The organism is Cupriavidus sp. 10L43_2 (assembly GCF_056395265.1).
The window spans coordinates 56500-171842 of record NZ_JBFTJE010000002.1 but is presented as its reverse complement, the minus strand read 5'-3'; the positions used below and the strand labels follow the sequence as shown (position 1 = coordinate 171842).

The following is a 115343-nucleotide window of genomic DNA, read 5'->3' as shown; positions in this document are numbered from 1 at the left end:
CGGCCGTCCGCGTTGCCGTAGAACTGGAAGCCGGTGCCGGCCTTCACGTAGGGGTCGCTGCCCTCGCGGTAGCGCCACAGGGTTTCGCGTCCGTTGACCACGGGCCAGCGCAGGCCGCGCGCCTCGTGGTAGGCGTCGAACGGGGCCAGGTCGTGGCCGTGGCCCCGGCCGAAGCTCGCGTATTCCTCGAACAGCCCCTTCTGGATATAGAACCCGAACGCCTTGGCTTCATCGTTGTGGTAGTCCGGGTTGACTTCCTTGAGCGGGAACTTGTCCACCTGGCCGTTGCGGTAGAGCACATCGAACAGCGTCTTGCCCTTGACCTCCGGCATCTTGGCGATCAGGTCCGCCGGCCAGACTTCCTCGATCTTGAAGCGCTTGGAGAACTCCACCAACTGCCACAGGTCCGAACGGGCCTCGCCGGGGGCATCGACCAGTTGATGCCAGAACTGGGTGCGCCGCTCGGCGTTGCCGTAGGCGCCTTCCTTCTCTACCCACATGGCGGCAGGCAGGATCAGGTCCGCCGCGAGCGCGGTCACGGTGGGGTAGGCGTCCGAGACCACGATGAAGTTTTCCGGGTTCCGGTAGCCCGGCAGCCCTTCCTCCATCAGGTTGGCCGCCGCCTGCATATTGTTGTTCACCTGCACCCAGTACGCGTTGAGCTTGGCGTCCTTGAGCATGCGGTTCTGCAGCACGGCGTGGTAGCCGGGCTTTTCGGGGATGGTGCCGGCCGGGATCTTCCAGATCCGTTCGGCGGTCTCGCGGTGCTTGGGGTTGGCGACCAGCATGTCCGCCGGCAGCCGGTGCGAGAACGTGCCCACCTCGCGCGCGGTGCCGCAGGCCGAGGGCTGGCCGGTCAGCGAGAACGGGCTGTTGCCCGGCGTGGCGATCTTGCCGGTCAGCAGGTGGATGTTGTAGACCATGTTGTTGGCCCAGCTGCCGCGCGTGTGCTGGTTGAAGCCCATGGTCCAGAAAGACACGACCTTGATGTTCGGGTCGGCGTAGAGGGCGGCCAGCTGTTCGAGCTTGTCGCGCGGCACGCCGGAGAGCTTGCTGACGGTGGCCACGTCGTACTTCGCCACGAACTTGGCGAAATCGTCGAACGTGATCGGCGTGGCGGCGTTGGGGTCGGCCGCGTTCTTGGCCTTCTTCTGCAGTGGGTGGTCCGGGCGCAGCCCGTAGCCGATGTCGGTCACGCCCTGCTTGAACACCGTGTGCTTGTTGACGAAGTCCTTGTTGACCTTGTTATTGGTGATGATGTAGTGGGCGATGTAGTTCAGGATCGCCAGGTCGGTCTGCGGCGTGAAGATGATCGGCAGGTCGGCCAGTTCGTAGGAGCGATGGGTGAAGGTAGACAGCACCGCCACGCGGGTCTTGGGCGCGGAGAGGCGGCGGTCCGTCACCCGGGTCCACAGGATCGGGTGCATCTCGGCCATGTTCGAGCCCCACAGCACGAAGGCGTCGGCCACCTCGATATCGTCGTAGCAGCCCATCGGCTCGTCCATGCCGAAGGTGCGCATGAAGCCGGCCACGGCGGAGGCCATGCAGTGACGGGCGTTCGGGTCGATATTGTTCGTGCGGAAACCGGCCTTCATCAGCTTGGAGGCGGCGTAGCCCTCCCAGATCGTCCACTGGCCCGAGCCGAACATGCCGACCGCCGTGGGGCCTTTCTCCTTCAGCACGCGCTTGAACTGGGCGGCCATCACGTCGAACGCCTTGTCCCAGGTCACGGGCTGGAACTCGCCGTTCTTGTCGTACTGTCCGTTTTTCATGCGCAGCAGCGGCTTGGTCAGCCGGTCCTGCCCGTACATGATCTTGGACAGGAAGTAGCCCTTCACGCAGTTCAGGCCCTTGTTGACCTCGCACAGCGGGTCACCCTGGGTGGCCACCACCTTGTTTTCCTTGACCGCCACGGTCACGCCGCAGCCGGTGCCGCAGAAGCGGCAGGGCGCCTTGTCCCATTTCAGGCGGGTCAGGTCGCTGTCCGTGACGAAGTTGGCCGCGTCCGCGCCCAGCGGAATGCCGCCCACCGAGGCGGTGGCGGCCACGGCCGTCTGCTTAATAAAGTCCCGGCGAGTGACTTTCATCGACAATCTCCGTGTCCATGTCGCACGCATCCTCGTTGTGCTGGTAGACCAGGGTGGCCGCCAGCACGCCGTCCAGCTGATGGAGGAACGTCAGATGCGCCGCGATGGCGCGTGAGGTGGGGGCTTCCAGCGTGACGACGAGCTTGCCGGCGTCGCTGGCGGCGTGGATCTCGGCACCGGCCAAACCGGCGATGGCGCCGCGCACGGCATCGAGGCTCGCCGGCTGGGTGTGCACGAGCACGCCGGCGATGTGCCACTGCTGCGCATCGGCGTCATCGGGGCTCTCTGCGCGGGTGTCTCCCGGCTGCGCCGTGGGGAGTGGCGGCTCGGGGGTGGAATGCGTGGTACCTGGCATGACTGTCCTTGCGGCAGCAGGCCGCGTCGTTCAGTGCTACAGGAACTGCAGGCGTCACCCCACCGGGCGACGTCGGTCCATGCCAATCAATGCGTGGGCGGGCCGCTGACGAGCTGGGTCATCCAGACGATGAATCCGTACCCGGCCACGACGATGACGGTCAGCACCGGCACCATCACGGCGGTCAGGAACAGGAAGCTCCGGAGTTCTTCTTTCTTGCGCTGCGGATCGTCGGCGACAGCCATCGCAAAGTCCGGCATGGATTTCGTGGGGACGGGATCATTTAAGGAAGCGCATCCGGTGGTGTCAAGCGCGCATTGGGCCAATATGGCACGGCGTGATGTGTGTGGGTCGTGCGGAGGGCGTGTATCGGGCGATCTCTGATAAGTCAGAGACCGCCCCGGGGCGAGGCTCAGGGCTGGGCGCCGAACTCCGTCTGCGCGCGCGTCCAGGCGCGGGCCTGCTCGCTGATGGAGACGCCCAGGCCGGGGCGCGTGGGCACGATGATGCGGCCGTCGCGGATCTCCAGCCGCTCGTTGAACAGCGGTTCGAGCCAGTCGAAATGCTCGACCCACGGCTCGCGCGGATACGCTGCCGCCAGATGCACATGCAGTTCCATGGCGAAGTGCGGCGCAATCATCAGCCCGGCGTGGTCGGCCAGCGCCATCACCTTCAGGAACGGCGTGATGCCGCCCACGCGCGGCGCGTCGGGCATCAGGTAGTCGGCGGCGCGGTGGCGGATCAGGTCCCAGTGTTCGGCGGCGCTGGTCAGCATCTCGCCGGTGGCGATGGGGGTGTCGAACTGCGTGGCCAGCGCGGCGTGGCCTTCGTGATCGTAGGCGTCCAGCGGTTCCTCGATCCAGACCAGGTTGAACGACTCGAAGGTGCGGCACATGCGCTGCGCGGTGGGGCGGTCCCACTGCTGGTTGGCATCGACCATCAGCGGCACGGCATCGCCCAGGTGCTCGCGCACGGCGGCCACGCGGCGCAGGTCTTCGGCGCGGTCTGGCTGGCCCACCTTGAGCTTGATGCCGCCAATGCCGCGCTCGACGGACGCCGCCGCGTTCACCTTGAGCTGGTCCAGCGGGGTGTGCAGGAAGCCGCCCGAGGTGTTGTAGCAGCGCACGGCGTCCCGGTGGGCGCCCAGCAGCTTGGCCAGCGAGAGGCCGGCGCGCTTCGCCTTCAGGTCCCAGAGCGCCACGTCGATCGCGCCGATGGCCTGCGTGGACAGGCCGCTGCGTCCCACCGAGGCGCCGGCCCAGCACAGCTTGTCCCAGATCCTGGCGATGTCGCTGGCGTCCTCGCCCAGCAGGGCCGGGGCGATCTCGCAGGCGTGGGCGTACTGGCCGGGGCCGCCGGCCCGCTTGGAATAGCTGAAGCCGAGCCCGGCGTGGCCATCGGCGGTCTGGATTTCGGCGAACAGGATGGCCACCTCGGTCATCGGCTTCTGTCGGCCGGTCAGCACCTTGGCGTCGCTGATCGGGGTGGCGAGCGGCAGGTAGCAGGTGGAGAGGCGGATCCAGGTGATCGAATCGGGAGACATGCGGGTTCCTTTTCAGGGTATGACAACGTTGTCATTCAAGGGCGGAATGCCCGGCTGGGATGCGTCGTATTGGCCACGTGGTCGTTGTTTATGGCCGGGATGCGCGCCAGTTCAGGCAATCGTCGGTAGAATGCTAACGTTGTCATACGACTGGGTCAACCCGTCGGCCGACATCGTATCTCCATCCAATCCGCTTAAACCCGCCAGAACCCGCATGCCCCAAGCTCCAGCGTCGAAGTCCGTCACGCTCCATGATGTCGCCCGGCAGGCCGGCGTCTCGCTGATTACCGCCTCGCGGGCGTTGAGCAATCCGGGCATGGTGTCCGAGGCCACCATCGCGCGCGTGCGCGAGGCCGTGGCGGTGACCGGCTACATCCCGAACCTGCTGGCCGGCGGGCTGAAGTCCCGCAAGAGCCTGATGGTGGCCGCGCTGGTGCCGAACATCGCTGTGCAGCAGTTCCTGCCGACCGTGAAGGCGCTGACCGATGCGCTGGACGCCGCCGGCTACCAGTTGATCCTCGGCCAGACCGGCTACGATCACGCCCGGGAGGAGGCGCTGCTCGCCACGATGATCAGCCGTCGCACGGACGGCATCGTGGTGACCGGCCTGATCCATTCGCAGACCGCGCGCGACCAGTTGCGCCGCGCCGGCATTCCGGTGGTGGAGACATGGGATTTGAGCGATCGGCCCGTGGACATGGCGGTGGGCTTCTCGCACCTCAAGGTGGGCAGCGCCATCGCCGGCTACTTCCTCGGGCAGGGGCGGCGCCGGCTGGCCATCGCCACCGGCGACGACCAGCGGGCCGCCGTGCGACGCGAGGGCTTCCTGTCCACGGTGGGCCACGATGTGCCGACCGTGGTGGTGCCCGCCCCGAGCAGCCTTGAATACGGCCGCAAGGCGCTGGCCGACCTGCTGGCGCAGGCCCCGGACATCGAGGCAATCTATTGCAGTTCCGACCAGCTCGCGCAAGGCGTGATGATCGAAGCACACGCGCGCGGGCTGCGCATGCCGCAGGATCTGGCGATCTGCGGCTTCGGCGACGCCGACTTCGCCGCGCATATGAACCCGCCGCTGACCACCGTCCACGTGGATGGCGCGCAGATCGGCGAACTGGCCGCGCGGCAGTTGCTGGCGCGTTTTCGGGGCGAGCCGGTGCCCGAGTCGGTGATCGACGTGGGCTTCCGCATCATCGAGCGGGGCACCACGTAAGGCTCGGTGCTAGTGCGCCGCTTCTGGCGGCGTGGCCCCGGCGCCGGCTTTGTCATGCGTGCCGAAGCGCTCCACCATCGTCACGCTGGCCCGATTCAGGCCGGTGACCTCCACCGCCACGCCGTTGCGGCGGAACTTGTGGACGATGCGGTCGAGCGCCTCGATGGCGGTGATATCCCAGAAATGCGCGTGGGACAGGTCCAGCCGCACCTGGCTGACCGGCTCGCGGAAGTCGAACGCCGCTACCAGCTGCTCCGACGAGGCGAAGAACACCTGCCCGCGCACGGCGTAGCGGCGCGTCTGGCCATCGGCGTCCAGCGTGGCGTCCACGTGCAGCACACGCTGCACCTTGGCGGCGAAGAAGACCGCGCTCAGCAGCACGCCCACCAGCACCCCCAGCGCCAGGTTGTGCGTGGCCACCACCACGATCACCGTCGCCACCATCACCACCGACGAACTCTTCGGATGGGTGGCGAGGTTACGCAGCGAGCGCCAGCTAAAGGTGCTGATCGACACCATGATCATCACCGCCACCAGCGCCGCCATCGGAATCTGCTTGACCCACGGCCCCAGGAAGACCACCAGCACCAGCAGCAGCGTGCCGGCCACGAAGCTGGACAGCCGGCCCCGGCCGCCTGACTTCACGTTGATGATGGACTGGCCGATCATGGCGCAACCGGGCATGCCGCCCAGCACGCCGGCGACGATATTGGCGATGCCCTGGCCCCGGCATTCCTTGTTCTTGTCGCTGGCCGTGTCGGTGAAATCATCGACGATGGCGGCCGTCATCAGCGACTCCAGCAGCCCGACCACGGCAATCGCCACCGAGTACGGGAAGATGATGCGCAGCGTCTCCAGCGTGAACGGCACGGCTGGCAGGGCGAAGCTGGGCAGGTGGTCCGGGAAGGCGCCCATGTCGCCCACCGTGCGCACATCGAGCCCAAGCAGGGCAGCGATGATCGAAATCACCACGATGCAGACCAGCGGCGACGGCACCGCGCGGGTCAGGCGCGGGAACAGGTAGATGATGGCCAGCCCGCCTGCCGTCAGCGCGTAGACCGCCAGCGGCGCGCCGATCAGCTCCGGCAACTGCGCCAGGAAGATCAGGATGGCCAGCGCATTGACGAAGCCGGTGACCACGGAGCGCGACACGAAGCGCATCAGCCCGCCCAGCCGCAGCAGGCCCGCGCCGATCTGGAACAGGCCGGCCAGCAGCGCGGCGGCAAACACGTACTGCACGCCATGGTCCTTGACCAGCGAGGTGATCAGCAGCGCCACCGCGCCCGTGGCGGCGGAAATCATGCCGGGCCGGCCGCCCACGATGGCGGTGACCACGGCAATCGCGAAGGCCGCGTACAGGCCGACCTGCGGATCGACACCGGCAATCAACGAGAACGCGAGCGCTTCCGGAATCAGGGCCAGGGCGACCACGGTGCCCGCGAGCAGATCGCCACGGATATTCGACAGCCATTCCTGGCGGAGGGTATGTAAAGACATTGGGGGCTTGAAGCGGAGGATGGGGCGGATTGATGCTGCGCGTCATTGTAAGGGCATTCGGCTAATCGTTGACGGCTCAAGCGCCTCGCCATTGCAACCGAGTTGCGTTAATATCGGCGGCTCCTTTGCTGGTTCGACTCACCTCAATGGCACGCCCAGACCCCGCACCGCCCGTTGCTGCGCTCCGCGATATCGCCTTCGCCTGGCCGGGCCAGGACGGGCCGAGCCTGCGGGTGGATCATTTCGTCGTGAGCGCCGGCGAGCACGTCTTCATCTCCGGCGCCAGCGGCAGCGGCAAGAGTACGCTGCTGGGCCTGCTGGCGGGCGTGCTGACTCCGGGACAGGGCCGGGTCGAAGTGAACGGCACCGACCTGACCGCGCTGTCCGGCGCCCGGCGCGACCGCTTACGCGCCGACCACATCGGCATCATCTTCCAGCAGTTGAACCTGCTGGCTTACCTGTCCGTGCTCGACAACGTGCTGCTGGGGTGCAAGTTCTCGGCCCATCGGCGCCAGCGCAGCGTGGCGCAGGGCGGCAGCCCGGCCGAGGCGGCGGGCATGCTGCTGGCGCGGCTGGATCTGCCGGAGTCGCTGTGGCACCGCCCCGCGGCGCGGCTGTCGGTCGGCCAGCAGCAGCGCGTGGCTGCCGCGCGGGCGCTGCTCGGTCGGCCGGAGCTGGTGCTGGCCGATGAGCCGACCTCCGCGCTGGACGCGGATCGCCAGTCGGCCTTCATGGACCTGCTGCAGCGCGAATGCCGCGCGGTGGGCGCGAGCCTGGTGTTCGTCAGCCATGACACGCGCCTGATGCCGCGCTTCGACCGCCATCTCGCCATGCCGCACGGCTTTGTCGCGGCGCCGGCATGATGACGCTCACCGGCATGGCGGCCCGCAGCGCCTGGAACCGCCGCTACAACCTGCTGCTGATGATCGTGGCGATTGCGCTGTCGACGGCACTGCTGCTGGGCGTGGAGCGGCTGCGCCATCAGGTGCGCACCGGCTTCGCGCAGGCGATCTCGGGCACCGACCTGATCGTCGGGGCGCGCACCAGCCCGGTCCAGCTCACGCTCTCTACCGTGTTCCATCTGGGCGGCGTGACCCACGGCATGTCGTGGGCCAGCGCCCAGCGCATTGCCGACCATCCGCTCGTGGCGTGGACCATCCCGGTCTCGCTCGGCGATTCCCATCGCGGGTTTCCGGTGCTGGCGACCTCGGAAGACTACTTCCGGCACTTCCGTTACGGCGACCGCCGCGCACTGGCGCTGGCTGACGGGCGGCCGTTCGGGGCCGTGTTCGAGACCGTGCTGGGCGCGGAGGTGGCGCGGCGGCTGGGCTACCGGGTGGGGGACCGCATCGTGCTGAGCCACGGCGAGCCCGCGCATGGCGACGACGACCATCATGCGGACCATGCCGACAAGCCCTTCGTGGTCACCGGCATTCTGGCCCCGACGGGCACGCCGGTCGATCGCACGGTCCATATCCGGCTCGATGGCATGGAAGCCATCCACCTCGACTGGCAGGCCGGCGCGCCGGTGCCGGGCATGTCGATTCCGCCGGCGCTGGTCGGCAAGTTCCAGTTGACGCCGGCGCACATCACCGGCGTGCTGGTGGGCCTGAAGCTGCGCTCGCGCGTGTTCGCGCTGCAACGCGAGATCGACGAAGATCCGCACGAGGCCCTGATGGCGGTGCTGCCCGGCGTGGCGCTCGACGCGCTGTGGCAGATCGTCGGCGTGGGTGAGAAAACCCTGCTGGGGATGTCCGCGCTGATCGGCGTGGTCGGGCTGGCGGGGCTGGTCTCGTCGATCCTGGCCGCGCTCGGCGAGCGGCGGCGTGAACTGGCCATCCTGCGGGCGGTCGGCGCCCGTCCCATCGACCTGTTGATCCTGCTGGCGAGCGAAGGCTTTGTGCTGATGCTCGTCGGCACGCTGGCCGGCTACCTGCTGCTGACCGGGCTGTCACTGGCCGGCGCGCCGTGGCTGGAGGCCCGCCTTGGCGTGGCGCTGCCGGTGGCCTGGCCCCGGGCGAGCGAGCTGCCGCTGCTGGGGGCGATCATTGCCGCCGGCGCCATCGCCTCGCTGTTGCCGGGGTGGCGCGCCTATCGCCTCAGCCTGAGCGACGGGCTGACGCCGCATACCTGAGATCCATGAAGCTATTCACCAAGCCGCGCCTGTCGGCGCCCGTCCTGGCCACCGTCGCTGTCATCGGCCTGATCTGCATCGCAGGAATGGTGCGCTGGCTGTGGTGGCCGTCCGCCGATCGGCCGAAGTCCGACCAGCCCTACACGGTGGGCCAGACGCTGCCCCCATCGCCCGCCCCGGCATCCGGCACCAACTACCGCGAAATCGACTGGCAGGCCCTGCTGCCCAAGGGCTGGGACCCGATGGCGCCGTTCAAGGGGCTGCCGCTGCAGGAGATGGAAGACGGCGACCCGCGCGCGCAGGCCGCGCTGGAGAAAGCGCGGGCGTTCTGGCGCGACGCGCCCATCGAGACCGCGCTCGACGGCGAGGCGGTGCGGCTGCCCGGCTTCGTGGTGTCGCTGGACGGGGAGGGCGAGGCGATCCGGGAATTCCTGCTGGTGCCGTACTTCGGCGCCTGCATCCATGTGCCGCCCCCGCCGTCGAACCAGGTCGTGCACGTGCGCGCGGCCCAGCCGCTGGCGGGCCTGCGCACGATGGACACGGTCTGGATCAGCGGCGTGATGCGCGTGGAGCGCGCCGAAACCATGATGGGCGACGCCGGTTACGCGATGCAGGATGCGCGGCTGGAGCCGTATCAGCCCCCGCAGCCTGCACGCTAGGCCGCGCCCCGGTCACAGCCCGTCCGGCGGCAACAGGTGGACGTTGTACGGGCGGGCTTGGTGATCAGCCCAATCAGCGGGGATGCGGCAGAATGCGCTTTCCGCACCCCCGCGCTCCCAAATCGTGATGATCCGATGCTCAGACTCGAGGACCTGACCCTGTTTGTCCGCAGTGCCGCGCTCGGCAGCTTTTCCAGCGCCGCGCGCGAAGCCGATCTGCCGCCTGGGCAGGTCAGCGCAGCCATCCAGCGGCTGGAACGGGAGCTGGACCTGCGCCTGTTCGTGCGCTCCACGCGCAGCCTGCGGCTGACGGCCGAGGGTGAGCGATACCTGCCTTATGCCACCGATGTGCTCGCGCTGCTGCACGAAGGTCACGAGCGTTCCCGGAGCGAGGAGGGGGATCTGAGCGGGGTCCTGCAGGTGTCGGCGCCGTCCGATGTCGGCCGCAACGTGCTGCTGCCGTGGATCACGGCGTTCTGCGCGAGCCATCCGCGCCTGTCACTGCGGCTGCTGCTCTCGGACCGCGTCAGCGATGTGTTCCGGGAGCCGGTCGACGTGGCCATCCGCTACGGACTGGCCGAGGACGCCAGCTATGTGGCCCTGCCGCTGGCCCCCGAGAACCGCCGCGTGCTGGTGGCATCGCCCGACTATCTGGCCGCGCACGGGCGGCCGGCAAGCCTAGACGACCTGTCGCGCCACCGCTGCGTGCTGTACCTGCTGGGCGGGCGCCTCTATGACAAATGGGTGTTTCCGGTGGAGGGCAAGCGCCGGCTGGTGGCGGTGAACGGGGCGATGATCTGCGACGATGCCGACGTGGCGCGCCGCTGGGCGGTGGCGGGGCAGGGCATCGCCTACAAGTCGTGGCTCGATGTCTGCGCGGATGTGGAAGCGGGCACGTTGGAGGTGGTGCTGCCGCACCAGCCGGGCGAGAGCGCGCCGCTCAGCCTGATCTGCCCGCATCGCAAGCAGTTCTCGCCGGCGGTGCGCCAGTTGCAGGCGCTGTTGCGCGAGCGGCTCGCCCCGCTGGAGGCCCGGTTGCGCGGCATCGCCACGCCCTAGGCCCCTTTTTTCGTATTGGTCGTACGGGTCTTACTTCGATGCGACCTTGCTGATGCGGTCTTCGATATGCTTGGCGCGCGCTTCCGAGCCCGGATGCGAGCCGAACATGCTCGACTTGCCGCCATCGAGCTTGGCCAGCTTCTCGAACGCGGTGACCAGCGCCTTGGTATTGGCCTTGTTCTTGGTCAACAGGTCGAAGGCGAAGTCGTCGGCGGCGGTCTCCTGCGCCTGCGAGAACTGCGCGTTGACCAGCTTTTCGCCGAGTTCACCCAGTTGGGAGGAAGACAGCGCGGCCATGGCGCCGTTGGTGGCGCCGACCGCACTGCGCGCGGCGGTGGCGGCGTAGGCCACCTGCATGGCCTTCTTGCTGTGGCCCAGCGCCACGTGGCCGAGTTCGTGGCCCAGCACGCCACGGACCTCGTCGTCGCTCATCATGTCCATCAGGCCGCTGTAGACCCGCACGCAGCCGTTGGCCATGGCCCAGGCGTTGACGTCCTTGGTCAGGTACACCCGCACGTTGAGATTGGGCACATCGCTGTTCTTCAGCCCGGCCATGACCTTGGTGAGGCGTTTTGCGTAGTTGGTGCGGGGGCCGGCGGTCTTGTTGGTCTGGTCGGACTCGGCGCAGGCCTGGTCCGACAGCGATTTCACCTCCGCGTCGGTCAGGGTGGCGGCCTGCGCCAGCGAGGTGCCGGCGGTGACCAGGCTGTTGACATCGGTGCCGGCGCAACCGGCGAGCAGGGCAGTGGTGAGCAGCGGAAGTACGAGGAAGCCTTTCATAGCGGTTCGCGAGGTAGTGGCGGGAGTTTCCCGGGAATGGGAGGCTATGCCACTTCATCGCGGGCGAACCCGCATCCAGATCAAGGTCCGCCGTGTTTCCGCGCGCTGGCTATGGAAATCGGATTTCTGCCAATCGCATCAATCCTGAGGTAATCGTGAATCAATCCTGACGCGACTCAAGCCGTGGCCTCATGCGCGCCGCGCGGCACGAAGCGCCCCAGCACATGGCTGGTCATGCCCTTGGCCAGTTCCTCCTCGCCATAGAACACCGTGCCGAGCCCTTCCTTGCGCAGCAGCGCGGACTCGTCCTCGCTATGCGTGCGCAGCACGATCTCCACGTTGGGGTTCAGCGTCTTGGCGGTTTCCACCATCTGGCGCACGTAGAGCGGCTCCGGCACGGCAATCACCAGCATCGCCGCGTGGGCGATATGGGCCTGGATCAGCACCGCCGGGTCGGCCGCATTGCCCGAGACCGCCGCGAAGCCCGCGCGGCGCAGGGACTCCACACGCTCGCGGTTCTCGTCCGCAATCACGAAGGGAATGCCGCGCTCCTGCATCGCCTGGGCAATCCGCTTGCCCACGCGGCCGTAGCCGACCAGCACCACCTGGCCTTCCAGAAACTTGCGCTCGGTGGTCATCGGCAGCTCGGCGTAGGGGTCGCCGCGCTGCTCCAGCCGCCGCGCCAGCGCCGATCGCTTGAGAATCCACTTTCGCAGCGGCTCCACGCCGGCAAACAGCAGGGGATTGATCGCGATGGAAATCAGCGCGCCGGCCAGCACCAGGCTCATGCCTTCCTCCGGCAGCAGCCCCAGCGTGACCCCCAGCCCGGCCAGGATGAACGAGAATTCGCCGATCTGCGCCAGGCTGGCGGACACCGTCAGCGCCGTATTGAGCGGATAGCGGAAGGCCAGCACCAGCGCGAAGGCCGCCAGCGACTTGCCGAACACGATGATGGCGACCACGGCCAGCACGTGCAGCGGCTGCTCGATCAGGATGGCCGGCTTGAACAGCATGCCCACCGAGACGAAGAACAGGACCGAGAACGCGTCGCGCAGCGGCAGCGATTCCTCGGCGGCGCGATGACTGAACTCCGACTCGCGCATCACCATGCCGGCGAAGAAGGCGCCCAGCGCGAACGACACGTTAAACAGTTCGGCCGCCCCATAGGCAATGCCAATCGCCACGGCCACCACGGCCAGCGTGAACAGCTCGCGCGAGCCGGTCTTGGCCACCTGCCACAGCAGCCACGGCAGGATGCGCCGCCCGGCCACCAGCATCAGCGCGATAAACGCCACCACCTGGAGCAGCGTCTGGAGGATGGTGAAGCCGAGCGCCTGCGCGCCCTGGTCTGGCGCGGCGTTTGTGCCGCCGAGCAGCCCGGCCAGCGGCGGCAGCAGCACCAGCACCAGCACCGTGGCGAGGTCTTCCACCACCAGCCAGCCCACGGCGATGCGCCCGTTCATGGTTTCCAGCACGTTGCGGGTTTCCAGCGCCTTGAGCAGCACCACCGTGCTCGCGCACGACAGGGAGAGGCCGAAGACCAGCCCGGTGCCCAGGCTCCAGTCCCAGATCCACGCCACCAGCATGCCCAGCGCGGTGGCAATCGCCATCTGCACCACTGCCCCGGGAATGGCGATACGTTTTACCGCGAGCAGGTCGCGCAGCGAGAAATGCAGGCCGACGCCGAACATCAGCAGCATCACGCCGATTTCGGATAATTGCGAGGCCAGATGAACATCGGCGACGAAGCCCGGCGTGCCGGGGCCGATGATGATGCCGGTGACGAGGTAGCCGACCAGGGCGGGAATCTTGACGCGTTCGGCCAGGAAGCCAAGCACGAGGGCGATGCCGAAGCCGGCGGCGATGGTGGTGATGAGGGTGAAGTCGTGGTCCATGCGTCGTCTGCGGGGTGCTGCGCAAGCGGCCAGTGAAATGCTGGGGCGAGGGGCAATTGTAACGGCAGGTGCCCGGCCTCGACGGCGGGGCCCATGAAAAAACGGGCAGATTCCGGCCAGCGCCCGCCAGCGGGGGCTTGGCAAGGTGCGCCACTTCGACAACCATACACGCACCAAAAGGCGGATAAATACGAGAGGAGAGGCGGGAATGACCCAAACGAAGACCAAAGCCCCGGCCAAGACCGCAACCAAGGCCACCGCGCCAGCGGACGAGTCCCCGGCAGCCCTGATCGACGCCCGGATCGCGGCACTGGGCGACTGGCGCGGCGAAACCCTCGCCCGCCTGCGCGCGCTGGTGAAGGAAGCCGACCCCGAGGTGGTGGAGGAATGGAAGTGGCGCGTGCCGGTGTGGTCCCACGACGGCATCCTGTGCACCGGCGAGACCTACAAGAGCGCGGTGAAGATGACCTTCGCCAAGGGGGCCTCGCTGGACGACCCGTCCGGCCTGTTCAATTCCAGCCTCGACGGCAACACCCGGCGCGCCATCGACTTCCGCGAGGGCGAGAAGATCGATGCCAAGGCGCTGAAGGCCCTGATCCGTGCCGCCGTTGCGCTGAACCAGGGCAAGGCCTAGTTCCGGAATTCCCGGTTCAGGCTTCGCCGCCGCGCTCGAGCATCTTATATAGATGGGAGCGGGAAATGCCCAGCTCCAGCGCGGCCTGCTTCTTGTTGCCGCCATGGCGGGCGATGGCCTGCAGCACGGCGTCATAAGCGAGGTCGCGCAGCCGGGCCGCCGCCGGGGCCGGGGCATCCTCGGGCGCGAAGACCTGCCCGAGCGGGTGCGTTGCCGGCGCCACCATCGTCGCGATATGGTTTTCCTCGCCCCGGGCGAAGTCCTGCACCCGGAGCCGGCTGCCGTCGCAGAACACCAGCGCTTCCTCGATCTTCTGCCGTAGCTGGCGCACATTGCCGGGCCAGCGCCGCGAGGCCAGGTGCCGCGCCACATCGGGCATGACCTGCGGCACCGGCACGCCGTTGCGCTGGCAGAACGCCTGCACGAAGTGATGGAGCAGGGCGGGTATGTCCTCCAGCCGCTGGCCCAGCGCCGGCACGCGCAGCACCACGCCGCTGAGGCGGTAGTAGAGGTCGAGCCGGAAGCGGCCACCGTCGATCAGCGCCTGAATGTCGCGGTTGGTGGCGGTCACGAGCCGGAAATCCACCCGCCGCGCCTGCCGGCTGCCGAGCCGCTCGACCATGCGGTCTTCCAGCACGCGCAGCAGCTTGACCTGCATCTCCATCGGAATATCGGCGACTTCGTCCAGGAACAGCGTGCCGCCGGCTGCCTGTTCGAGCTTGCCGGGCTGGCCATGCCGATGGCTGCCCGTGAAGGCGCCTGCCGCATGGCCGAACAGTTCGGCCTCGATCAGCGTGGCCGGGAACGCGGCCAGGTTCAGGCTGACCAGCGGCGCGGCCTGCGTCCCCTCGTCATCGCCCTGCACGCCATGTGACCCCCGGCCGGCGCTGTGGATGGCCCGCGCGACGAGTTCCTTGCCCGTGCCGGACTCGCCCAGCACCAGCACGGGCACGTCGAGCCGCGCCACGGTCTCGATCTCCCGGCGCAGCCGCTGCATCGGCGCGCTCTCGCCAATCAGCAGGCCCACTCCCGAGTCGCGCTGGCGCAGCCCGTGCAGTTCGCGCCGGTAGTGCGCCAGCTGCGACCGCAGTTCCTCCACCTCCTTGTGCATCCGGCCGATGGCCTCCGGCTCCTTGAATAGGACCTGTCCGATCGCGCCGACCGTCTTGCCATCGGCAACGATGGGCACCCGGTTCACCACGCGCGTCACGCCATTCATCCGCTGAAGCTGGCCGATCTCGGCCTTGCCGGTCGCCGCCACGTGGCCCAGCCGGGAATTCGGGATGACCTGCTCGGCGGGGCGCCCCGTGCCTTCCCCAGTGCGCAGGCCGAAGAACGCCTCATGGACGGGACTGATGAAGCGGATACACCCCGTGTGGTCCACCACCGTGATCGCCTGATAGGGATTGGTCAGGAAGTGTTCGAGGATGGCGTCCGCAAACGGCACTGCGCCGAGGAAGTCGAACAGCGCCGCCCCGGCCGCCGCGCGGCGCAGCAGGATGGTCTGTTGGCTGGCATCGAGCAAGGCCAGCCCGATATGGCGCTCGCCATCGACCTCGATATCGAAAATGCGGCCGGCATGGTGGTTCTCGGCGGGGGGCAGTGCGGCCACGCCGGCCTGCGCGGCCCGGGCGATGGCCGGATTGCGTGCTGTGCCCGAGGCGGCGAGGGTCTCCCCGCCGGCCCCGAGCACCAGCGCGCCCAGGCTTTGTGTCTTCACTGACGCCATTGATTGTGTCTCCATGCGGGACATCTGAGTGTCCTCGTGCCGGACACTCTACCGGCCAGTCGAAAAAATCGCAATGAAATCAATGTGCTTCATGGCTGGCACGGGTAGTGCGTTAGCTCTCGGATAACACCCATACCCATAAGCCCGAAGACACAGAGGAGACACATGTCCTGGCAGCCGGAAATCGACGAACTGGCCTATCGAAAGCGACTGGCCGCCGAGCTTGGCGGACCCGACAAGGTCAAGCGCCACAAGGACGCCGGCAAGCTCACCGTGCGCGAGCGCATCGAGGCCATCGCGGACCCCGGCAGCTTCCGCGAGGTGGGCGCGCTCACCGGTAGCGGCCAGTACGACAGCAATGGCCGGCTGGTGGGCCTGACCCCGGCCAATCTGGTGATGGGTCGCGCACATCTGGGTGGCCGTCCCGCCGTGCTGGTCGGGGATGACTTCACGGTGCGCGGCGGCGCCAACGACGGCGCGGTGGGCGACAAGCTGATCCACGCCGAGAAGATGGCCCACGACCTGCGCCTGCCGATGGTGCGGCTGGTCGATGGCACGGGCGGCGGCGGCTCGGTGCGCAATATCGAGAACCGTGGCTACACCAATATCCCCACCATGAAGGTGTGGCAGCACGTGGTGGAGAACATGTCGGTGGTGCCGGTGGTGTCGCTGGCGCTGGGCTCGGTGGCCGGCATGGGCGCGGCGCGCGTGGCGGCCAGCCACTACTCGGTGATGGTCAAGGGCACGACGCAACTGTTCAACGCCGGCCCGCCCGTGGTGGCGCGCATCGGCCAGATCCTGGAAAAGAACGAGCTGGGCGGCAGTCAGATCCACACCCGCAACGGCGTGGTCGATGACGAGGTGGCGAGCGAGGAAGAGGCCTTCGACCGGGCCCGCCGCTTCCTGTCCTACCTGCCGCCGTCCGTGTATGAGCTGCCGCCGCGCGCCGCGCCCGCCGACGACACGCGCCGCCGCGACGAATGGCTGCTCTCCGCCATCCCGCGCGAAAGCCGCCAGGTCTACAAGATCCGGCCGATCGTGCAGGCGCTGGTCGATCAGGACTCGTTCTTCGAGATCGGCAAGCACTGGGGCCGCGCCATCGTCACCGGGCTGGCGCGGCTGGATGGCTGGCCCGTGGCCGTGGTCGCCAGCGACCCGTACTACTACGGCGGCGGCTGGGACGGCCCCACGGCCGAGAAATTCACCCGCTTCCTGGACATGGCCGAGGCCTTCCACCTGCCGGTGGTCAACCTCGTCGATATCGCCGGGTTCCAGATCGGGCTGGAGGCCGAGAAGGCCGGGATCATGCGTTACGGCGTGCGCGCGCTGGCGGCGGTTTATCAGGCCACCGTGCCGTGGTGCTCGGTGATCGTGCGCCGCGCCTACGGTGTGGCGGCGGCGGGGCACCAGCACATGGGTCGCTTCAACTTCCGCTATGCGTGGCCGTCCGCCAACTGGGGCTCGCTGCCGATCGAGGGCGGGCTGGAGGTGGCCTACAAGGCCGAGATCGAGGGCGCCGACGACCCGGTGCAGAAGCGGGCCGAGATCGAGCAGCGGGTGCGCAGCCTGACCTCGCCCTTCCGCAGCGCGGAAGCCTTCGTGATCGAGGACATCATCGACCCGCGCGACACGCGGGCGCTGCTGTGCGAGTTCGCCAACCTCGCCGCGCCGCTGCGCGAGGCGGGGGTGCGCACGTTCGGCATCCGGCCTTGAAAGCGTTCGGCAACCCCTAGCCAAAATCCTAAAAAAAGAATCAGGAGACAAACCGCATGCAACGCAGATCCCTACCTTCGCTGTGTCTCGGCCTGATGGCCACCACATTGGCCACCACGCTGGCCGCGCCGGCCTTCGCGCAGGAGAACTGGCCCGCCAAGCCCGTCACCATCGTCGTGCCGTTCCCGGCGGGCGGCATGACCGACCTGCTGGCGCGCCGCATCGCCCGTGACATGCAGGCCGAGCTGAAGCAGCCCTTCGTGGTGGACAACCGCGCCGGCGCCAGCGGGCAGATCGGCACCGAGATCGTGGCGCGCGCCAACCCGGACGGCTACACGCTGCTGGTCTCGGCCACGCACCACGTGATCAACCCGGCCATCCGGCCCAAGCTGCCGTACAACGCGTCGAAGGATTTCACGAACATCGCGCTGCTGGCCACCACGCCCAACGTGCTGGTGGTCAACAACAAGGTGCCGGCCAACAATCTCCCCGAGTTCCTGGCCTATGCGAAGAAGCAGACCGAGGGGCTGTCCTACGGCTCGTCGAGCATTGGCGGCGCCACGCATATGTCCGGGGAGCTGCTGCGGCTGATGACGAAGGTGCCGATGACGCACATTCCATACAAGGGCGCGTCCCCGGCGCTGGCCGACCTGCTGGGCGGCCAGATCCCCGCGCTGTTCCATGACGTGATGACCATGGCGCCGTACGTGAAGGACGGCAAGGTCAAGGCCATCGGCGTGACCTCGGCCAGGCGCAGCGAGGCGCTGCCCAACGTGCCGACCATTGCCGAGCAGGGCGTGCCCGGCTACGAAGCCACCACGTGGATCGGCTTCTACGGCCCGGCCAACCTGCCGCGCGCGCTGGTGGAGAAGCTGAACCACGCAGCGGTCAAGAGCATGAACAGCGCCGAGGCCAAGACCTACCTGACCCAGAACGGCACCAGCCCCGGCGCGCTCAACGCCGAGCAGTTCGGCAGCTTCGTGCAGGCCGAACTCGACAAATGGAAGCGCGTGGCCATCGAGGCCAAGGTCAAGGTGGACTGAGCGATGGCGGATACCAAGGAGCAAGCTTCGTTGTTGTCATTGCTGGCGCCGCGCTCGGTGGCGGTGCTGGGCGCGTCCGACAACCCGATCAAGGCCGGCGGCCGGCCCATCGACTATATGCGGCGCCACGGCTATGCCGGGCGCATCTACCCGGTCAACCCCAAGCGGGCCGAGATCCAGGGCCTGGCGGCTTACCCCGACCTGGCCGCGCTGCCGGACTCGCCCGATGTGGTCGTCATCAGCGTGGCCGGCACCGAGGCCGAGCAGGCCATCGAGCAATGCATCGCCGTGGGGGCCAAGGGCGCGGTGATCTATTCGTCGGGCTTTGCCGAACTGGGCGAGGCCGGCGCGGCGCAGCAGCAGCGGCTCGTGGCGCGGGCCCGCGCCGGCGGCCTGCGGCTGTTCGGGCCGAACACGCAGGGCGTGGCCAACTTCGCCACCGGCGCCGTGCTGCATTTCTCGACCATGATCAACGAGGAAGCGCCGCAGGACGGCCCGGTGGCCATCGTCAGCCAGAGCGGCGCGGGCTCGTCCATCGTCTATGGCGGGCTGCGCCGCAAGGGCATCGGCGTGCGCTACATGGTGGCCACGGGCAACGAGGCCGACGTGACCGCCGCCGAAACGCTGCGCGCGATTGCCGAGGACGACGCCGTGCGCGTGATGCTGCTGTACGTGGAATCCCTGCGCGACCCCGACGTGCTGGCGCAGGCCGCACGGATCGCCCATGCGCGCGATGTGCCGATCCTCGCCGTCAAGGCCGGCCGGACCCGCGCCGGGCAACTGACCGCCAGCTCCCACACCGGGGCGATGGCCGGCGAGGACGCGCTGGCCGATGCCTTCCTGCGTCAGCACGGCATCCTGCGCGTGAACGATTTCCGGGAGTTGTCCGAGTACGCGCAGATCTTCGCGGGCGGCCAGCGGCCGCGTGGCCGCAAGGTGGTGGCGATCAGCAACTCGGGCGCCACCTGCGTGCTGGCGGCGGACGCGGCGGAGTCCCACGGGCTGGACCTGTGCCAGTTCGACGGACCCGGCACCGCCGCGCTGCGCACCGTGCTGCCCGGCTATGTCTCGGCGCGCAATCCCATCGACATGACCACCGCGTTGCTCGGCCAGCCGCAGATCTATGGCCAGACGCTCGACGCCGTGGCGGCCCAGCGGCAGGCCGACCTGATCTTCGTCGGCTTTCCGATTGGCGGCGAAGGCTACGACTTCGACGATTTCTCCGCACAGACCGGGCGCTTTGCTTCGGCCAGCGGCGTGCCGGTGGCGGTTAGCGCCAATCAGGAGTGGGTGGCGCAGGCGTTCCGCGCGCAGGGCGTGCCGGTGTTCGACAGCGAGCGCTCCGCCATGCAGGCGCTGGCGCTGCTGGCCGAATATGGCGAACGCCGCGAGGCGGCGCTGGCCGCGCCCTTGCCGGCTGGCGTGCCGGCAGGAGTACTGACGCACGCGTCCCTCGCCCATGCCCTCGATGAAGTCCGCAGCCTGGCCGAACTCGCGGCGGCGGGCCTGCCCGTCGTGGCGCACCGGCTCTGCCACAGCGCCGACGACGTGCGCCGTGCCGTGTCCGAACTGGGCGCACCGGTGGTCGCCAAGGGTGTGTCCCCGGACATCACGCACAAATCCGAGCACGGGCTGGTGAAGCTGAACCTGTCCGGCGAGGCCGCCGCCGTGGCTGCCTTCGACGAGATCGACCAGATCCTGCACAGGATGGAAGTCCGCCACGGCGGCGTGCTGCTGGCGCGCCAGCAACGCGGCGCGTTCGAACTGGCCGTGGGCGCCCATATCGATCCGGCCTACGGCCCGGTGGTGATGGTCGGGCAGGGTGGCGTGCTGGTGGAAGCGCTGCAGGACGTGCAATTCCTCGTCGCGCCGTTCACGGCCAGTCAGGCGCGGGCCGCCATCGGCCGGCTGCGCATCGCCCCGGCGTTCGCCGCGCTGCGCGGCATGGAAGCGGTGGACCTCGACCAACTGGCCGACATGCTGGTCCGTCTGGGCGACTGGATGGTCGCGGCGGGCGGCACGGTGCATTCGGTCGATGCCAACCCGGTGATCGTCGCCCGTGGGGCGGTGGCGCCGGTGCTGGTCGATGCGGTGGTGATCCGCGCAGGAGAGACGGCATGAACGACACCATCAAGATCCGCACGCTGCGCCGCGTGCTGGTGGCCAACCGGGGCGCCGTGGCGACGCGCGTGATCCGCGCGCTGCGCCAGCTCGGCATCGCCTCGGTGGCGGTCTACTCGGACGCCGACGCGGGCCTGCCCTACCTGCGCGAGGCCGATATGGCCGTGCGCATCGGCGAGGCGGCGCCGCTGGACAGCTATCTGCATCAGCAAAAGCTGCTCGATGTCGCCCGGGAGACCGGCGCGGACGGCGTGCACCCCGGCTATGGCTTCCTGTCGGAAAACGCCGACTTCGCCGAACGGGTGGAGGCGGCGGGGCTCTGCTTTATCGGCCCGTCGCCCGCCTGGATCCGCCATCTGGGCCACAAGACGCAGGCGCGCGACTTCATGGCCGGCCACGGCATGCCGATGGCGCCGAGTTCCGGCGTGCTGCCGGACGACATGGCCGTCGTGGCTGCCGCCGCCGAGCAGATCGGCTACCCGGTGCTGATCAAGCCGGCTGGCGGTGGCGGGGGCATCGGCATGCTGCCGGTGCGCGATGCGCAAGGGCTGGCCGCCGCCTGGCAGCAGGCCCGCTCGGTGGCGCAGCGCAGCTTCGGGCAGGCGGAGCTGTATCTGGAAAAGCTGATGGAGCAGCCGCGCCACATCGAATTCCAGGTCTTGGCGGACCGTTACGGCGGCGTGCGCATTGTGGGCGAGCGTGACTGCTCGGTGCAGCGCCGTCATCAGAAAGTGTTGGAAGAAGCCCCCGCGCCGGGCTTGTCGGGCGAGGCGGTGGCCGCCATGCGCGAGCGGCTGGCCACGCTGCTGGGCCACGTCGGCTACGACGTGATCGGCACCGTGGAGATGCTGCACACACCCGAGACCGGCTTTGTCTTCCTGGAGATGAACACGCGGCTCCAGGTGGAGCATGCGGTGACCGAGCAGGTGACCGGCATCGACATCGTGGCCGCGCAGGTGCGGCTGGCCTGCGGCGAGCGGATCGACGCCGTGCTGCCGGCCCCCACGCGCCAGCAGGGCCACGCCATCGAGGCCCGCGTCTACGCCGAAGACCCGGTGCGCTTCTTCCCGTCGCCGGGGCCGCTGGACACCTTCGTGCCACCGCAGGCGCCCGGCATCCGCGTGGAGACCGGCTACGCGCAGGGCCAGCGCGTGACGCCGTACTACGACCCGATGATCGCCAAGGTCATCGCCACCGGCAGCGACCGCGCCGACGCCATCCGGCGCCTGCGTGCCGCGCTGGAGGCGTTCCAGATTGCCGGGGTCAAGACCAACCTGCCGTTCCTGCTGCGCGTGCTGGCCCACCCCGATTTCGCCGATGCCCGCATCGACACGGCCCTGACCCAGCGCGTGCTGGCCACGCCGCTCCAGACGCCTACGCCGAAGCAACCCGAAACCCTTACCGAAAGAGCAGCCTGATGCCCCAGATCGACGCCGCAGTCAGCGGCCATGTGTCCTCCATCGCCATCGAAGCCGGCGCCACCATCTCCGCCGGGGATGTCCTGATGATCATCGAGTCGATGAAGATGGAAATCCCGCTCGAAGCCGAGGCGGATGGCGTGGTCAAGGCCATCCTGGTCCAGCCCGGCGACGCCGTGACCGAGGGCCAGCCGGTGGTGGAGGTCGAGTAACGCGCCAAGGCTCCGGGGGCCTTACTCGATCGTCACCTTGCCATCCTTGACCAGCTTGGCGAACTTGGCGGTCTCGTCATCGATGCGCTTGGCGAACGCTGCCGAATCGCTGGGCATCGGCTCGGCGCCGGCGGCCAGCATGCGCTGCTGGAAGTCCGGCGAATTGACGATTTCCACGATCTTCGCGCTGAGCTGGGCGACGATGGGCTTGGGCGTGGCCGCCGGCGCCAGGATGCCGAACCACGTGCCGATATCGAAGCCCTTCAGGCCGGCTTCTTCCATGGTCGGCACGTCCGGCAGCACGCTGGAACGCTTGGCCGTGGTCACGGCCAGCGCACGCAGCTTGCCGGCCTTGATGTGCGGCAGCACCGGAGTGAGCGTGTCGAAGGACATCGTCACCTGTCCGCCCAGCAGGTCGGTGGTCAGCGGGCCGCTGCCTTTATAGGGCACGTGCAGCAGCGGGGCGCCCGTGGCGGTCTGGAACTGCGTGCCGATCAGGTGCTGGGCGGTGCCGTTGCCGTTGGAGCCGTAGGCGAACTCGGTGGGCGACTTCTTGGCCAGCGCCACCAGCTCGGCCACGGTCTTGGCCGGGGTCTTGGCGGGATTGATCACCAGCACATTGGGCACCATCGCCACGGTGGCGATCGGCGCCAGGTCTTTCTGGAAGTTGTACGGCAGCTTCTTGTAGACGCTGGTGGCGATGGTGTGGTGGACGGCGCCCATCAACAGTGTGTAGCCGTCCGGGCGGGCCTTGGCCACGTAGTCCGCGCCCACCGTGGCGCCGGCGCCGGGCCGGTTCTCCACGATCACGGGCTGGCCCAGCTTCTTGGAAAGCTGGTCGCCGATGGCGCGCGCGAGTACGTCGGTGGTGCCACCGGAGGGGAACGGCACGATCAGGCTGATCGGCTTGGTCGGCCATTCCTGCGCCACGCACAGGGCGGAGGCCCCGGCGCCCAGCATCAGCAGCGCGGCACGGAGGAAGCGGGGAAGCGTTTGGGAAGTCGGCATGGTCTGTCTCCTGTATTTATGATTTGTGATTTATTGCTCACTAATAGCGAGATCACTCGCTGACGGCAACACCTGCAAACCCGGTACGCGCAGCGCGGCGCGTCCCGCGAAGGTGGCCGCGCAGCCCAGTTCCGCCTCGATATAGAGCAGGCGGTTGTACTTGGCGACGCGGTCGGAGCGGCACAGCGAGCCGGTCTTGATCTGCGTGGCTGCCGTGCAGACGCTAAGGTCGGCAATGGTCGTGTCCTCGGTCTCGCCGGAGCGATGCGAGATGACCGAGGCGTAGCCGGCCGCCTCCGCCATGTCGATGGCGTTCAGCGTCTCGGTCAGCGTGCCGATCTGGTTGGGCTTGATCAGGATCGCGTTGGCGGCCCCGCAGTCGATGCCCTGCCGCAGGATCGCCGTGTTGGTGACGAAGAGGTCGTCGCCCACCAGCTGCACGCGCTGGCCCAGCCGCTCGGTCAGCAACTGCCAGCCGGCCCAGTCGCCCTCGGCCATGCCGTCCTCGATGGTGACGATGGGGTACTGATCGACCCACTTGGCCAGCAGGTCGACAAAACCGTCCGCCGAATAGGACCGGCCTTCGGACTGCAACTCGTACCGCCCGTCGCGATGGAACTCCGAACTGGCGACGTCCAGCCCCAGCGCGATGTCCCGCCCGGCCTGGAACCCGGCCTGTTCGATGGCGCGCAGGATGATCTCCAGCGCGTGCTCGTTCGAGGCGAGGTCCGGCGCGAAGCCACCTTCGTCGCCCACGGCGGTGGAAAGCCCCTGCGCCTTGAGCACCGCCTTGAGCGTGTGGAAGATCTCCGCGCCCCAACGCAGGGACTCGGAGAACGACGGGGCGCCCACCGGCAGGATCATGAACTCCTGCATGTCCACGCTGTTGTCGGCATGGGCCCCGCCATTGATGATGTTCATCATCGGCAGCGGCAGGCGGGCGTCGCGGCGCTGGCCTCCGATGGTCCGATAAAGCGGCACGCCGGCCGAAGCCGCCGCCGCCTTCGCGGTGGCCAGCGACACCGCCAGCAGCGCGTTGGCGCCGAGCCGGGACTTCTCTGGCGTGCCGTCGAGCCGGATCAGGCAGTCGTCCACCGCCGCCTGGTCTGCCGCCGGCATGCCGGCCAGCGTGCGGGCGATATCGACGTCGATATGGGCCACGGCCTTGCGCACGCCCTTGCCGAAGTAGCGCCGGGGTTTGCCGTCGCTGTCGCCGTCGCGCAGCTCCAGCGCCTCGCGGGCGCCGGTGGAGGCGCCCGACGGCGCCGCTGCAAAGCCTTGCGAGCCGTCCGACAGCCGCACCTGCGCCGCCACGGTGGGGTTGCCGCGCGAGTCGAGGATCTCGTAGCCGCGAATGTCCTGAATGATGGGCATGGGGGGGTCCTAACGAAATAGCAACTTACTGGACCTGCGCGATTCGCAGCAGATTGGTGGTGCCGGCCACCGCGAAGGGCAGCCCGGCGGAAATCACGATCGAGTCGCCGGCCGCGCCGAAGCCCTCCTTGCGCACGGTCTGGCTGGCTAATTCGGTCATCTCGACCACATCGACCACCTCGTGGCACAGCACCGCGTGTACGCCCCAGGCCAGCGCCAGCCGGCGCGCGGTGGCCATGCGGGGGGTCATGCCGAGGATGGGCACCTCGGGGCGCTCGCGTGCCATGCGCAGCGCCGAGTAGCCGGAACTGGTGTAGGCCACCGTCGCCGGGGACTTCAGCAGCCCGGCCACATGGCGCACCGCCAGCCCGATGGCGTCGGCGGCCTCCGCGCGCGGCGGGGTGTGGGAGGCCTGGATGGCATCGTGATAGAGCGGGTCCGACTCGGTGCGCGAGATGATGCTGTTCATCATCCGCACGGCCTCCACCGGATACCTGCCCGAGGCCGATTCGGCGGACAGCATCACCGCATCGGCGCCGTCGTACACGGCCGTGGCGACGTCCGAGGCTTCCGCGCGGGTCGGCACCGGCGAGGCGATCATCGATTCCAGCATCTGCGTGGCCACGATCACCGGCTTGCCGGCCTTGCGGCAGGCCCGCAGGATCTGCTTCTGCAGCGAGGGCACCAGCTCGGCCGGCATCTCCACGCCAAGGTCGCCGCGCGCCACCATCACGGCATCCGATTCGGCGACGATGGCCTCCAGGCTCTGGATGGCCGCCGGCTTCTCCAGCTTGGCGACGATGCCGGCGCGGTCCTTGACGATGTCCTTGATCTCCAGGATGTCCTCGGGCCGCTGCACGAAGGACAGGGCGATCCAGTCCACGCCGAGCGTCAGGCCGAACTCCAGGTCGCGCCGGTCCTTCTCGGTCATGGCCGACAGGGGCAGCACCACGCCGGGCACGTTGACGCCCTTGCGGTCGGACAGCGTCCCGCCATTGACCACGGTGGTCTCGGCGAAGTCCTTGCCGCAGCGCTCCACGCGCAGGCGGATCTTGCCGTCATCGAGCAGCAACTCGGTCCCTTCCTGCAGCGCTGCGAAGATTTCCGGGTGGGGCAGGCTGACCCGGCTGGCGGTGCCGGCCACGGTGGCGTCGAGGTCGAGCCGGAAGCTGGCGTCGGCGGCCAGCTGGATCGGGCCATCGGCAAACGTGCCGATGCGCAGCTTGGGGCCTTGCAGGTCCAGCAGCACGCCGATGGGGCGGCCACGGTCCCGTTCCACGGCGCGGATGGTGTCCAGCCGCTGCTTGTGGTCGGCGTGGCTGCCGTGGCTGAAGTTGAGCCGGAATACGTCGGCGCCGGCTTCGAACAGCGCGTCGATGACTTCCGGCGACGTGCTCGCGGGGCCCAGTGTGGCCACGATCTTGGCATTGCGGGTGCGTCTCATCTTGTTACTCCCTTCACCGCGCGATCAGGATGGCGCGGAAGTCATTGACATTGGTCAAGGTCGGCCCGGTGACAACCGCATCGCCGAGCGCCTCGAAGAAACCGTGGCCATCGTTGGCCGCCAGCGCGTCCTGCGGGCGGATGCCGAGTTGCCAGGCGCGCGCCAGCGTGTCCGGGCCGGCCAGCGCGCCGGCGATTTCCTCCTGGCCGTCCACGCCATCGGTATCGCCCGCAATGGCATGCACGCCCGGTTCGCCACGCAGCGTCAGCGCCAGCGAGAGCAGGTATTCCACATTCCGCCCGCCGCGCCCGTTGCCGCGCACGGTGACGGTCGTCTCGCCGCCCGAGAGCAGCACGCAGGGCGCCGTGAACGGCTGGCCGTGCCGCGCCACTTCCAGCGCCAGACCGCCCATGACCTTGCCGACATCGCGCGCCTCGCCCTCGATGGCATCGCCCAACAGGTAGGCGCGCAGGCCGGCGCGGCGTGCCACGGCGGCGGCAGCTTCCAGCGCCAGCCGGGGCGTGGCGATCAGCGTGGTGTCGATGGGCGGCAGGCGGGCATCGCCGGGTTTGATGGACTCGGACGCGTCCGAATCGAGCACGGCCAGCACATGCGGCGGCACGTCGATGCCGTAGCGCCGGACGATGGCCAGCGCGTCGGCCCGGGTGGTCGGGTCCGGCACGGTGGGGCCGGAGGCGATGTCGATGGGGTCATCGCCGGGCACATCGGACAACAGCAGGTTGCAGACCCCCGCCGGATGGCAGGCCGCGGCGAGGCGCCCGCCCTTGATCGCCGACAGGTGCCGGCGCACGGTGTTCATCTCGGTGATGGTCGCGCCGGACTTCAGCAGCGACTGGTTGACCGCCTGCTTGTCCGCGAGCGACATGCCGGCCAGCGGCAGCGGCAGCAGCGCGGAGCCGCCGCCCGAGATCAGGCAGATGACGAGGTCGTCCTCGGTCAGCCCGGACACCCGTTCCAGCATGCGCTGCGCGGCGTGGAAGCCGGCGGCGTCCGGCACCGGATGGGCGGCCTCGACGATCTCGATGCGCGCGCACTCCACCGCGTAGCCGTAGCGCGTGACCACCAGCCCTTCCAGCGGATGGGGCCAGGCATCTTCCAGCGCGCGGGCCATGGCCGCCGACGCCTTGCCGGCCCCGATCACGATGGTCCGGCCAGGAGACGGTGGCGGCGGGGGCAGGTGGGCGGCCAGCGTGCGCGCGGGCTGGGCGGCGTGGATGGCCGCCTCGAACATCTCGCGAAGCAGTTGGCGGGCCTGGGTGGCTTCCATGGCGGGGCTCGGGGGGCTCAATTCGGGGGGATCGGCCGCCCGGCCAGTGGCAGGGCGGCGGGGGCAGAAGCGGGGGGTTACGCCGCCTTGGCCTGCTTGTTGGCGGCCAGGTAGTCGCAGACCGCCTTGGTCACCTGGACCGTGGTGGCCTTGCCGCCGAGGTCGCCGGTGTGGAGGGCCGGGTTGGCGGTCACGGCCTCGATGGCGGCCATCACGCGCTTGGCGGCGGCGTCTTCGCCCAGGTGTTCGAGCAGCATCACCACGGACCAGAAGGTGCCCACCGGATTGGCGAGGCCCTTGCCCATGATGTCGAAGGCGGAACCGTGGATCGGCTCGAACATCGACGGGTAGCGGCGTTCCGGGTCGATATTGCCGGTGGGCGCGATGCCGAGGCTGCCGGCCAGCGCGGCGGCGAGGTCGCTCAGGATGTCCGCGTGGAGGTTGGTGGCGACGATGGTGTCCAGCGTCTTCGGGCGGTTGACCATGCGCGCGGTGGCGGCATCGACCAGTTCCTTGTCCCAGGTCACGTCCGGGAAGTCCTTGGCCACTTCCACGGCCACCTCGTCCCACATCACCATGGCGTGGCGCTGGGCGTTGGACTTGGTGATCACGGTCAGCAGCTTGCGCGGACGCGATTGCGCCAGCTTGAAGGCGTAGCGCAGGATGCGCTCCACGCCCACGCGGGTCATCATCGACACATCGGTGGCCGCCTCGATCGGGTGGCCCTGGTGCACGCGGCCGCCCACGCCCGAGTACTCGCCTTCCGAGTTCTCACGCACGATCACCCAGTTCAGGTCTTCGGGGGCGCAGCGCTTGAGCGGGCCGTCGATGCCGGGCAGGATGCGCGTCGGGCGCACGTTGGCGTACTGGTCGAAGCCCTGGCAGATCTTCAGGCGCAGGCCCCACAGCGTGATGTGGTCGGGAATCTGGTTGTCGCCGGCCGAGCCGAACAGGATGGCGTCCTTGCCGCGCAGCGCGTCCAGGCCATCGGCGGGCATCATCACGCCGTGCTGGCGGTAGTAGTCGCCGCCCCAGTCGAAGTTTTCGAATTCGAACTGGAAGCCGGCGCCACCGGCGGCCAGCGCTTCCATCACTTCACGGCCGGCGGGAACCACTTCCTTGCCAATGCCGTCACCGGGGATCGTGGCGATCTTGTACGTCTTCATCTTGTGTCTCCTGGTCAGAATCATCGCTGTAGTGCGTGGGACGGATTCTTGACCGTGGACGCGGTGTTGGATCGACGCTAAAGTTAAACCATCTTTAACCTGACATTAACAATGCCATGAGCGCGACGAGCGGCATTCAACCGTCCGAACTGGGCTTTTTCGCGGCGGTGGCCACGGCGGGCAGCCTGAGCGCGGCGGCGCGGGATCTTGGGATCTCGACGGCGGCGGTCAGCAAGCGGCTGGCCCAGATGGAGGCGCGCATCGGCATGCCGCTGCTGACGCGGACCACGCGCCGGATGGGGCTGACGCCCGAGGGGGAGGTGTTCCTGGAGCACGCGCGGCGCATCCTGGGCGAGATCGACGACCTGAGCCAGTTGCTGACCAGCGCCAAGGGGCGGCCGAGCGGCCTGCTGCGCGTGAACGCCACGCTGGGCTTTGGCCGCATGCATGTGGCGCCGGTCATCGCCGAGTACAGCCGGACCTACCCCGATGTCGATGTGCAGCTCCAGCTGTCGGCGGATCCGCCGCCGCTGACGGAGGATGCCTTCGATGTCTGCGTGCGGTTCGGGGAGCCGCCCGACGCGCGGATCATCGCCAAATTCCTGGCCCCGAACCGGCGCCTGCTGTGCGCCTCGCCCAAATACCTGCGCGAGCACGGCGTGCCGGCCACGCCGGGGGATCTGGCGCGGCACAACTGCATCGGCATCCGGCAGGGCAGCGATGCCTACGGGGTGTGGCGGCTGACCTCGGGCAAGGGCGCCAAGCAGCGCACCGAGGCGATCCATGTGCGTGGCAATTTGACGACCAATGACGGCGAAATCGCCGTGCAGTGGGCGCTGGAGGGCCATGGCATCGTGATGCGCGCCGAATGGGATATCGAGCGCTACCTGCGCAGCGGGCGGCTGGTGCAGGTGTTGCCGCACTACGCCACCCCCGAGGCGAACATCTATGCCGTCTACCAGCAACGGCACCAGTTGTCGTCGCGCATCCGCCTGTTCGTGGAGTTCCTCGGCTCGAAGTTCAGCGAGTTTGGAACCTGATCAGGCTTACTTGACTACTCGATCGATGCCCGCAGGCTGCTCAACCGGTCCAGCGCCTGGCGCAATTCGGCGGTCAGTTCGGCGACCAGCGCGCCGGCGGGCAGGGCGCGGGCGAGCGGTACGGCCTGGCCGGCCCATTGTGCGGCGAACTCGCTGACACCCTTGGCCTTGGCGGCGGCGTGCAGGGCCTTGCCGGCGTCGTAGGTGACGGGATAGTCGGGAATCGCGGGGGTGCCCGGCGCCACGCCGAGGGCGGTGAAGCGGCTGGTGAAGCCCCGCGCGGCGCGGCCGGAAATCGCCCGCGTCAGCGTGGTGGCGCGCGGCTCGGCGGCGGTCAGGGCGGCGCGGTAGGCGGCGTCTGCCGATGATTCATCGCACGCCACGAAGGCGGTGCCCAGTTGCGCGGCCTGCGCGCCCAGTGCCAGCGCGGCGGCAATGCCGGCGCCGTCCATGATGCCGCCGGCGGCGATCACCGGCAGGCTGGTACGCGTCACCAGCACCCGCACCAGCGCCAGCGTGCCCAGTCCTTCGTCATCGCCCTCCGGATCGAACACGCCACGGTGCCCGCCGGCCTCGATGCCTTGCGCGATGATGCCGTCGATGCCCGCCGCCTCGATCTGGCGCGCCTCCCGCAGCGAGGTGGCGCTGGCCAGCAGGAGGATGCCGGCGGCCCGCAGCGCATCGATCTTCTCCTGCGCCGGCAGCCCGAAATGGAAACTGACGACCGCCGGCTTTTCTTCCAGCAGCATCTGATACATCGCCTCGTCGGCCACGAAGCTCTTGTAGATCTCGCGCAGGCCGGCAGGCGGCGTGGCGCCGAATTCGGCGAACTGCGGCGTCAGGTATTGCAGCCAGGCGGCCTCCCGCGCCGCATCGGCCTGGGCCGGGGCGTGGCAGAACAGGTTGATATGGAAGGGCTTGGCGGTCAGCGCGCGGGTCTCGCGGATGACCTTGCGGGCGCCTTCGGCGTCCATCGCCCCAACGCCGAGCGAGCCCAGGCCGCCGGCTTCGGACACGGCGGCGGCCATGGCCGGCGTGCTGACGCCAGCCATCGGCGCCTGGATGATCGGCGTGGCGAGGTTGAGGAGGGAAACCAGATTGCGGGCGGCGGTGTTCATGGCTGGGCTTCAGGTTAGGTGGGCGATGAAGGGGATGGGCCTTGCTGCAGTTCCCGCAGGAACGCCGTGTAGGCCGAGGTGGCGAAGCCGGCGCGCTTCACCAGGAAAGTGTGGACGGTGCGGACCGGCACGGTCTGGAGGTGGGCCATTTCGCGATGCACCGCCAGCAGCGAGCGCGGCACGATGCCCACCGCCGACCCGGCGGCCACATAGGCCAGGATGGCGTGGTAGGACGGCAGGTCGATCACCGAGAGCCGGCGGCGCATGTCGTCGCCCGCCTGCTCCAGCCAGTCTTCGGCACATTGGCGGTAGGTGCAGCCGCGCGCGAAGGCGGCCAGTTGGTGCAGCGTGACGTCCTGCGGCTGGCGCACCGGCGGGTGCGTGGCGGGCAGCACCAGCACCAGTTCCTCGGTTTGCAGGTAGGTGCCGTCGAGGCCGTCGCCCATTTCGGTCAGGTCGATGTCGGCTGGCGCGCCCGTGCCCGGATGTGCCACCACGGCGCAGTCGAGCCGATGGCCGAGCACGGCATCGACCAGCGCCTGCGAGGTGCCCGTGGTCAGCTTCAACGCCACGTCCGGCCAGCGCGCGTGGAAGGCGCCGAGCGGGCGGGGCAGCAGCGTGGCCGCCGAGCTTTCCATCGAACCAAGCCGCAGCGGGCCGCTTGGCGCATCCGTGCGCATCGACTGCCGCGCCTCGTCGGCCAGCGCCAGCAGGCGGTCGGCATAGTCGAGCAGGCGGAGGCCTTCCGGGGTGAGCAACATCTTCTTGCTATCGCGCTGGAACAGGCTGACGCCGAGGCTCTCCTCGAGCTGCTTCACGCGGGTGGTCACGTTCGACTGCACCCGGTCGAGCCGCTTGGCGGCGCGTGTGATGCTTTGCTCACGCGCCACCGCCCGGAAGATCTCTAATTCTGCCAGTTCCACGATTTACGTTCTTCAAACAAGAATGAAAGTAGATGAAGTATCGTGAATGAAGAACGTCAAGTCAAGGGAATGACTTGGGGTAACCAGCCGCTTAGTGGCCGGCGCTCTGGCCGCCATCGACGTGCAGGATCTCGCCCGTCACGAACGAGGCGCTTTCCAGGAACAGCACGGCTTCGGCGATATCGCCCATTTCGCCCATATGGCCCACCGGGTGCAGTGCGCCGAGTGCCTCATGGGTTTCCGGCGCATGCATCGGGGACTTGATGATGCCGGGCGACACGGCGTTCACGCGGATGCCGGTCTTGGCGTACTCGATGGCCAGGGACTTGGTGGCGGCGTTGATGCCACCCTTGGTCAGCGAGGCCAGCACCGACGGCACGCCGGCGATGGCGTGATCGACCAGGCTGGTGGTGATGCTGACCACGTGGCCGCTGCGCTGCTTTTCCATCTCGGCGATGGCCAGCTGGGTGATGTGGAAGAAGCCGGACAGGTTCACGTTGGTCACGGCGGCGTAGTCCTGCGCGGTGTACTGCGTGAACGGCTTGGCGACGAAGATGCCGGCGTTGTTGACCAGCGAGTCGATGCGGCCGAAGGCTTCCAGCGCCGTGGCCACCACGCGGCGGGCGGTGTCGGGGTCGCCGATGTCGCCGGGGACGATGGCGATATCGGGATCGTCGGTCGGCTTGATATTGCGCGCCGTGGCCACCACGCGGTAGCCGCGTGCACGGTAGGCCTTGACCAATTCGGCGCCGATGCCTTGGGATGCGCCAGTCACGATGACAACTTTTTGCGAGGACATTTCAGATTCTCCTGGTAGGGGTTCGGCGTGTTTGCCTTGGGCTCAAATCTAGTGGAGCCGGCCCCAACGAAGAAGGCATTGCCCACATCAACAGTTTTGCGTGGCGGGAACAAGTCGGGAGGACGGGCGGGAAGGCAAAAAAAACGCGCGCCGGCGGGGAGCCGGACGCGCGCGCTTAGGGGAGCTTAGGCGGAGCTTAGGAGATCGAACTACTTGATGTCTGGCGCTGGGCGTTTAGCGCTTAGCGCTTGTCCACGTCCAGCACGGCCTGGGCGAACGCCACCGGCGCTTCCTGCGGCAGGTTGTGGCCGATGCCGCCGGTCAGGTCGCGGTGCTCATAGCGGCCCGTGAACTTGCTGGCATAGGCGCTGGGCTTGGGGTGGGGCGCGCCGTTGGCGTCGCCTTCCATGGTGATGGTCGGGATGCTGATGGTCGGCGCGGTGGCCAGGCGCTTCTCGAGATCGTCGAACTTCGGCTCGCCCTTGACCAGGTCCTGCCGCCAGCGGTAGTTGTGGATGGTGATGGCCACGTGGTCCGGGTTGTCGAAGGCGGTGGCGCTGCGGTTGAAGGTGGCATCGTCGAAATCCCACTTCGGCGACGCCAGCTTCCAGATCAGCTTGGCGAAGTCGTGCGTGTACTTCTGGTAGCCGGCCGCGCCACGGTCCGTGGCGAAGTAGAACTGGTACCACCATTGCAGCTCGGCTTCGGGCGGCAGCGGCACCTTGCCCGCCGCCTGGCTACCGATCAGGTAGCCGCTGACCGAGACCAGGCCCCGGCAACGGTCCGGCCACAGTGCGGCCATGATGTCGGCGGTACGCGCGCCCCAGTCGAAGCCGGCGACGACGGCGGTCTGGATCTTGAGGGCGTCCATCAGCGCGATCATGTCGGCGGCAATCGCCGACGGCTGGCCGTTGCGCATGGTGTCCGGCGAGAGGAAAGTGGTCGTCCCGTTGCCGCGCAGGTAGGGCATGATCACCCGGTAGCCACGCGAGGCCAGCAGCGGCGCCACATCGACAAAGGCGTAGATGTCGTACGGCCAGCCGTGCAGCAGCAGGGCCACGGGGCCATTGGCCGGGCCGGCTTCGGCGTAGCCCACGTTGAGCACGCCGGCCTGGATCTGCTTGAGCGGAGCGAAGCTGGTGTGGCTGCCCGGCTTGGAGGCCGGCAGCGCGGCGGCCTTGGTGATGGCGGACTGCGCCTGTGCGGCCTGCGACAGCGTCAGTTGCGCGGCGGCCAGCGTTGCGGCGGCGGCGCCCAGGAAACCACGACGGGGCAAATCGATTTTTTCCGACATATTGTTCCTCTCTCCTCGGGTCAGTGATGAACTGACACGAAGTCTATGAGGCCATGGCAAGTGCCATGTGTCGGAATGCACGGTTTTTGTATCGCTGTGTATATGGCGATGCCTGACTGACACGCGGATGCAGAAACCGGGGCTCCCCTAGAGCCGTCGATGGGCGAAATGCCCGCGCCGGGCCCCGGCCATCAGGGTGGCGAACTGCTCGGTGCTCATGTGCACTACCTCGTCGCGATCCCCGGCTTCGAAGTAGACATCGGGATGGGTCATCAGGCTGTCATCGAGCCAGGTCTGCGTGCCGTAGGCCATGCCGACCGGGGGCAGCGCGCCAGGGTCGCAGTCCCGGAACACCTCGTGCACGCCTTCCGTACGCGCCCGGGCCAACTGGCGGCCGGTCTGTTCGCAGATTTCCGAGAGTTTCAGGTGATGGGTGGCGGGGATCACGGCGGCGAGGTAGCCCCGGTTGTCCTCCAGCAGCACCGTGCGGGCCAGCCGGTCGCCGGGAATCGATATCGGCCGGGCTGGCGCCGCGCCATCGGGGCTGCCGTGCCGGTGCACGGTCTCGAACTCGCTCTGCGTCTTGCTCAGGCACCTTGCGAGGGCGGTGGACATGGTCATGAGGGCAACCTCCGAGCGTGGGGCGCTACAGTTGTCTGGAGTACGGGAACTATAGGACAAGCGCCTGACGGCATTTGGTTGGGGCTAACCCGAGCATGGCGGGGGGCGGGGAGGTGACCCGGGTGGCCCATAGCAAGCCGCTATCGCGACGATTGCAATCGTCACATTTGGTTGACGGCGGCTCTCAACTATATTTTGTGTGCGGCAGGCTTGCCGAGGCAGGCCCACGTGGAAGCGTCGACGCGGAAAGACTAGAACTAGCGTTGGGTACCCCCCAAAGGAGATCGCATGTCTTACGAAAAGTGTCCCTTCAACCATGCCGCCGGAGGCGGCACCACCAACAAGGACTGGTGGCCCCAGCAGTTGCGGCTGGATCTGCTCAGCCAGCACTCGGACAAGTCCAATCCCCTGGACAAGAGCTTCAACTATGCCGAGGCGTTCAAGACCCTCGACCTCGCCGCGGTCAAGAAAGACCTGACGGCACTGATGACCGACTCGCAGGACTGGTGGCCGGCGGACTTCGGTCACTACGGCGGGTTGTTCATCCGCATGGCCTGGCACAGCGCCGGCACCTACCGCATCGGCGATGGCCGGGGGGGTGGCGGGCGCGGCCAGCAACGGTTCGCCCCGCTCAACAGCTGGCCGGACAACGTGAGCCTGGACAAGGCGCGCCGGCTGCTCTGGCCGATCAAGCAGAAGTACGGGCAGAAGCTTTCCTGGGCGGACCTGATGATCCTGTCCGGCAACGTCGCCCTGGAAAGCATGGGATTCAAGACCTTCGGCTTCGCCGGGGGCCGCGAAGATACCTGGGAACCGGACCAGGACGTGTATTGGGGGAATGAAAAGACCTGGCTGGGCGGCGAAGTCCGCTATGGCAAGGGCGCGGCGGGCAAGGATGACGATGGTGGCGTACTGGTGGCTGACGTCGAGAAGCACGGCCAGGAATCCAGCCGGACCGATCCCGGCCGCTACCTCGAGAATCCGCTCGGCGCGGTGCAGATGGGCCTGATCTATGTCAATCCGGAAGGGCCCGACGGCAATCCGGACCCCATCGCCGCCGCGTATGACATCCGCGATACCTTCGGCCGGATGGCCATGGATGACGAGGAAACCGTGGCGCTGATCGCCGGCGGCCACAGCTTCGGCAAGACCCACGGCGCCGCGCACCCCGAGAACGTGGGCGACGAACCGGAGTCCGCCGAACTGGAACTGCAGGGTTTGGGCTGGCGCAACAAGTTCGGCACTGGCTGCGGCCCGGACACCATCACCAGCGGCCTGGAAGTCACCTGGTCGAATACGCCGACGCAGTGGGGGAACAGCTTCTTCGAGAACCTCTTCAACTTCGAATACGAGCTGACCAAGAGCCCGGCCGGCGCCAATCAGTGGATCGCCAAGGACGCACCGGAGTCGGTGCCGCACGCCTATGACCCGGCCAAGAAGCTCAAGCCGACGATGCTGACCACGGACCTGTCGCTGCGCTTCGACCCCATCTACGAGAAGATCTCGCGGCGCTTCAAGGACGACCCGCAGGCGTTTGCCGATGCCTTCGCCCGTGCGTGGTTCAAGCTGACCCACCGCGACATGGGCCCGCGCGCGCGCTATCTCGGCCCGGAAGTTCCGGCCGAGGAACTGCTCTGGCAGGACCCGATCCCGCCGGTGGACCATCCGCTGGTCAATGACCAGGATGTGGCGGGGCTCAAGCAGAAGATCCTGGCTTCGGGGCTGTCGGTCTCGGAACTGGTGTCCACGGCCTGGGCGTCGGCGTCGACCTTCCGCGGTTCGGACAAGCGCGGCGGGGCCAACGGGGCGCGCATCCGCCTGGCGCCGCAGAAGGACTGGACGGCCAACAATCCGGATCAACTCGGCAAGGTGCTGAAGACGCTGGAAGGCATCCAGAGCGCGTTCAACGGTGCGCAGTCGGGCGGCAAGAAGATCTCGATGGCGGACCTGATCGTGCTGGCGGGCGGCGCCGGCATCGAGAAGGCGGCGGAGGCGGGCGGACAGAAACTGACCGTGCCCTTCACGCCGGGCCGCATGGATGCGTCGCAGGACAAGACCGACGTCCAGTCGGTGGGCGCCCTGGAGCCGAAGGCCGATGGCTTCCGCAACTACCTCGACGCGAAGGTGCAAGCACCGGCCGAAGCCATGCTGATCGACAAGGCGCAACTGCTGACCCTCACCGCCCCGGAAATGACGGCGCTGGTCGGCGGCCTGCGCGTGTTGAAGGTGCAGAGCGGCAAGGATGCCCACGGCGTGTTCACCGATCACCCGGAAACGCTGACCAACGACTTCTTCCGCAACCTGCTCGATATGGGCGTGCAGTGGAAGCCGGTGTCACGGAATGTGTTCGAGGGTAGCGACAAGTCCGGCAAGGTCCGCTGGACCGGCACGCGCGTGGATCTGGTGTTCGGCTCGCACTCGCAGCTGCGGGCGCTGGCCGAGGTCTACGCCAGTGAAGACGGCAAGGAGAAGTTCGCCAAGGACTTCGTGGCGGCGTGGGTCAAGGTGATGAACCTGGACCGGTTTGACCTGAAGAAGTAAGGGGGGAAGGGCGCCGGACGGGAGTCCGGCGCCCCCGCCTCAGGCTGCCACGCCCACGGCAAGCCCCATCGATTCCGCCACCGCCGCCGTATTCGCCGCCTCGGCACCATCGACATCAAGCCACTGGCTGACCGCCCCCCGTACCGTCTGTGCCAGCGCCTGCTTGCGGCGCCAGGCGGAACGCTTCTTCGAGGCGATTTCGGCGATGTCGCGCTCGGGCTGCCGCACGGGGATCTCGATATTGCCGGCGGCGTCTGGCGTGCCGTGGTACTCCATCCAGAATCCCTCGTAGTCGCACTGGATCTCGCGCGGCGTATGGCGCTGGCGGCCGACGTGATTCGCCCGGGACACCGCCGTCACGCGGCGCGCGCCGATATGGCCGGCGAAGGCCAGCAGCGCTTCCATGACCACGTCCTTGGGGCGCAGGCCCTCGCAGGCGCGCGTGGCGATGCGGATGCGCTCCCGGGCGGTCTCGCCCATCGTGCCCTGCAGGCCGCCGATGAACACCTCGGGGCCGGCCGGGCCCTGGCGCAGGTAGAAACTCAGTTGGGCGAGGCAGATGCCGGCTTCCTGGTCGATCCAGTAGAACGCCAGTTCGCCTTCCTTGGGATTGGGACCGGGATCGGCCAGGCGCAGCTGGTAGCCGCCGTCCGCCGAGGTCCAGGTCAGGCCGCCTGACATATAGATACGGTCGCAGACGCAGGCCGGCACCATCGCGGCCATGACGGCGTAGTGCTCGATCATCAGCCGGGCGCGCTCGTAGAAACACAGGCCCAGCGCGCCGAGCGGGCGGAACGGCTTCTCCAGCACCAACGGCCGGGCCGTGGCCACCCGTTGCAGCAGCACGCAGGACGCCGCTGCGCCCAACCACAGGCGGGCGGCATTGCCACGCGTGGCCGCCACGGCCAGCAGCCGCAGACGTCGAGACAGCCACTTTCGGCTGCCCGACGGGTAACAGATCGACGACACCGAGGCCACGGCAGTCAAATATTTCAGATACCGGGCCGGAAAATGCTCAAAACGTCCCGCTGCGTCGGCTTGGGAAAGCCCCCGCAAGGTCAAAAATGTTGCTTGCACGACTTAACGCTCCCCTGATTCACGCGCCGTTCCTTCGATGGGAACTGGCTGCGCATATGGCTTCCCTGTCCGCAACGCCCAAAATGAGCGCCAGGTATGGCTAGCCCGTCACTTTTTTCTTGTCGTGCGGGGTGTGCAGGCCAGCTCGTAATATTTCGTAACGCTTTGAAATATTGCCGGTTGACAGGGGGATACCCGGGGGATGCCTTCTTTTGGGGAATACCTCCGGCAATCCTCCTTCGGGGGGATGTGTCGCTTAAGACATAAATCGGACACACAGCGTTAAAATCCTCGCCGCCGCGCATGCCAGCATAGGGATGCCGGGGGGTCCAAGACATCGAAAAATCAAAAGCAATTTTTGGGGAAATCCATGAAGAGGATGGGAAATCTGGTGGCCTGCGTCATGCTGGCCGGGGTTCTGGCCGCCTGTGGTGGCGGTGATGGGGATGGCGGCAGCGCGCTGAACGTCAGCGCCACAGGCAGCCAGACGCAGGGCACCAGCGTCGGTGCGGGGGGAAGCACCACGCTGAACGTGCAGTCGAGCGACTTTATTCGTCTGCAAACCAGCCAGCCGGTGCGCTGGCAGGCAGTGATCACGAGCGACAAGACGACGGTCACCAACCAGGTGCTGACCGAGACCCAGTGGTCCGGCAATCTGGTCAGCCCCACGGGCGACGCCATCACCCTGACGGCGACGCAGGTCAGCGATCCGTCCAAGGTGTTCACGCTGAAGATCGCCGTGGCGCCGCAGCGCTACAACGGCGTGGCGTACAAGGTGGGCGAGGTGGCGACGTTTGCGGAGACGCAAGTCCGCTTCAACGGCACCACGACGACCGAGAACCTGGCCTACACCATCGCCTCCGTGAGCAACGGGCGGGCGATGATCACCAGCGCCGACGCCATCACGAACGCGCCGGACACCAGCTACGTGCAGGACCTGGATCGCAACCGCCTGTCGCGCACGTACACCAACGGCAATGTGTGCACGTATTCGCCCAAACGCACGCTCTATGAGCTGCCGCTCTACGTCGGCAAGACCTGGACCGGCGCGTGGGACTACGCTTGCCAGATGGGTTACACCGAAAAGGGCGCGGTGGTCGGCAAGGTGGAAACGTATGAAAGCATCACGACGCCGGCTGGCACGTTCAACGCGCTGCGTCTCGCTTTCACGATCACGTACACCAACTCGAACGACACCCAGCTGCCCAATGGCGCCGCGGGCAACGCCACCTACAAGGAGACGATCCTGGGCTGGTGGGCGCCGGACCTGGGCCGCGTCGTCAAGTGGCAGTCGAACTATTCCTATGCAACGGGTTTCGCAAATCCGACGTATATGACGACGTACACGCAGACGCTGACCAGCCTCCGTTGATCGCTCGCTGACGAAGCACAAAGTAGTAGGGCTCCCCGCAACGGGGAGCCTGATCACCGCCCGGGGATTCTCAGGTAGCCTATGCCGGGCACACCTGCCCGCCTGACCGCCCACGCCATGCCCACCGCCATCCGCAACGCGCTTGTCTGGATCTTCGATGCATTCGAGCGGGATCCCACCTACGTCTGCAAACGGATGTTTGGCAGCGATGCCGCCTACATCGACGGGAACCTGTGCCTGATCGCGGCGGATCGCGACGACCCGTGGAACGGGCTGCTGGTTTGCACCTCCCACGAGCACCACGCCGCGCTGATCGCGGACATGCCGGCCTTGCGGCCGCACCCGGTGCTAGGCAAATGGCTGTATGTGCCCCAGACCGATCCGGCGTTCGAGGAAGCTGCCGAATGGCTGGTGGCACGCGTGTTCGAACGGGATGCACGCGTGGGCGTAGAGCCGAAGCCCTCCCGGCGGCGAAAGGGATCGATGCTGCCGAAGAACGGTTAGGGAAGGTCTCACGATACCGAACGGATCGTGCCGCCGTCGACGCGGATCGTGGCGCCGTTGACATAGTCGGCGTATCGGCTGCACAGGTAGGCGACGGCGGCGGCGATCTCCTCGGGGCGGCCCAGGCGCCCGACATCGTTGGGCACCATGTCGCGGACGCAGCCCCGCTCGATCTCTTCCCAGCTGTCTCCCCAGCCGTGGTGCGGCGCGATCGATTCGAGCAGGCTTTTGACCGCCGGCACAAGGATGGCCCCGGGGGCGACGATGTTCGACGTCACACCGGTACGCTTCAGTTCGCGAGCCAGCGATACCGCGAGGTTATGGCGCGCGGCGAGCGACGCGTTGTAGTCCGGCAGGCCGGCCCCCGGTTGGCCCGCCAGGCCGCCGCCGATCTGGATCACGCGCCCCCAGCCGCGCTCGCGCATCGCGGGGACGAACCGCTGGATCATCCGCACGGCGGACAGGACATTAGCCTCGAAGGTCTCGGTCCATTGGTCGGGCACGGCAGTCGTCCAGTTCAAATGCTGGTAGCGGCCCGCGTTGTTGACCAGGATGTCGACAGGGCCGCCTTTGCGGACCTGCGTGGCGACGGCATCGGCGCCGGCATCGGTGGAAAGGTCGCCCAGGGCCAACCCGGCCATCCCGCCGCTGGCCTCGATCTCCGCGATCACCGCATCCGCCCGCTCCCGGTTCCTGCCGTGCACGATCACGGTCGCCCCTTCAGCGGCCAGCATCTTTGCTATCGCTTCACCGATCCCTGCGGTTGCGCCCGTTACCAGGGCGCGTTTTCCCTTGATTTGCAAATCCATCATCCACTCCAGTGGGCTAAAGTTCTACAAGTGTATAATTTTGTTTCGTGAAAGTCTACGAGTGTAGAAATTATGAAGGCACTGGGCAAGAAGGGCGCTGCAACGCGACAGGTCATCCTGGATGCCGCGCGACAGTCGTTTACGGCATCGGGCTATGACGTGGGGGTTCGGGAGATCGCCGAGGCTGCCGGCGTGACGGCGATGCTGGTCAATCGTTACTTCGGATCGAAAGACCAACTGTTCGAGGAGGTGGTGGATACGGTGCTGGCCGCGCCCGGCATCGTGACGGCGGAGGTCATGGACGATCGGCCCGCCATGCAGGCGTTTTGCAGGGCGCTGGCGCGCGGCTTGGTGACGCGGACCATGCCCGAGGCCACGCCGATGGACGGTTTCCTGATCATGCTGCGTTCGGCAAATAGTCCGAAGGCTTCGGCGATTCTGCGCGGCAAGTTCGAGCAGGTTTTCGCACAGCCGCTGGCCGCGCGGCTACCCGGGCCCCAGGCTGGCCAACGCGCCGCGATGCTGCTGGCCGTGATTGCGGGCGTTCAACTCATGCGCCAGGTGGTTGAGATGGCGGGGCTGACCGAAGCGGATCCGGAGGACCTTGCCGTCCAACTGGAGGGGATTTTCTGCTTGCTGGCCGGGATTACGCCTGAAACTGTTCGACCAGGAAATCGATAAAGGCCCTGGCTCGGGCGGTTTGATTCCGGCGCTGGGAGTAATACACGAACAGGTCAGCGGAGGGGATCTTGTCATCGGGCAGGACGACGCGGAGGCGTCCGCTCTCGAGATACTTGGCCAGATCCCATTCCGAGCGAATCAGGATGCCGTGACCGTCCAGCGCCCACCCCAGGACAATATCTCCGTCATTACTCGATAGCGCGCCATCCACCTTGACGGTCTCCTGACGACCGTCATGTTCCAGACGCCATACGCCGTAGGCGTCGTCATTTTGTCGATGGACAATGCAGCGGTGGTGGGCAAGGTCCGCCGGCGATTTTGGGGTGCCATGCCGCTCCAGGTAGCCCGGCGACGCGCAAAGGAATCGTCGGTTCGACATAATGCGCCGCGCGGCCAGGCGGGTGTCCGGCAGGGTCCCAAAACGGATCGCCAGGTCGAAACCGCTTTCTACGAGATCCACCGGGCGGTCAGTCACTTCCAGCTGGACTTCGACGTGCGCATAGCGCCGTGCGAATTCCGAGACCAGCGGTGCGATGGTGGTTCGACCGAAGCCCAGTGAGGCATTCACTTTCAATAGCCCGCGTGGCTCGGCGCCGCTGCTCGATACGACGTTCTCCATTTCCCTGAGGTCCGCCAGGATGCGTGTGGCATAGGCGAGATAGGTCTCGCCTTCGTTCGTCAAGCTGATGCTGCGGGTCGTGCGGTTCACCAGCCGGACGCCCAGGCGACTCTCCATTATGGCAAGCCGCTTGGTCGCCGCGGGAGGCGTGAGATCCAGCTCCCGCGCCGCGCCCGAGAGGCTGCCCAGCTTGGCCACCAGGACAAAGAACTCAAGCTCCGAGGCAACGTCAGTTTTCACTTGGATTTAATAATGTTTTGAATTGGATTCAATTCTAGAGCATGGTTCTCCGCCTACGCTACGGATTCCCCACGCGTATGCGTGTGCTATTTGTGCATCAGGAGACACATCGTGAGAATCGTTGAAATCCGGGAGAAGACGCTCCCCATCAGCTCGCCCATCCGCAACGCCTATATCGATTTCAGCAAAATGACCCTCAGCCTGGTGGCGGTCATTACGGACGTGATCCGTGACGGCAAACCGGTGGTGGGCTACGGCTTCAACTCGAACGGCCGCTACGGCCAGGGCACGCTGATGCGCGAGCGGTTTATCCCGCGCCTGATGGAAGCCGATCCCGATTCGCTGGTGGACGCCACCGGCAACAACCTGGATCCGCACAAGGTCTGGGACACGATGTTCAAGAACGAAAAGCCCGGCGGGCATGGCGAGCGCTCCGTGGCCATCGGCACCATCGACATGGCCATTTGGGATGCCGTGGCGAAAATCGAAGGAAAACCGCTGTTCCAGTTATTGGCGGAGCGCTATGGCAACGGCCAGCCTGACCGCAAGGTGTTCGTCTATGCCGCCGGCGGTTATTACTATCCCGGCCAGGATCACGGCAAGCTCAAGGACGAGATGCGCAGCTATATCGACCGTGGCTATACCGTGGTGAAGAAGAAAATCGGCGGTGCGTCATTGGACGAAGATCTGCGCCGCATCGATTCGATTCTGAGCGTGCTGCAGGACGGCCAGAAACTCGCGGTGGACGCGAATGGCCGCTTCGACCTCGACACCGCTATTCAATATGCGAAGGCGCTGTCGCAATACGACCTGTTCTGGTACGAGGAGCCGGGCGATCCGCTGGACTTCGAACTCCAGGCCACGCTGCGCAATTACTACGACAAGCCCATGGCCACCGGTGAGGACCTGTTCTCGATGCAGGACGCCCGCAATCTGATCCGCTATGGCGGCATGCGTCCAGATCGTGATTGGTTGCAATTCGACTGTGCACTGAGCTATGGCCTGGTCGAGTATCTGCGCACGCTCGACATGCTCAAGCAACACGGCTGGTCGGCCAGCCGCTGCATTCCGCACGGGGGACACCAGATGTCGCTGAATATCGCCGCTGGCCTGGGCCTCGGCGGCAATGAAAGCTATCCGGACCTCTTCCAACCGTTTGGCGGCTTTCCGGACGGCGTCAAGGTAGAGAAAGGCTACCTCACGATGCCTGACTTGCCGGGTATCGGCTTCGAGGGTAAGTCGGACCTGTACAGCGTGATGCGGCAACTGTCGGCGTAAGCCGCACGGTTAAATAAACGAAGCGGAGGCAACCGAGCGGATCAGTAATCGGCCCGTGACCGGGTGAGATTGGGGGGGTATCATCGCTCCGCAAGCGTTGGTGCGCCCCAGCCCCTTCAGGGGTTCAATTGGCTCGGGAGAGGATTCTGAAAGATTTCATTAATGAGACGGAAGGCCTGGCTGGCGCGAGGCTGACGTTGCTTCGCGATGGTCCGATCGAACTCTACCGCGCACAGTTTGTGGATTCGTCGGTAATCGCTGCGATACCCGTGGCCCCGGTGTCCGAAACCTCCCTCGAGCAGCTGCGCTACGAATACAGCATCAGAGACAAGTTCGATGGCGGCATTGCACTGCGCCCTTTAAGGTTCACCGTACATAATCAAAACCCGGCGCTGCTGCTGCACGATTCTGGTGGCGAGATGCTGAAAGACCTGATCTCAGGCGCCACGCCGCCGGAGATTTTCATTCGCCACGCACTGCTCGTGGCGTCGTCGCTGGCATCCGTCCATGACGCAGGCCTGGTCCACGGGGGATTGACGCCTTCGAACATCATGGTGCATCCAGGCGAGCGACGTGCAAGGTTGACGGGTTTTCGTGCGCTAGCCTTGATGCCGACGCTGTCCGCATTCGCTGGCGGAACGGAACGGGAAATGGACCGCGAGGCGCTGCACTATATGGCCCCGGAAGCGACTGGGCGGGTCAATCGAGTCTTCGACGAACGCTCAGATCTATATTCACTGGGCTGCATTTTCTTCCACATGCTGACCGGCCGCGTGCTTTTCCCTGGCGTTTCGCCATCGGAGCTCATCCATGCGCATATCGCTCGTCGTCCTGACGAAGATGTGCTCCTTGATCTGAAACGAAGTTTCAACGCGCGCCTCGTTGAGCTTGTATGTCGACTGCTGGCCAAGGAGCCAAGCGAGCGGTATCAACGGGCTTCCGATGTTGTTGACGATCTGGTTGCCCTGACCACAGTGAATCATCCGCGAACAGCAACCTTGGGACAAAGGCGTCGATCGGGTGCAAGTCTGTTCCGATCCGGAAGGCTGGTGGGTCGCCTGGCGGAGCTTGAGCGTCTTCGCGATGCCATTCAAAGCACGCCGGATGACCAGAAGCGGAGATTATGGTTAGTGGAAGGCCCGGCGGGCATTGGCAAGACCGCTTTAGTCAATCGTCTCAGGTTGGAGGTCGGCGGCAAAACCTGTGAGTTTGCGCAAGGCAAATGCGAGCTTGGGGATGGTGTCACACCCTATGCCAGCTTGTCCCGGGCCCTTCACGCACTCTTGAGAGCGGCGCTTGGATATCCTCCGCTGCAGTATGCGCAACTGCAGCGAAGGCTCCGCGAGGCCTTTGCCGACGAATCATCGATCATCACGACCATTTTCCCGGATTTCAGCCGACTCCTGGGAGAACACACGCACCATCCCGCTGTGTCGGCGCACGCAGAAAGGCATCGTTTCCTCGATGCCATCGCAAAGCTATTGCGTGCGTTCGCCTCGAAAGAGCGCCCGCTCTTATTGTTTCTGGATGACTTGCAGTGGGTCGACGAAGCAACGCTCGAGGTTGTTGAATATGTGCTGCAGAACCCGCTCTGTGGTCATGTCTTGTTGGTCGGCGCAATGCGCGACGGGAAAGTCGAGAGCGAGGGGGCTCACGTGCGCCCCTTTGTTCTGACCGATATGGTTGAGCGGATGACACTCGGACCTCTCTCTGGACGGGAAGTGGGCGGGCTCCTGCGCGCAGTCCTGGACGAAGATGATGTCGGGAATCTCACCGTACTCGAGGGCGCCATTTACCGCGGCGGCGGCGGTAATCCGCTTCACACGATACAGCTGGTCAGATCACTCATCGACGATGAGGTCATGGTCTACGACGAGGGCAACGGCGAATGGGTGGCATCCCTGCCGGCACTTGAAGCAAGATCAGACCTCTCAAGCGTGGTCGAGTTGTTGTCAACAAGGGTTGGGAGTCTGGCCCAGGACGCGCTGATGGCAACGCAATACCTGGCGATTCTCGCGGAGCCGTCATCGCTTGAAATCCTGTCTACGGCGATGTGCCGCCCACAAAATCTGGTCGAGCTTTCGCTGCGAGAAGCCCTTGAAAAGCAGTTCATTGTGTTGAGCGACGGCCTCTACTCCTTCACGCACGATCGGGTTCGCGACGCTGTATACGAAACATTCGGCGATCTCGAACGGCAGGAGAAACATCTGGAAGTTGGCAGCAACTTTTGGGAAAACGTTGTCAAGAATGGATTGAAGGTCAGTGTTTTTGTTGTCGCAAACCATTTGACCAGGGCGAGGCTGCCGGTTTCCGATCATCGACGGCGTCAGTTCGCGCTGATCATTCTTGACGCTGCCAATAAGGCCAGGGAAGCGACGGCCTATGAGGCGGCGATTGCGTACCTCGCCAATGCCCGGGATTTGTTGAAAGATCGGGCCGACCTCGACGGTGACTTGCTTGCGGTTATCGAATTGAGGCTTGGAGAGTGCGAGTTCGTGTGTATGCGAACTATTGAAGCATCAGAGCGAATCGCGGCGATATCGAAAGATCTACTGGATTCCGGGCACCGGGCAGAGCTTATTCGACTACGCCTCGCAATGTATGTGACGTTGGACCAGCCCGATAAAGGTCTGGAAGTTGGATTCCGGTATCTCGAAGAGGAGGCCGGCATCGTCTTCTCGAAGGACAATCGATTGGAAGGCGTCGAGGCCGACTATCGGCGACTTCTAGAGCATTACGGAAGCCGTAGTGTTCAAGATCTCGTCAACCTGAAGCTTATGGTCGACGAACGCGTTCGAAATGCGATGGACGTGATGACGGATCTCATACCGGCGGTGATGTTTTCCAGTCAGGACCTCGCCGAATTGATCATTCTTCGAATGATCAACCTCAGTCTTGAATATGGACACTGCGATGCGTCATGTTATGCCTACGTCTGTCTAAGCTTCATTGCTGGAGCCAGATTTGAGGACTATGCGACGACCGCTGTTTTCGGCGAACTCGCGATGCGGCTCCCGGCGGAGCGAGGGCTGAATCTATACGCCGGTCGTGTTCAGATGTGCTTCGGTGCGCTCAGCCTTCCTTGGACGGGCTCCGCCACGGAGGCGAGGCGGCATCTGGAGGAGGCGACGGCACTCACCGACCGCCAGGGTGACATGACGTTCGCCGTCTATTCCCGACGGCACATTGTCACGAATTTACTGTTCAGTGGTGGTGCGTTGTCGGAGGCTCAACAAATCGCCGAGGACGGTTTGAAACTCGCGCGGGATGCTGCGTTTGCGCTAGTCGTTGACGCGTTCATGGCACAGGCGTGGTTGATCCGCGAGCTCAGGGGGGTTCCCGTCGATATCGGGATGCACGATCCAAATGTCGAGTATCTCGATTTGCTGAGCGACTGTATCAGTGGAAAGTTCCATCGGGACATTGCCGCTTTTGCATTTTGGACGTACCGCCTGCAGGTCGCGGTCCTGTGGGGAGACCTGCCCAAGGCAATGGAGGCTGAAGCGCGCGCCAGCGCATCCGCATGGGCGTCTCCCGCCTTTCTGGAGAATGCTGATTTTGTTTTCTATAGCGGACTATTGCGCATCGCCATGGCGAGGACAGCCGCACCTGCCGATCGCGAAGCTCACACGCGTCTTGTGCGAGATCGGGTTCGGCAGATGCAGTGTTGGGCGGAGGCCTGTCCCGAGAATTTTCTCTCGCGCGAGAAATTGCTCGCCGCGGAGCTTTCTGAGCTGATGGAGGACAAGGCGAATAGTCTCGCGCTCTATGAAGAGGCGATAGCCTTGGCGGATCAGTCGCGCGATATGCACATTCAGAGCGTCGCCAGAGAGCTGGCATCTCGTTTCGCAGCGCGTTGTGGGCTCCGCTCCGCGCAACAGGGATACCTGGAGCAGGCGAGGAGTGCATACGCTTGCTGGGGGGCGGATGCAAAGGTTCGGCACCTCGATGTGGAGTTTCCCGCGCTTAGAGCAGGAAGGAGCACGGAGTTTCGCGAACTCGGGAACTCACTGTTATGGAGCGAGGATCGTTTCGAAACGGAAGTTGTACTGAGGTCGGTCCGGGCCTTGTCGGGGGAGTTCTCGTTACAACAGGTCATGAAGATCATCCTCCAGAATGCCCTGCAATATGCCGGCGCGGAGCGTGCGGTGCTGTGCTTGCTCGAAGACGGCGTGTTGTATGTGGCGGCACGTGCAAAATTGGCACAGGGACAGTTGGAAATGAATCTCGTACGGACGGTCCTCTCGCCGGAGTTGATTGCGACGCCCATCGCCTACCTGACGCTGCGCAGCAAGGAGTCTGTCGTGCTTGAGGATGCGCGCGATGACCCGCAATACGGACTCGACAGCTATGTTCGGGCACACAGATCGCGGTCGATTATGTGTGTCCCACTCCTCAAGCAGGGTTCACTCACAGGATTGCTGTATCTGGAGAATGCGTTGATCGCAGGCGTCTTCAATGCGACGCGTGTGAGGACCCTTGAGGTTCTCGCATCTCAGGTGGCATTTTCCCTGGAAAACGCGAAGTTGTATGAGAACGTTGAAGCCGAGCATATTCGGCGCGCGGAAGCCGACCGTTACGCCGGAGAGACACAGGAAAAATTGGCACGGGCTGCGCGGTTGACAGAATTGGGTGAACTCGCGGCATTCATCGTGCACGAAGTCAGTCAGCCCATCTCCACGGTGAGCACGTGTGCCCGCGCCGCAATTCGATGGCTGAATCGAGAGATTCCGGACCTTTCGGAGGCCGTGGCGGCGCTCGAGATGATCTCCGCAAGCAGCGAGCGTGCGACGAATATCATCGGAAGCATTCGAGCGATGGTCAAGGAGTCTCGTCCGAATAAATCGAGCATGGATATCCACGAGGCAATACTCGAGGTCTTCAATGTCTTGCGGGAGCGCATTGATGCTGAGAAGGTAATGCTATCGAGCACCTTCGCAACGGATGCCTTGATTGTCTCTGGTGATCGCATATTGCTGCAGCAAGTAGTGATGAATCTCTTGACCAACGCACTCGAGGCAATGAGTGACATGGAAGAGCGAGAGAAGTGCATTGCAGTCCAGACCCATATTGATGAACACCATATGGTCTGGGTGTCAGTCAGCGATACCGGCCGGGGCATCTCGGATGAGATCGCAGCGCACATCTTCGACTCTCTGGCCACCACAAAAGGATATGGGATGGGCATGGGCCTCTCCATTTGCAAGTCGATTGTGGAGGCTCACGACGGGAAGATTGAAGTTTGTAGTGCCGGCGCAGCAGGCGCCAGCTTCCGCTTCTCCGTCCCAATCTGGTGCAATTTCAAATAATCCGGTCTATCCCGACAAGGTGATGCGTCGATAACCGTCAAGCTGTGTGCGTTGATTCAGCAACGACTGTGAGGACGCATGCAGGCCACGCTTAACGGCACCGAACTCTTCTTTGACGTGGATGGCGAAGGATTTCGCCCGGAGCAGGGCACACTGGTGGAAAAGCCGGTGCTGGTGGTCATCCACGGGGGACTTGGATTCGACCATGGCTACCTGAAGCCCGGGCTGTCCGCGCTGCGCGATCAGGTGCAACTGCTTTACGTCGACTTGCGAGGGCAGGGGCGCTCGGGACGCCCACCGCTGGATACCTGCACGCTTGAGCAGATGGCCGATGATGTCGCGGCGCTGTGCGCGTATCTCGGCGTGGGGCAGGTTCATGTGTTTGGCCATTCGGCCGGCGGCTTTGTCGCCATGCATTTGGCGTTGCGCCATCCTGCGCTGGTACGGGGGCTGGTGCTGTGCAGCAGCTCGCCAACCGTGCAGCCGATTATGGACGATAACGGAGAGCCGGCGCCGACGCTGGCCTCGCGCGCCGGGCCCGAAACGATGGCGGTAGCGGCGCGGGTGTTTTCCGGTGACATTACCGCCGAAAGCGTCGAGGCCTTCTTCCGCGAGGTCGGTCCCTATTATGCGGCGCCGTCCCACATGGACGTGCCGCCTGCGCTCACGGCGCTCAGCATCGCTTCGGTCGACATCATGCGGCATTTCATGACGGTGATTGCGCCGTCCTATGACTTGCGGCCTCTCCTGGGCAGCATCTCCGCCCGAACCTTCGTACTGGTCGGCAAGTTCGACTGGGTGTGCCCGCCGCGCGCCAGCCGTGCCCTCGCCCGGGGCATTCCAGGCGCGGTGCTGGTGGAGTTCGATGACGCGGGCCATTTTCCATTTTCCGAGACACCGACGGCGTTCATCGACGCAATGGCGAATTATTTCGCGAGCTAATACGGAGGGATCATGACTGAACTTTGGCGCCTATCGGCAACTGAACTGGCCTCGCGTATTCGGCATCGTGAGGTGTCTGCCCGCGAGGCAGCAACGTCCGCGCTCGAACGCCTGGATGCCGTCAATCCGTTGATCAACGCGGTGGTCGCACATCGCCCGGAGTCGGTCCTGGCGCAGGCGGATGCCGTTGACGCGGCGTTGGCGCGCGGGGAGGACCCGGGGCCGTTGGCGGGTGTACCCGTCACCACGAAGATCAATACCGACCACGCGGGATTTGCGACGACGAACGGCACACGCCTGCAAGAGGGGCTGGTTGCGCAGCACAACAGTCCGGCCGTCGAGAACCTCGCGCGGGCGGGCGCCGTCCTGCTTGGCCGCAGCAACTCGCCCACGTTCGCGCTGCGCTGGTTCACCGACAATCGGGTCCACGGTCATACAAGCAATCCGCGCAGTCCTGCGCTTACGCCTGGAGGATCGAGCGGGGGAGGGGCGGCGGCGGTAACCGCGGGGATCGGCTGTATCGCGCTCGGTACCGACATCGGCGGCTCTATCCGCTACCCGGCGTACGCATGCGGCATCCACGGATTGCGGCCGTCGTTCGGCAGGGTGCCGGCGTTCAACGCCTCGTCGCCCGAGCGTCCGATCGGCGCCCAATTGATGTCCGCGACGGGGCCCATGGCGCGTACGGTGGCGGATCTTGAAGTTGCGCTGATGGCCATGTCCGCGCCCGATGTGCGTGATCCGTGGTGGGTGCCCGTGCCGCTACAGGGTCCCGAGACGGCGTTGCGGGCGGCGCTCTGTTTGCGCCCGGGTGGCATGGAGATCGCCCCGGAAGTGGAAGCTGCGCTGCGCGATGCGGCGCGGCGGCTGGTGGACGCGGGGTGGACGGTCGAAGAGATCGACGACACGCCGCTGATCCGTGATGCGGCCGAAGTTCAGGAGCGACTGTGGCTCGGCGATGGATTCCCGGCGCTCGTCGACGCTGTTACCCGGGATGGCGATCCCGGGGCGCGGGCCGTGGTCGAGGGCGTGCGTGCCAAGGTCAGTGCGATGCCCGGTGACGTCGTCAACAGCTCGCTGGTGCGCCGGACCACGCTGGTGCGTCATTGGCGCGCCTTCCTTGCCCAATACCCGGTGCTGCTGCTTCCTGTATCGGGAGAGTTGCCGTTCCCGGACGGGCTCGACATGCAGGGCGCGGCGGGCTTTCAGCGCGTCTGGGAAGCGCAGCTGACCATGCGGGCACTCCCGGCGATGGGGCTGCCAGGGCTCGTCGTCTCCACGAATCTGGTCGACTCGGTCCCCGTCGGCGTACAGATCGTGGCCAGCCATTTTCGGGAGGACCTGTGCCTGCTGGCAGGCAAGGCGATCGAGGCGCGCGGCACGCCGCCTTCGCCGATCGATCCCTTTACCAAGTGATGGAGGAGAGCCCCGCGTGGTAGCCACATTCGCGGAAAATGCGAATGACGCCGTCAACCTGCTGTGGCTCAATCCACAATGAAGAGCTTGGCGCCTGTCTTGGTATAAGACTGATGTGGCTCCGCGTTGTCGCCCACCTGATAGCTCATGCCCGCCGTCAAAACAAATTTCCGTCCATCTTCGAGCGTTGTTTCCAACTCACCTTCCATGCAGAAGAGGACATGCCCCTTTTGGCACCAATGGTCCGCGAGGTAGCCAGGGGTGTATTCCACCATCCGCACCCGAATCTGATTCGGCTTTTCACCGAAGCATCGCGTGCGCCAATAGGCCATGCCGGTTTCCCCCTGGTGCTCTGTCTTTTCGACTTCCGCCCAGTTGGTCGTCCCAAATGCAAATGCATCCATCTTCATGCTGTTGTTCCTTGTACTAGGAGTGTCGGTTCACAATTGCCGCCTCTACCAGAGTTTCACGTACGCCTTGCCGATCAGCGGGCGAAGCGAGGCCGATGCAAACCGATAGTTCCTCGCCCTCGACCAATGACCTGTAGACGACGCCAGCGCGTCGTAATGCGGTGAACGATTTCGGCAGCAGGGCTATGCCCTTTCCATTCGCCACATCAGCAAGTAGAACGTGATGGTCCGATGGCTCCCTCAATTTGGATGGGGCGAAACCATGGCGGGAGAAAACTGTCTGGCAGTGATCGAAGAACGCGGGCTGTCGCGCACGCTCGAACCAGAAGACTTTCTCACGTGCCAGGTCCGCGAGACCAATTCTTCTGCGCTTGGCTAATAGATGGCGTGACGGTATCGCGACGACCATCGGCAGTTGGTCGAGTTCCCGGACCTCCAGTTCGTGCGTTTCCGTAGGCAGCGCGATGAACGCTGCGTCCAGTTTGCCAGCGCGAAGCTGGCGTACGAGCCGGGGCGATGTATCGGAGAAGGTCGAGACAACAGTTCTGGGATGACGGGCTTGCACCCGTTGTGCCAGCCCGTGGAACCAGGCTGGTTCCACGGCGCTAGTCAGTCCAAGCCGGAGGTTGGCCGGCAGACCCTTAATCGTGAGCGCTGCCTCGGCCTCGCGAAGCAATTTGGCAATGCTGCGCGCATAAGGGAGCAGCTTCTCCCCAGCGACGGTAAGCGTCACGCCCCGCGTATTGCGGTCAAACAACCGCGTTCCCAACCGTTCTTCGAGTTCTCGAATTGCCCGGCTCAGTGGCGGCTGGGAAAGATGCAGCGTCTCGGCCGCCTGCCGGAAACTCAGTGCGTCCGCCACGGCAAGGAAAAGCAAAAGGGATCGGGAATCGAGGCGATCAGACATATCAAAAAGGTATCACAAACTTGGTCATTCCGCATCCCGGGTGCGTGCCCTACATTTGCCGCACCAACTCTTCTGGAGAAGATCAATGAACCTGACTCACCATGCTGCCCTGGCCGCTGTTTCCCGGCGCAATTGTCAACGGGGTGACCTATGAACCCAGAACGTTACGAGCGTGGCTTGCAGATGCTGGCTGCAGTGGATGGGGTTGCCGGTCAGAACGTGGTCGAAACGCTGGCGCAATCGTTTCCGGACTTCGCGCGCTACGTGGTTGAGTTTCCGTTCGGCGACATCTACGCCCGAAACGGCCTCGGCTTGCGCGAGCGGGAACTGGCAACTGTCGCAGCGCTTTGCGCACTCGGCAGTGCATTACCGCAGCTTCGCGTGCATGTACAAGCTGCATTGCACGTCGGCTGCAAACCGCGAGAGGTGGTGGAGGTTGTGATGCAGATGGCGGTATATGCGGGATTTCCGGCGGCACTGAACGGTTTGTCCGTCGTACGTGAGGTCTTCGCGGAGACTGGGATTCCGCTACCACTGGATTGAGGTCGCGGCGCCGACGCGGAGTTCCGCACACCGACCGTGCCTAGGCACGCTTGACGGTCGCATTCTGGTCATCGACATACGCATCGAGGAAAGCATCGGAAGCGACATGGTCGGCGAGTGCGCGCAGGGTGGCAGCTGAATCACTACCCAATACCTCCTCCACACGCTGGTTCGCTTTCGCCCAATAGACGATGGCTTCATGCAAGCGGGCGGTACCCACGCCTGTCAGGGATGCACGCTTGGACCGCTTGTCTTGCTCGTCCGTATGCAATTCCACAAGACCATCCCGAATCAGAGGCCGGAGCGCATGCGTCACCGCGGACATCTGAATCGCGAGTTTGCCCGCGAGGTCCTGCAAGGTTGGTGACCGCCCCCCGTCTGCGGAGGCCAGCCGCTCGATGTCAGCCAATAGCCCCACCTGCGTTGCCTTCAGGCCAAGAGGCGCAAGTGCATCGTCATAGAGGTTGCCCAGACGGCGTGCCGCGCGCCTGAGCGAGGTGTTGGTGCAAACCAGCTTCTCGAAAATGCTCTTTTCTTCACCTGGCATACCGCCTGCGTCCGCAATCGCGGTAGCGGCTTCATCACGTTTCTTTCCCATCCCGTAAGAATGGTTGAGTACAGCACCGTTGACAAGTAGCAGCGATGCCGCTATAAACTTGAGCACTCAATTAAATACTTGAGCACTCATTCAATTCAAAGGAGATATGCATGTCCACTTCCAGAAAAACTGCCGTCGTAACCGGCGCATCATCGGGCATCGGTGCCATCTATGCCGATCGACTGGCCGCTCGCGGCTACGACCTCGTCCTGGTCGCACGGCGCGCCGACCGACTGGCCGCACTGTCGGAGAAGCTGTCTGAGACTCACGGGGTCAAAGTTCAGGTTCTGGTTGCCGACCTCGAGAACGAGGCCGACGTCGTCAAGGTCGAGGCGGTGCTGGCGAACGATGCCCGCGTGCGCGTCCTCGTGAACAATGCCGGCTTCGCTCGACTGCGTCCGCTCGCGCAATCGTCGGTGAACGATTCAACGTCGCAGATCGCGTTGAACATCACGTCGCTGACGCGCCTTACGCACGCCGCGCTGCCCGGATTTCTGTCGCGCAACGATGGGGTCATCATCAATATCGCTTCGGTGCTGGCGGTCCACTCGCTGCCGGTGAGCTCGGTCTATAGCGGCACGAAGGCATACGTGCTGGCTTTCACTCGCGGTCTTCAGGACGAACTCGCGAACACTGGCGTGAAGGTGCAAGTGGTGCTGCCGGCGTCGACCGCGACCGAAATCTGGACGGAAGGTGTCTCCGGCGTGCCGCTGTCCGCGCTCCGCCCGGAAAGCGTGATGAGCGCGGAAGATATGGTCGACGCCGCGCTGGTCGGCCTCGATAACGGGGAAGCCGTCACCTGGCCCTCTGTCGCCGACGAGAGCCTGTGGGCGAAGTACGATGCGGCACGTTCCGCGTTATTCGCGGCAACGCAGGTTGGCACGCCTGCCCCGCGCTATCAGAAGACTTGACCGGGGGACCAGTCTGCGCGGACATGGGCAGTTTCGCTCCTGGCTTGGCGGCAGGGCCGTCAGTTTGGGAGGATGTGGGGGAGGGGTGCGACATTAGAAAAAGCGGCCAACACCTAATGTCTAGGCGGTTCTGAATGGTCTACGGCTCAGCCACATTCAAATGCAGTCCGAGCGTGCTTTTTGTGCGGGGTGTTGATCTTTCGAGGGGGGTGGGGTGGGTGGGGCTGGCCAGGGGCGCCTGAGCCGGAGCAGGGCGGGGCAGTTGCATGACGAGGTGCCACGGCGGAGCCAGGCTCGCAGTCACGGGCAGCTATCGACCCATAGCGGGCATCGGCCTCGCCTTTAGCAGTCATTTGTGGGGTGGATCGGCCTTGTCCGTCTAGAGGGGAAACTTGCAAACCGGGACCCGTGAAACGCGCGGGGCATGACATCAGAATCTGACGTTAGACGAAAATTCCACGCAGATCAGGCTGAAATCGCGCGAATTTGCGCTTTCGCCGCCACCTTCTAAGCTGCTCTCATTGCCTGCGGCCCTCAGGCGTTTGCCGCGCGCGTCCCCGCGTGCCGAACGATGAGGCGCCAATGATAAAAAGAAGATGCTCAAGGCTTGTACGGCTGACGCTCGGCCCGTTGTGGGCCGTGGCAACCGGCCTGACGCAGGCGGCACCCGACACGGTGCAGTATCAGGTGCCGATGGCCGAGGCACCGGTCTTTGTCACGCAGGCCATCGACACGTTGCCGGTGCGCGGCACCCGGGTGATCTCGGTGATGGCGTGCGGGATGGAACTCGACTTCGTCAATCGCTTCCGCGCGCACGACAGCAGCGAGGACATGGCCGCCGAAGTCCTCGGCAAGGTCGTGTGGAGCCAGCTCGGCAGGCGTCGTTTGCCATTGGCGGAGTTCGAACCGGGCTGGTGTACGGCAACGGTGACGTTCGACCGTACCGTGATCTGCCGGCTGTTCAAGGACGAGTGCAGGTCCACTGACGAAGCGACCCGCATCGCTGCCGCAGACAAGTTCCTCGACGATCCCATCTGGAAAGCGCTGGTGAGCCCGCCAGAAGGCGGCCTGCCCGATGTGGCACCACTGCAGCAGAAGCTGGTGGGATTCGCGCCGCTCGTATGCGCAACGCCCGGTTTCTACAACGTATCGGCTGTCCTGCAGGATCCACCGGACCCGAGCATTCCGACAGACTTCGGACGCGTACACCTGACCTTCCGCATTGCCACGGCCTGTCTGATTGCGCAGGCCAACACGGCGCTGCTCAATATGTCGCGGGGCACCCAGCAGGTGGGGACGGACGGGATGCTGTGCGCGGGCCGCGTGGGCAAGACGCACGGCGACTGGGACGCCACGTTGAAGGACCTGATCCGCGTAGCCGAGCTGGACCGCGCGCGGCCCATCCTGTCACAGGAAGCGAGGACCAGGCTCAACGATCAATTGATCGATATCGATGGCGGCCCCGCGCAGGAGCGCTATCACCTGTGGGAATGCGGCAACGAGGAGCGCAGTGTCGGCAGCCCGCAGGAGCGATCGGACGACCGCGACGGCTTCGACGGGTTGATGGAAGACCTGGCGAACACGCTGGAAGACCTCGCCTGGATTCTGCTGATCATCTTCCTGATCGCTGCGGCGGTGGCGGTGACCATCTTCACTGCCGGTCTTGGCGGCGTGCTCCTGCTGGTGCTGGTAAGCGTGGTGGCCGCGGGGGTCGCCACGGCAGCTGCCCTCGCGCTGGTGCTCACGATTCCGGAAACCGAGAATCACCTCTTCCTGATCAACACCACGAAGTACCTCAACAACCAGTACATCATGTCGAATGGGGGCACCGGCTATGCGAGCGACCAGAAGAATCTACGCGAATGGCTGCTGGAACATACCCAACGCGTGGTGAAGGCCGACTTCCTCGAATACAACAGCCGGCCCTATCAGCGATACAGCCTGGCCGCGATCATGAACCTTGCCGATTTTGCCAAGGACCCCGATGTCAGAACTGGCGCGCAGCTTGCGCTTGAGTATGCGGTGGCGAAGTATGCGATATCGAGCAACGAAGGGCGGCGCATCGTGCCATATCGCCGCAAGCGCGAGTACCTGTTTCACGTCGATGGCCTGCCTCACGATCCCAAAAAATGGCCGTTCAACGGATTGTTCGACCTCAGCGAGGGCGCCGACTACCTGCACGCCCTGGGACTGCTGTACTTCGGCCGATCGCTGAACCTGCCAGCAGGCGGCGGCAATTCCTATGCGGCCACCAGCGCGTACGCGTCGCAGGCGATCTATGCGGCCACGTCATACTGGCGGCCCGACGAGGCCATCTTCTCGTTGGCGATGGAACGCGGCCATGCGCCGCTCGTGCATCAGCGCATTCACCACGATGGCTGGGAGATCGTTTCCAGCGGGGCCAGTTTCACGATCACGGCCGGCGGCGTGACCACGGGCATGCCGATGAACACGACCACCGATGGACTTGACGGCACCATCCTCAAGGACACGCAAGACGGCCTGGGCGCGGCGGTGCCGACGACGCTGATGCTGGCCGGCCCCCCGCACGTCGCACCGCTGTTCGACCGCAAGGAACGCGTTCGGGAATCGGATACACGCCGTTCTTCGTTGGAGCGTTTCCTGCGTTTCGATGGCAGGCGGGCGGAGGTGGGGGGCCATGCCCCCAGCTACGACCAGAACCTGTGCGTCTGGGACGGCTTCGCTTGCGGCGTCAATCTCATGATTCCAGACGACCTGAGAGCGTGCATGAAGCCGGATGACCAGCGCCCGAACTGGTTCCTGGTCCGGTCCGACGATCCCGCGTGCCCGGGTTACAACGCCGGTCCCACGTTCTGGATGGCCATCTACAACGAGCCGCGCGCAGGGAACGACTCGCGTTTCGGCCCGTTCGATAACGTCGGCCTGATCGAGATCGTCGACGGCGCGGAGATGGACTTCGAGACATTCAGCACGCGCGCGCGGCAACGGAATCCGGGGCCCGGTCCGCTGATGGGCACGGGCTCCGCCTGCAATGGTGAATACGTGTCGGTGCGAGGCACGACCGGCCAGCGTATCGGTTTCGATTGCGTACAGGTGACGTCCGTCAACGGCACCGCACAGCCGGACCGCGATGACTGGCCTCACGCGGGCGCCGCCCCGGGCGCGCTGGGCGTGGCGCCCATGACATCGGGCGGCGACGGCCGCGTCGAGATCACCAGTCCGGTGACGCGGCGCAGGATCGTGCTCGATTTCACGCGGCTGGATAACCCGATGTTCATCCTGCTGGGTCCGCCATGAACCTGATTACGAAGTGGTTGCACGGTATCGTGCCAATGCTCGTCGCGGGCCTGGCCCATGCCGATGCCACCGTCACGGCCTGCGGCCAGGACGTCTGGCCTGGTGATGCACGCACGGACCTGAGCGAGGCGCTTCAGGCCGGCGGGCGTATCACGTTTGCTTGCGCCGGGACCATCGCCTTCACCACCACGCATGCGCTCAGCCGGGACGTGGTGATCGACGGCGAGGGCAAGGTCACGCTCGATGGCAACGGACACCGCATGTTCGGGATCCGCGCCGGTGTACACGCCTCGTTCACACGTATCACGATCCGTGGGGGTGGCACATCGGGCGGCAACCCAGGCAGCGTGATTTCGGGGGAAGGAGCGGTATCGTTGCTGGCAGGGACCACCATCCGCAACTCGGATCGTCCGATCTGGCTGCTGGCGGGCAATCTCGTCTTGCGCGATGCCTGGATTGCCGAGAATACCGGTCCAGTGCTGGTGGTGTCCGAAGGAGAACTCGATATCTCGCAAAACAGTCGTCTGACCGACAACAAGGGTGGCGAGGTGCTGGCCACGGGGCCGGGCACCACGGTGCGCATTGCGGATACCCAATTCCTGCGCAATGGCCACGCCAGCTTTGGCGGCAGCGCGGCGGGAAACTGCGAAGTCACCATCCGGAATGCCTGGTTTGCCGATAACGCCGATACACAGGACGGCGGCGCCATCCTGTCGCGCTGCGCGCTGACCGTGGAAGACAGCCAGTTCGAGCGCAATCGCGCCGGCGGCGATGGCGGCGCTATCCGCCAGACACACGGTGCCACGGCGGTCATGCGCAAGGTGACGTTCCGCGCCAACCAGGCGGCCGGCAGCGGGGGCGCCATCGCGGCCGTCTGGGATTTGCAACGGCAGGGCAGCCTGCGCGTGCGAAACAGCCGATTCGAGCGCAACGTCGCCACCCGTGCCGGCGGCGCAATCTATGCGGGAGAGTCTGCGCTGGTGGAGATCAGCGTCGATGGCTTTGTCGGTAACACGGCCGGTACGGCGGGCGGCGCCATCTACGCGCGGCAGGCGCGGCTCGACAGCAGAGGCAGCCTGTTTCGCCAGAACACCGCCAATACCGGCGCCGCTATTCAGACGCTGTGCATGCCGGCCATGGGGCAGATTGCGAACACGATCCTTGTCGACAACTCGGCAAAGCAGGGCGCTGGCGCGTTCCATGGCGGCAACGTGCGATTCCTGAACGTCACCATCGCCGGTAATGGCAGCCGTCCCGTACAGCACGCCCAGCTTTGTGGTGATACATCGGCCATCGAGTTCGCCAACACCATCGTGCTGGGTAACTGGAATGGCGCCTGCGGGGGCGCGGATGCGCAGCGCACATTCCGCGACCTTGGCCATAACCTCCAGTTTCCCGGCAATGCCTGCGGCAGCACGATTCCCAGTGTTTTCCCGATACTGGGGCCGTTTTATGCACCGCTGCGTCCACTGAGTCCGGCCGGCAACGGTGGCGACAATGCGCTATGCATGGCGGCTCCGATCAATGGGCGGGACATCTTCGGCACACATCGGCCGCAGGGTGAGGCGTGTTCGATCGGCGCGGTGGAAGGGGACCTCTCGACCCTGTTCGACCGTTACTGGCGCAAACGGCGCGACGCGTTGACGAAGTAGAGAGGCGGCGCCGATCGCAGCAGAGTGTGCGTGCTCCGAACGGGGTAAGCCGTGAGTAGCATGGCAACAAGTGAAAGACATCCTATGCTCGGCGCATGCTGCGCTGCATCGATTTCCGCTCTCGCCATCCACGAAATGCGCATCGGACCAGAATTGCTGCTGGGCTCTGTCTCCATCAAGTTAGTTTTTTCGAGGCGTGCCCCTTGAGACACTCCTACACAGCATACGGGCGTGAAAATTCAGTCGCGCGAGAACGTGGCTCCGCCGGTTGGCCGGATATACCGTGGGGTTGGCAGCCCCATGGCCTTGGCGGCATTGAGAATGCCGTCCTCGATCGCACCGGCGTCACGCACGGACTGGTATTCGCCGTCCTTGAAGATTACGTTGGCGCCATAGACGACCATAAAGCCCTCAGCGGGCTCTTTGGCATCGGCCGGTACCGAGAACGTGTGAATGGAGCCGCCCGGTTCATACAGGTAACTACCGGCTGTTTGCGGGTCCTCTGGGTACTCGACATAGTTCCATTCGCCCTTCGTCGTGAAGAAGTGGACGGTCCCGGTGTGGAAATGGGGCGGCAGTGTCGTGCCTGGCTCGAATTTTCCGTACAGGACCCAGACACCGCTCTCACGATCGAGGAAGAGCGGGACGATGGTGGAGCCGGATTCCGAGCCTGGGAACGCCACTGCATCGTGAATGTTGAAGGACAGCAGTCGATCCTGATGGGTAAAGACCTTGGGCAATGCCATGATGCAAATCTCCTGAGGCGACGAGTCGAATCGCGCGGATATAGCTGTGTCTCGTCGCCGGTATGTTGAAAGTGTCCGGAAGTCCGGGTGGCTCAGAGATAAAGTCCGCCATCGACTGCAATCTCGGTGCCGGTGATGTAGCGAGATTCATCGCTTGCCAAGAACAGCGACGCATAGGCGATGTCCCATGGAGTGCCTTGGTGGCCCATCGGGCAACGCAGATTTCGCGCGTCGCGTGCGGCTTGTCCCGCCGCAGCGTCACCCTTGGTCAGGTGCGCGGCGTGTGGTGTGTCGATCAATCCGGGGACCACGACGTTAGCCCGAACACGATCAGAAGCGTAGCGGCGCGCGAGCACACGCGTCATATGGTTGAGCGCCGCCTTTGACGTGTTGTAAGCCAGAAACGGCATCGGGCTCCATTTTCGGCTGGCGATCGACGAAATGTTTACGATCGAACCACCGCCCTGTTTCACCATGCGAGGGATTACCTGCTGGCAGGCCAGCATGACGCCTTTGAGATTGATGTCGAAGACGCGATCCCAATCTTCTTCGCGGATATCCTCGAGCTCCGCCACGATCTCGATACCGACATTGTTATGTAGTACATCGATGCGTCCGAACTCGGATGCGCAATAGCTGGCCATGGCTGCAAGCTGGGCCTTCCGGCATACGTCGGCCTCGAACGGCAGTGCATCGCCGCCGGCTTCGCGGATTTGCTCAACAACGCGTTGCGCGGCTTTGGTGTCGCGGTCTACGCAGAGGACGCGCGCGCCTTCCCGCGCATAGACAATGGCCGCGGCAGAGCCATTGCTGACGTCCGCGCCACTGGAGCCAGCGCCCACGACGATGGCGACCTTACCGGCCAGCCGGCCATGCCCACTGGCGATTGCAAGTGCTGAATCTCCCATGCCGGCGTCCCTTAGCGTAGGCCGAGCGCGCGCAGCTTGGCGTCGGGCGCCGAGTATGGGCGCTCGCAGATGATCTTGTCCGAGCCCGGCGCAAACTCGAACGTGGCGGCCATTCGAACCCGGAAGGTGCGGCCCGTCGGTGCGAAGGTCTTGCCGTTGGCCTGGAGCGGACCGAGATGCGTGCCCTGCAACCAGAACTCTACGAGCACCGTTTGGTCGACGGCAGCAACGGCGATAATTTCGTTCTTGAGGTCGGGGAAGGGAATCCGCGACGAATCAAAGTAGCCGCGCACCTCGGTTTCGCCGTCAAAGACAACGCCGCTGCCATGCATTTCGTAGCGGGGGTGGGCAAACGTATCGATGACGGCATCCCAGTCATGGACACATTCCAGAGCCATGTGGTCCCGCACGGTCTTGATGCGTGCGGCGTCGAGCGTAGCTGACATTAAAAATCTCCTGTGGTAGATGATGAGAATTCGAATGGTGATCGGGTGCTGTGTGTGAGGCCGGTCGCTCAATCCAGCTTGATGTTCGCTTGCGTCGCGATTGCCTTCCACATGGGAATATCGCGGGCATTGACAGCCTGTTGCTCCGGTCCGGGCACATACTTTGCAGTGATACCCAGCGAGAGCAGCTTGTTGACGACGTCAGGCTCCTTGAGCGTGGTTTCCAGGACGCGAGACAATTTCTCCACGATGGGTTTTGGCGTCTTTGCTGGCACGTACATGACCCAGGTCAGTTCGCGGTCGAAGTCCACCCCCTGTTCCTGGTAGCTGGCGACGTTTGACAAGCTAGGCGAACGTCGCGTGCATACAGCGAGCGCCTTGACCTTGCCTTCCTTGACGAAAGGGGTGGCAGTCACCATATCGACGAAGCCCACAGAGATGTGGTTGCCGAGGATGTCGGTCACAATCTGCGACGTGCCCTTGTATGGCACGTGCTGCATCGGTATGCCGGTCTTCTGGCTCAGGACCTCGCCACAGAAGTGGCCCGTGGATCCCGCCCCCCAGCTTGCATACTGAATCGGCGTCTTGTCCTTGCGCGACAGCGCAATCAGTTCCTTGAGGTTGTTCGCTGGATACTGATTGGCAGCAATCATCACGATTGACGAATTCCCTATCGCCCCCAGACTCTGGAAGTCGCGCACCGGGTCGTAGGGCAGCTTCGTGTACGTGGCCGGCGCAAGCTGATGGGTCGACATGCCGCCGATCATGATCGTGTAGCCGTCCGGTGCTGCGGTGGCGACGGCGTGGGTACCGATCGTGCCAGCCGCACCCGGCTTGTTCTCCACCACTACCGGCTGCTTGAGTTGCGCCGCGAAGCGTTCGGCGAGCAGGCGGCCGAGAATGTCGCCGCCGCCGCCGGCGGAGAAGGGCAACAGCATGCGGATAGGGCGATCGGGATAAGTGGCGACATCGCCGGCCTGGGCGGCGGTGGTGGCAAGGGCGAGCAGGGCGCTGGCGAGAAATCTGTTCATGGCTGTCTCCGTGGGTATCCGTCCGTTCTGCGATGCAGACGTCTTCAGTGCGTTCCAATCGATGTGGAAACGTTTCCATGAAAGTTTGGTAGACCATGTGGGGCACGACAATCATGGTAAACTCTATGTCGCATCTAAACGCAACGCAGACTAGAGTTGGAACTGGAAACGTTTCCAATTTTGGGGAGGGAGGCAATGAGTTTGCTGTTTGGTGGCGTTTGCCAGATTGGCTATGTCGTGCGCGACATTGAGAAGGCCATGCGGCACTGGAGCGACGTGTTGGGCGTCGGCCCCTGGTTCTACAAGGAAGCCGTTGGTACCACCGAGTTCCGTTACTACGGGAAGACATCGGCACTGCCAGACCTGTCTATCGCCCTTGCCAATTCAGGGGGCGTCCAGATCGAGCTGATCCAGCAACGCAACGAAGCGCCGTCGCTGTATCTGGATTCCCTGAAGCGGGCAGGAGAGGGCATGCAGCATATCGCCTACTGGACAGACGACCGGTTCGACGAGTACGCGGAAGCCTTACGTGGGCGCGGCTACGTAGAGGGGCACGGTGGCCGCATGGGCATGCGCGGCCGATTTGCCTATTACGTCCACGCGGACTTGCCGGGCAACATCGTGGAGATTTCGGAAATGGCGGGCGGCAAGGGCGAGTATTTCGCGTCGATTGCCGCCGCTGCCAAAGGCTGGGACGGCGCTGATCCCATCCGCCGGATCGGAGCGCCGCAATGACCGCCAACGAAAGCAGGGAAGCAGGGCGACGCGTCGGGGTGGTGACGGGCGCTGCGCGTGGCATTGGATTGGCGATTGGTGCCCGTCTGGCCGCAGAGGGTTTTTCCGTAGCATTGTGGGATCGCGATGCCGGGCAACTCAACGAGGCTGTGCAATCGCTGCGTGCAAGTGGCGCAAACGCGATGTCTGTCGCGGTTGACATTACGGATCGCGCTCAGGTCGACCGCGCGCTGGCACAGTCCACGGAAGCGCTGGGAGCGCCCACGGTGCTGGTCAACAATGCCGCGATTCTGGGGCGCAGCGGCCCGACGATCGAGGCCTCTCTCGATGAATGGAAGCGCGTCTTCGACGTGAACGTCTTTGGCGGGTTGCTGTGCGCGCAGGCTGTGATTCCCCTCATGGTGAGTCACGGTTATGGCCGCGTGGTTAATGTGGCGTCGATTGCCGGGAAGGAGGGCAACCCCTTCGCCGGCGCCTACGCTGCATCGAAGGCAGCGCTGATATCGATGACCAAAAGCCTGGGCAAGGAATTGGCCGAAACCGGTGTGCTGGTCAACTGCATCACGCCCAGCGCGGCTGACACCGATATCTTCGGCGTCTACGACGATAGCCAGCGTGCGCAACTGCAGGCGCGACTGCTGGAGCGCGTGCCGATGAAACGCTTCGTCCGCGTCGAGGAGGTCGCCGAGATGGCGGCCTGGCTGTGCTCCGCGCGTTGCAGCTTCAGCACCGGGGCGGTTTTCGACATCAGTGGCGGCCGTGCGATGTACTAGATGTGGCAAGGGGCGGGGCGGATTTGGGCGATAATCGCGAGCGAAGCCGGCCGCACTGCCGCCATCCGCTAGCAAGCCCCGGGATCAAAAATGAGCAGCCGAACGCGCACCCCTAGTTCCGATACGCCCGCCCGCGTCACGATTCGTGACGTGGCGCGGGCGGCCGGCGTGTCGCTGGGCACGGCCTCGCGGGCGTTAAATCGTAGCGGTCCCGTAAGCGAAGCGGCTCTCCAGGCCGTCGAACGCGCAGCGAAGGCGCTGGCGTATGCACCAGATCCGATCGCGCAGAGCATGCGCACAGGTACTTCTGGCGTGGTGGGACTGCTGGTTTCCGATCTGGCCAACCCCCTGTATGCCCGCATCATTACCGCGGTGGAGATGCGCCTGCAGCGCGAAGGCTACGCCATGGTGGTTGGAAACACTCACAATAGCAAGGCGCAGGAAGAGCTGATGGTGGACCTGTTCCGCCGACGACGCGTCGATGGACTGATTCTCGGGCCCTGTGAAGTAGAGCGTGCCGACTATCTTGAACAGATCTCGCGTGATCTGGCCGTGGTTGCCATGGACCGCGACTTCGGCGAGCAGGGATCGGGCGTTCACGTCGACCACTTCCGCGGCGCATACGAAGCCTGCCGGTATCTGCTTGATCTGGGTCATACGCGCATCGCGCTGATGACCTCCGACGGTGCCTTGCGACCCGGACGCGAGCGTATCGATGGATATCGCGCGGCGATGGCCGAGCGTGGCCTGACGGTGGATGAAACGCTCGTCCGAGCCAGCCGCTCGGCCATGGATTTGTCGTTCAGCGACGCGCTGGCCCTGCTTTCCGCAAAGTCCCGGCCGACGGCATTCATTTGCCTGGGCACGCGCATCCTGTCGGGTGTACTGCAGGCAACGCGACAAACCGGCCATCGGGTGCCGCACGATGTCAGCCTGATCTGCGTCGGCGACGGCGATCTGCCCCAACTGTATTCGCCCGCGATCACCGCGATCAGTTGGGACCTCGAGGCCGTGGGCACGGCCGCCGCTGAAATTCTGCTGCGAGCGATTGGCGGCGCCGCGGAGCGCGCACAGGCGAAGGAGCAGGGGGGGCAGGAAGTACGGCTGACCACGCAAGTCGTTATGCGCGAGTCCTGCGCACCGCCTCCCGCAGCCAAGGCCTGAGCGCACTATCGCCGGGGGCACTCAGCGTGCCTCGACGGAGCCCACGACCATCGGGCCCGGATCGCGTGGCCGGAACCACGCGACCAGAATGACCGCCGCCAGTACCAGCGGCAGACTCAACAGGTAGGGGCTGAGCGTAAAGCTGCCGGTTGCTGCTGGATCGCGCCGACTGCAGCGGGCGCTCAACGCGGCCCTTGGCCTGGCTTGTGTTGGCACACAGGATGTCGATGTTCAACTCGAACAGGGCGCGCCCGAACTGCGTATAGCCGCGGCCTTCGGCAGTCTCCTGTCGGTTGACCCGGAAGATCTCGGCCTGTCGGAATAGAAGGCCATCGGCTTGCCGTGCCGTTCGATGTAGGCCCGGGTGACGGCGAAGTAAGCCGGCGTCGATTCGGTCGGCACGAACAGCAGCTCCATTAGCCGGACGGTGGCGTCGTCGACAAACACCAGCCCACGACGGCCTCGATGACTCTGCTGCGATCCAGTTCCCGCATGCTCATGGTGACGTATCCGGCCGTCCCATGGTGTTGCTCCCGTGCGTGAAACGCAAGGCGAACAGCATGGCCAATCCGGACATTTCTATTTGGCTCAGATACGACATTACTATTTAGCGCCAACATCGTTCAGAGGCATAATGAGTATTATGTTAAATCAATGATCCGAGGCCGAAAGCCCTGCAGGCAGCCTTGCCCCGGCCATGCTGCGGCTGGCTACCTGCCTGTGTACCGTTCCAGCAGCTCCCGTTGCCCGGCTGGCACCTCGTAGGACATGCCGTACATCCCCAACTGCAGGCTCTTGGCAATGCGCAATGCCGGCCGCACGAACTCGGCTGCTATTGGTTTGTTGAAAGTGGCTTGTGCCGTGTCGATGAAGAGCTCGAGCCAGCGGTCGAAATGATGGCCCTCGATCCCCGCGAGCATCATATGGCGGGACAGGACATGGCCCCGGTAGCGCTTGCTCCCAAGGACAATGCTTGACCAGAACGTGTCCATCGTTGTGAGATGCTGGTCCCATCGGCCGGAGATGACTCGGTCGAAAAGCGGGCCGATACTCTCGTCGGCGCGAACCCGCACGTAGAAGGCACGGACAAATGCCGATATTTCGGCTTCGTCGGGCAGTTGCGCGCCTTGGGCCACGGCGTCGCTGGCGGTCTGAAGGTTATTCCCGGGCATCGTCATCCCTAAAAGATGCATCACGAATGCATCTTATCATCTATATAGTCGGGGCTGACGAATGCGCAGATAAACCCCTGCCCTTCGTCAGGTCTTCGCAGCTTGCCTCGAGACCTTGACGGGGATCCGCGCCAGCACAGACGCGGCAGCGTGCTCGTCCAGCACGCGCTGCATCATCTTCGGCTTGAGAATGAGATCTTCGAGCGTGTGTTCGTCCAACACCCGGAAGTATGCGTCCAGCGCCGCGTGCAGCACGCCGCGCAAACCACATATCGGGGTGATGACACATTGATTGCCTTCCGCGTGGAAGCATTCGACCATCGCAAAATCGCTCTCCATCGTGCGAATCACTTCGCCGACGTTGATCTTGGACGCGGGACGGTTGAGCTGGACGCCGCCGGAGCGGCCCCTGAGGGTATGCAGGAAACCCTCCTGCCCCAGCCGGTGCACGATCTTGATCAGGTGGTTCCTGGGAATGCTAAAGCTGTCCGCAATCCGCTGGATCGTCACCAGTTCGTCCGGGTGCGCAGCAATGTAGATTAACGTACGTAGTGCATAGTCGGTGTAGTCGGTCAGTCTCATCTTCGATCCCCACTCGCCTCCAGGACGGGACGCGTCAGTATATCTTACGCGCCAAATGCATCTTTTAGGGAATCGACCCCCGAGTCAAGTGGAATGCGGCCGCCAGGACCGCCGCATCCCACCACGATCAGAACTTGTACTTCACCCCCGCATACAACGCGCGTCCGACCCCTGGGTAGAAAACCGCCGTGTTGGCAGTGCGCGCATTCGCCACGGTGCCGAAGTCACTGACGTAGCGTTTGTCGGCCAGGTTGCGGGCGTCGAGGAACAGCGTGACGCCGCGCTGGAATTCGTAGCTGGCCTGGATGCCGAACAGCACGTAGGCCGGCACCTTCATCGTGTTGGCGTAGTCCACGTAGGCGCCGGTCGGCACCCAGTCGATCGTGCCCGCCACGCGCGCGGAGCCCCTGTTGTAGGCCACGGTCGTGCGGAGCACATGCTGCGGCACGCCCGCGATGCGGTTGTTGCCGTAAACCGGATCGTTGTCGAAGCGGAAATCGCTGTAGTTCCACATTTGCGACAGCGTGAGCCGGTCGCCTGCGCCAATGATATTGCGCAGTATCTCGGCGCTGGCGCCCAGCTCCACGCCCTGCAGGATGGTCCGGTTGGCGTTGAACGTGGAGGCTGGCACGTCGGGGCTGACCGTGTACTGCAGCATCTGGTCGCGCACCAGCGAACGATAGAGTGTCAGGTCCCAGCCGAAGCGGTCCAGTTGCCCGCGCGTGCCCGCCTCCACCGTCCAGCCGCGCTGCTGCGCCAGTGGCACGAACTGGTTGGTCGCGCCGATGGTCTGGTTCAGGTCCGAGAAGTCCGGCACGTCGGCGCTGCGCGTGATGTCGACGAAGGCCTGCACGTCCTTGCGCGGCTCCCACAGCACGCCGAACTTCGGGTTCACGCCGCTGTAGGTGGCGCTGTCCGACTTGGCCGTTGGGCTGGCGGACAAGCCGCCGTAGTCCTGGTACTCCCGCCGGTTGCGGTACGCCTTCGCTCCCGCCATCAGCGCGACCGTAGGCCGCACGTACAGCCGGTCTTCGAGATAGGCCTCGTAGTTGAAGGCATCCTGCCGGGCGTTCAGCGTCTGTGCGCCGCGGTCGCCATTAACGTTGACGTATTGGCGGGCATTGTTGTTGCCACCAAAGAAGCGTGCCCCGGCGATCAACTGGTTGCGCATGCCGCCCAGCGTGAAGTTGCCGGTGTAGCGCGGCGCAAAGCCGTAGGTCCAGTAGTCCTGATCGATGACCTGAAAGATCGGGTGGTACAGGCTCTTGTGGATGATCCAGGTGCTGAAGTCCAGCTGGCCGTTGTCCAGCTTCACGCTGGTCACGTTGGCCAGCCGCTCGGTGCGCGTGTTACGTGCCTGGTCCCCTGCCAGCGCACTGGCGGACGCCTTGCGCGGATCGTTGAGCGCCTCATTGAGCGTGAGCGTGCCTGGCAGCAGCTGGTCGACCACGTAGGCCCCGAAGTAGAAACGCGTTTCCACGGCCGGGCTGAAGCGGTAGCCGAAGTTGGCGTTGAGCTGTTCGTACTGCCCGCGTTCGTGATTGCGGTAGCCCTCCGAGTGATTGACGCTGAGATTGGCGAGGAAGTCGAATGCGCCGATCTGTCGCGATACCTGGCCGCTGGCGCGCGCGGTGCCGAAGCTGCCACCGTCCACGCGCAGCATGTTTGGCGCATCCGCCGTCAGCGCGGTTGGCGTGGTGAAGTTGACGGCGCCGCCCAGCGTCGAGCTGCCGAATGCCAGCCCGTTGCCGCCCTTGTAGACCTCGGCCGCGGAAAGTCCGATGGGATCGATCTGGTAGTAGTCACCGCTGCCGTCCGCGAAGTTGGTCGGCACGCTGTCCTGCAGGATTTCCAGGCCACGCGTGTGGAAGCCGCGCGAGATGCCGGAGCCGCGGATCGACAGGCGCAGCTCCTGGCCGTAGCGCTCCTGTACGTAGACCCCGGGCGAGTCCTTGAGGACATCGCGCAGATTGCTGGCGTAGGTATCGGTGTAAGACTGCGCATCGACAAATCCGACCGACCCGGCCGATTGGAACAGCGTGTCACGCTGGCGGGCCACGCCGGGCACCGTGAGTGAACCCTCGGCTGGCGCCGCTGCGCTGACGGTGATGGTGGGCAGCGTGGGGAGTGGCGCGTCATTGGATGCCTGCGTGGCGTTGGTTTGCGCGATGGCCGCGCCGCTCAGCGCGAGCGTCTGTACGACTACAGCAATGGCGGTCTTGCGCCAGGCTTTTTCAGATCTCATTTTGTTCTCGTCTACGTTTCAGGTGCCGTGGTATGGACCCCGGGCAAGCAACGGAAGCATACGAAGCACGTATCGGCCTGCGCCATGCGACATGGCAGCGCACGGCATTGAAAAGGTCTATTGCGATGTCGGGCATCGATCAGGGCAGCAGATCCGCTATCGAGTAGCCATCGAGCACGGTGAGGTAGGCCACCAGCGCCCCACTCAGCGCCGCGTGACAATCGGCAACGCTCGAGACCACGCAAAATCCCCCGGCGCGAAAGCACGCCATCAAGTCCAACCTGTATTCCAAGACCCGGACCACGTCGCCCACAGTGATGGCCGATGCAGGACACGCCAGGCGTGTTCCACCGATACGCCCGCGCGCGGTGTCGAGGTAGCCAGCACGGCGCAGCGCGTGGACGATCTTGACGACGTGATTGAGCGGCAGCCCAATGGCGTCGGCGATGTTCCTCGCCGTCTGCGGCCTGCCATCGTTGCGCGCGAGATGGACCAGCGCATGCAGTCCGTACTCGGTATAGACGGTCAGGCGCATCACGCATTCCGGCAAGGCGGCACCGTCGGATGGCGTAAAAAGACAGCGACATAGGTATCCATTTGCTCGCAAGACTTCCCGATCCATGTTTCGATGAAGTCTATTAAAGATGCATACCCAATACAACATAAATGCTATGCATCGGATAAAGAGGCAAATTTCCGTTGCATGGAGGACGCGATAGTCCTCACGGGTGGTGTGGCTTAACCCGCTCTGCCGCATCTAAAGATGTATAGTGAATGCATCTTTAAAGGCGAAGACCGGCCACTCAAACAATCGGGGGTACCAAGTTGAAGTCCTTACTTTCCGCAATCCTTGCCACATCGGCGCTTCTGACGGCGCACGGTGCTTGCGCGGCAACCCGGAACTTCGAGATGAACATCGAAGACACCCGGGTCACGTTGGTAGACAAGCAGCAATTCCATACGTTTGCATTCAACGGGCAGGTGCCAGGCCCGCTGTATGTGGTGGATGAAGGCGACGATGTCAACGTCACCGTCAACAACCTGACCGCCCTGCCCCACACCGTGCACTGGCACGGCATGTACCAGAAGAACTCCTGGAAGAACGACGGCGTGCCGGGTGTTACCCAGGAGGCCATCAAGCCCGGCGACTCTTTCAAGTATCAGTTCAAGGCGGCGCCGTCCGGCACCATGTGGTACCACTGCCACGTCAACGTCAATGAACACGTCGCCCTGCGCGGCATGTGGGGTCCGTTGATCGTCCGGCCGAAGAATCCGACCGCTCTGGAGAAGAAGGTCACCAAGGAATTCATCCTGATGTTCTCCGAGTGGGACTCCAAGTGGGCGGACAAGCCCGGCTTCGGCGGCCTGCCATCAGACAAGCCCGACTACTTCACGATCAACGGCAAGGCTTATCCGGACACCCAGCCCATCCGTATCGAGAAAGGCGACGTGGTCCGCCTGCGCCTGATTGGCGCTGGCGACGGCACGCACAGTTTCCACCTGCACGGGCACAGCTTCAAGATCGCCTTCAAGGATGGCTTCCCGCTGGCCAACCCCATCATGGCCGACACCGTGCTGTTCGGGCCCGGTGAGCGCTACGACCTGATCTTCGAAGCCGACAACCCTGGCCGCTGGATGGTTCACGACCACGTCGACTCCCATACCGTCAACGGCGATCGTCCGATGGGCGGAATCATGAGCGTCGTGGAGTATGCGGGCGTGCCTTCGGACCCCTGGTACGACTGGGCCGGCAAGAAGTACCAGCCCAACTTCTACTACGAGGAATCGCTGAAGAAGGGTCCCGGTCAGTACAGCAACGACTTGCTCAAGGGCAAGGCCGTCCAGTAATCGACCCAGGAACGATCTCGATGAACATCCCTCACCTCACGCGCCTTGCCGTGGCCGCCCTCGCCTTCACGGCGGCGGGCACCGCCGCCCAGGCGAAAACCGGGCAGGAAGTCCTGCAGGCGCAATGCGTGGCCTGCCACGCCGTCACGAAACCCCAGAAGCTCGATGTGGATCGTCTGTGGCAACGCAAGGGCCCGGACCTGTACTACGCGGGCGTCAAGTTCAACCAGCCATGGCTGGAGAAGTGGCTGCAGAGCCCGACCACCATCCGCCCCGCGGGGGTGATGGTGGCCCGGGCGGTCAAGGCCTCTGCCGACAAGGGGCCCGACACCATCGACCCCACCGCGCTGAGCCCGCACCCGAAGCTGGACAAGGACGAGGCCGCCGCCGTAGCCGCCGAGTTGATGAAGCTCGGCGGCGATGCCGGCCTGGTGGAGAAAGGCGGCTTCAAGAACGATCCGCCCAACGCCTCCATGGCCAGCCTGCTGTTTGCCAAGCTGCGCGGCTGCGCCTCCTGCCATTCGGCCAAGCCGGGCAACGGCGGCAGCTCTGGGCCGGAGATGGTGGATGGTGGCGCGCGGCTGCAGCCGGACTACGTGGTCGCCTACATCAAGGATCCACAGAAATTCGACCCGCATGTCTGGATGCCGCGCCTCGACCTCAATGATGCCGATATCCAGAAGCTGGCCGGATACATCACCACGTTGAAGGGAGAGCCTAAATGAGGCGCCAGACGACTTTCCTGATGCTCGCGCCGCTGCTTGTGGCCGCTGGCATCAACCGTGCGCATGCCGACGACCAGTTCGCGCATGCCACACGGCTCTACAACACGTATTGCGTGCAGTGTCACGGTGTGAACCGTGACGGCAACGGTGTGAACAGCCGCGACATGGCGGTCAAGCCGCGCGATCACACCGACACCAAGGCTATGGGTGACACACCGGATGAAACGCTGTTGAAGGCGATCAAGGGAGGTGGTCTCGCTGTAGGGAAATCCGTTCTGATGCCGAAATGGGAGGGCCTGCTCACCGACGACGACATGAAGGAAATGGTCAGTTACCTGCGCTTCGTAAGCAAGACTGGCACCAAGTAATACGCAACCGAGGAAACACAAGACAAATGAAAGCCCTTCCAACCCTGCTCTTTGCCGCCGCCGCTCTCCTGGCCGGCGTGCAGGCGCATGCGAAGACCGTCAAGGTCACGATGACAGCCAAGGAGATCGACCTGCCTATCGACAACAAGGGGACGATGTACCGCACCTGGACCTTCGACGGCCAGGTGCCGGGCACCGTGGTCCATGTCACCGAAGGCGACACGATCGAGTTCACACTGATCAACGACAAGGCGAACAAGAACTCGCACTCGATGGACTTTCACGCGGCACGCGTGGATGTCGTCAAGGACTTCGAGGCCGTGAAGCCGGGTGAAGAAGCCCACTACACGTTCACTGCCGACTACCCGGGGGTGTTCTTCTACCACTGCGGCGCGGACCCGATGATCCAGCATATCGCACGCGGCATGTACGGCACGATCATCGTGGATCCGAAGGATTCCAAGGCCATGCCGAAGGCGGATCGCGAGTATGTGCTGATCCAGTCCGAGCTGTACGCGAATCCGGACAACCAGGCGGACATGATGGCCAACAAGTGGACCAACGTCATGTTCAACGGCAGCATCTTCAAGTACGACCCGGTGCATGATCCGAGCGCCACCCGCGTGCTGCAAGCCAAGCCGGGCGAGCGCGTGCGCATTTACTTCGTCAACGCCGGTGTGAACGAGTTCTCGTCGCTCCACCCCATCGCGGGTATCTGGGATCGCGTCTACGGCAGCGGCAACCCCAAGAACGTCCACGTGGGCATGCAGAGCTTCGTGGTTGGGCCGGGCGATGCCGCCACGTTCGACCTGATCTCGCCGAAGGAAGGCGCCAACGCCATCGTGTCGCACTCGCTGCGTCAGGCGCTGTCGGGCGCCATCGCCATCATGCAGTTCTCCAATGATGCCGATCCGAAGGCCGGCAAGGGCGACAACATCCTCGTGAGGTAAGCAGCGCGGGGCTAACGGCTGGCCGAGGCGGGGACATCGTCGCGGCCGGCCACAGAGAGCAAGGTGAAAAACATGAAAGAAGGTGCGATGCTGGGCATCGGCGGCGCTACCGTGGCACTGCTGGCTGGTGTGGTGGGAATGGTGGCTTCGTACGACTACGTCAACGATCCACTGATCAGCCAGGCGCGGGCGGTGACCGCCGATGCTGGGGCGCATGCGGATGGCGGGCACGACCAGATGCACGGTCGACCTGAAGCCGGGAATGCACTGCTGACGGCGGCAACCAAGTCCGCCAGCGGCGTCACGCAGTACACCTGCCCCATGCATCCGAACATCGTCACGGCCCAGCCGGGCAGCTGCCCGATCTGCGGCATGCACCTGGTCAAGGCCGGCGCCACCCAGTCGATGCCGCAGCACCAGCACGCGCAGCAATCCGCTGCCGCCGCGCCGATTGCCGTGACCGTGGGCGATGCCGCCTACCGGCAGATGGGCATCGCGGTGGAGGTCGTCACGCACCGCCAGTTGAAGCCGGTCATCAACACCTATGCCGTGCTCGAATCCGACCAGGGACGTGCCACGTCCGCCACGCCGAAGTTCGAGGGCTGGATCAAGCGCCTGGGCGTCGCCGCAACCGGCGAGCGGGTGCGTCAGGGCCAGGTGCTTTACGAGATCTACTCCGCCGAGGCGCAACAGCGCCAGCGCGACTACCTCGACCTGCTGACCCGCCGCGACGGCCTGACCTCCGGCGGCATGGCCGCGCTGGAACAGAGCAACGCGATGCTCGGCAGTCTTGCGCGCGAAATTGCCCGCCAGCGGGACCGCCTGCGCGAAGCCGAGATTCCGCCGGCGGTCATGGCAAAGCTCGATACGGAGCGCCGCATTACCGAGGTCATTCCCGTGCTGGCGCAGCGCGACGGCATCGTTTCCGCCATCAATGTCAGGCCCGGCGGCTTTGCCGGACCCAGCCAGCCGGTGCTGACCTACGGCGACCCGCGCGGCACTAGCGCCACGCTGTCGCTCTATCCCGATCAACTGCCACTGCTTGCGCAGGGTGGCCAGCTCACGCTGACCTCGGACACCGTGCCCGGCTGGCGCGCCACCGCGCCGCTGCGTGCCACCACGGCGGAGGTGGACCCGGCCACCCGCAAGGCCCGTGTGCGCGTGACGCTCAACCAGGTGCCCGCCGCCCTCGTCGCCGGCACCTTCCTCCATGCCATCGTCGAGGTCGCGGGCGAGACCACGCTAACGGCACCGCGCGATGCCGTGCTGCGCACCGGCCACGGGAGCTTCGTCATGGTCGCGCTGGGCGAAGGACGTTTCGTGCCGACCGAGGTGCGGCTGGGCAAGGAAGACGCCGAGCGCGTTGAGATTGTCGACGGACTGGCCGAAGGCGCGGCAATCGCCGTGAACGGCCAGTTCCTGCTCGGTGCGGAGGCTTCTCTGGCGGCCACGCGCCAGCGCATGGGCGGCGGCGCGGCCGCGAAAGAGATCCTGTAACGACAAGGCAACAGCGCGGCGGCAGCGCATCCGCCCCAATGACATCGGCATGACGGAGAACATATCGTGATAGGACGCATCATCGACTGGTCCATAGCGCATCGCGCGGCCGTCCTGCTTGCCGCGGCGATGCTTTGCGTGGCGGCCATCGTCTCGCTGCGCAGCCTGCCGCTCGATGCCCTGCCCGATCTCTCCGATACGCAGGTCATCGTCAAGACCGACTACACCGGGCAGCCGCCTCAATTGGTCGAGGATCAGGTGACCTATCCGCTGGCCAGCGCGATGCTGTCCATTCCGGATGCCGACGCCGTGCGCGGCTTCTCCATGTACGGCCAGTCCTACCTGTACATCGTCTTTCGTGATGGCGTGGCGCCTGCCGTGGCGCGTGCGCGCGTGACCGAGCAACTCAACCAGATCCGCGACCGCCTGCCCGCCGGCGTGTCGCCCACCTTGGGTCCGGATGCCTCGGGCGTGGGCTGGATCCTCGAATACGCGTTGGAGGACCCATCCGGGCAGGTGCCGCCGGATCGGCTCAAGGCACTGCAGGACTACTATCTCGCGCCGGAACTCCGCGCCATCCCCGGCGTGGCGGAAATCGCGGGTGTGGGTGGCAAGGGTCGGCAGTACGAGATCCAGGTGGATCCGCAGCGGCTGGCATCGCTCGATCTCTCGATCGCGGATGTTGCCGGCGCCGTGCGCGAGAGCAACCAGGCCATCGAGGGCGGCGCGTTCGAGCTGGCGCGCTCGCGACTGGTGGTGCGCGCCAATGGCCTGCTGCGCAAGCCTGCCGACCTGGCCGAGATTCCCGTGGCGAACAGTGCAGACGGCGGCGCGATCCGGCTCCGGGATGTCGCCACCATCGCCACCGTGCCGCGCCCCACCGAGGGTGCCGTCGACGTGGACGGCCACGGCGATGCCGCCAGCGCCATTGTGGTCATGCGCCAGGGCCAGAACACCCTCGACACCATCGAGCGGGTCAAGACGCGCCTGGGCCAGTTGCAGGGCGGTCTGCCGGCGGGCGTGAAGGTGACCATCCAGTACGACCGCTCCTCGCTCATTCTGCGCGCCGTCGATACCCTGCGCACCAAACTGATCGAGGAATCGCTGGCCGTCGCGCTCGTCTGCCTGGTGTTCCTGCTGCACCTGCGCTCGTCGCTGACCGCCATCGTCACGCTGCCGGTCGGCATTCTCGGCGCCCTGCTCGTGCTGCGGTTGCAGGGCAGCACCGCCAACATCATGTCGCTGGGCGGCATCGCGATTGCCGTGGGGGCGATGGTGGACGCCGCCATCGTCATGGTGGAAAGCATGCACCGGCGCCTGGAAAAGGAACCCGACCCCGCACCCGCGCGCCGCTGGGAGATGGTGCGCGCCAGCGCGAACGAGGTGGGCCCCTCGCTGTTCCTCTCGCTGGTGGTGATCGCCGTGTCCTTCCTGCCGGTCTTCGCGCTGCAGGGGCAGGAAGCGAAGCTGTTCTTCCCGCTGGCCTTCACCAAGACCTATGCGATGGCCTTCGCGGCCGGGCTGGCCATCACGCTGACGCCGGTGCTGATGGGCTACGCGGTGCGCGGCAAGATCCGTGGCGAATCCCGCAACCCCGTCAGCCGTGTCCTGCGTGCCGTGTATGCGCCGCTGCTCTTCGGCACGCTGCGCCATGCCCGTCTGGCGCTGGTCGCCGGCCTCGCCCTGGTGCTGAGCGCCGCGTGGCCGCTCTACCGGCTGGGCAGCGAGTTCATGCCGCCCTTGGACGAAGGCGACCTGCTCTACATGCCGACCACGCTGCAATCGGTCTCCGCCGCCGAGGCGCAGCACCTCCTGCAGATGACCAATCGCATGATCCTGCAGGTACCGGAGGTCGAGCACGTGTTCGGCAAGGTGGGTCGTTCGGACTCGGCCACTGATCCGGCGCCGCTGTCGATGATCGAGACCACTATCCGCCTGCATCCGCGCGACCAGTGGCGCCCCGGCACGTCGATCGAGGACGTGATCGCAAAGCTGGACGCCGCCGTGCGCGTGCCAGGCCTGACCAACTCCTGGGGCTATCCCATCCGCACGCGCATCGACATGGTGTCTACCGGCATCCGCAGCCAGCTCGCGCTCAAGGTCAGCGGGCCGACACTCGCGGGCATCGACACCATGGCCGGCGAGATCCAGGCCGTGCTCAACCGGGTGGAAGGCACGCGCTCGGTGTTTGCGGAGCGCGCGGGCAGCGGCCGTTATCTGGATATCGACATCGACCGCGCCGCGGCCGGGCGCCTCGGCATCCGCATCGCGGACATCCAGGGTGTGATCGAAGGCGCGCTCGGCGGCCAGCAGTTGACGGTGATGACCGACGGGCGGGAGCGCATCCCGGTGACGCTGCGGCTGCCGGCCTGGCAACGCGAGACGCCGGACGCCATCGGCGCGCTGCAGGTCAAGGCGCCATCCGGCGCGCTCGCGCCACTGCGCGATCTGGCGCACATCCGCATCAGCGATGGCCCCACCGAGATCAAGAGCGAGAACGCCAAGCTGATCGGCTACGTGTTCGTCGACGTGGCTGGCGCCGATATCGGCGGCTACTACCGCCGCGCCAGCGCCGCGCTGGCGGCGGCCGGCATCCACCAGCAGGGTTACACCGCCACCTGGACCGGGCAGTACCTGCAGTTCGAGAACGCGTCCGCCAACCTCGCACTGATCGGCATCGCCACGGCTGCGCTGGTGCTGGGCCTGCTCTACCTGCACTTCCGCAGCCTGCGGCGCGTGCTGCTGGTGCTGCTCTGCCTGCCCGCCGCCGTGGCCGGGGGCGTGTGGCTGGTGTGGTGGCTGGACTACCAGATGTCGGTCGCGGTTGTGATCGGCCTGATCGCGCTGGCCGGGGTGGCCACCGAGTTCGGCGTGGTCATGGTGCTCTACCTCGACCGGGCGGTCGGCCGCTGGCGGCATGATGGCGGGCACCTCGGCTCGGCGGGCTTCTACCGCGCCGTGGTGGGCGGCGCGCTGCTGCGGCTGCGGCCCAAGGCCATGACGGTCTCGGTGATCCTTGCCGGGCTGCTGCCGGTCATGCTGTCCGACGCCACGGGCGCTGACGTGATGAAGCGGATCGCCGCACCGCTGCTGGGTGGGATGCTGTCGGCGCCGGTGTTCTCGCTGCTGCTGATGCCGGCGCTCTACGTCATGCTGTTCCGCGAGCGTGCCGCCCGCGCGCCGCGCCTCGGCACACTGGATAGGGAGGTACGGGTATGAGCACGAACGCCCCAACCCGGCCATCGGCCCACCCCGCACCCATCGCACTCGGGGAACGGGTGCGGAAGGCGGCCCGCGCGTTGTATCACCTGCTTGGCTCGATGCGCTTCGCCGTGGCGATCCTCGTCATCGTGGCGCTGGCGGCCTGCATCGGCAGCATCGTGCCGCAGAACGCCGGGCCGGCCGCCTATGTCTCCCAATACGGCACGACCTGGACGGCGGTGCTGGTGTTCCTCGGCATGACCGACGTTTACCACGCGAGCTGGTTCGGCGCGCTGCTGGTGGTCATGTCCACGTCGACGGCGATCTGCGTGGTGCGCAATACGCCCGCCATGCTCCGGCAGGTCTTCGATCGGCAGGATCAGGTGAACCGCAAGTTCGTCGAGACCCTGCCCTGCCGCGTGCGCTTCCGTCACGACGCAGGCGAGGCCGCACTGCTGGCCACCCTGATGCCGGCGCTGCGGCGCGAGCGCTTTCGTGTCGCCACACGGCGGACTGCCGATGGGGCGCTGCTGGTGGCGGCGCGGCGCGGTGGCGCGCGGCGCGTCGGCTATATCCTGACGCACGCCGCAATCGTCCTGATTACCGTGGCTGCGTTCCTTGACAGCGATCTCGCCGTGCGGGGCCGCGTGCTGGCCGGCCTCCAGCAGATCGAGACCCGCGACCTGCCCGTCGATGCCGTGCCGCCCAGCAGCGTGCTGCCGGCCGGCACGCTCAGCTATCGCGGCCAGCTCACCCTTGCCGAAGGTGAATCGGCCAGCAACGCCATCGTCCCCATCGGGGATGGCTATCTGGTCCAGCCGCTGCCGTTCACCGTGCGGCTGCACCGCTTCCACATCGAGCGCTATCCCAACGGCCAGCCCCGGGACTTCGTCAGCGACCTGGAGATCCAGTTGCCCGGGCAGCCGCCGACACGCCACGCGCTGCGCGTCAACCATCCGCTCGCCGAGCACGGCGTCACGCTCTACCAGTCCGGATTTGCCGATGGTGGCAGCACGCTGAACCTGCGCATGCTCTCCCGGACTGGCGCGGCGGTGCCGCTGGCGGCCACCGTGGGCAGCGATGTGCCGCTGCTGATCGATAACGCGCCCTGGACGTTCCAGGCGAGCGACCTGCGCATGGACAACATCCAGGACACCGGCAACGCGCCGGCACAGGGGCTGCTGCGCCGCTACCTCGAAGGCCGCTCCGGCACCGTCGCCGACCTGGGACCGACCATCGAATACGTGCTGCGCGACCCGGCTGGCCAGCCCCGCACCATGGTGACGTACCTGCGGCCGCTGACCTTTGGCGGCGACCGCTACTTCGTCAGCGGCGTGCGCCGGGCGGATGGCGAGGGCTACGAGTACATCCGCGTGCCTGTCGATGCGGACGGATCGGCGACCACGTTCGAGCGATTCGAGCGCCAGCTGCAGGATCCCGCCGCGCGGCAGCGTGCGGCGCGCCGGATACTGGCCAAGCCCTCCGCGGAAATGGCGGACGTGGCGGCCCGTGCGCTGGAGGTGTTCGCCCATGACGGCTCGCCCGGCATCGCCGCGCTGGTGGAAGCGACGGTGCCCGAGGCGGAACGCGGCGCAGCCACCACGCTGCTCTCCGGCCTGGTGGTGCGCGCCGCGCGCGCGCTGGCCGCCGAGGACGACGAGCAGGGTCCACAGGACGCCTCCGCCCGGCGCCGCCTGCAGGACCTGCTGAACGCCCACGACGACATGGTGGCCAGTGACGCGCCCGCGTGGGCGCTGGCCGGCACCGTCAGCCAGCGCGCCGCCTCCGGCCTGCAGGTCGCCCGGCGTGGTGGCGATGCGCTGTTGATCGTCAGCCTGTCGATGCTGGCCATCGGCGTGTGGCTGCTGTACGCGGTGCGCGAGCGGCGCCTGTGGCTGTGGTGGGACCCCGCCAGCCGCGTGGCGGTGGCCGGTCTGCGCGCCAATCGCAAGATGCCCGGGCTCGAAGCGGAACTGGCTGCATGGCTGGCGCCGCTCGGCCCCCTCCCGCCGGTGGACGCCGGCAACCGTGACTTATCGGAACCATCATGAAAACTGCCATTGCAGAGCCCGCCCCGGCGGGTGCCTCCGCCCCCGCCCTGAACGCCGCTGCGGTGGGAAACCCGCCACCGGCGGGCGCCTTACCCGGCAAGCTGTTCGCCATCGCGCTGGCGGGCGGGGTCGCCGTCTGCTACGCACGCTGGTGGGCGGCCATGGACGGCTACGAGGTCGTGATCCTCGCGCTGGCCGCCGCCGGGCTGGTCTATGCCGGCAACGCGTGGCCGCCCCTGCGGGCGTTCATGGCCGGCACGGGTGCCGTGGCATCGCTGCTCTGCTGGCAGCTCGGCCGCGATATCGGCGGCGCCGTGGCCGTCGGCAACCTCGCCAGCGGCCCGGTGAGCCAGCCGGTGTTGCTGGGCTCGGGCGCGCTGATCGGCGTTGCCACGCTGGCCTCCATCGCCGGCTGGGTAGGACAGCGGGCGCGCCTGGCCGCGATCGGCCGTGCTGCCACGTGGAGCGGGCTGGGGCTCGCGGCTGCGGCCTTCCTCACGCGCTGGTACGAGTCGTACCGCATCGGTGCCGGCATGGGCCACATACCGGTCAGCAATCTCTATGAGGTGTTTGTCGTCTTCATCATCCTGACCGGCCTGATGATGCTGTACATGGCGTCCCGCTATCGCGCGGCGGGGTTCACGGTGTTCACCCTGCCGCTGCTGTGCGCGGCCTACGCCTTCCTGTTCTGGTATGGCGGCGCGCGCGGCGCAGGCGCGATCACGCCGTTGATTCCGGCGCTGCAGTCGTATTGGATGAAGCTGCACGTGCCGGCGAACTTCCTCGCCTATGGCGCGTTCTCGATCGCAGCCATGCTCGGCGGCGCGCGCCTGCTGTCGGGACGGCGTTTCATGAGGTCGCGCATGCCGGATCCGGCATGGATCGACGAAGCGGTGTACCGCGCCATCGCGAGCGGCTTCGCCTGTTTCACGGTCGCCACGATCCTCGGGGCGCTGTGGGCGGCGGAAGCCTGGGGCGGCTATTGGTCATGGGACCCCAAGGAAACCTGGGCCCTGGCGGTCTGGCTGAACTACGCGGCGTGGCTGCACCTGCGCATGCTGGGCAAGGTGAGCGCGCCCGTGCTGGCGTGGTGGGCGGTGGCCGGCCTGTTCGTCACGCTCTTCGCCTTCCTTGGCGTCAACATGTACCTGGCTGGCCTGCACTCGTACGGTTCACTCTGAACGCGGCCGACGGTTACAAAGCGCTCACACCGCGCGCACGTCCACCAATTCGCCTGCCGCGCCACGCTCCCCTTGGGGATCGACGATATCGGCGATGGCCATGGTGACGCTGACGCCCGAGAACAGGAACGCGACGGCGAGGGCGAAAAGGGTGGCGACTTCCATGAAGCACTCCAGCTACGTTTAGGAGTTTCCATTATATGATGCGTCGCACCATCTGTAAATATTTTGTATGTGGTATATCACGAGAGATTGAGCATCTCGCCTGGAAATGATCGATCAGTCGCTTTCCGTCTCTTTTCTGCATCGATCGCCGAATTCCCGGGCGGCCCAGTCGAGAAACGCCCTCACCCGTGGCGATAGCTGCCGGGACCGCTGATACAACAGCGAGACCGGCGCCGAAGGCGGCGGCGTGTCCGGCAGGATCTCCACCAGTTCGCCATCGGCCAGTTCCCGTTCGATATGGAAGCGCGGCACCTGGGCCAACCCTAGCCCCAGCTTGATCCCGGCCAGGTAGCTTTCCGTCCCGGTCACGGTCAGTACGGCCGGTATCGATACGGCCTGTATTTCCCCGTGGACGTCGAACTCCAGCGGCGTGACATTCCCCGTCGTAACCGATCGGATGCCCACCATCTGGTGCCCGTCGAGCGATGCCAGGCTCGTTGGCGTGCCGAACCGCGCCAGGTAAGCCGGCGTGGCGCAGGTCAGCCGGTCCAGGGTCGCCACTTGCCGCGCCACCAGCTCGCTATCGGGCAATTTGCCATAGCGGAGCACGCAATCGACGCCCTCCTGCACCATGTCGACCCAGCGGTCGCCCTCGCTCATCGAGATCTGGATATGCGGATGCCGGGCGAGGAAGTCCGGAAATCCCGGCAGCAGGAAATGGCGCGCGATTGTGCCCTGCACCTCCAGCCGCAGCAGCCCCTTCGGCTCGGCGCCGTTGAAGGCGCCCTCGGCGTCCTCGATGTCGTCCAGGATGGTCAGGCAGCGCCGGTAGTACGCCTCCCCGTCCAGCGTCGGCCGCACTACGCGCGTGGTCCGCTGCAGCAGCCGAACTCCCAGCCGCCCCTCCAGATCGTGGATGACCTTGGTCACCGTCGATCTCGGCACCTCCATGTCGTGCGCCGCCAGCGTAAAGCTGCGCCGCTCCACCACCCGCGTAAATAGCCGCATTGCGTCGAACCGGTCCACCCCACCCTCCGCCGATTGTTTCCCTGCCAGAACAAGTGCGGGCAATTTTAGACCGATTATCTATCCGCTCCAATCGCGCATAGTTCACTCAACCCGCAGCGCCACACAGCGAATGGCGGCCACCCAACCCCGGAGAAGAACCATGAGCACCACCCAGAACAGCACCCAAGCCAAGTCCAACCAGCAGGTCGCCATCGTGACCGGCGCCTCACGCGGCATCGGCGCCGCCATCGCCCGCCGGCTGGCGCAGGAGGGCTTCACCGTCGTCGTCAACTATGCCGGCAGCGCCAGCGAGGCCGAGGCGCTGGTGGCCGAAATCGAAGCCGCCGGCGGCCGGGCGATTCCGGAGCAGGCCAATGTGGCCGACCCGGCCGCCGTGGCGCGCATGTTCGATGCCGCCGAAGCCGCTTTCGGTGGTGTGGACGTCCTCGTCAACAACGCCGGCATCATGAAGTTGGCGAAGCTGGCCGACAGCGACGACGCCTTGTTCGACAGCCAGATCGCCATCAACCTCAAGGGCACGTTCAACACGCTGCGCGAAGCGTCGCGCCGCCTGCGCAACGGCGGCCGAGTGATCAACCTGTCGTCGAGCGTGGTCGGCCTCTACCAGCCCGCCTACGCGGTGTACGCCGCCACGAAGGCCGGCGTGGAAGCCATGACGCATGTGATGACGAAGGAAATGCGCGGCCGGAACATCACGGTGAACGTCGTGGCGCCCGGCCCCACTGCCACCGCCCTGTTCCTCGACGGCAAGCCGCAGGAAGTCATCGACAACCTCGCCCGGCTCGCCCCGCTGGAGCGCCTGGGCGCGCCGGAGGACATCGCCAATACCGTGGCCTTCCTGGCCGGCCCCGATGGCGCCTGGGTCAACGGGCAAACCATCCGCGTCAACGGCGGCATCATCTGATGCAGGAGCGGAGTCCATCATGAAGAAAGTCATCCTCATCACCGGCGCGTCGAGCGGCTTCGGCCGCCTGACCGCCGAGGCCCTCGCCAAGGCCGGTCACACGGTCTACGCCTCCATGCGCAACACGGCCAGCCGCAATGCCGAAGTCGTGGCGCAAATGGCTGCGTTCGCCCGCAGGCATGACGCTGATCTGCGTACGGTGGAGCTGGACGTACAGTCGCAGCCGTCCATCGATGACGCCGTGGCCAGCATCCTCGCCGCCACGGGCCGCATCGACGTGCTGATGCATAACGCGGGCCACATGGCCTTCGGCCCCGCCGAGGCGTTCACGCCGGAACAATTCGCCCAGCTGTACGACATCAACGTGCTCAGCACCCAGCGCGTGAACCGCGCGGTGCTGCCCCATCTGCGCCGCCAGAAGCAAGGGCTGCTGGTCTGGGTCTCGAGCAGCAGCTCGGCCGGCGGCACCCCGCCCTACCTCGCCCCCTACTTCGCGGCGAAGGCGGCGATGGATGCCATCGCGGTCCAGTACGCGCGCGAGTTGTCGCGCTGGGGCATCGAGACATCGATCATCGTCCCGGGCGCGTTCACCAGCGGCACCAACCATTTCGCGCACACGGGGTTGCCTGCCGATACCGCGCGCGCGGAGGAATACGAGTCGGGCCCTTATCCCGGCTTTGGCGATGAAATCCAGCACGCGTTCGCCGGCATCGTGCCGCCCGATGCGGATGCGGGACAAGTGGCCGACGCCATCGTCGATGTCGTCAACGCGCCGTTCGGCAAGCGGCCGTTCCGCGTGCATGTCGATCCGACGCAGGACGGCGCCGACGTCGGCTTCGCCGTGCTGGACCGCCTGCGTGCCGAGATGCTCCATCGCGTGGGCATGGGAGATCTTCTCGTGCCGCGCGTCGCGCAGTGAGCACGCTGCAATCTCTACGACCTCGTAACATTTTCCCCCACGCTTCTTCCATCACAACTGCACCGAGACACTGCATCATGCCCTGATGCAGTGCTCTCACGTCACCGCTTCATTACTAGTGTTGCGTGACGCGCGCATGACCCTTGTCGCACGCGGCCAACCGAACGGCCGTACTAAGTATTGCGATATACAGTCCTTACACTTCCTTACAGCACGCCCCCGTCAAACTGACTACCTTTGAATCGCTCCGGCAATGCCATGCCGATCCCATCCGCGATATGGTGTCACGGAGCATCAATGGGCGTGTAACGCCTCGCTGTACCGGTCCGCTTTTGTGGGCCTCTCAAATGACCGGCCTGCCTGCCCGGTCTGGAAGTAAAGCCAGTTCCGGCGCGTAGCAACAGCCCGGGACCACGCGCATAAGAACTACCTGGGGACGACGACGTTGCGCCTCCGCGCGCGCCAACACCGCGTGCGGGGTGCAGCTTTTGCCCGTGATTTCCGCGATTCCGCTCCGGCCATCGCGGTGGGGACGCTTTTGCCCGTTTTTTGACGGGCGCTGACTATTGTTCGGAGGATGGCATGCAGAACGACAAGCCCGACAACAAACCAACGTTGCCGACGCGCCGGCCCACCTCCCCCGCGCCCCCGCCCGGCGGTAAGCTCGACGACCCCCTCGTCGCGCGGCGTGGCGGCACGCTGAGCCTGCGGCCGCTGTGGCAGATCGTGCCGCGGCTGGCCAGCTACGGGATGGTGGCCTTCATCATCTGGGTGGTCCTCTCCGTGATGTTCCCGCCCGTGTTCACGCGGTCTTCCGAGCGCGCCGTGGTGAACAGCCCCGTGAACCTCGTCACCACGCCGGTCGAAGGCATCGTGACGAAGCAGATCGTGGCTGTGGGCAGCACCTTCGCGCAGGGGCAGTCGCTGATGACGCTCCAGAATCCCAATACCGACCGCTCGCTGCTGGTGGAACTGCTCGGCAAGCAACTCGACAACCAGAAGCGCTATGAAGCCGCCAAGGCCAAGCTCGAGGGCAACCAGGCGCGGCTGGCGTCCACCGGCGACGACATCAAGCGCTACCAGTCGGCGGCGCAGCGCGAGCATGCGTCCAAGCTGCGCGGCATCGAGGCGCGGCTCTCCGTGGCCAAGCAGCAGATCGACCAGCAGACCGACCTCGTCAATCGCAACCAGGCCATGCAGTGGGCCGGGGCGGTGAGCCAGGCCTATACCGATGCCTCGCGCAACCAGCTCACCGTGCTGGCCGGCAATCGGGATGCGATCCAGGCCGAACTGGATACCGCACGCGGCAGCAGCGAGGCGGCGCGCGGCAAGGTGTACATGTCGAGTACCGACGGCGCGCTGGGCTCGCTCGCGCAACGGCAGGACGAGTTGCGCGCGGAGAACGTGCAGCTCGAAGCCGAGATCAAGCAGTTGGAGGAGTACGGCCAGTCGGTCGACAAACTCGTCGCCGCCGAGCAGGAGCGCGTGGAGCGGGTCACCAACCTCGACATCAAGGCCTATGGCGGCGGCATCGTCGAGGATGTGACCGCCCCGCCGGGTACGCGCGTGGCGGCCGGCGCCACCTTGATGCGCACCACCAACTGCGCCCAGCCGAGCGTGGTGGCGGTGTTCCCGCGCAGCCTCAGCAAGGACCTCCTGCCCGGCGCCAAGGTCAAGGTGCAGGTCGATGGCGTGGCCGTGCCGCTGTCGGGCGCGGTGTCCGAGATCCTGCCGCGCGCCCCCGATGGCGACCAGGCGCGCTACTTCGTGCCCTTCCCGCCCATCGAGAAGAACGAGATCTATCTGATTGCCAAGCTGAACAAGCCTCTGCCTGACTTGCCCGGCAGCAGCGGCAGCGGCACGGACCGCTGCGCGCTCGGCCACTGGGCCAAGGTCAGCCTCGATCGCTCGTGGTTCAAGAGCCTGATCTGAGATCGATTGCGTTCGACTGGATCGGCAATCCGCCACGTTCCCCACGCCCGCAGGAAGGAGACCTCGCCGTGCAGCGTTATTCCCTACCCTCCCAAGCGCTGGCGTGCGCGGGGGCCTGCCTGATGGCCGCCACGCTCGCCACGCCGCCCCCCGCCATGGCCGCGCCCCCGGTTCCGCCCGACGCCGCGCGCCAGCAACTGCGCGATGGCGCCTGCCAGGCGCTGACCGCGCGCGTCGGCGCCTTGCCCGGCAAGGGCCCGGTCATGCTCGGCAGCTACGAGCCGGCCCCCGGCGGCGAGCCCCTGCCCGCCCCGCTGCGCCAGTCGGCCTTCGTCTATGACAACGCGCTGGCCGGCATCGCCCTCATTGCCTGCGGGCAGCCCGCCGCCGCGCGCCGGATTGCCGATGGCGTGGTGGCCGGCGTCACGCGTGACCGCCACTACCACGATGGCCGCGTGCGCAACGCCTACCGCGCCGGCGCCGTGCCCGATGGCCCGGTGCCGCTGCCGGGCTGGTGGGACGAGCCGAGCAAGAAATGGTTCGAAGACCGCTACCAGGTGGGCACGGCCACCGGCAATGTCGCCTGGGCCGCGCTGCTGCTGCTGGCGGTCTATGAATCGACGCAGGACCGCCGCTACCTGGACACCGCCGGCACGCTGATGGGCTGGATCGACAAGCAGACCTTCGCCAGCGAGCCCCCGGCGGCCTTTATCGGCGGATTCTTCGGCCATGAGCCCGCGCCGCAGCGGCAGGGCTGGAAGTCCACCGAACACAATGTCGATGCCTACGCGGCTTTCCGCTGGCTGGGCCGCTACAGCGATGACCCGCGCTGGCGCACCGGCGCGGACCGCGCCAAGCGCTTCGTGGAGGCGATGTGGCAGCCCGGCGAAGGCCGCTTCGTCATCGGCACGCGCGACGATGGGCGCTCGCTCAACGCCGGGCCGTCCGCGCTCGATGCCTCGCTATGGCCGCTGATCGCCGTGCCCGAATCGGCCAATACCTGGCGCCGCGCGCTGGACTGGACGCGGAGCCGCCACGCCGTGGGCGGCGGCTACGGCTTCAACGCCAGCCCCGATGGCGTCTGGACGGAAGGCACCGGACAGGCCGCGCTGGTCCTGCGCGCCATGGGCCGCGAGGAAGAGGCCCGCCCGCTCTGGCCGCTGCTGCTGGCCCAGCGGGCGCCCTCGGGCTACCTCTTTGCCACGCCCGAGCGCCGCATCCGCACCGGTCTCCAGATCGGCCCGGACAGCACCACCGACGATTTCTACTACTACCACCTGCCCCACCTCGGGGCCACCGCGTGGGCCATCCTGGCCGCGGCCGGCTGGAATCCGTTCCAGCCCGGCGGACGACAGGCCGACACCGCCAATGTCGCCAACAAGGAGTGACGATGTTCGCCGATTTTCTCGAAAACCGGATGCTGATGGAGATCAACGCCGGCGCCTTCCTGATCGCGGTGCTATGCCTGCGCGGCAGCCGCCATCGCGCGGCGGACCGTTGGCTGTTCGGCATCGCCGCCGGGGTGCTGCTGTCGTGCTACTACGTCTGGCGCTGCACGCAGACCCTGCCGGACTGGCGCATGGACTTCCCGAGCGTGTGGTCGTACGCGTTCTTCGGCTTCGAGACCCTGACGATTGCCTACACGCTGATCTCGATCGTCACGCTGACGCGCACCTCGGACCACAGCGCGGCGGCCGATGCCGGCGAGGCGGTCCTGCGCCGCAGCCCCGAGGTGCCGCAGGTGGACATCTTCATCGCCACCTATAACGAGGGGCTGGACGTACTCGAAAAGACCATCGTCGCCGCACTGGCCATCGACTATCCCAACTTCCGCGTCTGGGTGCTCGACGATACCCGGCGCGACTGGCTCAAGGACTTCTGCGGCACGGTCGGCGCGCGCTACGTGACCCGTCCGGACAACACCCACGCCAAGGCTGGCAACCTCAATAACGGGCTGCAGCACAGCGCGGAGGCGGGCGGCGCGCCGTTCATCATGGTCCTGGACGCGGACTTCGCGCCGAACCGGAACATCCTGCTGCGCATCATCGGCCTGTTCGACGACCCCGTGGTCGGCGTGGTGCAGACGCCGCAGTTCTACTACAACGCCGACCCGATCCAGTACAACCTGCGCTCCACCGAATGCTGGGTGGACGAGCAGCGGGCCTTCTTCGACGTCATGCAGCCGGCCAAGGACGCCTGGGGCACCGCGTTCTGCATCGGCACTTCGTTCGTGGTGCGGCGCGACGCGCTGACCAAGATCGGCGGATTTCCGACCGGCACGGTCACCGAGGACATCCACCTGACCTACCGCCTGATGCCGCACGGCTACATCACGCGCTGGCTCAACGAGCGGCTCAGCGTGGGCCTGTCTGCCGAAGGGCTGCCTGAGTACATCAGCCAGCGCAGCCGCTGGGGGCTGGGCACGATCCAGGTGGCGCTCACCGCCGATGGCCCCCTGCGCGGGCGCGGCTATTCGCTGCGGCAGCGGCTGCACTACGTGCACGGCCTGCTCCACTGGCTGAGCCGCCCGTTCACCTTGATGCTGCTGGCCGGCCCCCTGCTCTACTGGTATTTCAACGTGCCGACGCTATATGGCGATCCGGTCCAGTTCCTCGCCTATGGCGTGCCGGCGCTGCTACTGTACTGGGCCTACAGCATCTGGATCACCGGCTCGCGGGCGATGCCGATCTTCACCGAGGTCACCCAGATCGTGGCGGCACTGGCGGTGACCGCCACGCTGGCCAGCGCCGTGTTCAAGCCGTTCGGGCGACCGTTCAAGGTCACCAACAAGGGGCTGGACCGCTCGAAGCTGGTGATCCACGGCAAGTTCGCCGCGCTCTACGGCGGAATGTTCCTGCTCACCGGCATGGGGCTGGCGCGTGCCGTGGCCGCCGATGGCTCGGCGCCCGGCCTGGCCTTCAACATCGGCTGGACGCTGGTGTCGATGGTGCTGTACTTCGCCTCCCTGCTGGTGTGCTTCGAGCTGCCGCGCCCCCGCAAGGAAGAACGCTTTCCGCACCGGGAGCGCGCCGTGCTGCGGCTCTTCGGCAAGGATGGCAACGCCTACGAATTCCACGGCACCACGCGCGACCTCTCCTGCAACGGCGCGGGCCTGCTGCTCGACGGCAACGCGGCCGTCACGCGCGGCATGGACGGCGCCGAAGGGGCGATCTGGCTGGAACCGCTGGGCTGGGTGCCCTGCCGCGTGGCGCGTGCGCGCGGCAACCTCGCCGGCGTGGCGCTGCGCCCCGACACGGCCGCCCGCCACCGCCTGATCCGCCTGCTGTTCAGCGAGCCCGCACACAACATCGCAGACCGTGGCCGGCCCGGCGTGGCCATCGCCCAGCTGCTGCGACGCGCTTTTTCGGGATAACCACCATGACCAAGACAATCACGACGATGCGCTACCTAGTCCCCCTGCTCCCGCTGGCGCTGGTCGCCTGCACGCTCGAACCCACCTACCAGCGGCCCGAGTCGCCGGTGCCCCAGCAATGGCCGACCGGCGCCGCGTACCAATCTGGCGCATCCGGTGCCCAGGCGGCCTCACCGGGGCAAGCGCAGGCGCAGGCACCCGCCGCCAGCCTGGGCTGGGAAGATTTCTTCACCGATGCGCGCCTGCGCCGGCTGATCGAACTCGCGCTGGCCAACAATCGCGACCTGCGCATTGCCACGCTGTCGATCGACCAGGCGCGCGCGCAGTACCGCATCCAGCGGGCGGCGCAGTTCCCGGCCATCAATGGCAGCGCCGGCTTCGCCAGTTCGCGCATCAGCGGCGACCTGCGCCCGCCGGGGCAGGACCCGATCATCAACGCGTGGACCGCCGGCGTGGGCTTCAACGCCTTCGAACTGGACCTGTTCGGCCGCGTGCGCAGCCTCAAGCACGAGGCGCTGGAGCAATACCTCGCCATCGAGGAGGTGCGCCGCAGCGCGCAAATCAGCCTCGTGGCCGAGGTTGCCAGTGCCTACCTGACGCTCCGGGCCGATCAGGAACTGCTGAAGATCTCGCAGGACACGCTCAAGGTGCAGGAAGACGCCGCGCAGATGATCGACCGCAGCAAGCGCGCGGGCGGCATGGCCCAGCTCGACACCCATCGCGCCCAGACCCAGCTGGAGACGGCGCGCGTGGGCGTGGAGCAGTACACGCGCCAGGTGGCGCAGGATGAAAACGCGCTGGCGCTGCTGATCGGCGGGCAACTGCCGGCCGACTTGCCGGCGCCGCAGCCGTTCGAGAACAATTCCTTCGTGGCCGAATTGCCGGCCGGGCTGCCCTCCACCGTGCTCGAGCAGCGGCCAGACATCATGGCCGCCGAACACCGGCTCAAGGCGGCCAACGCCAATATCGGCGCGGCGCGGGCGGCCTTCTTCCCGACCATCTCGCTGACCGCCAGCGTCGGCGCGGCCAGCAGCACGCTGGCGGGGCTGTTCTCGGGCGGCATGGCCTGGGTCTTCGCGCCGCAGATCACCCTGCCGATCTTCAATGCGGGCGCCAATCAGGCGCGCCTGACCGTCTCCGAGGTGCAGAAGGACATCAACGTGGCCGCCTACGAGAAGACCATCCAGGGTGCCTTCCGCGAAGTGGCCGACGGGCTGGCCGCGCGCGGCACCTACGACCGCCAGACGGCTGCGCAGGAGGCGCTGGCGAAGGAGATTACCGAGACGCGGCGCCTGTCGGAAATCCGCTTCAAGAATGGGGTGGATGACTACTTCGGCGTCTTCGATGCCCAGCGGCAGCTCTACAACGCCCAGCAGACGCTGGTGACGATCCGCCTCGCGCGGCTGACCAGCCGGGTGGGCCTGTACAAGGCGCTCGGCGGCGGATGGACGCAGGCGACGGTGGCCCAGCCGGCCCAGCCCGCACCCGGCGCGCCAGCCGCGCCAGCCGCCCCCGCCGCGAAAGCTGCCACGCCGGCCGTCACGCAGCCGGTTGCGCAGGCACGGTGAACTGGACCACGGCGCCCCGGGGCTGGTTCGGGCTCGCCCAGAGCCGGCCGCCGTGGGCCTCGATGATCGACCGGCAGATCGACAGCCCCATGCCCAGGCCCGTGGCCTTGGTCGTGTAGAACGGGGCGAACACGCGCTCGGCGTCTTGCGGCGCAAAGCCTGGGCCGGTGTCGCTCACCGTCACCAACACGCTGCCGGCCTCGGCCTGCACGGTGCGGATAAGCAATTGCCGGGCACCGTCGCCGCTGCCGCCCATGGCCTCCAGCGCGTTCATGATCAGGTTGAGCAGCACCTGCTGCAGTTCCACGCGGTCGCCTTCGATGGCTGGCAAGCCATCCGCAAGCTGCGCCTGCACCGTGGCGCGGCCCTTGTCGGCTTCGCCACGGGTCAGCTCGACCACCTCGCCGATCGCCTGATTGATGTCCACCAGCTCCTTGCGCGGCGGCGCCTTCTTGATCAGCTGGCGGATGCGCCCGAGCACGTCCCCCGCGCGGTTGGCGTCCTTGACGATACGGGTGAGCGCCTGGCCCACCTCGTCGATATTGGACGGTTTCGCGCCCAGCCAGCGCAGTGCCGCCTGCGCATTGGTCACCGTCGCCGCAATCGGCTGGCTGACTTCGTGCGCGATCGACGCCGCAAGCTGCCCCATGGTGGCCACGCGGTTGGCGTGCGCCAGTTCGGCCTGGACTTCGCGATAGCGCTGCTCGCCCTGGTGGACCCTTTCCTCGGCCTGCTTGCGCTCGGTCAGGTCGAGCACGAACGCCACGCCCTCCTTCCGGCCGGCTTCGAACGTGGCCAGGCCGACGATGACCGGCAAGTAGCTGCCATCCTTCCTGACGTACGCCTTCTCGAAGGGCCGCGCGTGCCCCGTCCGCACGGCCTCGGCCAGTGCATGGTGGTTGACCGGGCGCAATTCCCGCGGCGTCAGGTCGTCCCAGCCCACGCGCCCCGAGAGCAGTTCCTCGCGCTCATATCCCACCATGCGCAGGAAGGCATCATTGGCTTCGAGAATCTCGCCCTCGCCCCGCCAGAAGACGATCCCGATGATGTTGGCGTCCACGAGTCGCCCGATCTTCGCTTCCCGTTCCGCCACGTCGCGGTACAGCCGGGCGTTTTCCAGCGAGATGGCGGCCTGCGAGGCCAGCAGCTTCAGCACTGCGATCTGGGCCGGGCAGAACACGCGGGCGGTCAGGTTGTTTTCGAGGTACAGCGCGCCGATGAGCTTGGCCTGGTTCATCAGCGGCAGGCAGAGCACGGAGCGGGCGCGATGCTGGCGAATGTACGGGTCGGCGGAGAAGGACGGCTCGGCCACGGCGTCGTCGAGGAACACGTTCTCGCGCGTGCGCAGGGCATGGTAGAGGACCGATTCCGGCAGCATGGCCGCGCTCACGGGCGCCGCGCGCAGTTGCAGCAGGATCGCGTCGCTGCCGGTCGTGGCTTCCGCCGCAATTCGCAGTTCGCCGCCGTCCGACAGGATCAGCAGGCCGCGTTCGGCGCCGGCCTGCTCGATGGCCGTGCGCATGATCATCTCGATCAGGTTGTCCAGGACGATTTCGCCCGAGGCGGCCTGTGACACCTTGATCACGGTGGCAAGGTCGAGATGTTCGACTGGCGTGGCGATGGTGTTCGTCGCCCCGGGCGCGGCTTCCTCCGTCCGCAGTTGCGGATATTCGGCCTCCAGCTGCCGCACCTTGCCCGCAGCGCCCCAGCGCAGGTAGCCGTAACGGGCGTCCCGAAAATAGACACGGGCGATCTTCGCCAGACCACGCGCCGCATAGAAGCGTGCCGCGAGTTCGTTGACAAGCGCCTCATTGTGCACATAACCGCCATCCTGCGCGCGCTGGATGGCGGTCTCGTAGCCAAGTTCGGCGTCCACCACGCGGTCTTCGAGCCGGGCGATTTCGGCAGCCACCAGCGCGGCATGGCCGGCAAAGTTCTCCGGGCAGAGATCGGCCCAGATGCGGAGTTCGCGCTGCTGAGCGGCCAGGATGTCCATATGTGGCTGGCGGTCGTCGGCTGGCATGGCGGTGCACAGGCCGGCCCGGGCCAGCGCGCTATAGAAGACGTACTCGCCCTCTTCGATGAACCCGTGCGCGGCCGGCAGCAGCGGTTCTGCCCGGGACGCGGCCTCCAGGGCGCCCGCATGGTCGCCGGCGACATAACGCGCCTGCAGTTTGCGGATCCAGTACCAGCAGGCGTTCAGGATGGAGCCCATGGGCAGGCGGCCCTCGACCTGGGCTTCGTTGAACTGCGCGTCGTCCAGGGTGCCGAATGCCGGCGTCAGGCCGCGCAACATCCGGATCAGCGCAAGCTGGGTCTCCATGAAGCCGATGACGAGGCCGAAGCGCTTCATCTTCACGTAGGCCAGGCCGCGTTCGGTTTCGCTCTGGGTCTCCGCCAGCGGCGTGCCGATGAACAGCAGGTTGGCGGCGAGGCTGTTGCAGACGAAGGCGCCGAACGGCACGTCGCCAGTCCGGTTCGCGGCGTCGAAGGCGCGGCGCAACTGGTCGTTGGTGGTCCGCACAGGCTCCGCCCAGCGCCGGGCGAACAGCGCGTAGGACAGGTAGGTGCGGGCTTCGTAGTGATCGAGCCCGCGCCGCTCCGCCAGTTCGCAGCCAAGCTGGCCGAACTGGAAGGCGCGCGCGTAGTCGCCAAAGCGCCGCCCGACCACCCGGGGCACGTTGGTGTAGGCCACGCACGAGGCATCGGCGTTGCCGTGCTCCAGACTGAGGTTGGTCGCCTTGCAGATGGTCAGGGACGCGAGGTTGGCATCCGTATGCGACGCCGGCACGAAAAGCTTGATCAGGACGTCGACGGTACCGATCGAGGCGGGATCCTCCATCGGCGGCGAGTCGATCAGCGTTTCGATCGGCCGATCGCCGAGTTGGGACCGGATGCGCGCGTACTCGGCCTGCACCGCCGTCTCGTCCGGGTGCGGGGACCAGTCGATCCCCACATGGCGGAGGAAGGCGAGGCAAACGGCGATGGCGTTGTCGCGCTGGCCGAGCACCACGTAGATGTCCACCTGCCAGCAGGTGACCTGGGCACGTTCGACCGTCGTCGTGGCGCGCGCGGACAGCGCCGCGAACCGCGCTTCGGCCACCGGCGCCTGCCCGGACAGGAACTCGCACTGGGCGCGACCCGACTCCAGCGCGAATCGCAGCGCAGGCCGGCGGACCCAGCCGTCGTCGTTCAGGAGGGCCGCGCCCGCCGCGAAATAGGTGAGCGCCGAGGCGTAGGCCGTCGCCGCCTTGGCGCGCTCACCGGCCAGCAGGTTGAATTCCGCCAGTTGGTCCCGCTCGTCCTGTTCGGTGATCAGCGCGGCGCCCCGGTTGAGCTGGCCCACGATCTCGAAGATCGCGCCTTGGCGCTCGCCCGGTGCCGTCTGGGCGGCAATCAGCCGCCCGACCCGGAGGTGGGCCTCGGCGCGCGAGGCTTCGGGGATCATCGAATAGGCGGCTTCGTGGATCCGGTCGTGCACGAAGGCGTAGGCGCCCTCCTGCCGCTCGACCAGCTCCTGGCGAATCGCCTCCCAGAAGGCCGCGTGGACCTGCCCTTCGGCCATGCCGAGGATGGTCGAGAGCGTGGTGATGCCGGCGACGTTGCCGAGGCAGGCCAGTTGCTGCAAGGCCTGCTGGGTCGCGTCGGGCAGGCGGGCCAGCTTGCCGACCATCAGCTCCACCACGTTGTCGGTGTAACCCTTGGCGTGGATGCGGTCGGCCTCCCAGCGCCAATCCCGGGCGGCATGGTCGAAGGTCAGCAGGTTCTCATCGACCAGCCCGTGCAGGAACTGGATCACGAAAAACGGGTTGCCGACGGTCTTGTCCCAGATCAACTGCGCCAGCGGCGCGATGCGCGCCGGCTCGCCATGCAGCGACTCTGCCACCAGTTGCTCGACATGGCCGCCGGTAAGCGGCGCCAGCCGGATTTCGTCGATCCTGACGCCCTTGCCGCGAATGGCGCGCAGCGTGCCCGCCAGCGGATGCGCGTCGTCGACCTCGTTGTCGCGATAGGCACCGATCAGCATCAGGTAGCGCAGGTCCGCATGGCTCAGCAGGTCTTCCAGCAGGGCCAGCGTGGCGGCGTCGAGCCACTGGAGGTCGTCGAGAAACAGCGCCAGCGGATGCTCGGCCCGGGCGAATACGCCGATGAAGCGCCGGAAGACGAGCAGGAAGCGGTGCTGCGCCTGCTGGGGCTCCAGTTCGGCCACCGGCGGCGGCTCGCCGATGATCAGCTTCAGTTCCGGGATCAGGTCCGTCATGAGCCGCGCATTGGGCTCCAGCGCCTCCAGCAGCGCGCCGCGCCAGCGTTCGAGCTCCGCATCGGGCTTGCCGAGCAGCGAGCGCACCAGGCCCTGGAAGGCCTGCACCAGCGTGGAATACGGGATGTCGCGCTTGTACTGGTCGAACTTGCCGGACGCAAACAGCCCGCGCGGCGGCACCTGCACCCGGTGCAGTTCATTGACCACCGACGACTTGCCGATGCCGGAATAGCCGGAGACCAGCACCATCTCCGGCACGCCGCCGTCGACGATCCGCGCGAAGGCGTCGAGCATCGTATCGACCTCCTGCTCACGCCCGTACAGCTTCTCGGGTATCCGCAGCCGGTCGCGCGTGCCGTGCCCGTCGAGTGGGAGTGCGTCGATGCTGCCCTGCCGCCTCCAGTCGTCCAGACAGCGCCGCAGGTCATGCTCGAGCCCGGCGGCGGTCTGGTAACGCTCCTCGGCCGTCTTGGCCAGCAGCTTCGCGACGATGTCGCAGAGCATGTCCGGGATGGTCTCCACCCGCGTGCGCGCCGCCACCGGGAGGCGGGCGATATGGCAGTGGACCCACTCCATGGCGTCGGTCGCCACGAATGGCAGCACACCGGTCAGCATCTGGTACAGCGTGACGCCCAGGGCATAGAGGTCGCTGCGCGAGTCGATCGACCGGTTCATCCGCCCGGTCTGCTCGGGCGCCATGTAGGCGAGCGTGCCGGCGATGGTCTCGGGCGGCTCCGGGGCCTGCCGTTCGCGTGGCAGCCGCGAGGCAAGGCCGAAACCGGTGAGCCGGGCCTGGCCGTCGGCGCAATTCACGAGGATATGGGTGGGCTTGAGGTCCTTGTGGACCAGCCCGCGCTGGTGCAGCTTGCCCAGTGCCGATGCGATGCCGATGGCGTGCCCCAGGAACGTCTCCGTCTCCATCGGCACGCCCAGTTGCTGCGAAAGCGGTTCGCCGCCGGCGTCCTCCAGGATCAGCAGGCTCCGGCCACCTTCGTGGACCAGTGCCAGCGGACGGGCGGCCCAGCTGCCATCCAGTTCGTCCTTCAGGCCGAATTCGTGGGCGAGGCGATCCAGCGAGGCAGGCAGCGGGTGCTCGGCGGCGGGCCGCGCCAGCAGGACGGTCGGCCCGTTGCCGCCGCCCGGGTGCCGCCCTCGATGGAAGACGCGCTCCCCATCGTCCCACTGCATCTTCACGCTGTCATTCATTGGCACCGGCACCTGTTTATATCTATGCGCGAAAAGGCGCGGCGACAGGATATACCAAGCTACCAGCCGCAAGTCGCCAGTCAGGCACCGCGCGACAGGATTGTCCGACTTTCAGGGCTGTCTGGCGGTCCGCTGTTGTCGGCTTAAATATCGGGTCGAGATAATCATAGTTATCAGGCCATGTAGAATCGTGATTCGGCCGATTTTTCGGGGTGACGAAGGGAAAAGCCGAGGGGGCGGCTACACTGTCGCCGCTGCAATTCCCCTCGCTTACCCACCATGCGTTTCCCCTTCCTCGCGCTGCTGGCCGGCATCGCCATCCAGACCAGCGCCCATGCCGCCGGCGATATCGAGACCGGACGTGCTGTGTTCGACCGCAAGTGCGCCTCCTGCCACAAGATCGGCCCGGCGGCGCGCGGCACCTTCGGCCCCCACCTCAACGCCATCGTCGGCCGGCCGGCGGGCGGGACTTCCGACTACCGCTATTCCGATGCCATGAAGACATCGAAGGTGGTCTGGACCCCCGAGACGCTCCGCGCCTTCATCCACGCCCCGAACAAGGTGGTGCCGGGCAACAAGATGCGCTTCTGGGGCATCGGCGACGACAGCGAGATCACCGACCTGCTGGCCTTCCTGCAAACGGTTCGGTAGGGGCTAGAATCCCGCCAGCACCTCCCCACAGGTTTTCCATAGGCTTCCAGCGTGGCACTTGAGCAGGGCTTCATCCTGACCCGGCACTGGCGCGATACTCCCGCCGGTACCGAGGTCGATTTCTGGCTGGCCACGGACCAGGGGCCGCGCCTGCTGCGCCTGCCGCCCCAGCCGTCGGTGGCCTTCGTGCCCGAGGCCCAGCGCGATCAGGCCGAGCCGCTGCTGCGCGGCGAGCGCGATGTGGACTTGCGCCCGCTCGAGCTGCAGGACTTCCACCGTCGGCCCGTGCTCGGGCTCTACTGCCAGCAGCACCGCCAGCTGATCCGGATCGACAAGGCGCTGCGGCAGGCTGGCGTGGATGTTTACGAGGCCGATATCCGCCCGCCCGAGCGCTACCTGATGGAGCGCTTCATCACCGCGCCGGTCTGGTTCGACGGCCAGCCGGACGCGCACGGCGTGCTGCGCCAAGCGCAGATGAAGCCGGCCACCGACTATCGCCCCACCCTGCGCCTGGTCTCGCTCGATATCGAAACCACCGCCCATGGCGAGCTGTATTCGATTGCGCTGGAAGGCTGCGGCCAGCGGCAGGTCTATATGCTCGGCCCGGCGCCGGCGGGCGATCCGGCCCCGCTGGACTTCGCGCTCGAATACTGCGACACCCGCCCCGCCCTGCTCGAAAAACTCAACCAGTGGCTGGCCGAGCACGACCCGGACGCCATCATCGGCTGGAACCTCGTTCAGTTCGATCTTCGCGTGCTGCAGGCCCACGCAGTGCAGTTCCAGGTGCCGTTGCGGCTGGGCCGGGGCGGCGCCGAGATGGAGTGGCGCGAGCACGCCAGGCAGCAGCACTACTTCGCGGCGGCGGCCGGGCGGCTGATCATCGACGGCATCGAGGCGCTGCGCGGCGCCACGTGGAGCTTCCCGTCGTTCAGCCTGGAGTCGGTGGCCCAGACCCTGCTCGGCGAAGGCAAGGCGATCGACAACCCCTACGACCGCATGGACGCCATCGACCGCATGTTCGCCGAGGACAAGCCCGCGCTGGCACGCTACAACCTGCGCGACTGCGAGCTGGTCACCCGCATCTTCGCCGCCACCGAGCTGCTGACCTTCCTGCTGGAGCGCGCCACCGTCACCGGCCTGCCGACCGACCGCAGCGGCGGCTCGGTGGCCGCCTTCACACATCTATATATGCCGCTGATGCACCGGCAGGGCTACGTGGCGCCGAATCTGGGCGAACTGGCGCCCGAGGCCAGCCCCGGCGGTTTTGTCATGGATTCGCGCCCGGGCCTGTACGAGTCGGTGCTGGTGCTGGACTACAAGAGCCTGTATCCGTCGATCATCCGCACCTTCCTGATCGATCCGATCGGGCTGGTGGAGGGGCTGGCCCACCCCGATGACGCCGATTCGGTGCCCGGCTTCCGGGGCGCGCGGTTCTCGCGCGGCAAGCACTGCCTGCCGGCCATCGTCGCGCGGATCTGGCAGGGCCGCGAGGCGGCCAAGCGCGAGCAGAACAAGCCGCTCTCGCAGGCGCTGAAGATCATCATGAATGCGTTCTACGGCGTGCTGGGATCGAGCGGCTGCCGCTTCTTCGACCCGCGCCTGGCGTCGTCGATCACCATGCGCGGCCACGAGATCATGCGCCAGACGCGCCTGCTGATCGAAGCGCGCGGCTATGACGTGATCTATGGCGACACCGACTCCACCTTCGTCTGGCTGCGCGGCGCCCATGCCGAGGACGATGCGGCACGCATCGGGCGTGAACTTGTCGCCTACGTCAACGACTGGTGGCGCGACCACCTGCGCCAGACCTTCGACCTGGACAGCGCGCTGGAACTCCAGTTCGAGACCCACTTCCGGCGCTTCCTGATGCCAACCATCCGGGGCGCCGAGTTGGGCAGCAAGAAGCGCTACGCCGGTCAGGTCATGCGTGCCGATGGCCGCGCCGAGATGGTGTTCAAGGGGCTGGAGACGGTGCGCACGGACTGGTCGCCGCTGGCGCAGCAGTTCCAGCAGACGCTCTACGCGATGATCTTCAACCGCGAGCCGTACCGCGATTATGTGCGGGACATCGTGCGCCGCACGCTGGCCGGCGAACTGGACGCGCAACTGGTTTACCGCAAGCGCCTGCGGCGCCAGCTTGGCGACTACCAGCGCAACGTCCCGCCTCACGTGCGCGCCGCGCGGCTGGCCGATGCCTATAACGATAGCCAGGGCCGCCCGCGCCAGTACCAGAACGGCGGCTGGATCAGCTATGTGATGACGGTGGCCGGGCCGATGCCGATGGAGACGCTCGATCCGCGCCAGTCGCCGATCGATTATGACCACTACATCACAAAACAGCTCCAGCCGATTGCCGACGCCATCCTGCCCTTCCTCGACGATGATTTCGACACGCTGCTGACTGGGCAGATGGCGCTGTTTCCGGACTGAAATCCGCCCCCATCCCAAGAGCAGCGCGGGATTCCTGCTGCATCGCGGCAGATTCGAACCGCCCGAACCCATTACACTTGGCGCCTGTTCTGATACTGCGCCCCATTCCGTCCATGTCCGAGACCCACGCCACTGCCGCCCCCGTTCGCTCCAAAGCCCTGCGCGCCGCCGCCAGCGTGCTGGTGCTACGCGACGGCCCGGCGGGCATGGAGGTGCTGATGATGCGCCGCCCCCAGCGCGACGACGACCGCAGCGCCGGTGCCTTTGTCTTCCCGGGCGGCACACTCGATGAGCAGGATGCGGCACTTCACCCCTTGTGCGATGGCCTCGACGATGCCGCCGCCAGCGCCCGGCTCAATGTCGACAAAAACGGGCTCGACTATTACCTCTGCGCCGCACGTGAAGCGTTCGAGGAAGCCGGCCTGCTGTTCGCTCGCGATGCCAACGGCCAGAATGTGGATCTCGATGCACTCGACGCGGACACCTACGGCAGCCTGCGCGAAGCCGCCGGCTACGGCGGCGCCGGCATCGCCCATGTCTGCGAACGGCTGGGCGTGCGCCTCGCCGTGGACCAACTGGCCTACGGCAGCCACTGGCTGACGCCGCCGGGCCTGCCGAAGCGCTTCGACACGCGCTTCTTCTTCGCGCTGGCGCCGGCTGGGCAGACCGCGCGGCACGATGGCGTTGAAGCGGTCGAGCATCGCTGGATGCGGCCCGTCGATGCGCTGGACCCGGCCAACAATATCTCGCTGGTGAACGTCACCCGCCGCATGCTCCAGTCGATTTCGCATTTCCCGACTGCGCAGGCGTGCTTCGACCATGCCCAAAAGCTGCGCAACATCGTGCAGATCATGCCGCGCCTGGCCACCGGCCCCAAGGGCGTGCGGCCGGTGATGCCGGAAGAAGCGCCGTACGCGGAAATCGCCCGGATCGACCCCGATGGCGCCGGCCATGGCCGCTACGCGCTGGCGCCGGGCGCAGCGGTGAAGCTCTCCGAACGGGTCTGGCGCGTCACGGCGGACAACGGCAACGTGATGACCGGCCCCGGCACCAACACCTACTTCGTGGGCGGCGGCGCGGACAACACCTGGGCGATGATCGATCCCGGCCCCGCCGATCCGGCCCATATCACCGCCGTGCTGGCCGCCGCGCCGGGCCCGGTGAAGTGGATTCTCGTCACGCATACCCACCTGGACCATTCGCCCGCCTCCGTGGCGGTGCGCGAGGCCACCGGCGCGCCGGTCTGGGGGCGCGTCACGGCCGTGCAGGACCGCCAGGACCAGACTTTCGCGCCGGACCGCACGCCCGAGCACGGAGAGCGGATCGTGCTCGGCCCGCACGCCACGCTGCGGGTGGTGCACACGCCGGGGCATGCATCGAACCATCTCTGCTACCTGCTCGAGGAAGAGAAGACGCTGTTCACGGGCGACCACGTCATGCAGGGTTCCAGCGTCGTCATCAATCCGCCCGATGGGGACATGCGCGCCTATCTGGCGTCCCTGCAGGCGCTGCTCGACGAAGACCTGGAGTGGATTGCGCCGGGCCACGGCTTCCTGATGCCGCGCCCCCGGGATGCCATCCGGCTGCTGATTCGCCATCGGCAGCAGCGCGAGGCCAAGGTGCTGAACGCGCTGCGCGCGCTGGCGCCGGCCGATATCGGCACGCTGCTCGCCAGCGTCTACGACGACGTGCCCGAGCGCATGCATCCGGTGGCGCAGCGCTCGCTGCTGGCCCACCTGCGCAAGCTCGAGGAAGACGGCGTGGCGCGCGAGACCGAGGCGGTCTGGCATCTGATTTCGGCATGAGCCACAAATGAGCCGCGCATGAACTTCAGCCTTTCCGATCTGCGCGCCTTCGTGGCGGTGGCCGAACTGAGCAGCTTCCGCGCGGCAGCGACGGAGTTGCATCTGTCCCAGCCGGCGTTGTCGCGCCGGATCGAGAAGCTGGAAGACGCCCTCGGCGTGCGGCTGTTCGACCGGACGACGCGCTCGGTGGAGATGACCGCCGTGGGCCGGGAGTTCTCGCGCAAGGCGCGCGAACTCCTGAACGGGCTGGAGGAGTCGCTGCTCGGCATCCGGGACGTGGCCACCCGCGTGACCGGCGAAGTCACGGTGGCGTGCGTGCCCTCGGCGGTGCGCTACTTCCTGCCGGCGGTGCTGCGCAAGTACCACGAGACGTGGCCGCGCATCGTCGTGCGGCTGATCGACGAAGGCGCCAACGAGGTGCTGAACCTGATCGTGCGCAACGAGGCCGACTTCGGCCTGAACTACATCGGCACGCAGGAGCCCGACGTCGAGTTCGAACCCGTGCTCAAGGAACCGTTCGTGGTGGCCTGCCCGCCCGACCATCCGCTGGCGCGCAAGCGCAAGGTCACCTGGGCCGAACTGGGCCAATACGACTACATGACCGTGGGCAAGGCCAGCGGCAACCGCATGCTGCTGGATCTGGCGCTGACCGATGTGCCCGATCGCCCGCAGTGGTATTGCGAGGTGCGGCACGTCAGCACGCTGGTGAGCCTGGTGGAAGCCGGGCTCGGCGTGGCGGCGGTACCCCGGCTGGCCATGCCGCCGGGCAAGCATCCCACGCTGACCAGCGTGCCGCTGGTGGAGCCTACCGTCTCGCGTACCGTGGGGCTGATCCGGCGGCGCGGCCGGTCCCTGTCGCCGGCGGCGCAGCAACTGTATGACATGCTGCTGACCACCAATGCCGAAATGCAGGGCGCCAAGGCGCTGCCTGGACACCGAAAGCGCGGCAACCCCCGTACCTGAAATATCTGGATACCTTGCCGCACTGGCAGCGCGGCGCATCGCTGCCTACATTGGATGACATCGCTATTCGTCCAAGGCGCCGCCATGTCCAGACAATTTGCCATCCTGCTGCTGATGCTGGCCGCCTCCGGCGCCGCCCATGCCGTCACCAAGTGCCAGAGCGGCAAGGACACGCTCTATACGGCGGCATCGTGCCCGGCGGGCTACCGCGATGTCACGTCCACCATGCGTGCCAATGTGACCACCATCACCAAGACCCCCAAGATCCGCCAGGACGAGCAGGCCTACCTGCAGAGCCGCGCCCAGATGGCGCAACAGATCCAGGTCTGGCAGGGGCGCGAGGACGATCTCGACCTGCGCGCGCAGAACGTCTTCTGGAATCAGTGCCGGGCACTCGAGTACCAGGCGCGGGCCGCCGAGCGCGCCATGCATACCACCGAGTACTGGAGCCGCGCGGACCGCTACCGCAGCGACGTCCATGCTTTGCGCTCGCAGCAATACGAGATGGGGTGCTACTTCTAGGGGTGGAGGTTGATGCGGGGCAGTCATGATCCATGCCCCTCGTAGAACCTGCCGATATTAGTCAGGCTTAGATCGGCATACAGAAAATTTCAGGCAATTCGGCGCCGGCGAAACGTCTTGTCTCACATACAATTCGTTCCCATCGGCCCGCCAACGAAAGCTGGCAACGCGGTCGCAACCTACTCCTGTGATGCCATGCTGACTCTCACTGTGATCGTTGCGTATATGCTGGCCTGTATCGTCGCACTGGCCTTCGGCGCCCGCTGGGTGCTCAAGAATGACCCGCTGCTCAAGCAGTCGGGCGCCCGCCCTCACGGCGACGATCATTCGACGCTGACGCGCTAACCCGCCATGCGCTGATCGCCCCCCGGCTACGCCAGCCACGCAATCCCCAGAAGCCCGGTTCACGAGACCGGGCTTTTGCTTTGGTGCGGCTTTCGTGTATCAGGCTGCACACGCCCAAGCCCGCCTTGGAAGGTCGCGCCGCTGTCCTACACCGCGACCCGGAACGCACCGACACCCTCCCGCGCCCCGTAGTGACTATCGTTATGGCAGGCGTCCGCCTCGTGACGCCATGTCCTTCTTGTCTGCGAGCCGCCCCGCCATCCATGTCGCGCGTACCGATCCAGCCCGCCATGCGGGCCGCCCCGCCCGGCACCGTGGCCGGACCTGATGTTGTGCCGGATGTCGTACCGGAGGGGGTGCCCGCAGTCACGGCTGAGGTGCCCGCGGACGCCGCGCCGGCGTCACCCACCCGTACGCCCCCCAAGCTGTCTGTCTCTGTGCGCCGCGCCAGCACGGCGTTGGTCATTCTGGCGACGCTCGCATCGCTCTACACCCTGCACCTCGCCCGCGACTTCATCGTGCCAGTGGTGGTGGCCATCGTCATCGCCTACCTGCTCGATCCGATGGTCGAGTGGCTCCAGCGCCAGCGGGTGCCGCGCGCCGTGGGCGCGACCGTGGTGCTGCTCGGCATGCTGGCCCTGCTGCTGTGCGGCGCCTATCTGCTCCAGGGGCAGATTGAATCTATTGTCGACCGGCTGCCCGCCATCGCCAGCAAGCTCTCCCGCTCGCTGGGCGAACTGGTGAGCGGCGACGACTCCATGCTGCAAAAGATCCGCCGCGCCACCACGGTACTGGTCGGTACCGGTCAGCCACCGCCGACCAAGGGCGCGCCGATCGTCGTCGAACGTTCCGCCGACGCCCTCAACAACGCCATCTGGGTGGGATCGATGGGCGTCTTCGCGATGCTGGCGCAGGCCATCGTCGTGCTGTTCCTGACCTGGTTCCTGCTGCTGGGCGGCGACATGTTCAAGCGCAAGTTCATCAAGATGGCCGGCACCACCATCAGCCAGAAGAAGATCAGCGTGCACATGCTCGACGAGATCAACCGGGCGATCCAGCGCTACATGCTGATGCTGGTCATCACGAACGCCGCGCTGGGGCTTTGTACGTACATCCTGCTCAGGTATCTGTCGATCGACAATGCCGGCGCATGGGCGCTGGCGGCTGCCTCGCTGCACCTGGTGCCGTACTTCGGCGCGGTACTGATCGCCCTGTGCCTGGGCGTGGCCGGGTTCATGCAGTTCGGCACGCTGTCCGTCGCGGCAGCGGCGGCCGGTGGGTCGATGCTGATCGCCACGCTGATCGGCTCCGGCATGACCACCTGGATGACGGGGCGCATGGCGCGCATGAACGCCGTCGCCGTCTTCGTCTCGCTGCTGCTGTTCACGTGGCTCTGGGGCACCTGGGGGATGCTGCTGGCGATTCCGCTGGCCGTCATCGCCAAGGTCGTGGCCGACCACGTCGAAGGGCTCGAGGTGGTGGCCGAGTTCCTCGGCGAATAGCCGTCCCCCTCGCCTTCCTCCTCCTATTTCGTCACGCGAAACTTGATGCGACGCAGAATGACCGCGCCGCATGGATCACGTATAACCGGATGCTGCGCCGCGATGTGGCGGCGGCGCTTCAACCGGCAACATCTTTCGCGAGGGAGGTATCAGGCATGCGTTGGCAGCAACGTCCGCAGGGCTCCAACTGGGGCGATTTCGGTCCTGACGATCAACTGGGGCGCGTCAATTTGATCGGCCCCGAGCAGGTGGTCAAGGGCGCGCGCGAGATCCAGGCGGGGCGCAGCTTCTGCCTCTCGCTGCCGCTGGACTACCCCGGCGGCAACAAGCTCAATCCGCGCCGCCATCCGCCCGAGTTGCGCCCCACCTTCCGCGACGACTCCCCGTACATGAACTTCCCGCTGGCCAAGGTGAACCCGGCCGCGACCGATGTCATCAGCGACGATCAGGTGCTGCTCTGCCTCCAGTACTCCACCCAGTGGGACTCGCTGGCCCACGTGGGCGCGCTGTTCGATGCGGACGGCGATGGCAAGCTCGAGCGCGTCTACTACAACGGCTATCGCGCCAACGCGGACATCGTCGGCCCGGTCGACTATGCCGATGACGACCAGTTCGCCGCCCACGATTGCAGCCACGGCCATACCCACAGCCACGCGGATGCGCTCGGCATCGAGAACTTCGCCGTCAAGGGCATGCAGGGCCGGGGCGTGCTGGTGGATCTGGCCGATGTGTTCGGCATGGACTTCCGCAACGTCGGCTACGACGACCTGATGCACGCCATGGACACCCATCGCGTGGAAGTGGAGCCCGGCGACATGCTCCTGCTGCGCACCGGCTTTGCCGAAGTCGTGCTGTCGATGCAGCGCGAGCCCGACGAAGCGGTGCTCCACCACAGTTGCGCAGCGCTAAACGGGCGCGACGCCCGGCTGCTGAACTGGATCACCGATTCCGGCATCGCCGCGCTGATCGCCGACAACTACGCCGTGGAGCGCTACCCGGCCCTGCCGCCGCCCGACGAGGCGAAGACGCATCCGCTGCTGCCGCTCCACCACCATTGCCTGTTCAAGCTGGGGCTGCCGCTTGGCGAACTCTGGTATCTCAAGGACCTGGCGGACTGGCTGCGCGCGCACCGCCGCTCGCGCTTCATGCTCACGGCGCCGCCGCTGCGGCTGCCGGGCGCGGTGGGCTCGCCGGTGACGCCGGTGGCCACGGTGTGATCCGCGGTGTGCGTTTTTAAATCGTAGAAGAACTAGATAAAAAACTGGAGGAGACAACCATGAAGACTTCAGCGACATGGCGGCGGACGGCCGCTGCCCTGCTGGCGCTGGCCGGTGCTGGCGGTGTGGCCGGCATCGCCTCGGCCCAGCCGAAGGCAGGGATTTCCGATGATGTCGTCAAGATCGGCCTGCTGCTCGACATGAGCGGCCTCTACGCCGACGTGACCGGGCGCGGCAGCGCCACGGCGGCGCAGATGGCCATCGACGACTTCGGCGGCAAGGTGCTCGGCAAGAAAATCGAGCTGGTGGTGGTGGATCACCAGAACAAGGCCGACATCGCCGCCAACAAGGCGCGTGAATGGTTCGATACGGACAAGGTCGATGCCATCCTGGATGTGGCGGCTTCGGCACCCGCGCTGGCCGTGCTCGACGTGGCGAAGCAGAAGAACAAGATCGTGGTGTTCTCCGGCCCCGGCAGCGAGCGCCTCACCAACGACCTGTGCACGCCGGTTTCGGTCCACTACGCCTACGACACCTACGCGCTGGCCAACACCACGGCCAAGGCCATGGTCCAGCGCGGCGGCAAGACGTGGTTCTTCCTGACCGCCGACTACGCGTTCGGCCACACGCTCCAGCAGTCAGCCACCACGGTGGTCACCGAGGCCGGCGGGCAGGTGCTCGGCGCCGCGCGCCATCCGCTCAGTACCAGCGACTTCGCCTCCTACCTGCTCCAGGCGCAGGCGAGCAAGGCGCAGGTGGTGGGCCTGGCCAACGCGGGCGGCGACACGGTCAACGCCATCAAGGCCGCCTCCGAGTTCGGCCTGACGCGCGACGGCAAGCAGCGCATGGCCGGACTGTTGCTCTATATCAACGACATCCACGCGCTCGGCCTCAAGACCGCGCAGGGGCTGGTGCTGACCGAGGCGTTCTACTGGGACATGAACGACGCCACGCGCGCGTGGTCGCGCAAGTACTTCGACAAGGTCAAGAAGATGCCGAACATGAGCCAGGCAGGCGTCTACTCCTCCGTCACGCACTACCTGAAGGCCGTGCAGGCGGCCGGCACGGACGAGACCGCGCCGACCATGGAGAGGATGAAGGCGATGCCGATCAACGACTTCTTCGCCAAGAACGGCCGCATCCGCGCCGATGGGCGCATGGTGCACGATATGTATTTGTTCGAGGTCAAGACGCCGGCCGAGTCCAAGTATCCGTGGGACTACTACAAGGTGCTGGCCACGGTGCCGGGCGACCAGGCGTTCATCCCGCCGTCGAAGTCGCAATGTCCGTTGCTCAAGGGCAGCCGCTGACGGAGCGCTGAGGGGCGCTTGACGCCCCAATTGTTCAAATCCCGGGACAGTCTGTCAGCCCAGACGCGCTTCTCCCGTTCCTGATCCCTCGTTACATTGCAGTCGCCGCCGGCACGCCCGAGCCCTTACGGGGTGCGCGGGCGGCGACCATAACAAGGATCACGAACGCATGAAGACCCGTCTCGCCTGCCTGGCCACGCTGGCCATCCTCCCTGCCCTGCCCGCTGCTGCCCACGCCCAGGGCAGCATCACGCTCTACGGCGTCGTCGACGCTGGCGTGGAATTCCTGACCCACGTGCCGAACGCGGCCACCGGCGGCAGCAACAACGTCGTGCGGATGTCCGCCGGCAACCTCTCCACCTCCCGCTGGGGCCTGCGCGGCGCCGAGGACCTGGGCGGCGGCCTGAAGGCCGTCTTCACGCTGGAAAACGGCTTCGACCTCGACACCGGCAGCGCCAACCAGGGCGGCCGCATGTTCGGCCGTCAGGCGTTCGTCGGCCTGCAGAACCAGTACGGCACGCTGTCGCTGGGCCGCCATCAGACCGTGCTGTACGACTTCTCGCTGGCCTATGACCCGATGGCCATCGCCACGCGCTACTCGGTGCTGATGCACGACAAGTGGATGTCCGGCCGCGCCGATAACTCGGTGAAGTTCACCGGCCAGACCGGCGCGCTGTACTACGGTCTGTTCTACAGCACCGGCTACGACAGCAGCGCCGGCGGCGAGGTGCCGGGCGACTACAAGGCCGGCCGCAACTTCAGCGCCAGCGTCGGCTACACGGCCGGCCCGCTGTCCGCCCGCGTGGTGTACGACGAAGTGCGCGGCAGCACCGTCGCCACGGACGACAACCGCGAGCGCCGCGCCACCCTCGGCGCCAGCTACGACTTCGGCCGGGCCCGTGCCTTCGCCGGCTATCGCTGGTACTACGGCGACTTCGCCAGCAGCTCGCTGCGCACCAACCTGTACTGGATCGGCGCGAACTACCAGGTCACGCCGGCCATCACGCTGACTGGCGCGGCCTACTACACCGACGTGCGCAACAGCGGCGGCGACCCGTACAGCTTCGTGCTGTCTGGCACGTACGCGTTCTCCAAGCGCACCGACCTGTACACCATCGTCGCCTACGCCCAGAACCGGGACGGCTCGGCCATGGGCCTGTCCGGCTTCGGCCCGTCGCTGAACCGCAGCGCCAGCACCCTGACGGCCACAACCGAACAGGTGGGCGCCGGCCAGAACCAGTTCGGCGCCATCGTCGGCATCCGCCACCGCTTCTGAGCGCAGCGGCCACGCTGAAATCCACTTGACGGAGACTTTCCCTTCGTCTTTGGGCCCGCCTTGGCGGGCTCTTTTTTGGATCAGGCCGCAGAAAACGCCCGCCGGGCGTTATGCCGGTGCAGCCGGGACAAGCCCGTACCTGGACATGACTGCGATCACGGCGCACCAACTCACAGCGGCCGCCCCTTCCCTACGCCTCTCCGCCAAAATACGCCGCAATCCGCGCCAGTTTGTCCGGGTTGCGTTGCACGTGGATGCGGGCGATGCGGTCGCCTTCGACCACAAAGGTCTGCGCGGACTCCAGCGCGCCGTCGAAGTAGCGCAGCAGCGCCCATTCGCCATTGAGCAGCACCAGCCGCACCCGGAGGCCCTCGCCGGGGAATCTGAGGCGCGTGGCGTAGAACAGTTGCGCGATGCGCCGTGCGCCTTCGAGCGGCTTGGGGAAGGTCTGGACCCTGCCGCCGCCGTCGCCGGCCAGGGTGGCGTCGTTGGCCAGCAGCGCCTGGATGCCGGCGAAGTCGCCGCCCTGCATCGCCTGGGCGAACGCCTGGACCATGTGCCGATGGGTGTCCGGGGACACCGCGAAGCGCGGCCGGTCGTCGCGTAGCTGGGTTTTTGCCCGGCTGACCAGCTGGCGGCAGCTGGCCTCGCTCTTGCCGATCACGCGCGCCACCTCGTCGTAGTCGTTGTCGAAAACCTCGCGCAGCAGAAAGGCGGCGCGGGCCTCGGGCGTCAGGCGCTCCAGCAGGAGGAGGAAGGCGACGGAGATGTCGTCGGCGCGCTCCTTGATGGCCTCGGGGTTGTCCGGGCTGTCCGTGATCAGCGGCTCGGGCAGCCAGATCCCGGTGTAGTGCTCGCGCTGGATCTTGGCGGCGCGCAGGCGGTCGATGGCGATGCGGGTGGTTACCGAGACCAGCCAGGCTTCGGCATTTTCGATTTCCGTCTGGTCAGCCGTGTGCCAGCGCAGCCAGGCGTCCTGTACGACGTCCTCGGCCTCGGCCACGGCGCCGAGCATCCGGTAGGCAATCCCGTGCAGGCGCGGGCGCAGCTTGTGGAAGGTGGCGGTGGTGTCGTCCATGATTCGATGCGAAAAGGCGGCTGGCAGACCGCCATGGTGGCCACGCGTGCCGGCCCAGCGCAAGAACTTTCAAGCATTTTCCGACGCACACCTTGAAAATTCCGATGCACTGTATATATTTACAGTAACTGTATGAATGAACAGTATATCGGAGTGCGGAATGGAACACCTGATCCACCTGATCCGTGTGCAGAACGAATATGACCGCCAGGTGCTGGTCTGGCTGCGGGGGCGCATTGGCGATGCGGCCCTGCTGTCGGCCGCGCGCCGGGCCACCGTCGACGACAAAAAGCCTTATCTTTCAACGATTTGCCGCCTGATCGGGATTCGGGCGCCGTCGCGCCGCGCGCTGGCGGATGAGGCTCGCAAGAGCCATCGCGCGGTGGGCGAGCGGTATCTGGAGCAGATCCGCGAGATCCTGGCCCGCCCGACGTCCGGCCATGAGAAAGCCGGGCACGAGGCCCGGCCACAAGCGGCGCTGTTCTAGATCGCCTAGGCAGCGTCTGATCCGGGCTCAGGCCGGCAGTTCGGTCACGCGCATTGCGGGCGTGATCTGGAGCGGATCGGTCATCAGCTCCAGCACGGCCGGCTGGCCGGCGTTGCGGGCGCGTTCGAACGCCGCCGCAAAGTCCTCTGTCTTCTCCACCCGCTCCGCCCATGCGCCGCAGGCGCGCGCCATCGCCACGAAATCAGGGTTGGCGATGGTCGTGCCGCTCTGACGGCCCGGGTAGCGCTTCTCCTGATGCATGCGGATGGTGCCGTACATGCGGTTGTTCACCAGGATCACGATCAGGTTGGCGCCATGCGCGGCGGCCGTGGCGATCTCCTGCGGATACATCAGGAAGCAACCGTCGCCAGCCAGGCAGACCACGGTCTTCTCGGGCGCGCGCAGCTTCGCGGCAATCGCGGCCGGCAGGCCGTAACCCATCGCGCCGCAGGTGGGCGCCAGTTCCGTGCGCGGACGCTTGTAGGCATAAAAGCGGTGCAGCCAGACCGTGTAATTGCCGGCGCCGTTGCTGAGGATGGCGTCTTCGGGCAGCACCGCGTTCAGGTGCGACATCGCGGCAGCCATATCCACCCCCGTCAGTTCCGCATGGGGCTTGGGCGGCGTGACGAAGGCCTCGTGCTCGGCCCGGGCGCCGCTGGTCCAGTCCTTCCATCCGATAGAAGCCGGCGCCGGCAGCGCGGCCAGCATGGCTGCCGCAGGCACCACGCCCGAATGGATCGGCAGTGCCGACTGGTAGACGCGGCCCAGCTCGCCGCTATCGGCATGGATATGCACCAGCTTTTGCTTCGGGCGCGGGACTTCCAGCAGCGTGTAGCCATCGGTGGCGATGTCGCCCAGCCGGGTGCCGACCGCCACGATCAGGTCGGCCGTGCGCACCCGCTCGGCCAGCTTGGGGCTCACGCCCAGGCTCAGATGGCCGATGTAGTGCGGGTCGCGGTTATCGATCACGTCCTGCCGGCGGAAGGCGCAGGCCACGGGCAGGTTCCATGCCTTGACGAAGGCGGCGAAGTCACGCACTGCCGCGTCGGTCCAGCCGGCGCCGCCGGCGATCACCAGCGGCTGGCGGGCCTCGGCCAGCGCGGCGGCCAGCGCCCGGGCATCCTCGGCGCGCGGGGCGGCCGCCACGGTGCGGTACGGCTCGGCATCGGCGCAGTCCACCAGATCGTCGAGCACGTCTTCGGGCAGCGCCAGCACCACCGGGCCGGGCCGGCCGGACGTGGCCACCTGGAAGGCGCGCGCCACCATCTCGGGAATCCGGGCCGGATCGTCGATCTCGGCCGCCCACTTGGCCATCGTGCCGAACACTGCCGCGTAATCCACCTCCTGGAACGCCTCCCGGCCCTTGTGGGCGCGGGAGATCTGCCCCACGAACAGGATCATCGGCGTGGAGTCCTGCTGGGCGATATGCACGCCGATGCTGGCGTGGGTGGCGCCCGGCCCCCGGGTGACGAAGCAGATGCCGGGGCGGCCGGTCAGCTTGCCGTCCGCCTCGGCCATGTTGGCGGCGGCGCCTTCGTGCTTGGTGACGACGAGGTCGATGGCCGGCTGGTCGTGCAGCGCGTCCAGCACGTCCAGGAAGCTCTCGCCGGGCACGCAGAAGATGCGCTCCGTGCCATGCAGGCGCAGTTGGTCCACGAGGACACGGCCGCCGGTGCGGGCTTGGGAGGATGGGGTTTGAGCGGTCATGACGAAAAGTATGGACAGGATCGGAGGCGGCGCCAAGGTGGAGCCAAGCAGGCGCCAGACCCGAAGCAGGCGGCGATGACAGCGATTTTTCCGTTTGACGGGCGCCGCCGCGGGGTCTATCGTGCATTTCTGTTATGCGTTTTATGCAAGGCAGCCCGCCTCGCGCCCGTGTAGATTGGCTACCGAGGCGATGCTGCCATGACAGCGCGCCCGCCCGCGACACCTGACGGCCATCCCGGCCGTCCCATAACAATGCTCGCGAAAACAGGAGACCATGCAATGTCCTTCCCTCATCGATTGATGCGGCCGGCCCTGGCCGTGCTTTGCCTTGGATGCATGGCGGCGGCCCCACTGGCGCAAGCCCAGTCCGCCGACCAGTACCCCAGCAAGCCGATCAACTACGTCGTGCCATTCGCGGCGGGCGGCACCACGGACCTGCTCGGCCGACTGATCGGCCAGCGGCTGTCGCAGGTGCTCGGCCAGTCGGTGGTGGTGGAAAACCGCGCCGGCGCCGGCGGCAATATCGGTTCGGACTACGTGTCCAAGGCCGCGCCGGACGGCTACACGCTGCTCGGCGGCACCATCAGCTCGCACGCCATCAACGTGAGCCTGTACCCCAAGATGCCGTACGACCCGGTCAAGAACTTCCAGCCGGTGGCGCTGATCGGCACACTGCCCAATGTGCTGGTGGTGAACGTGAACAGCCCGTACAAGTCGGTGCAGGACGTGATGGCAGCGGCCAAGGCCAAACCGGGGTCGATCAACTTCGGCTCGTCCGGCAACGGCACCTCCCAGCATCTGGCGGCCGAACTGTTCGCCAACATGGCCGGCCTGAAGATGACCCACGTGCCCTATAAGGGCAGCAGCCAGGCGGTACAGGCGCTGCTCGGCAATCAGGTCGATATCGTCTTCGAGAACAGCGTGGCCGCCATGCCGATGGTGCAGTCCGGCAAGTTCCGCGCGCTGGCCACCACCGGCGCCAAGCGCGCCGCCGAGCTGCCCGATGTGCCGACCATGGCCGAATCGGGCCTGCCGGGCTATGAAATCGTCTCGTGGCAGGCGATCTTCGCGCCGGCCGGCACGCCGATGCCCATCGTCAACAAGCTGGCCACCGAGATCGGCAAGATCATCCACCAGCCGGACGTCAAGGCGAAGCTGGTGGGCATGGGCGTGGAGCCGTCTGGCGCCGGCCCGGCCGAACTCGGCAAGTTCCAGAAGAGCGAGGTGGCCAAGTGGGCCAACCTGATCAAGGTCGCCAACATCCACCTGGAGTAACGCATGGCAGAACACCGTATTCCGACCGCCGGCCTGCATCGCTGGGTCGTGGACCTGTGGCTGGCGGCGGGGTCCGATGCGCGTGAGGCGCAGCTGACCGCCGACCACCTCGTCGGCGCCAATCTCTCGGGCCATGACTCGCATGGCGTGGGCATGATCCCGAAGTACGTGCTGTCCTGGCAGGGCGAGCAATTGCAGCTCAACCAGCAGGTCAGCGTGGTGCATGAGTCCGGCGGCATCCTGAGCCTGGACGGCAACCGGGGCATGGGCCAGGCCGTGACCGAGGAGGCGATGCGCATGGGCATCGCCCGCGCGGAGCAGCACGGCGTGTGCGTGATGGGGCTGCGGCGCTCGCACCATCTGGGCCGGGTGGGCCACTGGGCCGAGCAGGCCACGGCGGCCGGCATGATCTCGATCCACTTCGTGAATGTGCTGTCCAAGCCGCTCGTGGCGCCGCATGGCGGCTACGACGCGCGCTTCGGCACCAATCCATTCACGATCGGCGTGCCGGTGGCGGGGGCCCCGCCGCTGGTGCTCGACTTCGCCACCAGCGCCATCGCAATGGGCAAGGTGCGCGTGGCCAACAACAAGGGCGTGCCGGTGCCGCCGGGCAGCCTGATGGACCCGAACGGGCATCCCACCGACGACCCGTCGGTCATGTTCCCGCCGCCCGGTACGCCGCACGGCGCGCTGCGCACCTTCGGCGAGCACAAGGGCTACGTGCTGGCCGTGATGTGCGAGCTGCTCGGCGCGGCCGTGACTGGCGGCCACACCATCCGCCCGGAAACGCTGACGCACGAGCATGCGGTCTGGAACAACATGCTGGCGATCATCTTCGATCCGGCCCGCCTGGGCAGCAGCACCACCTTCGGCCATGAGGTGGAATCCTTTGTCGATTGGCTGAAGGCGTCCCGGCTGCAACCGGGCAACGATGCCATCCGCCTCCCCGGCGACCCCGAGCGCGCATGGCGCAGGGCGCGCGCCGACTTTATCCCCGTGGATGCCGGCACGCTGGCCCAGCTCGACGACGCCGCGGCGCGCGTGCTCCAGGCGCGCGGCCAATCCCCCGGCCCGCTCTCCGCCCTGGCGGCGGACTGAACCCAAGGCTCAAGGAATTCTCATGACGACCCCTCACCTGCCCCAGCTTTCCCCGCTGCCCAACCAGTTCCGTGCGGACATCCTCGCGCGCAAGCGCCTGATTGGCTGCTGGACCTCGCTCGGCCAGCCGGTTACCACCGAGATCATCGGCCTGGCCGGCTTCGACTGGATGCTGCTCGATGGCGAGCACGCGCCCAACGACGTGCTGACCTTCGTGCCGCAGCTGATGGCGCTCAAGGACAGCACCAGCGCGCCCGTGGTCCGGCCGCCCTGGAACGATCCCGTGCTGCTCAAGCGCCTGCTGGACATCGGCTTCTATAACTTCCTGATCCCGTTCGTGGAGTCGGCCGAGGAAGCCCGCCGCGCAGTGCGGGCCACGCGCTACCCGCCGGACGGCGTGCGCGGGGTGTCCGGCGTACAGCGCCAGAACCGCTACGGCACGCTGCCGGACTTCTTCAAGACCATCAACGAGAACATCTGCGTGCTGGTGCAGATCGAGAGCCGCAAGGGCGTGGAGGCTGCCGACGAGATCTGCGCCGAGCCCGGCGTGGACGGCATCTTCATCGGCCCGAACGACCTCGCCGCCGCCTACGGCCACCTCGGCGACCCGAACCACCCGGAGGTGCAGGCCGCCGTGGCGCAGATCTACGACGCCGCCAACCGCGCCGGCAAGGCCATCGGCACGCTGACTCCCGTGGAGGCAGACGCCCGCCGCTACCTCGACATGGGCGCGCACTTCGTCGCCGTGGGGCTGGACCACACGCTGCTGCGCGACGCCTCCCGCGCGCTGCGCGAGCGCTTTGCGCAATGACGCTATCTATATAGGAATACGGATATGAGCAAGATCGGATTCATCGGACTCGGCGTGATGGGCGCGCCGATGGCGCAACACCTTCAGGCGGGCGGCCACACGGTCTACGCCCACACGCGCAGCGGCGTGCCGCAGGCGCTCCAGGATGCCGGCATGCAGGCCTGCGCCAATGCCACCGAGGTGGCGCGTCAGGCCGACGTCATCTTCCTGATGCTGCCCGATACGCCGGACGTGGCGCGCGTGCTGTTCGGCGAGCACGGCGTGGCCGAGGGCCTGAGCCAGGGCAAGACCGTGGTCGACATGAGTTCGATCTCCCCGATCGAGACGCGCGAGTTCGCGGCCCGCATCGAGCAGCTGGGTTGCGAGTATGTGGATGCGCCGGTGTCCGGCGGCGAGGTGGGGGCCAAGGCGGCCACGCTGTCGATCATGGCCGGCGGCAAGCAGGATGTGTTCGACCGCGTGCTGCCGCTGCTCCAGCTGATGGGCAAGAACATCACGCTGGTCGGCAATGTCGGTGACGGCCAGGTGGCCAAGGTGGCGAACCAGGTGATCGTGGCGCTGACCATCGAGGCCGTGGGCGAGGCGCTGGTGCTGGCCGCCAAGGCCGGCGCGGACCCGGCGCGCGTGCGTCAGG

General features: G+C 66.2%; 93 protein-coding genes and 1 pseudogene (2 of these 94 only partly in view). 56 read left to right on the top strand and 38 right to left on the bottom strand.

Annotated features, from left to right (window positions below; all coding sequences use genetic code 11):
• The 4 genes from napA to AC1DEL_RS03030 form a co-directional block, all read right to left on the bottom strand.
• Window positions 1-2087 carry the 5' portion of a periplasmic nitrate reductase subunit alpha gene (gene napA, locus AC1DEL_RS03045; protein WP_092301164.1) on the bottom strand. It extends 409 nt beyond the left edge of the window, so only the first 2087 of its 2496 coding nucleotides appear in the window; its start codon is at window positions 2085-2087; its stop codon lies off the left edge, out of view.
• Window positions 2059-2442, bottom strand: coding sequence for a chaperone NapD (locus tag AC1DEL_RS03040; protein WP_092301167.1), 384 nt, complete (start codon window positions 2440-2442; stop codon window positions 2059-2061). Before AC1DEL_RS03040 ends, napA begins: the two co-directional genes overlap by 29 nt.
• Window positions 2443-2528: 86 nt before the next feature.
• The gene (napE, locus tag AC1DEL_RS03035) at window positions 2529-2687 is read right to left on the bottom strand and encodes a periplasmic nitrate reductase, NapE protein (protein ID WP_092301325.1); all 159 of its coding nucleotides are present in this window, start codon (window positions 2685-2687) and stop codon (window positions 2529-2531) included.
• A 167-nt stretch (window positions 2688-2854) separates the two neighbouring features.
• Entirely contained in the window at window positions 2855-3985 is a 1131-nt protein-coding gene (locus tag AC1DEL_RS03030) for an L-talarate/galactarate dehydratase (RefSeq protein WP_477125192.1), read from the bottom strand.
• 214 nt (window positions 3986-4199) lie between these two features.
• On the opposite strand from AC1DEL_RS03030, the gene AC1DEL_RS03025 reads away from it, so the two are divergent.
• Window positions 4200-5195, top strand: coding sequence for a LacI family DNA-binding transcriptional regulator (locus tag AC1DEL_RS03025; RefSeq protein WP_092301173.1), 996 nt, complete (start codon window positions 4200-4202; stop codon window positions 5193-5195).
• Window positions 5196-5204: 9 nt separating this feature from the next.
• On the opposite strand, the gene AC1DEL_RS03020 is transcribed toward AC1DEL_RS03025, so the two are convergent.
• Window positions 5205-6692: a SulP family inorganic anion transporter gene (locus AC1DEL_RS03020; RefSeq protein ID WP_477125191.1), complete on the bottom strand. Its 1488-nt coding sequence runs from the start codon at window positions 6690-6692 to the stop codon at window positions 5205-5207.
• Window positions 6693-6838: 146 nt separating this feature from the next.
• Here AC1DEL_RS03020 and AC1DEL_RS03015 point away from each other — a divergent pair, with 146 nt between their 5' ends.
• From AC1DEL_RS03015 to AC1DEL_RS03000, 4 genes are all read left to right on the top strand, one after another.
• Complete coding sequence (locus AC1DEL_RS03015; RefSeq protein ID WP_477125190.1) at window positions 6839-7555, top strand: ABC transporter ATP-binding protein; 717 nt, start codon at window positions 6839-6841, stop codon at window positions 7553-7555.
• Complete coding sequence (locus AC1DEL_RS03010) at window positions 7552-8826, top strand: ABC transporter permease (RefSeq protein WP_477125189.1); 1275 nt, start codon at window positions 7552-7554, stop codon at window positions 8824-8826. The genes AC1DEL_RS03015 and AC1DEL_RS03010 overlap by 4 nt, the downstream gene beginning before the upstream one ends.
• Before the next feature lie 5 nt (window positions 8827-8831).
• Window positions 8832-9485 (top strand): DUF3299 domain-containing protein, encoded by a 654-nt coding sequence (locus AC1DEL_RS03005; protein ID WP_477125188.1) that lies wholly within the window; start codon window positions 8832-8834, stop codon window positions 9483-9485.
• Between the two features lie 135 nt (window positions 9486-9620).
• Window positions 9621-10544, top strand: coding sequence for a LysR family transcriptional regulator (locus tag AC1DEL_RS03000; RefSeq protein WP_441590978.1), 924 nt, complete (start codon window positions 9621-9623; stop codon window positions 10542-10544).
• A gap of 30 nt (window positions 10545-10574) precedes the next feature.
• Here AC1DEL_RS03000 and loiP read toward each other — a convergent pair whose 3' ends face one another.
• Window positions 10575-11324, bottom strand: coding sequence for a metalloprotease LoiP (loiP, locus tag AC1DEL_RS02995; protein WP_454757059.1), 750 nt, complete (start codon window positions 11322-11324; stop codon window positions 10575-10577).
• Between the two features lie 176 nt (window positions 11325-11500).
• Window positions 11501-13219, bottom strand: coding sequence for a cation:proton antiporter domain-containing protein (locus AC1DEL_RS02990; RefSeq protein ID WP_092301184.1), 1719 nt, complete (start codon window positions 13217-13219; stop codon window positions 11501-11503).
• Window positions 13220-13427: 208 nt separating this feature from the next.
• On the opposite strand from AC1DEL_RS02990, the gene AC1DEL_RS02985 reads away from it, so the two are divergent.
• The gene (locus AC1DEL_RS02985; protein ID WP_477125187.1) at window positions 13428-13853 is read left to right on the top strand and encodes a DUF1801 domain-containing protein; all 426 of its coding nucleotides are present in this window, start codon (window positions 13428-13430) and stop codon (window positions 13851-13853) included.
• 16 nt (window positions 13854-13869) lie between these two features.
• On the opposite strand, the gene AC1DEL_RS02980 is transcribed toward AC1DEL_RS02985, so the two are convergent.
• On the bottom strand, window positions 13870-15582 hold the full coding sequence (locus AC1DEL_RS02980; protein WP_477125186.1) for a sigma-54 interaction domain-containing protein: 1713 nt from the start codon (window positions 15580-15582) through the stop codon (window positions 13870-13872).
• A gap of 165 nt (window positions 15583-15747) precedes the next feature.
• Between AC1DEL_RS02980 and AC1DEL_RS02975 the strand changes: the two genes are divergently transcribed.
• The 5 genes from AC1DEL_RS02975 to AC1DEL_RS02955 are packed head-to-tail and all read left to right on the top strand — an operon-like array spanning window position 15748 to window position 22089.
• Window positions 15748-17295 carry an acyl-CoA carboxylase subunit beta gene (locus AC1DEL_RS02975; protein WP_441590968.1) on the top strand — a complete coding sequence of 516 codons (1548 nt, stop codon included), beginning with the start codon at window positions 15748-15750 and terminating at the stop codon, window positions 17293-17295.
• A 56-nt stretch (window positions 17296-17351) separates the two neighbouring features.
• Window positions 17352-18338 carry a tripartite tricarboxylate transporter substrate binding protein gene (locus AC1DEL_RS02970; RefSeq protein ID WP_092301197.1) on the top strand — a complete coding sequence of 329 codons (987 nt, stop codon included), beginning with the start codon at window positions 17352-17354 and terminating at the stop codon, window positions 18336-18338.
• Between the two features lie 3 nt (window positions 18339-18341).
• On the top strand, window positions 18342-20459 hold the full coding sequence (locus tag AC1DEL_RS02965; protein ID WP_477125185.1) for an acetate--CoA ligase family protein: 2118 nt from the start codon (window positions 18342-18344) through the stop codon (window positions 20457-20459).
• Entirely contained in the window at window positions 20456-21877 is a 1422-nt protein-coding gene (locus AC1DEL_RS02960; protein ID WP_477125184.1) for an acetyl-CoA carboxylase biotin carboxylase subunit, read from the top strand. The genes AC1DEL_RS02965 and AC1DEL_RS02960 overlap by 4 nt, the downstream gene beginning before the upstream one ends.
• Complete coding sequence (locus tag AC1DEL_RS02955; protein WP_092301205.1) at window positions 21877-22089, top strand: acyl-CoA carboxylase biotin carboxyl carrier protein subunit; 213 nt, start codon at window positions 21877-21879, stop codon at window positions 22087-22089. Before AC1DEL_RS02960 ends, AC1DEL_RS02955 begins: the two co-directional genes overlap by 1 nt.
• Before the next feature lie 21 nt (window positions 22090-22110).
• Here the strand turns inward: AC1DEL_RS02955 and AC1DEL_RS02950 are convergent, their stop codons facing one another.
• From AC1DEL_RS02950 to AC1DEL_RS02930, 5 genes are all read right to left on the bottom strand, one after another.
• Window positions 22111-23049: a tripartite tricarboxylate transporter substrate binding protein gene (locus AC1DEL_RS02950; RefSeq protein WP_441591170.1), complete on the bottom strand. Its 939-nt coding sequence runs from the start codon at window positions 23047-23049 to the stop codon at window positions 22111-22113.
• A gap of 78 nt (window positions 23050-23127) precedes the next feature.
• Window positions 23128-24471 (bottom strand): phosphopyruvate hydratase, encoded by a 1344-nt coding sequence (gene eno, locus AC1DEL_RS02945; protein ID WP_092301211.1) that lies wholly within the window; start codon window positions 24469-24471, stop codon window positions 23128-23130.
• 25 nt (window positions 24472-24496) lie between these two features.
• Window positions 24497-25915 (bottom strand): pyruvate kinase, encoded by a 1419-nt coding sequence (gene pyk / locus AC1DEL_RS02940; RefSeq protein ID WP_092301214.1) that lies wholly within the window; start codon window positions 25913-25915, stop codon window positions 24497-24499.
• A gap of 13 nt (window positions 25916-25928) precedes the next feature.
• Window positions 25929-27203, bottom strand: a complete 1275-nt coding sequence (locus AC1DEL_RS02935; protein ID WP_477125183.1) for a glycerate kinase type-2 family protein — start codon at window positions 27201-27203, stop codon at window positions 25929-25931.
• Window positions 27204-27280: 77 nt separating this feature from the next.
• Window positions 27281-28369 (bottom strand): tartrate dehydrogenase, encoded by a 1089-nt coding sequence (locus AC1DEL_RS02930; protein WP_092301220.1) that lies wholly within the window; start codon window positions 28367-28369, stop codon window positions 27281-27283.
• Between the two features lie 116 nt (window positions 28370-28485).
• Here AC1DEL_RS02930 and AC1DEL_RS02925 point away from each other — a divergent pair, with 116 nt between their 5' ends.
• Complete coding sequence (locus AC1DEL_RS02925) at window positions 28486-29409, top strand: LysR family transcriptional regulator (RefSeq protein ID WP_144195318.1); 924 nt, start codon at window positions 28486-28488, stop codon at window positions 29407-29409.
• Window positions 29410-29423: 14 nt separating this feature from the next.
• On the opposite strand, the gene AC1DEL_RS02920 is transcribed toward AC1DEL_RS02925, so the two are convergent.
• The 5 genes from AC1DEL_RS02920 to AC1DEL_RS02900 form a co-directional block, all read right to left on the bottom strand.
• Window positions 29424-30527, bottom strand: coding sequence for an NAD(P)H-dependent flavin oxidoreductase (locus AC1DEL_RS02920; protein WP_454757066.1), 1104 nt, complete (start codon window positions 30525-30527; stop codon window positions 29424-29426).
• A 14-nt stretch (window positions 30528-30541) separates the two neighbouring features.
• Window positions 30542-31450, bottom strand: a complete 909-nt coding sequence (locus AC1DEL_RS02915) for a LysR substrate-binding domain-containing protein (RefSeq protein ID WP_441645226.1) — start codon at window positions 31448-31450, stop codon at window positions 30542-30544.
• Window positions 31451-31541: 91 nt separating this feature from the next.
• Complete coding sequence (locus AC1DEL_RS02910; RefSeq protein WP_441590956.1) at window positions 31542-32249, bottom strand: SDR family NAD(P)-dependent oxidoreductase; 708 nt, start codon at window positions 32247-32249, stop codon at window positions 31542-31544.
• Window positions 32250-32490: 241 nt separating this feature from the next.
• On the bottom strand, window positions 32491-33543 hold the full coding sequence (locus AC1DEL_RS02905; RefSeq protein WP_441590954.1) for an alpha/beta fold hydrolase: 1053 nt from the start codon (window positions 33541-33543) through the stop codon (window positions 32491-32493).
• Between the two features lie 147 nt (window positions 33544-33690).
• Window positions 33691-34164, bottom strand: a complete 474-nt coding sequence (locus tag AC1DEL_RS02900; protein ID WP_092301238.1) for an aminoacyl-tRNA deacylase — start codon at window positions 34162-34164, stop codon at window positions 33691-33693.
• 288 nt (window positions 34165-34452) lie between these two features.
• On the opposite strand from AC1DEL_RS02900, the gene katG reads away from it, so the two are divergent.
• On the top strand, window positions 34453-36705 hold the full coding sequence (gene katG / locus AC1DEL_RS02895; protein ID WP_477125182.1) for a catalase/peroxidase HPI: 2253 nt from the start codon (window positions 34453-34455) through the stop codon (window positions 36703-36705).
• Between the two features lie 39 nt (window positions 36706-36744).
• Here katG and AC1DEL_RS02890 read toward each other — a convergent pair whose 3' ends face one another.
• Window positions 36745-37683, bottom strand: coding sequence for a VirK/YbjX family protein (locus tag AC1DEL_RS02890; protein ID WP_441591169.1), 939 nt, complete (start codon window positions 37681-37683; stop codon window positions 36745-36747).
• A 469-nt stretch (window positions 37684-38152) separates the two neighbouring features.
• On the opposite strand from AC1DEL_RS02890, the gene AC1DEL_RS02885 reads away from it, so the two are divergent.
• Window positions 38153-39154 (top strand): hypothetical protein, encoded by a 1002-nt coding sequence (locus AC1DEL_RS02885; RefSeq protein WP_477125181.1) that lies wholly within the window; start codon window positions 38153-38155, stop codon window positions 39152-39154.
• A 117-nt stretch (window positions 39155-39271) separates the two neighbouring features.
• Window positions 39272-39658 (top strand): hypothetical protein, encoded by a 387-nt coding sequence (locus AC1DEL_RS02880; RefSeq protein ID WP_092301334.1) that lies wholly within the window; start codon window positions 39272-39274, stop codon window positions 39656-39658.
• A gap of 8 nt (window positions 39659-39666) precedes the next feature.
• Here AC1DEL_RS02880 and AC1DEL_RS02875 read toward each other — a convergent pair whose 3' ends face one another.
• Window positions 39667-40470 (bottom strand): SDR family NAD(P)-dependent oxidoreductase, encoded by an 804-nt coding sequence (locus AC1DEL_RS02875; RefSeq protein ID WP_441590950.1) that lies wholly within the window; start codon window positions 40468-40470, stop codon window positions 39667-39669.
• A 69-nt stretch (window positions 40471-40539) separates the two neighbouring features.
• Here AC1DEL_RS02875 and AC1DEL_RS02870 point away from each other — a divergent pair, with 69 nt between their 5' ends.
• Window positions 40540-41148, top strand: coding sequence for a TetR/AcrR family transcriptional regulator (locus tag AC1DEL_RS02870; protein WP_441590948.1), 609 nt, complete (start codon window positions 40540-40542; stop codon window positions 41146-41148).
• On the opposite strand, the gene AC1DEL_RS02865 is transcribed toward AC1DEL_RS02870, so the two are convergent.
• On the bottom strand, window positions 41114-42007 hold the full coding sequence (locus AC1DEL_RS02865) for a LysR family transcriptional regulator (RefSeq protein WP_441590946.1): 894 nt from the start codon (window positions 42005-42007) through the stop codon (window positions 41114-41116). The genes AC1DEL_RS02870 and AC1DEL_RS02865 overlap by 35 nt on opposite strands.
• Before the next feature lie 111 nt (window positions 42008-42118).
• Here AC1DEL_RS02865 and AC1DEL_RS02860 point away from each other — a divergent pair, with 111 nt between their 5' ends.
• From AC1DEL_RS02860 to AC1DEL_RS02845, 4 genes are all read left to right on the top strand, one after another.
• Window positions 42119-43285: a mandelate racemase/muconate lactonizing enzyme family protein gene (locus AC1DEL_RS02860; protein ID WP_477125180.1), complete on the top strand. Its 1167-nt coding sequence runs from the start codon at window positions 42119-42121 to the stop codon at window positions 43283-43285.
• Window positions 43286-43413: 128 nt separating this feature from the next.
• Entirely contained in the window at window positions 43414-48594 is a 5181-nt protein-coding gene (locus AC1DEL_RS02855; protein ID WP_477125179.1) for a trifunctional serine/threonine-protein kinase/ATP-binding protein/sensor histidine kinase, read from the top strand.
• 78 nt (window positions 48595-48672) lie between these two features.
• Complete coding sequence (locus AC1DEL_RS02850) at window positions 48673-49536, top strand: alpha/beta fold hydrolase (protein ID WP_441590941.1); 864 nt, start codon at window positions 48673-48675, stop codon at window positions 49534-49536.
• Between the two features lie 12 nt (window positions 49537-49548).
• Window positions 49549-50952, top strand: a complete 1404-nt coding sequence (locus AC1DEL_RS02845) for an amidase family protein (protein WP_477113683.1) — start codon at window positions 49549-49551, stop codon at window positions 50950-50952.
• A 68-nt stretch (window positions 50953-51020) separates the two neighbouring features.
• On the opposite strand, the gene AC1DEL_RS02840 is transcribed toward AC1DEL_RS02845, so the two are convergent.
• Entirely contained in the window at window positions 51021-51362 is a 342-nt protein-coding gene (locus AC1DEL_RS02840; RefSeq protein ID WP_441590937.1) for a DHCW motif cupin fold protein, read from the bottom strand.
• A 16-nt stretch (window positions 51363-51378) separates the two neighbouring features.
• Window positions 51379-52269 (bottom strand): LysR family transcriptional regulator, encoded by an 891-nt coding sequence (locus AC1DEL_RS02835; protein ID WP_477125178.1) that lies wholly within the window; start codon window positions 52267-52269, stop codon window positions 51379-51381.
• A 150-nt stretch (window positions 52270-52419) separates the two neighbouring features.
• Here AC1DEL_RS02835 and AC1DEL_RS02830 point away from each other — a divergent pair, with 150 nt between their 5' ends.
• Window positions 52420-52812, top strand: a complete 393-nt coding sequence (locus AC1DEL_RS02830; RefSeq protein ID WP_092301275.1) for a carboxymuconolactone decarboxylase family protein — start codon at window positions 52420-52422, stop codon at window positions 52810-52812.
• Between the two features lie 40 nt (window positions 52813-52852).
• Here AC1DEL_RS02830 and AC1DEL_RS02825 read toward each other — a convergent pair whose 3' ends face one another.
• The gene (locus AC1DEL_RS02825) at window positions 52853-53410 is read right to left on the bottom strand and encodes a MarR family winged helix-turn-helix transcriptional regulator (protein WP_477125177.1); all 558 of its coding nucleotides are present in this window, start codon (window positions 53408-53410) and stop codon (window positions 52853-52855) included.
• 110 nt (window positions 53411-53520) lie between these two features.
• On the opposite strand from AC1DEL_RS02825, the gene AC1DEL_RS02820 reads away from it, so the two are divergent.
• The 3 genes from AC1DEL_RS02820 to AC1DEL_RS02810 all read left to right on the top strand — a co-directional run bounded on the left by AC1DEL_RS02820 (window position 53521) and on the right by AC1DEL_RS02810 (window position 59252).
• Window positions 53521-54321: an SDR family NAD(P)-dependent oxidoreductase gene (locus AC1DEL_RS02820; protein ID WP_177220015.1), complete on the top strand. Its 801-nt coding sequence runs from the start codon at window positions 53521-53523 to the stop codon at window positions 54319-54321.
• Between the two features lie 639 nt (window positions 54322-54960).
• Window positions 54961-57600 (top strand): hypothetical protein, encoded by a 2640-nt coding sequence (locus tag AC1DEL_RS02815; RefSeq protein WP_477125176.1) that lies wholly within the window; start codon window positions 54961-54963, stop codon window positions 57598-57600.
• The gene (locus AC1DEL_RS02810; protein ID WP_092301287.1) at window positions 57597-59252 is read left to right on the top strand and encodes a hypothetical protein; all 1656 of its coding nucleotides are present in this window, start codon (window positions 57597-57599) and stop codon (window positions 59250-59252) included. Before AC1DEL_RS02815 ends, AC1DEL_RS02810 begins: the two co-directional genes overlap by 4 nt.
• A 239-nt stretch (window positions 59253-59491) precedes the next feature.
• On the opposite strand, the gene AC1DEL_RS02805 is transcribed toward AC1DEL_RS02810, so the two are convergent.
• The 4 genes from AC1DEL_RS02805 to AC1DEL_RS02790 form a co-directional block, all read right to left on the bottom strand.
• The gene (locus AC1DEL_RS02805; protein WP_477125175.1) at window positions 59492-59998 is read right to left on the bottom strand and encodes a 2,4'-dihydroxyacetophenone dioxygenase family protein; all 507 of its coding nucleotides are present in this window, start codon (window positions 59996-59998) and stop codon (window positions 59492-59494) included.
• Between the two features lie 92 nt (window positions 59999-60090).
• On the bottom strand, window positions 60091-60906 hold the full coding sequence (locus AC1DEL_RS02800) for an SDR family NAD(P)-dependent oxidoreductase (RefSeq protein ID WP_477113688.1): 816 nt from the start codon (window positions 60904-60906) through the stop codon (window positions 60091-60093).
• A gap of 11 nt (window positions 60907-60917) precedes the next feature.
• Window positions 60918-61352, bottom strand: a complete 435-nt coding sequence (locus tag AC1DEL_RS02795; RefSeq protein ID WP_477125174.1) for an ester cyclase — start codon at window positions 61350-61352, stop codon at window positions 60918-60920.
• Between the two features lie 68 nt (window positions 61353-61420).
• The gene (locus AC1DEL_RS02790; protein ID WP_477125173.1) at window positions 61421-62383 is read right to left on the bottom strand and encodes a Bug family tripartite tricarboxylate transporter substrate binding protein; all 963 of its coding nucleotides are present in this window, start codon (window positions 62381-62383) and stop codon (window positions 61421-61423) included.
• 195 nt (window positions 62384-62578) lie between these two features.
• Between AC1DEL_RS02790 and AC1DEL_RS02785 the strand changes: the two genes are divergently transcribed.
• The 3 genes from AC1DEL_RS02785 (at window position 62579) to AC1DEL_RS02775 (ending at window position 65055) form a co-directional block, all read left to right on the top strand.
• Window positions 62579-63118 (top strand): VOC family protein, encoded by a 540-nt coding sequence (locus AC1DEL_RS02785; protein WP_092301301.1) that lies wholly within the window; start codon window positions 62579-62581, stop codon window positions 63116-63118.
• Window positions 63115-63891, top strand: a complete 777-nt coding sequence (locus AC1DEL_RS02780) for an SDR family NAD(P)-dependent oxidoreductase (RefSeq protein ID WP_441590921.1) — start codon at window positions 63115-63117, stop codon at window positions 63889-63891. Before AC1DEL_RS02785 ends, AC1DEL_RS02780 begins: the two co-directional genes overlap by 4 nt.
• Before the next feature lie 90 nt (window positions 63892-63981).
• Window positions 63982-65055: a LacI family DNA-binding transcriptional regulator gene (locus AC1DEL_RS02775; RefSeq protein WP_092301307.1), complete on the top strand. Its 1074-nt coding sequence runs from the start codon at window positions 63982-63984 to the stop codon at window positions 65053-65055.
• A 178-nt stretch (window positions 65056-65233) separates the two neighbouring features.
• Here AC1DEL_RS02775 and AC1DEL_RS02770 read toward each other — a convergent pair.
• The 5 genes and pseudogenes from AC1DEL_RS02770 to AC1DEL_RS02750 all read right to left on the bottom strand — a co-directional run.
• Window positions 65234-65505 (bottom strand): annotated as a pseudogene (locus AC1DEL_RS02770) (ISNCY family transposase); the annotation flags it as partial.
• A 260-nt stretch (window positions 65506-65765) separates the two neighbouring features.
• A complete protein-coding gene (locus AC1DEL_RS02765) occupies window positions 65766-66233 on the bottom strand; it encodes a group III truncated hemoglobin (protein ID WP_255370913.1) in 468 nt (155 codons plus the stop codon).
• An 81-nt stretch (window positions 66234-66314) separates the two neighbouring features.
• Window positions 66315-66809 carry an RrF2 family transcriptional regulator gene (locus AC1DEL_RS02760; RefSeq protein WP_092297930.1) on the bottom strand — a complete coding sequence of 165 codons (495 nt, stop codon included), beginning with the start codon at window positions 66807-66809 and terminating at the stop codon, window positions 66315-66317.
• Window positions 66810-66936: 127 nt separating this feature from the next.
• On the bottom strand, window positions 66937-69054 hold the full coding sequence (locus AC1DEL_RS02755) for a TonB-dependent receptor family protein (protein ID WP_441644737.1): 2118 nt from the start codon (window positions 69052-69054) through the stop codon (window positions 66937-66939).
• Window positions 69055-69193: 139 nt separating this feature from the next.
• Window positions 69194-69589: an RrF2 family transcriptional regulator gene (locus tag AC1DEL_RS02750; RefSeq protein WP_177219975.1), complete on the bottom strand. Its 396-nt coding sequence runs from the start codon at window positions 69587-69589 to the stop codon at window positions 69194-69196.
• Between the two features lie 374 nt (window positions 69590-69963).
• On the opposite strand from AC1DEL_RS02750, the gene AC1DEL_RS02745 reads away from it, so the two are divergent.
• The 8 genes from AC1DEL_RS02745 (at window position 69964) to ccsB (ending at window position 80875) form a co-directional block, all read left to right on the top strand.
• On the top strand, window positions 69964-70902 hold the full coding sequence (locus tag AC1DEL_RS02745) for a multicopper oxidase domain-containing protein (protein WP_092297921.1): 939 nt from the start codon (window positions 69964-69966) through the stop codon (window positions 70900-70902).
• A gap of 20 nt (window positions 70903-70922) precedes the next feature.
• Window positions 70923-71627, top strand: coding sequence for a c-type cytochrome (locus AC1DEL_RS02740; protein WP_477113764.1), 705 nt, complete (start codon window positions 70923-70925; stop codon window positions 71625-71627).
• Complete coding sequence (locus AC1DEL_RS02735) at window positions 71624-71995, top strand: c-type cytochrome (protein ID WP_441590912.1); 372 nt, start codon at window positions 71624-71626, stop codon at window positions 71993-71995. Before AC1DEL_RS02740 ends, AC1DEL_RS02735 begins: the two co-directional genes overlap by 4 nt.
• Before the next feature lie 26 nt (window positions 71996-72021).
• Window positions 72022-72945, top strand: a complete 924-nt coding sequence (locus AC1DEL_RS02730; RefSeq protein ID WP_092297915.1) for a multicopper oxidase domain-containing protein — start codon at window positions 72022-72024, stop codon at window positions 72943-72945.
• A 72-nt stretch (window positions 72946-73017) separates the two neighbouring features.
• Window positions 73018-74442, top strand: coding sequence for a heavy metal-binding domain-containing protein (locus AC1DEL_RS02725; RefSeq protein ID WP_092297912.1), 1425 nt, complete (start codon window positions 73018-73020; stop codon window positions 74440-74442).
• A gap of 66 nt (window positions 74443-74508) precedes the next feature.
• The gene (locus AC1DEL_RS02720; RefSeq protein WP_477125172.1) at window positions 74509-77661 is read left to right on the top strand and encodes an efflux RND transporter permease subunit; all 3153 of its coding nucleotides are present in this window, start codon (window positions 74509-74511) and stop codon (window positions 77659-77661) included.
• Window positions 77658-79694, top strand: coding sequence for a cytochrome c biogenesis protein ResB (locus AC1DEL_RS02715; protein WP_092297909.1), 2037 nt, complete (start codon window positions 77658-77660; stop codon window positions 79692-79694). The genes AC1DEL_RS02720 and AC1DEL_RS02715 overlap by 4 nt, the downstream gene beginning before the upstream one ends.
• Entirely contained in the window at window positions 79691-80875 is a 1185-nt protein-coding gene (gene ccsB / locus AC1DEL_RS02710; RefSeq protein ID WP_477125171.1) for a c-type cytochrome biogenesis protein CcsB, read from the top strand. Before AC1DEL_RS02715 ends, ccsB begins: the two co-directional genes overlap by 4 nt.
• A 24-nt stretch (window positions 80876-80899) precedes the next feature.
• Here the strand turns inward: ccsB and AC1DEL_RS02705 are convergent, their stop codons facing one another.
• Together AC1DEL_RS02705 and AC1DEL_RS02700 are read right to left on the bottom strand one after the other, a co-directional pair.
• Window positions 80900-81040: a hypothetical protein gene (locus tag AC1DEL_RS02705; RefSeq protein WP_454757086.1), complete on the bottom strand. Its 141-nt coding sequence runs from the start codon at window positions 81038-81040 to the stop codon at window positions 80900-80902.
• A 114-nt stretch (window positions 81041-81154) separates the two neighbouring features.
• A complete protein-coding gene (locus AC1DEL_RS02700) occupies window positions 81155-82066 on the bottom strand; it encodes a LysR family transcriptional regulator (protein ID WP_454757087.1) in 912 nt (303 codons plus the stop codon).
• Window positions 82067-82208: 142 nt separating this feature from the next.
• Between AC1DEL_RS02700 and AC1DEL_RS02695 the strand changes: the two genes are divergently transcribed.
• The 6 genes from AC1DEL_RS02695 to AC1DEL_RS02670 all read left to right on the top strand — a co-directional run bounded on the left by AC1DEL_RS02695 (window position 82209) and on the right by AC1DEL_RS02670 (window position 90765).
• Window positions 82209-82973, top strand: coding sequence for an SDR family oxidoreductase (locus AC1DEL_RS02695; RefSeq protein ID WP_477125170.1), 765 nt, complete (start codon window positions 82209-82211; stop codon window positions 82971-82973).
• A gap of 19 nt (window positions 82974-82992) precedes the next feature.
• The gene (locus tag AC1DEL_RS02690; RefSeq protein WP_441590901.1) at window positions 82993-83892 is read left to right on the top strand and encodes an SDR family oxidoreductase; all 900 of its coding nucleotides are present in this window, start codon (window positions 82993-82995) and stop codon (window positions 83890-83892) included.
• 582 nt (window positions 83893-84474) lie between these two features.
• Window positions 84475-85824 carry an HlyD family secretion protein gene (locus AC1DEL_RS02685; protein ID WP_477125169.1) on the top strand — a complete coding sequence of 450 codons (1350 nt, stop codon included), beginning with the start codon at window positions 84475-84477 and terminating at the stop codon, window positions 85822-85824.
• 122 nt (window positions 85825-85946) lie between these two features.
• The gene (locus AC1DEL_RS02680) at window positions 85947-87212 is read left to right on the top strand and encodes a hypothetical protein (protein WP_477125307.1); all 1266 of its coding nucleotides are present in this window, start codon (window positions 85947-85949) and stop codon (window positions 87210-87212) included.
• Window positions 87213-87214: 2 nt separating this feature from the next.
• Entirely contained in the window at window positions 87215-89197 is a 1983-nt protein-coding gene (locus tag AC1DEL_RS02675) for a glycosyltransferase family 2 protein (protein WP_441590897.1), read from the top strand.
• Between the two features lie 5 nt (window positions 89198-89202).
• On the top strand, window positions 89203-90765 hold the full coding sequence (locus AC1DEL_RS02670; protein ID WP_441590895.1) for an efflux transporter outer membrane subunit: 1563 nt from the start codon (window positions 89203-89205) through the stop codon (window positions 90763-90765).
• Here the strand turns inward: AC1DEL_RS02670 and AC1DEL_RS02665 are convergent.
• Window positions 90737-96232: a trifunctional serine/threonine-protein kinase/ATP-binding protein/sensor histidine kinase gene (locus AC1DEL_RS02665; protein WP_477125168.1), complete on the bottom strand. Its 5496-nt coding sequence runs from the start codon at window positions 96230-96232 to the stop codon at window positions 90737-90739. The two genes, AC1DEL_RS02670 and AC1DEL_RS02665, sit on opposite strands and share 29 nt — an antisense overlap.
• Before the next feature lie 279 nt (window positions 96233-96511).
• On the opposite strand from AC1DEL_RS02665, the gene AC1DEL_RS02660 reads away from it, so the two are divergent.
• The 10 genes from AC1DEL_RS02660 (at window position 96512) to AC1DEL_RS02615 (ending at window position 108253) form a co-directional block, all read left to right on the top strand.
• Complete coding sequence (locus AC1DEL_RS02660) at window positions 96512-96883, top strand: c-type cytochrome (protein WP_477125167.1); 372 nt, start codon at window positions 96512-96514, stop codon at window positions 96881-96883.
• A 51-nt stretch (window positions 96884-96934) separates the two neighbouring features.
• Window positions 96935-99313, top strand: a complete 2379-nt coding sequence (locus tag AC1DEL_RS02655; RefSeq protein ID WP_441590890.1) for a DNA polymerase II — start codon at window positions 96935-96937, stop codon at window positions 99311-99313.
• A gap of 113 nt (window positions 99314-99426) precedes the next feature.
• The gene (locus AC1DEL_RS02650; protein ID WP_477125166.1) at window positions 99427-101118 is read left to right on the top strand and encodes an MBL fold metallo-hydrolase; all 1692 of its coding nucleotides are present in this window, start codon (window positions 99427-99429) and stop codon (window positions 101116-101118) included.
• 18 nt (window positions 101119-101136) lie between these two features.
• Window positions 101137-102081: a LysR family transcriptional regulator gene (locus tag AC1DEL_RS02645; RefSeq protein WP_477125165.1), complete on the top strand. Its 945-nt coding sequence runs from the start codon at window positions 101137-101139 to the stop codon at window positions 102079-102081.
• A gap of 84 nt (window positions 102082-102165) precedes the next feature.
• Window positions 102166-102603 (top strand): hypothetical protein, encoded by a 438-nt coding sequence (locus AC1DEL_RS02640; RefSeq protein ID WP_092297882.1) that lies wholly within the window; start codon window positions 102166-102168, stop codon window positions 102601-102603.
• A 195-nt stretch (window positions 102604-102798) separates the two neighbouring features.
• Window positions 102799-102948, top strand: a complete 150-nt coding sequence (locus AC1DEL_RS02635) for a hypothetical protein (RefSeq protein ID WP_177219971.1) — start codon at window positions 102799-102801, stop codon at window positions 102946-102948.
• Window positions 102949-103211: 263 nt separating this feature from the next.
• The gene (locus tag AC1DEL_RS02630; protein ID WP_441590886.1) at window positions 103212-104450 is read left to right on the top strand and encodes an AI-2E family transporter; all 1239 of its coding nucleotides are present in this window, start codon (window positions 103212-103214) and stop codon (window positions 104448-104450) included.
• Window positions 104451-104605: 155 nt separating this feature from the next.
• A complete protein-coding gene (locus AC1DEL_RS02625; RefSeq protein ID WP_092297876.1) occupies window positions 104606-105667 on the top strand; it encodes a cyclase family protein in 1062 nt (353 codons plus the stop codon).
• Window positions 105668-105726: 59 nt separating this feature from the next.
• Window positions 105727-106977 (top strand): ABC transporter substrate-binding protein, encoded by a 1251-nt coding sequence (locus tag AC1DEL_RS02620; protein ID WP_477125164.1) that lies wholly within the window; start codon window positions 105727-105729, stop codon window positions 106975-106977.
• Window positions 106978-107146: 169 nt separating this feature from the next.
• The gene (locus AC1DEL_RS02615; protein ID WP_477125163.1) at window positions 107147-108253 is read left to right on the top strand and encodes a porin; all 1107 of its coding nucleotides are present in this window, start codon (window positions 107147-107149) and stop codon (window positions 108251-108253) included.
• A 190-nt stretch (window positions 108254-108443) separates the two neighbouring features.
• On the opposite strand, the gene AC1DEL_RS02610 is transcribed toward AC1DEL_RS02615, so the two are convergent.
• A complete protein-coding gene (locus AC1DEL_RS02610; protein ID WP_477125162.1) occupies window positions 108444-109331 on the bottom strand; it encodes an RNA polymerase sigma-70 factor in 888 nt (295 codons plus the stop codon).
• Window positions 109332-109500: 169 nt separating this feature from the next.
• Here AC1DEL_RS02610 and AC1DEL_RS02605 point away from each other — a divergent pair, with 169 nt between their 5' ends.
• Entirely contained in the window at window positions 109501-109818 is a 318-nt protein-coding gene (locus AC1DEL_RS02605) for a CppA family protein (protein ID WP_477108113.1), read from the top strand.
• A gap of 27 nt (window positions 109819-109845) precedes the next feature.
• Here the strand turns inward: AC1DEL_RS02605 and AC1DEL_RS02600 are convergent, their stop codons facing one another.
• On the bottom strand, window positions 109846-111525 hold the full coding sequence (locus tag AC1DEL_RS02600; protein WP_441590881.1) for a thiamine pyrophosphate-binding protein: 1680 nt from the start codon (window positions 111523-111525) through the stop codon (window positions 109846-109848).
• Window positions 111526-111804: 279 nt separating this feature from the next.
• On the opposite strand from AC1DEL_RS02600, the gene AC1DEL_RS02595 reads away from it, so the two are divergent.
• The 4 genes in view from AC1DEL_RS02595 to AC1DEL_RS02580 are tightly spaced (at most 24 nt apart) and all read left to right on the top strand, a layout consistent with a single transcriptional unit that may run on beyond the window.
• A complete protein-coding gene (locus AC1DEL_RS02595; protein ID WP_092297864.1) occupies window positions 111805-112800 on the top strand; it encodes a Bug family tripartite tricarboxylate transporter substrate binding protein in 996 nt (331 codons plus the stop codon).
• Window positions 112801-112803: 3 nt separating this feature from the next.
• On the top strand, window positions 112804-113898 hold the full coding sequence (locus AC1DEL_RS02590; protein ID WP_477125161.1) for a malate/lactate/ureidoglycolate dehydrogenase: 1095 nt from the start codon (window positions 112804-112806) through the stop codon (window positions 113896-113898).
• Between the two features lie 22 nt (window positions 113899-113920).
• Window positions 113921-114709 (top strand): 2-dehydro-3-deoxyglucarate aldolase, encoded by a 789-nt coding sequence (gene garL / locus AC1DEL_RS02585; RefSeq protein ID WP_092297858.1) that lies wholly within the window; start codon window positions 113921-113923, stop codon window positions 114707-114709.
• 24 nt (window positions 114710-114733) lie between these two features.
• Window positions 114734-115343: the 5' portion of a 2-hydroxy-3-oxopropionate reductase gene (locus AC1DEL_RS02580; protein WP_477113754.1), read on the top strand. It continues 293 nt past the right edge of the window; only the first 610 of its 903 coding nucleotides appear in the window; the start codon lies at window positions 114734-114736; the stop codon falls past the right edge of the window.

What these genes read in the sequence shown, in the direction of transcription:
- AC1DEL_RS02800 (WP_477113688.1), bottom strand. Translation starts at nt 60,906, where the DNA reads ATGGGAGATTCAGCACTTGCAATCGCCAGTGGGCATGGCCGGCTGGCC.
- AC1DEL_RS02775 (WP_092301307.1), top strand. Translation starts at nt 63,982, where the DNA reads ATGAGCAGCCGAACGCGCACCCCTAGTTCCGATACGCCCGCCCGCGTC.
- AC1DEL_RS02725 (WP_092297912.1), top strand. Translation starts at nt 73,018, where the DNA reads ATGAAAGAAGGTGCGATGCTGGGCATCGGCGGCGCTACCGTGGCACTG.
- garL (WP_092297858.1), top strand. Translation starts at nt 113,921, where the DNA reads ATGACGACCCCTCACCTGCCCCAGCTTTCCCCGCTGCCCAACCAGTTC.
- AC1DEL_RS02785 (WP_092301301.1), top strand. Translation starts at nt 62,579, where the DNA reads ATGAGTTTGCTGTTTGGTGGCGTTTGCCAGATTGGCTATGTCGTGCGC.
- AC1DEL_RS02660 (WP_477125167.1), top strand. Translation starts at nt 96,512, where the DNA reads ATGCGTTTCCCCTTCCTCGCGCTGCTGGCCGGCATCGCCATCCAGACC.
- AC1DEL_RS02630 (WP_441590886.1), top strand. Translation starts at nt 103,212, where the DNA reads ATGTCGCGCGTACCGATCCAGCCCGCCATGCGGGCCGCCCCGCCCGGC.
- AC1DEL_RS02640 (WP_092297882.1), top strand. Translation starts at nt 102,166, where the DNA reads ATGTCCAGACAATTTGCCATCCTGCTGCTGATGCTGGCCGCCTCCGGC.
- AC1DEL_RS02885 (WP_477125181.1), top strand. Translation starts at nt 38,153, where the DNA reads ATGAAGAGGATGGGAAATCTGGTGGCCTGCGTCATGCTGGCCGGGGTT.
- ccsB (WP_477125171.1), top strand. Translation starts at nt 79,691, where the DNA reads ATGAAAACTGCCATTGCAGAGCCCGCCCCGGCGGGTGCCTCCGCCCCC.
- napE (WP_092301325.1), bottom strand. Translation starts at nt 2,687, where the DNA reads ATGGCTGTCGCCGACGATCCGCAGCGCAAGAAAGAAGAACTCCGGAGC.
- AC1DEL_RS02965 (WP_477125185.1), top strand. Translation starts at nt 18,342, where the DNA reads ATGGCGGATACCAAGGAGCAAGCTTCGTTGTTGTCATTGCTGGCGCCG.
- AC1DEL_RS02680 (WP_477125307.1), top strand. Translation starts at nt 85,947, where the DNA reads ATGGCCGCCACGCTCGCCACGCCGCCCCCCGCCATGGCCGCGCCCCCG.
- AC1DEL_RS02685 (WP_477125169.1), top strand. Translation starts at nt 84,475, where the DNA reads ATGCAGAACGACAAGCCCGACAACAAACCAACGTTGCCGACGCGCCGG.
- AC1DEL_RS02950 (WP_441591170.1), bottom strand. Translation starts at nt 23,049, where the DNA reads ATGCTGGGCGCCGGGGCCTCCGCCCTGTGCGTGGCGCAGGAATGGCCG.
- AC1DEL_RS02970 (WP_092301197.1), top strand. Translation starts at nt 17,352, where the DNA reads ATGCAACGCAGATCCCTACCTTCGCTGTGTCTCGGCCTGATGGCCACC.
- AC1DEL_RS02795 (WP_477125174.1), bottom strand. Translation starts at nt 61,352, where the DNA reads ATGTCAGCTACGCTCGACGCCGCACGCATCAAGACCGTGCGGGACCAC.
- AC1DEL_RS03040 (WP_092301167.1), bottom strand. Translation starts at nt 2,442, where the DNA reads ATGCCAGGTACCACGCATTCCACCCCCGAGCCGCCACTCCCCACGGCG.
- AC1DEL_RS02845 (WP_477113683.1), top strand. Translation starts at nt 49,549, where the DNA reads ATGACTGAACTTTGGCGCCTATCGGCAACTGAACTGGCCTCGCGTATT.
- AC1DEL_RS02765 (WP_255370913.1), bottom strand. Translation starts at nt 66,233, where the DNA reads ATGACGATGCCCGGGAATAACCTTCAGACCGCCAGCGACGCCGTGGCC.
- AC1DEL_RS02810 (WP_092301287.1), top strand. Translation starts at nt 57,597, where the DNA reads ATGAACCTGATTACGAAGTGGTTGCACGGTATCGTGCCAATGCTCGTC.
- AC1DEL_RS02930 (WP_092301220.1), bottom strand. Translation starts at nt 28,369, where the DNA reads ATGAAGACGTACAAGATCGCCACGATCCCCGGTGACGGCATTGGCAAG.
- AC1DEL_RS02590 (WP_477125161.1), top strand. Translation starts at nt 112,804, where the DNA reads ATGGCAGAACACCGTATTCCGACCGCCGGCCTGCATCGCTGGGTCGTG.
- AC1DEL_RS02650 (WP_477125166.1), top strand. Translation starts at nt 99,427, where the DNA reads ATGTCCGAGACCCACGCCACTGCCGCCCCCGTTCGCTCCAAAGCCCTG.
- AC1DEL_RS03005 (WP_477125188.1), top strand. Translation starts at nt 8,832, where the DNA reads ATGAAGCTATTCACCAAGCCGCGCCTGTCGGCGCCCGTCCTGGCCACC.
- katG (WP_477125182.1), top strand. Translation starts at nt 34,453, where the DNA reads ATGTCTTACGAAAAGTGTCCCTTCAACCATGCCGCCGGAGGCGGCACC.
- AC1DEL_RS02665 (WP_477125168.1), bottom strand. Translation starts at nt 96,232, where the DNA reads ATGAATGACAGCGTGAAGATGCAGTGGGACGATGGGGAGCGCGTCTTC.
- AC1DEL_RS03030 (WP_477125192.1), bottom strand. Translation starts at nt 3,985, where the DNA reads ATGTCTCCCGATTCGATCACCTGGATCCGCCTCTCCACCTGCTACCTG.
- loiP (WP_454757059.1), bottom strand. Translation starts at nt 11,324, where the DNA reads ATGAAAGGCTTCCTCGTACTTCCGCTGCTCACCACTGCCCTGCTCGCC.
- AC1DEL_RS03020 (WP_477125191.1), bottom strand. Translation starts at nt 6,692, where the DNA reads ATGTCTTTACATACCCTCCGCCAGGAATGGCTGTCGAATATCCGTGGC.
- AC1DEL_RS02625 (WP_092297876.1), top strand. Translation starts at nt 104,606, where the DNA reads ATGCGTTGGCAGCAACGTCCGCAGGGCTCCAACTGGGGCGATTTCGGT.
- AC1DEL_RS02750 (WP_177219975.1), bottom strand. Translation starts at nt 69,589, where the DNA reads ATGCGCCTGACCGTCTATACCGAGTACGGACTGCATGCGCTGGTCCAT.
- AC1DEL_RS02780 (WP_441590921.1), top strand. Translation starts at nt 63,115, where the DNA reads ATGACCGCCAACGAAAGCAGGGAAGCAGGGCGACGCGTCGGGGTGGTG.
- AC1DEL_RS02675 (WP_441590897.1), top strand. Translation starts at nt 87,215, where the DNA reads ATGTTCGCCGATTTTCTCGAAAACCGGATGCTGATGGAGATCAACGCC.
- eno (WP_092301211.1), bottom strand. Translation starts at nt 24,471, where the DNA reads ATGCCCATCATTCAGGACATTCGCGGCTACGAGATCCTCGACTCGCGC.
- AC1DEL_RS02595 (WP_092297864.1), top strand. Translation starts at nt 111,805, where the DNA reads ATGTCCTTCCCTCATCGATTGATGCGGCCGGCCCTGGCCGTGCTTTGC.
- AC1DEL_RS02900 (WP_092301238.1), bottom strand. Translation starts at nt 34,164, where the DNA reads ATGACCATGTCCACCGCCCTCGCAAGGTGCCTGAGCAAGACGCAGAGC.
- AC1DEL_RS02695 (WP_477125170.1), top strand. Translation starts at nt 82,209, where the DNA reads ATGAGCACCACCCAGAACAGCACCCAAGCCAAGTCCAACCAGCAGGTC.
- AC1DEL_RS02745 (WP_092297921.1), top strand. Translation starts at nt 69,964, where the DNA reads ATGAACATCGAAGACACCCGGGTCACGTTGGTAGACAAGCAGCAATTC.
- AC1DEL_RS02615 (WP_477125163.1), top strand. Translation starts at nt 107,147, where the DNA reads ATGAAGACCCGTCTCGCCTGCCTGGCCACGCTGGCCATCCTCCCTGCC.
- AC1DEL_RS02620 (WP_477125164.1), top strand. Translation starts at nt 105,727, where the DNA reads ATGAAGACTTCAGCGACATGGCGGCGGACGGCCGCTGCCCTGCTGGCG.
- AC1DEL_RS02960 (WP_477125184.1), top strand. Translation starts at nt 20,456, where the DNA reads ATGAACGACACCATCAAGATCCGCACGCTGCGCCGCGTGCTGGTGGCC.
- pyk (WP_092301214.1), bottom strand. Translation starts at nt 25,915, where the DNA reads ATGAGACGCACCCGCAATGCCAAGATCGTGGCCACACTGGGCCCCGCG.
- AC1DEL_RS02715 (WP_092297909.1), top strand. Translation starts at nt 77,658, where the DNA reads ATGAGCACGAACGCCCCAACCCGGCCATCGGCCCACCCCGCACCCATC.
- AC1DEL_RS02835 (WP_477125178.1), bottom strand. Translation starts at nt 52,269, where the DNA reads ATGTCTGATCGCCTCGATTCCCGATCCCTTTTGCTTTTCCTTGCCGTG.
- AC1DEL_RS02805 (WP_477125175.1), bottom strand. Translation starts at nt 59,998, where the DNA reads ATGGCATTGCCCAAGGTCTTTACCCATCAGGATCGACTGCTGTCCTTC.
- AC1DEL_RS02925 (WP_144195318.1), top strand. Translation starts at nt 28,486, where the DNA reads ATGAGCGCGACGAGCGGCATTCAACCGTCCGAACTGGGCTTTTTCGCG.
- AC1DEL_RS02600 (WP_441590881.1), bottom strand. Translation starts at nt 111,525, where the DNA reads ATGACCGCTCAAACCCCATCCTCCCAAGCCCGCACCGGCGGCCGTGTC.
- AC1DEL_RS02755 (WP_441644737.1), bottom strand. Translation starts at nt 69,054, where the DNA reads ATGAGATCTGAAAAAGCCTGGCGCAAGACCGCCATTGCTGTAGTCGTA.
- AC1DEL_RS03010 (WP_477125189.1), top strand. Translation starts at nt 7,552, where the DNA reads ATGATGACGCTCACCGGCATGGCGGCCCGCAGCGCCTGGAACCGCCGC.
- AC1DEL_RS02610 (WP_477125162.1), bottom strand. Translation starts at nt 109,331, where the DNA reads ATGGACGACACCACCGCCACCTTCCACAAGCTGCGCCCGCGCCTGCAC.
- AC1DEL_RS02935 (WP_477125183.1), bottom strand. Translation starts at nt 27,203, where the DNA reads ATGGAAGCCACCCAGGCCCGCCAACTGCTTCGCGAGATGTTCGAGGCG.
- AC1DEL_RS02830 (WP_092301275.1), top strand. Translation starts at nt 52,420, where the DNA reads ATGAACCCAGAACGTTACGAGCGTGGCTTGCAGATGCTGGCTGCAGTG.
- AC1DEL_RS02985 (WP_477125187.1), top strand. Translation starts at nt 13,428, where the DNA reads ATGACCCAAACGAAGACCAAAGCCCCGGCCAAGACCGCAACCAAGGCC.
- AC1DEL_RS03015 (WP_477125190.1), top strand. Translation starts at nt 6,839, where the DNA reads ATGGCACGCCCAGACCCCGCACCGCCCGTTGCTGCGCTCCGCGATATC.
- AC1DEL_RS02730 (WP_092297915.1), top strand. Translation starts at nt 72,022, where the DNA reads ATGAAAGCCCTTCCAACCCTGCTCTTTGCCGCCGCCGCTCTCCTGGCC.
- AC1DEL_RS02825 (WP_477125177.1), bottom strand. Translation starts at nt 53,410, where the DNA reads ATGGGAAAGAAACGTGATGAAGCCGCTACCGCGATTGCGGACGCAGGC.
- AC1DEL_RS02980 (WP_477125186.1), bottom strand. Translation starts at nt 15,582, where the DNA reads ATGGCGTCAGTGAAGACACAAAGCCTGGGCGCGCTGGTGCTCGGGGCC.
- AC1DEL_RS02645 (WP_477125165.1), top strand. Translation starts at nt 101,137, where the DNA reads ATGAACTTCAGCCTTTCCGATCTGCGCGCCTTCGTGGCGGTGGCCGAA.
- AC1DEL_RS02705 (WP_454757086.1), bottom strand. Translation starts at nt 81,040, where the DNA reads ATGGAAGTCGCCACCCTTTTCGCCCTCGCCGTCGCGTTCCTGTTCTCG.
- AC1DEL_RS02850 (WP_441590941.1), top strand. Translation starts at nt 48,673, where the DNA reads ATGCAGGCCACGCTTAACGGCACCGAACTCTTCTTTGACGTGGATGGC.
- AC1DEL_RS02790 (WP_477125173.1), bottom strand. Translation starts at nt 62,383, where the DNA reads ATGAACAGATTTCTCGCCAGCGCCCTGCTCGCCCTTGCCACCACCGCC.
- AC1DEL_RS02990 (WP_092301184.1), bottom strand. Translation starts at nt 13,219, where the DNA reads ATGGACCACGACTTCACCCTCATCACCACCATCGCCGCCGGCTTCGGC.
- AC1DEL_RS02910 (WP_441590956.1), bottom strand. Translation starts at nt 32,249, where the DNA reads ATGTCCTCGCAAAAAGTTGTCATCGTGACTGGCGCATCCCAAGGCATC.
- AC1DEL_RS02820 (WP_177220015.1), top strand. Translation starts at nt 53,521, where the DNA reads ATGTCCACTTCCAGAAAAACTGCCGTCGTAACCGGCGCATCATCGGGC.
- AC1DEL_RS03000 (WP_441590978.1), top strand. Translation starts at nt 9,621, where the DNA reads ATGCTCAGACTCGAGGACCTGACCCTGTTTGTCCGCAGTGCCGCGCTC.
- AC1DEL_RS02870 (WP_441590948.1), top strand. Translation starts at nt 40,540, where the DNA reads ATGAAGGCACTGGGCAAGAAGGGCGCTGCAACGCGACAGGTCATCCTG.
- AC1DEL_RS02760 (WP_092297930.1), bottom strand. Translation starts at nt 66,809, where the DNA reads ATGAGACTGACCGACTACACCGACTATGCACTACGTACGTTAATCTAC.
- AC1DEL_RS02955 (WP_092301205.1), top strand. Translation starts at nt 21,877, where the DNA reads ATGCCCCAGATCGACGCCGCAGTCAGCGGCCATGTGTCCTCCATCGCC.
- AC1DEL_RS02735 (WP_441590912.1), top strand. Translation starts at nt 71,624, where the DNA reads ATGAGGCGCCAGACGACTTTCCTGATGCTCGCGCCGCTGCTTGTGGCC.
- AC1DEL_RS02635 (WP_177219971.1), top strand. Translation starts at nt 102,799, where the DNA reads ATGCTGACTCTCACTGTGATCGTTGCGTATATGCTGGCCTGTATCGTC.
- AC1DEL_RS02975 (WP_441590968.1), top strand. Translation starts at nt 15,748, where the DNA reads ATGTCCTGGCAGCCGGAAATCGACGAACTGGCCTATCGAAAGCGACTG.
- AC1DEL_RS02690 (WP_441590901.1), top strand. Translation starts at nt 82,993, where the DNA reads ATGAAGAAAGTCATCCTCATCACCGGCGCGTCGAGCGGCTTCGGCCGC.
- AC1DEL_RS02905 (WP_441590954.1), bottom strand. Translation starts at nt 33,543, where the DNA reads ATGTCGGAAAAAATCGATTTGCCCCGTCGTGGTTTCCTGGGCGCCGCC.
- AC1DEL_RS02880 (WP_092301334.1), top strand. Translation starts at nt 39,272, where the DNA reads ATGCCCACCGCCATCCGCAACGCGCTTGTCTGGATCTTCGATGCATTC.
- AC1DEL_RS02740 (WP_477113764.1), top strand. Translation starts at nt 70,923, where the DNA reads ATGAACATCCCTCACCTCACGCGCCTTGCCGTGGCCGCCCTCGCCTTC.
- AC1DEL_RS02670 (WP_441590895.1), top strand. Translation starts at nt 89,203, where the DNA reads ATGACCAAGACAATCACGACGATGCGCTACCTAGTCCCCCTGCTCCCG.
- AC1DEL_RS02875 (WP_441590950.1), bottom strand. Translation starts at nt 40,470, where the DNA reads ATGATGGATTTGCAAATCAAGGGAAAACGCGCCCTGGTAACGGGCGCA.
- AC1DEL_RS02920 (WP_454757066.1), bottom strand. Translation starts at nt 30,527, where the DNA reads ATGAACACCGCCGCCCGCAATCTGGTTTCCCTCCTCAACCTCGCCACG.
- AC1DEL_RS03025 (WP_092301173.1), top strand. Translation starts at nt 4,200, where the DNA reads ATGCCCCAAGCTCCAGCGTCGAAGTCCGTCACGCTCCATGATGTCGCC.
- AC1DEL_RS02840 (WP_441590937.1), bottom strand. Translation starts at nt 51,362, where the DNA reads ATGAAGATGGATGCATTTGCATTTGGGACGACCAACTGGGCGGAAGTC.